This window comes from Paraburkholderia sp. GAS42 (assembly GCF_050436565.1).
Classification (GTDB): Bacteria; Pseudomonadota; Gammaproteobacteria; order Burkholderiales; family Burkholderiaceae; genus Paraburkholderia.
This window is the reverse complement of record NZ_JBNDML010000016.1, coordinates 1-114288: the sequence shown is the minus strand read 5'-3', so window position 1 is coordinate 114288 and position 114288 is coordinate 1. Positions and strand designations below refer to the sequence as shown.

General features: G+C 62.8%; 99 protein-coding genes, 4 tRNA genes, 1 other RNA gene and 1 riboswitch (1 of these 105 only partly in view). Of the genes, 58 read left to right on the top strand and 46 right to left on the bottom strand.

Annotated elements, in window-relative coordinates; genetic code table 11:
* The 10 genes from P3T16_RS23040 to rph form a co-directional block, all read right to left on the bottom strand.
* Positions 1 to 2234: the 5' portion of an AAA family ATPase gene (locus tag P3T16_RS23040; RefSeq protein ID WP_429343998.1), read on the bottom strand. Its footprint begins 136 nt before the window's first position; only the first 2234 of its 2370 coding nucleotides appear in the window; its start codon is at positions 2232 to 2234; the stop codon falls past the left edge of the window.
* Positions 2231 to 2563: a hypothetical protein gene (locus P3T16_RS23035; RefSeq protein ID WP_429343997.1), complete on the bottom strand. Its 333-nt coding sequence runs from the start codon at positions 2561 to 2563 to the stop codon at positions 2231 to 2233. Before P3T16_RS23035 ends, P3T16_RS23040 begins: the two co-directional genes overlap by 4 nt.
* On the bottom strand, positions 2560 to 2889 hold the full coding sequence (locus P3T16_RS23030) for a hypothetical protein (protein WP_429343996.1): 330 nt from the start codon (positions 2887 to 2889) through the stop codon (positions 2560 to 2562). Before P3T16_RS23030 ends, P3T16_RS23035 begins: the two co-directional genes overlap by 4 nt.
* Before the next feature lie 293 nt (positions 2890 to 3182).
* Positions 3183 to 3506 carry a transcriptional coactivator p15/PC4 family protein gene (locus P3T16_RS23025; protein WP_429344058.1) on the bottom strand — a complete coding sequence of 108 codons (324 nt, stop codon included), beginning with the start codon at positions 3504 to 3506 and terminating at the stop codon, positions 3183 to 3185.
* A gap of 309 nt (positions 3507 to 3815) precedes the next feature.
* Positions 3816 to 4448 (bottom strand): hypothetical protein, encoded by a 633-nt coding sequence (locus P3T16_RS23020; RefSeq protein WP_429343995.1) that lies wholly within the window; start codon positions 4446 to 4448, stop codon positions 3816 to 3818.
* A gap of 3 nt (positions 4449 to 4451) precedes the next feature.
* On the bottom strand, positions 4452 to 5696 hold the full coding sequence (locus tag P3T16_RS23015; RefSeq protein WP_429343994.1) for a tyrosine-type recombinase/integrase: 1245 nt from the start codon (positions 5694 to 5696) through the stop codon (positions 4452 to 4454).
* 212 nt (positions 5697 to 5908) lie between these two features.
* Positions 5909 to 5998, bottom strand: a tRNA-Ser gene (locus tag P3T16_RS23010).
* Positions 5999 to 6053: 55 nt separating this feature from the next.
* The gene (hemW, locus tag P3T16_RS23005; protein WP_429344057.1) at positions 6054 to 7262 is read right to left on the bottom strand and encodes a radical SAM family heme chaperone HemW; all 1209 of its coding nucleotides are present in this window, start codon (positions 7260 to 7262) and stop codon (positions 6054 to 6056) included.
* A gap of 41 nt (positions 7263 to 7303) precedes the next feature.
* On the bottom strand, positions 7304 to 7945 hold the full coding sequence (gene rdgB, locus P3T16_RS23000) for an RdgB/HAM1 family non-canonical purine NTP pyrophosphatase (RefSeq protein ID WP_429343993.1): 642 nt from the start codon (positions 7943 to 7945) through the stop codon (positions 7304 to 7306).
* Positions 7938 to 8678, bottom strand: a complete 741-nt coding sequence (rph, locus tag P3T16_RS22995) for a ribonuclease PH (protein ID WP_429259632.1) — start codon at positions 8676 to 8678, stop codon at positions 7938 to 7940. The genes rdgB and rph overlap by 8 nt, the downstream gene beginning before the upstream one ends.
* 237 nt (positions 8679 to 8915) lie before the next feature.
* Here rph and P3T16_RS22990 point away from each other — a divergent pair, with 237 nt between their 5' ends.
* From P3T16_RS22990 to P3T16_RS22970, 5 genes are all read left to right on the top strand, one after another.
* Positions 8916 to 9839, top strand: a complete 924-nt coding sequence (locus tag P3T16_RS22990; RefSeq protein WP_429259671.1) for a YicC/YloC family endoribonuclease — start codon at positions 8916 to 8918, stop codon at positions 9837 to 9839.
* A 7-nt stretch (positions 9840 to 9846) separates the two neighbouring features.
* Positions 9847 to 10530, top strand: a complete 684-nt coding sequence (gmk, locus tag P3T16_RS22985) for a guanylate kinase (RefSeq protein WP_429343992.1) — start codon at positions 9847 to 9849, stop codon at positions 10528 to 10530.
* A 59-nt stretch (positions 10531 to 10589) separates the two neighbouring features.
* On the top strand, positions 10590 to 10793 hold the full coding sequence (gene rpoZ, locus P3T16_RS22980) for a DNA-directed RNA polymerase subunit omega (protein ID WP_429259634.1): 204 nt from the start codon (positions 10590 to 10592) through the stop codon (positions 10791 to 10793).
* Between the two features lie 92 nt (positions 10794 to 10885).
* Positions 10886 to 13267 carry a RelA/SpoT family protein gene (locus P3T16_RS22975; RefSeq protein ID WP_429343991.1) on the top strand — a complete coding sequence of 794 codons (2382 nt, stop codon included), beginning with the start codon at positions 10886 to 10888 and terminating at the stop codon, positions 13265 to 13267.
* A gap of 190 nt (positions 13268 to 13457) precedes the next feature.
* Positions 13458 to 13949 carry a phage protein NinX family protein gene (locus P3T16_RS22970; RefSeq protein ID WP_429343990.1) on the top strand — a complete coding sequence of 164 codons (492 nt, stop codon included), beginning with the start codon at positions 13458 to 13460 and terminating at the stop codon, positions 13947 to 13949.
* Between the two features lie 116 nt (positions 13950 to 14065).
* Here the strand turns inward: P3T16_RS22970 and P3T16_RS22965 are convergent.
* Together P3T16_RS22965 and P3T16_RS22960 are read right to left on the bottom strand one after the other, a co-directional pair.
* Positions 14066 to 14142 (bottom strand) — tRNA-Arg (locus tag P3T16_RS22965).
* 130 nt (positions 14143 to 14272) lie between these two features.
* Positions 14273 to 14349: transfer RNA gene (locus P3T16_RS22960), tRNA-Arg, on the bottom strand.
* A 116-nt stretch (positions 14350 to 14465) separates the two neighbouring features.
* Here P3T16_RS22960 and greB point away from each other — a divergent pair.
* Positions 14466 to 15035, top strand: coding sequence for a transcription elongation factor GreB (gene greB, locus P3T16_RS22955; protein WP_429259637.1), 570 nt, complete (start codon positions 14466 to 14468; stop codon positions 15033 to 15035).
* A 125-nt stretch (positions 15036 to 15160) separates the two neighbouring features.
* Here the strand turns inward: greB and P3T16_RS22950 are convergent, their stop codons facing one another.
* On the bottom strand, positions 15161 to 16306 hold the full coding sequence (locus tag P3T16_RS22950) for a porin (RefSeq protein ID WP_429259638.1): 1146 nt from the start codon (positions 16304 to 16306) through the stop codon (positions 15161 to 15163).
* Positions 16307 to 16838: 532 nt separating this feature from the next.
* Positions 16839 to 17087 carry a hypothetical protein gene (locus P3T16_RS22945; protein WP_429343989.1) on the bottom strand — a complete coding sequence of 83 codons (249 nt, stop codon included), beginning with the start codon at positions 17085 to 17087 and terminating at the stop codon, positions 16839 to 16841.
* Between the two features lie 375 nt (positions 17088 to 17462).
* On the opposite strand from P3T16_RS22945, the gene P3T16_RS22940 reads away from it, so the two are divergent.
* Positions 17463 to 17666 (top strand): cold-shock protein, encoded by a 204-nt coding sequence (locus tag P3T16_RS22940; RefSeq protein WP_429259640.1) that lies wholly within the window; start codon positions 17463 to 17465, stop codon positions 17664 to 17666.
* Positions 17667 to 18027: 361 nt separating this feature from the next.
* The gene (locus P3T16_RS22935) at positions 18028 to 19185 is read left to right on the top strand and encodes an exonuclease domain-containing protein (RefSeq protein ID WP_429343988.1); all 1158 of its coding nucleotides are present in this window, start codon (positions 18028 to 18030) and stop codon (positions 19183 to 19185) included.
* Positions 19186 to 19194: 9 nt separating this feature from the next.
* Here P3T16_RS22935 and P3T16_RS22930 read toward each other — a convergent pair whose 3' ends face one another.
* The 3 genes from P3T16_RS22930 to P3T16_RS22920 form a co-directional block, all read right to left on the bottom strand.
* Positions 19195 to 19791, bottom strand: a complete 597-nt coding sequence (locus P3T16_RS22930) for a chorismate mutase (protein WP_429343987.1) — start codon at positions 19789 to 19791, stop codon at positions 19195 to 19197.
* Between the two features lie 248 nt (positions 19792 to 20039).
* Positions 20040 to 20189, bottom strand: a complete 150-nt coding sequence (locus P3T16_RS22925) for a hypothetical protein (RefSeq protein ID WP_429343986.1) — start codon at positions 20187 to 20189, stop codon at positions 20040 to 20042.
* Between the two features lie 572 nt (positions 20190 to 20761).
* Complete coding sequence (locus tag P3T16_RS22920) at positions 20762 to 21901, bottom strand: aldo/keto reductase (protein ID WP_429343985.1); 1140 nt, start codon at positions 21899 to 21901, stop codon at positions 20762 to 20764.
* Between the two features lie 141 nt (positions 21902 to 22042).
* Between P3T16_RS22920 and P3T16_RS22915 the strand changes: the two genes are divergently transcribed.
* Positions 22043 to 22957, top strand: a complete 915-nt coding sequence (locus P3T16_RS22915) for a LysR family transcriptional regulator (protein ID WP_429343984.1) — start codon at positions 22043 to 22045, stop codon at positions 22955 to 22957.
* A gap of 229 nt (positions 22958 to 23186) precedes the next feature.
* Here P3T16_RS22915 and P3T16_RS22910 read toward each other — a convergent pair whose 3' ends face one another.
* From P3T16_RS22910 to P3T16_RS22895, 4 genes are all read right to left on the bottom strand, one after another.
* Positions 23187 to 23879 carry a hypothetical protein gene (locus tag P3T16_RS22910; protein WP_429343983.1) on the bottom strand — a complete coding sequence of 231 codons (693 nt, stop codon included), beginning with the start codon at positions 23877 to 23879 and terminating at the stop codon, positions 23187 to 23189.
* Between the two features lie 587 nt (positions 23880 to 24466).
* A tRNA-Thr gene (locus P3T16_RS22905) sits at positions 24467 to 24542 on the bottom strand.
* A 53-nt stretch (positions 24543 to 24595) separates the two neighbouring features.
* On the bottom strand, positions 24596 to 25612 hold the full coding sequence (locus P3T16_RS22900; RefSeq protein ID WP_429259647.1) for a class 1 fructose-bisphosphatase: 1017 nt from the start codon (positions 25610 to 25612) through the stop codon (positions 24596 to 24598).
* Positions 25613 to 25703: 91 nt separating this feature from the next.
* Positions 25704 to 26636: a LysR family transcriptional regulator gene (locus P3T16_RS22895; protein WP_429259672.1), complete on the bottom strand. Its 933-nt coding sequence runs from the start codon at positions 26634 to 26636 to the stop codon at positions 25704 to 25706.
* A gap of 138 nt (positions 26637 to 26774) precedes the next feature.
* Here P3T16_RS22895 and metE point away from each other — a divergent pair, with 138 nt between their 5' ends.
* On the top strand, positions 26775 to 29084 hold the full coding sequence (metE, locus tag P3T16_RS22890) for a 5-methyltetrahydropteroyltriglutamate--homocysteine S-methyltransferase (RefSeq protein WP_429343982.1): 2310 nt from the start codon (positions 26775 to 26777) through the stop codon (positions 29082 to 29084).
* Here metE and P3T16_RS22885 read toward each other — a convergent pair.
* From P3T16_RS22885 to pepN, 3 genes are all read right to left on the bottom strand, one after another.
* Positions 29059 to 29520 (bottom strand): HigA family addiction module antitoxin, encoded by a 462-nt coding sequence (locus P3T16_RS22885; protein ID WP_429343981.1) that lies wholly within the window; start codon positions 29518 to 29520, stop codon positions 29059 to 29061. The two genes, metE and P3T16_RS22885, sit on opposite strands and share 26 nt — an antisense overlap.
* A gap of 17 nt (positions 29521 to 29537) precedes the next feature.
* Entirely contained in the window at positions 29538 to 29765 is a 228-nt protein-coding gene (locus tag P3T16_RS22880) for a type II toxin-antitoxin system RelE/ParE family toxin (RefSeq protein WP_429343980.1), read from the bottom strand.
* A gap of 230 nt (positions 29766 to 29995) precedes the next feature.
* Positions 29996 to 32698, bottom strand: coding sequence for an aminopeptidase N (pepN, locus tag P3T16_RS22875; RefSeq protein ID WP_429343979.1), 2703 nt, complete (start codon positions 32696 to 32698; stop codon positions 29996 to 29998).
* A 203-nt stretch (positions 32699 to 32901) separates the two neighbouring features.
* Here pepN and P3T16_RS22870 point away from each other — a divergent pair, with 203 nt between their 5' ends.
* The gene (locus tag P3T16_RS22870; RefSeq protein WP_429343978.1) at positions 32902 to 33606 is read left to right on the top strand and encodes a DUF4136 domain-containing protein; all 705 of its coding nucleotides are present in this window, start codon (positions 32902 to 32904) and stop codon (positions 33604 to 33606) included.
* A 133-nt stretch (positions 33607 to 33739) separates the two neighbouring features.
* Here P3T16_RS22870 and P3T16_RS22865 read toward each other — a convergent pair whose 3' ends face one another.
* Complete coding sequence (locus tag P3T16_RS22865; RefSeq protein WP_429259651.1) at positions 33740 to 34312, bottom strand: TMEM165/GDT1 family protein; 573 nt, start codon at positions 34310 to 34312, stop codon at positions 33740 to 33742.
* A 12-nt stretch (positions 34313 to 34324) separates the two neighbouring features.
* Positions 34325 to 34546, bottom strand: a riboswitch (yybP-ykoY riboswitch).
* A gap of 526 nt (positions 34547 to 35072) precedes the next feature.
* Between P3T16_RS22865 and P3T16_RS22860 the strand changes: the two genes are divergently transcribed.
* From P3T16_RS22860 to P3T16_RS22785, 16 genes are read left to right on the top strand one after another with little or no spacing between them, the layout of a single operon-like run.
* The gene (locus tag P3T16_RS22860; RefSeq protein WP_429343977.1) at positions 35073 to 35771 is read left to right on the top strand and encodes a beta-ketoacyl synthase chain length factor; all 699 of its coding nucleotides are present in this window, start codon (positions 35073 to 35075) and stop codon (positions 35769 to 35771) included.
* On the top strand, positions 35755 to 36549 hold the full coding sequence (locus tag P3T16_RS22855) for a lysophospholipid acyltransferase family protein (protein ID WP_429343976.1): 795 nt from the start codon (positions 35755 to 35757) through the stop codon (positions 36547 to 36549). The genes P3T16_RS22860 and P3T16_RS22855 overlap by 17 nt, the downstream gene beginning before the upstream one ends.
* The gene (locus tag P3T16_RS22850) at positions 36524 to 36823 is read left to right on the top strand and encodes a phosphopantetheine-binding protein (RefSeq protein WP_429259654.1); all 300 of its coding nucleotides are present in this window, start codon (positions 36524 to 36526) and stop codon (positions 36821 to 36823) included. Before P3T16_RS22855 ends, P3T16_RS22850 begins: the two co-directional genes overlap by 26 nt.
* A gap of 3 nt (positions 36824 to 36826) precedes the next feature.
* On the top strand, positions 36827 to 37078 hold the full coding sequence (locus P3T16_RS22845) for an acyl carrier protein (RefSeq protein WP_429259655.1): 252 nt from the start codon (positions 36827 to 36829) through the stop codon (positions 37076 to 37078).
* A 35-nt stretch (positions 37079 to 37113) separates the two neighbouring features.
* On the top strand, positions 37114 to 37719 hold the full coding sequence (locus tag P3T16_RS22840; RefSeq protein WP_429343975.1) for a hypothetical protein: 606 nt from the start codon (positions 37114 to 37116) through the stop codon (positions 37717 to 37719).
* Between the two features lie 5 nt (positions 37720 to 37724).
* Positions 37725 to 39419 carry an AMP-binding protein gene (locus P3T16_RS22835; RefSeq protein WP_429344056.1) on the top strand — a complete coding sequence of 565 codons (1695 nt, stop codon included), beginning with the start codon at positions 37725 to 37727 and terminating at the stop codon, positions 39417 to 39419.
* On the top strand, positions 39416 to 41212 hold the full coding sequence (locus P3T16_RS22830) for a glycosyltransferase family 2 protein (protein WP_429343974.1): 1797 nt from the start codon (positions 39416 to 39418) through the stop codon (positions 41210 to 41212). The genes P3T16_RS22835 and P3T16_RS22830 overlap by 4 nt, the downstream gene beginning before the upstream one ends.
* A complete protein-coding gene (locus P3T16_RS22825; RefSeq protein ID WP_429343973.1) occupies positions 41199 to 42797 on the top strand; it encodes an HAL/PAL/TAL family ammonia-lyase in 1599 nt (532 codons plus the stop codon). The genes P3T16_RS22830 and P3T16_RS22825 overlap by 14 nt, the downstream gene beginning before the upstream one ends.
* Entirely contained in the window at positions 42794 to 43225 is a 432-nt protein-coding gene (locus P3T16_RS22820) for an acyl-CoA thioesterase (RefSeq protein WP_429343972.1), read from the top strand. The genes P3T16_RS22825 and P3T16_RS22820 overlap by 4 nt, the downstream gene beginning before the upstream one ends.
* Positions 43213 to 43872: a LolA family protein gene (locus tag P3T16_RS22815; RefSeq protein ID WP_429343971.1), complete on the top strand. Its 660-nt coding sequence runs from the start codon at positions 43213 to 43215 to the stop codon at positions 43870 to 43872. The genes P3T16_RS22820 and P3T16_RS22815 overlap by 13 nt, the downstream gene beginning before the upstream one ends.
* Entirely contained in the window at positions 43872 to 46277 is a 2406-nt protein-coding gene (locus tag P3T16_RS22810) for an MMPL family transporter (RefSeq protein ID WP_429343970.1), read from the top strand. Before P3T16_RS22815 ends, P3T16_RS22810 begins: the two co-directional genes overlap by 1 nt.
* Positions 46274 to 47458, top strand: coding sequence for a beta-ketoacyl-[acyl-carrier-protein] synthase family protein (locus P3T16_RS22805; protein WP_429343969.1), 1185 nt, complete (start codon positions 46274 to 46276; stop codon positions 47456 to 47458). Before P3T16_RS22810 ends, P3T16_RS22805 begins: the two co-directional genes overlap by 4 nt.
* Before the next feature lie 8 nt (positions 47459 to 47466).
* Positions 47467 to 47973, top strand: coding sequence for a beta-hydroxyacyl-ACP dehydratase (locus tag P3T16_RS22800; RefSeq protein ID WP_429343968.1), 507 nt, complete (start codon positions 47467 to 47469; stop codon positions 47971 to 47973).
* Positions 47970 to 48695 (top strand): 3-ketoacyl-ACP reductase FabG2, encoded by a 726-nt coding sequence (locus P3T16_RS22795; RefSeq protein ID WP_429259664.1) that lies wholly within the window; start codon positions 47970 to 47972, stop codon positions 48693 to 48695. The genes P3T16_RS22800 and P3T16_RS22795 overlap by 4 nt, the downstream gene beginning before the upstream one ends.
* Positions 48695 to 49921 carry a beta-ketoacyl-ACP synthase gene (locus P3T16_RS22790; RefSeq protein WP_429343967.1) on the top strand — a complete coding sequence of 409 codons (1227 nt, stop codon included), beginning with the start codon at positions 48695 to 48697 and terminating at the stop codon, positions 49919 to 49921. The genes P3T16_RS22795 and P3T16_RS22790 overlap by 1 nt, the downstream gene beginning before the upstream one ends.
* Positions 49922 to 49926: 5 nt before the next feature.
* On the top strand, positions 49927 to 51165 hold the full coding sequence (locus P3T16_RS22785) for a beta-ketoacyl-[acyl-carrier-protein] synthase family protein (protein ID WP_429343966.1): 1239 nt from the start codon (positions 49927 to 49929) through the stop codon (positions 51163 to 51165).
* A gap of 116 nt (positions 51166 to 51281) precedes the next feature.
* On the opposite strand, the gene P3T16_RS22780 is transcribed toward P3T16_RS22785, so the two are convergent.
* Positions 51282 to 52007 (bottom strand): class I SAM-dependent methyltransferase, encoded by a 726-nt coding sequence (locus P3T16_RS22780; RefSeq protein ID WP_429343965.1) that lies wholly within the window; start codon positions 52005 to 52007, stop codon positions 51282 to 51284.
* A 139-nt stretch (positions 52008 to 52146) separates the two neighbouring features.
* Between P3T16_RS22780 and P3T16_RS22775 the strand changes: the two genes are divergently transcribed.
* Positions 52147 to 53397 carry an NAD(P)/FAD-dependent oxidoreductase gene (locus P3T16_RS22775; RefSeq protein WP_429343964.1) on the top strand — a complete coding sequence of 417 codons (1251 nt, stop codon included), beginning with the start codon at positions 52147 to 52149 and terminating at the stop codon, positions 53395 to 53397.
* Positions 53398 to 54343: 946 nt separating this feature from the next.
* Here P3T16_RS22775 and guaD read toward each other — a convergent pair.
* The 7 genes from guaD to P3T16_RS22740 form a co-directional block, all read right to left on the bottom strand.
* Positions 54344 to 55675, bottom strand: a complete 1332-nt coding sequence (gene guaD / locus P3T16_RS22770) for a guanine deaminase (protein ID WP_429343963.1) — start codon at positions 55673 to 55675, stop codon at positions 54344 to 54346.
* 84 nt (positions 55676 to 55759) lie between these two features.
* Positions 55760 to 56788 carry an adenosine deaminase gene (locus tag P3T16_RS22765; protein WP_429343962.1) on the bottom strand — a complete coding sequence of 343 codons (1029 nt, stop codon included), beginning with the start codon at positions 56786 to 56788 and terminating at the stop codon, positions 55760 to 55762.
* Between the two features lie 72 nt (positions 56789 to 56860).
* Positions 56861 to 57868 carry a xanthine dehydrogenase accessory protein XdhC gene (gene xdhC / locus P3T16_RS22760; protein WP_429256928.1) on the bottom strand — a complete coding sequence of 336 codons (1008 nt, stop codon included), beginning with the start codon at positions 57866 to 57868 and terminating at the stop codon, positions 56861 to 56863.
* Positions 57869 to 57976: 108 nt separating this feature from the next.
* Positions 57977 to 60388 carry a xanthine dehydrogenase molybdopterin binding subunit gene (xdhB, locus tag P3T16_RS22755; RefSeq protein ID WP_429343961.1) on the bottom strand — a complete coding sequence of 804 codons (2412 nt, stop codon included), beginning with the start codon at positions 60386 to 60388 and terminating at the stop codon, positions 57977 to 57979.
* Positions 60388 to 61941 (bottom strand): xanthine dehydrogenase small subunit, encoded by a 1554-nt coding sequence (xdhA, locus tag P3T16_RS22750; protein ID WP_429343960.1) that lies wholly within the window; start codon positions 61939 to 61941, stop codon positions 60388 to 60390. The genes xdhB and xdhA overlap by 1 nt, the downstream gene beginning before the upstream one ends.
* 375 nt (positions 61942 to 62316) lie before the next feature.
* On the bottom strand, positions 62317 to 62823 hold the full coding sequence (locus tag P3T16_RS22745; RefSeq protein WP_429343959.1) for a disulfide bond formation protein B: 507 nt from the start codon (positions 62821 to 62823) through the stop codon (positions 62317 to 62319).
* A gap of 95 nt (positions 62824 to 62918) precedes the next feature.
* A complete protein-coding gene (locus tag P3T16_RS22740) occupies positions 62919 to 64298 on the bottom strand; it encodes an amidase (RefSeq protein ID WP_429343958.1) in 1380 nt (459 codons plus the stop codon).
* A gap of 215 nt (positions 64299 to 64513) precedes the next feature.
* On the opposite strand from P3T16_RS22740, the gene P3T16_RS22735 reads away from it, so the two are divergent.
* The 3 genes from P3T16_RS22735 (at position 64514) to P3T16_RS22725 (ending at position 68755) form a co-directional block, all read left to right on the top strand.
* Positions 64514 to 66271: a cation:proton antiporter gene (locus tag P3T16_RS22735; protein WP_429343957.1), complete on the top strand. Its 1758-nt coding sequence runs from the start codon at positions 64514 to 64516 to the stop codon at positions 66269 to 66271.
* A gap of 130 nt (positions 66272 to 66401) precedes the next feature.
* The gene (locus P3T16_RS22730) at positions 66402 to 67817 is read left to right on the top strand and encodes a gamma-glutamyl-gamma-aminobutyrate hydrolase family protein (RefSeq protein ID WP_429343956.1); all 1416 of its coding nucleotides are present in this window, start codon (positions 66402 to 66404) and stop codon (positions 67815 to 67817) included.
* A 230-nt stretch (positions 67818 to 68047) separates the two neighbouring features.
* Positions 68048 to 68755 carry a DUF2968 domain-containing protein gene (locus P3T16_RS22725; protein ID WP_429343955.1) on the top strand — a complete coding sequence of 236 codons (708 nt, stop codon included), beginning with the start codon at positions 68048 to 68050 and terminating at the stop codon, positions 68753 to 68755.
* A 71-nt stretch (positions 68756 to 68826) separates the two neighbouring features.
* Here P3T16_RS22725 and P3T16_RS22720 read toward each other — a convergent pair whose 3' ends face one another.
* Positions 68827 to 69951: a hypothetical protein gene (locus P3T16_RS22720; protein ID WP_429343954.1), complete on the bottom strand. Its 1125-nt coding sequence runs from the start codon at positions 69949 to 69951 to the stop codon at positions 68827 to 68829.
* Positions 69952 to 70192: 241 nt separating this feature from the next.
* Positions 70193 to 70717, bottom strand: a complete 525-nt coding sequence (locus tag P3T16_RS22715) for an N-acetyltransferase family protein (protein WP_429343953.1) — start codon at positions 70715 to 70717, stop codon at positions 70193 to 70195.
* 303 nt (positions 70718 to 71020) lie between these two features.
* On the opposite strand from P3T16_RS22715, the gene P3T16_RS22710 reads away from it, so the two are divergent.
* A complete protein-coding gene (locus P3T16_RS22710) occupies positions 71021 to 72319 on the top strand; it encodes an MFS transporter (RefSeq protein WP_429343952.1) in 1299 nt (432 codons plus the stop codon).
* A 102-nt stretch (positions 72320 to 72421) separates the two neighbouring features.
* Here P3T16_RS22710 and P3T16_RS22705 read toward each other — a convergent pair whose 3' ends face one another.
* Positions 72422 to 74269: a tetratricopeptide repeat protein gene (locus P3T16_RS22705; protein ID WP_429343951.1), complete on the bottom strand. Its 1848-nt coding sequence runs from the start codon at positions 74267 to 74269 to the stop codon at positions 72422 to 72424.
* A gap of 126 nt (positions 74270 to 74395) precedes the next feature.
* On the opposite strand from P3T16_RS22705, the gene P3T16_RS22700 reads away from it, so the two are divergent.
* The 3 genes from P3T16_RS22700 (at position 74396) to P3T16_RS22690 (ending at position 77739) form a co-directional block, all read left to right on the top strand.
* A complete protein-coding gene (locus P3T16_RS22700) occupies positions 74396 to 74722 on the top strand; it encodes an ArsR/SmtB family transcription factor (protein ID WP_429256916.1) in 327 nt (108 codons plus the stop codon).
* A gap of 128 nt (positions 74723 to 74850) precedes the next feature.
* Positions 74851 to 75945, top strand: coding sequence for a cation diffusion facilitator family transporter (locus P3T16_RS22695; protein WP_429344055.1), 1095 nt, complete (start codon positions 74851 to 74853; stop codon positions 75943 to 75945).
* A gap of 78 nt (positions 75946 to 76023) precedes the next feature.
* Complete coding sequence (locus P3T16_RS22690) at positions 76024 to 77739, top strand: FAD-dependent monooxygenase (protein ID WP_429343950.1); 1716 nt, start codon at positions 76024 to 76026, stop codon at positions 77737 to 77739.
* A gap of 50 nt (positions 77740 to 77789) precedes the next feature.
* Here the strand turns inward: P3T16_RS22690 and P3T16_RS22685 are convergent, their stop codons facing one another.
* From P3T16_RS22685 to P3T16_RS22670, 4 genes are read right to left on the bottom strand one after another with little or no spacing between them, the layout of a single operon-like run.
* On the bottom strand, positions 77790 to 78032 hold the full coding sequence (locus P3T16_RS22685) for a formate dehydrogenase subunit delta (RefSeq protein ID WP_429256914.1): 243 nt from the start codon (positions 78030 to 78032) through the stop codon (positions 77790 to 77792).
* Positions 78033 to 78041: 9 nt separating this feature from the next.
* The gene (fdhF, locus tag P3T16_RS22680; RefSeq protein WP_429343949.1) at positions 78042 to 80972 is read right to left on the bottom strand and encodes a formate dehydrogenase subunit alpha; all 2931 of its coding nucleotides are present in this window, start codon (positions 80970 to 80972) and stop codon (positions 78042 to 78044) included.
* A gap of 14 nt (positions 80973 to 80986) precedes the next feature.
* Positions 80987 to 82543 (bottom strand): formate dehydrogenase beta subunit, encoded by a 1557-nt coding sequence (locus P3T16_RS22675; protein ID WP_429343948.1) that lies wholly within the window; start codon positions 82541 to 82543, stop codon positions 80987 to 80989.
* Positions 82540 to 83067, bottom strand: a complete 528-nt coding sequence (locus P3T16_RS22670; RefSeq protein ID WP_429256911.1) for an NAD(P)H-dependent oxidoreductase subunit E — start codon at positions 83065 to 83067, stop codon at positions 82540 to 82542. The genes P3T16_RS22675 and P3T16_RS22670 overlap by 4 nt, the downstream gene beginning before the upstream one ends.
* Before the next feature lie 102 nt (positions 83068 to 83169).
* Between P3T16_RS22670 and P3T16_RS22665 the strand changes: the two genes are divergently transcribed.
* Together P3T16_RS22665 and P3T16_RS22660 are read left to right on the top strand one after the other, a co-directional pair.
* Positions 83170 to 84249, top strand: coding sequence for a substrate-binding domain-containing protein (locus tag P3T16_RS22665; protein WP_429256910.1), 1080 nt, complete (start codon positions 83170 to 83172; stop codon positions 84247 to 84249).
* A gap of 110 nt (positions 84250 to 84359) precedes the next feature.
* Positions 84360 to 84626 (top strand): hypothetical protein, encoded by a 267-nt coding sequence (locus tag P3T16_RS22660; protein ID WP_429256909.1) that lies wholly within the window; start codon positions 84360 to 84362, stop codon positions 84624 to 84626.
* Positions 84627 to 84705: 79 nt separating this feature from the next.
* Here the strand turns inward: P3T16_RS22660 and P3T16_RS22655 are convergent, their stop codons facing one another.
* Both P3T16_RS22655 and P3T16_RS22650 read right to left on the bottom strand, forming a co-directional pair.
* Positions 84706 to 85065: a COG4315 family predicted lipoprotein gene (locus P3T16_RS22655; RefSeq protein ID WP_429256908.1), complete on the bottom strand. Its 360-nt coding sequence runs from the start codon at positions 85063 to 85065 to the stop codon at positions 84706 to 84708.
* 467 nt (positions 85066 to 85532) lie between these two features.
* On the bottom strand, positions 85533 to 85727 hold the full coding sequence (locus tag P3T16_RS22650) for a hypothetical protein (RefSeq protein WP_429343947.1): 195 nt from the start codon (positions 85725 to 85727) through the stop codon (positions 85533 to 85535).
* Positions 85728 to 85820: 93 nt separating this feature from the next.
* Here P3T16_RS22650 and P3T16_RS22645 point away from each other — a divergent pair, with 93 nt between their 5' ends.
* The 4 genes from P3T16_RS22645 (at position 85821) to P3T16_RS22630 (ending at position 91545) form a co-directional block, all read left to right on the top strand.
* Positions 85821 to 86780 (top strand): hypothetical protein, encoded by a 960-nt coding sequence (locus tag P3T16_RS22645; RefSeq protein WP_429343946.1) that lies wholly within the window; start codon positions 85821 to 85823, stop codon positions 86778 to 86780.
* A 94-nt stretch (positions 86781 to 86874) separates the two neighbouring features.
* Positions 86875 to 88068 carry an HlyD family efflux transporter periplasmic adaptor subunit gene (locus P3T16_RS22640; protein WP_429343945.1) on the top strand — a complete coding sequence of 398 codons (1194 nt, stop codon included), beginning with the start codon at positions 86875 to 86877 and terminating at the stop codon, positions 88066 to 88068.
* Between the two features lie 2 nt (positions 88069 to 88070).
* On the top strand, positions 88071 to 90182 hold the full coding sequence (locus tag P3T16_RS22635) for a peptidase domain-containing ABC transporter (protein WP_429343944.1): 2112 nt from the start codon (positions 88071 to 88073) through the stop codon (positions 90180 to 90182).
* A complete protein-coding gene (locus P3T16_RS22630; RefSeq protein ID WP_429343943.1) occupies positions 90175 to 91545 on the top strand; it encodes a TolC family outer membrane protein in 1371 nt (456 codons plus the stop codon). Before P3T16_RS22635 ends, P3T16_RS22630 begins: the two co-directional genes overlap by 8 nt.
* A 100-nt stretch (positions 91546 to 91645) precedes the next feature.
* Here P3T16_RS22630 and ssrA read toward each other — a convergent pair.
* The 4 genes from ssrA to ompA all read right to left on the bottom strand — a co-directional run bounded on the left by ssrA (position 91646) and on the right by ompA (position 94409).
* Positions 91646 to 92004: a transfer-messenger RNA gene (gene ssrA, locus P3T16_RS22625) on the bottom strand.
* Between the two features lie 85 nt (positions 92005 to 92089).
* On the bottom strand, positions 92090 to 92803 hold the full coding sequence (locus P3T16_RS22620; RefSeq protein ID WP_429343942.1) for an HAD family hydrolase: 714 nt from the start codon (positions 92801 to 92803) through the stop codon (positions 92090 to 92092).
* Between the two features lie 28 nt (positions 92804 to 92831).
* A complete protein-coding gene (ubiG, locus tag P3T16_RS22615) occupies positions 92832 to 93530 on the bottom strand; it encodes a bifunctional 2-polyprenyl-6-hydroxyphenol methylase/3-demethylubiquinol 3-O-methyltransferase UbiG (protein ID WP_429256901.1) in 699 nt (232 codons plus the stop codon).
* A gap of 228 nt (positions 93531 to 93758) precedes the next feature.
* On the bottom strand, positions 93759 to 94409 hold the full coding sequence (ompA, locus tag P3T16_RS22610; RefSeq protein WP_429343941.1) for an outer membrane protein OmpA: 651 nt from the start codon (positions 94407 to 94409) through the stop codon (positions 93759 to 93761).
* A 491-nt stretch (positions 94410 to 94900) separates the two neighbouring features.
* Here ompA and gyrA point away from each other — a divergent pair, with 491 nt between their 5' ends.
* The 17 genes from gyrA to cysM all read left to right on the top strand — a co-directional run bounded on the left by gyrA (position 94901) and on the right by cysM (position 114146).
* Positions 94901 to 97537, top strand: coding sequence for a DNA gyrase subunit A (gene gyrA, locus P3T16_RS22605; protein ID WP_429256899.1), 2637 nt, complete (start codon positions 94901 to 94903; stop codon positions 97535 to 97537).
* Between the two features lie 131 nt (positions 97538 to 97668).
* A complete protein-coding gene (locus P3T16_RS22600; protein WP_429256898.1) occupies positions 97669 to 98286 on the top strand; it encodes a DUF2059 domain-containing protein in 618 nt (205 codons plus the stop codon).
* Positions 98287 to 98475: 189 nt separating this feature from the next.
* Entirely contained in the window at positions 98476 to 99558 is a 1083-nt protein-coding gene (serC, locus tag P3T16_RS22595) for a 3-phosphoserine/phosphohydroxythreonine transaminase (protein WP_429343940.1), read from the top strand.
* 50 nt (positions 99559 to 99608) lie between these two features.
* Positions 99609 to 100691: a prephenate dehydratase gene (pheA, locus tag P3T16_RS22590; protein WP_429256896.1), complete on the top strand. Its 1083-nt coding sequence runs from the start codon at positions 99609 to 99611 to the stop codon at positions 100689 to 100691.
* A 61-nt stretch (positions 100692 to 100752) separates the two neighbouring features.
* The gene (gene hisC / locus P3T16_RS22585; RefSeq protein ID WP_429343939.1) at positions 100753 to 101871 is read left to right on the top strand and encodes a histidinol-phosphate transaminase; all 1119 of its coding nucleotides are present in this window, start codon (positions 100753 to 100755) and stop codon (positions 101869 to 101871) included.
* A gap of 45 nt (positions 101872 to 101916) precedes the next feature.
* Positions 101917 to 102858, top strand: a complete 942-nt coding sequence (locus P3T16_RS22580) for a prephenate dehydrogenase (protein WP_429343938.1) — start codon at positions 101917 to 101919, stop codon at positions 102856 to 102858.
* Positions 102859 to 102870: 12 nt separating this feature from the next.
* Complete coding sequence (gene aroA / locus P3T16_RS22575) at positions 102871 to 104175, top strand: 3-phosphoshikimate 1-carboxyvinyltransferase (protein WP_429256893.1); 1305 nt, start codon at positions 102871 to 102873, stop codon at positions 104173 to 104175.
* A 46-nt stretch (positions 104176 to 104221) separates the two neighbouring features.
* Complete coding sequence (cmk, locus tag P3T16_RS22570) at positions 104222 to 104908, top strand: (d)CMP kinase (protein ID WP_429343937.1); 687 nt, start codon at positions 104222 to 104224, stop codon at positions 104906 to 104908.
* 152 nt (positions 104909 to 105060) lie between these two features.
* Positions 105061 to 106776, top strand: coding sequence for a 30S ribosomal protein S1 (rpsA, locus tag P3T16_RS22565; RefSeq protein WP_429256891.1), 1716 nt, complete (start codon positions 105061 to 105063; stop codon positions 106774 to 106776).
* 25 nt (positions 106777 to 106801) lie between these two features.
* Entirely contained in the window at positions 106802 to 107125 is a 324-nt protein-coding gene (locus P3T16_RS22560) for an integration host factor subunit beta (RefSeq protein WP_090528992.1), read from the top strand.
* A gap of 219 nt (positions 107126 to 107344) precedes the next feature.
* Positions 107345 to 107638 carry a LapA family protein gene (locus P3T16_RS22555; RefSeq protein WP_429343936.1) on the top strand — a complete coding sequence of 98 codons (294 nt, stop codon included), beginning with the start codon at positions 107345 to 107347 and terminating at the stop codon, positions 107636 to 107638.
* 76 nt (positions 107639 to 107714) lie between these two features.
* Positions 107715 to 108890: a lipopolysaccharide assembly protein LapB gene (gene lapB, locus P3T16_RS22550; RefSeq protein ID WP_429343935.1), complete on the top strand. Its 1176-nt coding sequence runs from the start codon at positions 107715 to 107717 to the stop codon at positions 108888 to 108890.
* A 180-nt stretch (positions 108891 to 109070) separates the two neighbouring features.
* Positions 109071 to 110486 (top strand): UDP-glucose dehydrogenase family protein, encoded by a 1416-nt coding sequence (locus P3T16_RS22545; protein WP_429343934.1) that lies wholly within the window; start codon positions 109071 to 109073, stop codon positions 110484 to 110486.
* Positions 110440 to 111441, top strand: a complete 1002-nt coding sequence (gene rfaE1, locus P3T16_RS22540) for a D-glycero-beta-D-manno-heptose-7-phosphate kinase (protein WP_429343933.1) — start codon at positions 110440 to 110442, stop codon at positions 111439 to 111441. Before P3T16_RS22545 ends, rfaE1 begins: the two co-directional genes overlap by 47 nt.
* 84 nt (positions 111442 to 111525) lie before the next feature.
* Positions 111526 to 112518 (top strand): ADP-glyceromanno-heptose 6-epimerase, encoded by a 993-nt coding sequence (gene rfaD / locus P3T16_RS22535; RefSeq protein WP_429343932.1) that lies wholly within the window; start codon positions 111526 to 111528, stop codon positions 112516 to 112518.
* A 77-nt stretch (positions 112519 to 112595) separates the two neighbouring features.
* A complete protein-coding gene (locus P3T16_RS22530; RefSeq protein ID WP_429343931.1) occupies positions 112596 to 112970 on the top strand; it encodes a ComEA family DNA-binding protein in 375 nt (124 codons plus the stop codon).
* 273 nt (positions 112971 to 113243) lie between these two features.
* Positions 113244 to 114146: a cysteine synthase CysM gene (gene cysM / locus P3T16_RS22525; protein ID WP_429343930.1), complete on the top strand. Its 903-nt coding sequence runs from the start codon at positions 113244 to 113246 to the stop codon at positions 114144 to 114146.
* Positions 114147 to 114288 lie beyond the last annotated feature (142 nt).

The following is a 114288-nucleotide window of genomic DNA, read 5'->3' as shown; positions in this document are numbered from 1 at the left end:
CCTTTCGCTTGCGGGGTTGAATCGCCAACTCCGACGACCCCCGAAACTGACTGCGGAGTTGCGGACTTGGCTTGAAAGCCTTGCTGGGTAACGTACTCAACTCCGCAATCGTCTTTGCGGACTTGAATTTCCTGCGGACTTGAAACCAGATGCAGTTGCGGAGTTGAGTCTCCGTGCTTTACCTCGTAGTGGTCCCAAATCCAGCCCCACGCATTGCCGTGCTTTACCGCGCGAATCTTGTTTCCGGCGGAGACCTCGGCGGCTTTAGCTGCCTCGACCATTCTCCAGCTCACGCCCTCGGCTTGCGCTGCCGCCTTCATCTCTTTCGTGCTCATGAAGGGGGTTAGCCACTCGTAGATCATGCAGCGGGCACGTTCGAACTTCGATTCTCGGTCATCCTGCTGCTCCCCCTCGGTATCGTCGGCCTCCAGCTCGCGCAGGATCTCTTTCGCGGAGCCGTCGAGCGGTTCGCCCCAAGCGATGCGGCTGGATGCAAGCCCGTCCTGAGCATCGAGTGTCTCGATTGCGTATTCGAATCCGCCGGTGTCGCCAGCAATGTTGCACTTCGATTTGGCGAAGATTCGACGGTCTGACGACTCATCCTTGCCGGCGATCAGGATCATGCGCGCGGCCGCACCGAACGCCTGCGAGCCGAGAATACGCTCAGTCGGCGAAGAGCCCTTGGAACCCTTGCTGAAGTGCGTAATGCCCAGAATCGCGCAGCCGTGCGTGGCGCCAATGTCGATAAGCGGTTGTAGCGACTTACGCACGTCGCCGCTCTTGTGCGAGTCGCCATTGACCACACTGATAATCGGATCGACTACCAACAAACTCGCGCCGCCCATCTGCTCGATTCGCTCGGCGAGGATTGGCACATCGCGACTCGGATCAAACGGTTGCAGCTCTCCGAGATCGTCGTTAATGGACTCGACGAAGAAGACGCGCTTCAAATCCGCGCCGGCAGCGATCAGGCGAGGGACCAGCGTATCAGCCAGGCCGTCTTCGCCGGTCCAGATGAGGATGTTTCCCGGCGTCTTGCATCGCGTGCCGTCAGGCCACTCAGAACCCCTCGAGATAGCAGCCGACAGCGAGATAGCGATAGTCGTCTTGCCGCACCCTGGCTGGCCGGCGAGAATCGCCAGCTTGCCAGCCGGCAGCCATCCCGGCCACAGCCAGTGAATCGGCTCGGGCACGATGTCGGCCGCGCAAGACAGGTTGACCGTGGGCGCCGCTCGCTTCTTTGTGCTGGCGACGCCTCCCGGCGGCATTGCTGCGGCGACACAGCGCCGCAGGGCATCGAGCCCATCGAGCGAAGCAAGGTCGTTGAAGTCCGTGGCGCCCTGCGGCCGTGCGGGCCCGAAGTCGGGCACAGCAAGCAGGCCGCCGACAGCGCGCGCAGCCTCTGTTGCCTTGGACATCCCCGGATTGCCCGCCGTCTCGGTGTCGTCGTCGGCGCAGATCACGATGCGCATGCGCGGATACTTGGCCCGCCATGCCTTTGCCACGTTCAGCAGGTTGCCGGCGTTCATCGCGGCGGCCACCGGGAAACCGGTGGCCTCGTGCAGGCTGCACGCCGTTGCATAGCCTTCGGGGATCAGCAGCGGGATTTTGGCATTCGGCTTAACGCCCGCCGTTACCGCAGCAAAGCAACCGCTGATGCGCCCGCCAGTCTGGAACGTCTTGCTGCCGTCCGTCTGGATGTACTGGGCGGACTGGTGGGCGCCGTCCACGTCCTGAATCTTGATGACGAGCTGTTCGCGCAATTGCTTCGCGCCGTAAGGCTTGATCTTCTTCGCGCGCACATAGCCATGCTCTGCGTGCACCTTTCCGGCCTTCTCCCATAGGTCGCGCGCCTTGTCGGCGGCTTCGGTCTGGGTGCGGTCATGGCGCGCCGCGGCCTCCTTCGCCTCCTGCGCACGCACAGCCCGCCGGCGGGCCTGCTCTGCCGGGTCGATCGGCTTGAGCGGCTCGCTCTCGGTGTAGCCGTGGCCGATCGCTTCCTTGAACAGCGTGGCAATCGTGATGCCGCCCGCCTTAAACGAACGCCAGACTGCACGTGTGTCGCTCTCGCTGTAGGCGTCACTGGTTGCGGACCATTCGTCCCACAGGTCGAAACCGCCCTCGCCGAGTTCGGCCTTAACCGCCATGCCCATCTGTACCCAGGTATCCCGGCTATCGGCCGGAACATGGCTCAGTGCCGCGCGGATGCGATCTTCTTCGACATATGCGCTCACACAACCTCCAGTGAGGAATCCTCAATGGAATGAATACGCCGACGTTCGCCACGGGAAGCTTGCATCGCCTCCACGATGTTGCCGCTGTGTCGGTTGTAGTCGTCTCTCTTCGTCTCGAAGGACTCGCGATATTCCTCGGCCGTACGCGCACCAAGGGCCGCCAGCCGGTGCGCCAGTTCGTGCCCTTTGGTTGCTGCGATGATGGCTTCGAACAGCGCGCCCAGATCGTTCAGCGTTTCCGATGCGATGGCGAACTGGCCGGCCGCGTCATCGACCAGTCGATGGAGCGAAACCAGGCTCAAGATTGATGTTTCGATTAGCGTGCTCATTGCGCCGCTCCCGAGAAGAGGTCAGCGTCCGCAGCGGCGCTCTCGCCGATCGGGTCGCCGTTGTCGTCCAATTCAAGGATCTTCCAGCCGGGCTCACCTTCGTACAGGCTGCGATCGCGGATCTCTTCGCGGGCCTCCTCGATCGATGCGCACGGCGGTAGGTACTTCATTCCACGAGGCGCGATGGTCATGAAGCCGCCAAGGCCGACCGGCTTTCCGTTCGCCTCGCCAGAAGCGATGAATGCCACAGGAATTGAGGTCGCGGCGGGCGACTGATGTTGGCTAGGGAGTTGCGATTGCTCAGGACGAGCGGAAATATGGCGCATCGTGCGGCCTCCTATTCGGGTCGAGTAACCCGGCCCCCAACGCCAATTGGGGTGGCCGGGCGCATGGCGAGGTTGGCGTACCGGCGAATAGGAAACCGGCGAGCCCGAAGGCTCCCCCGCCAAGGCCCGACCAATGAAGGCGTGCGATGACGTGCGGACGTAAAAAAACCGCGCTGCGGCGGTTGTCCGCCTATTCCTTTCTGGACGCCAATCCAGGTTGCCTGTTGTCTCAGGCACGCCCAAAGTATACGCGCCCGGGTTTACGTGTCGCAAGGTCTTTTTGAAGGATGGCATCACGCGCCTCCTAGCGGCAGCTCGCGGCCGGCTAGGGTCAGCGCTCGCACGATCTCGGCGAGATGATCTGGACGGATGCTCACGCCGCTCCGCGATGGCTGGTAGTCGCCGGCGGCATCGACGAACCAGACCCGCAGATCGATGTACGGTTTTCCCTTGAATGTCGTGTGCGTTACGCGCAACCGCTCCCGCGCATTTTTTTGCAGATCGAGCACTGGCAGATCGGCATTTGTCGGCGGCCCGGTGTTAACATCGGCTCGGGTCGTCGTCGGGGTCGCGCTCTTGCCGGAGTCGCGGCCCTTTTCATTTTGGGTCGTCATCATCGTCACGCGGGCTCTCCCGTGAGAACCGCACGGAGCTCTCCAACGTTCCAGCGAGTGGAGCCGCCGATCTTGCGTGGTTTCGGGAGTGCGCCGCGACGAGCACGCTCCCAAGTCGTGGCGACGCTGCAGCCGCAGAGGGCGGCCACAGTTTGAACATCAACACCCGCCGCGTTCGGCAGGCTGTCGAAATTCTTCAGGGTGTCTGCTAATTTCATCCGTATCGACTCAGAAGGCGTCCGGGATTGGACGGGTCGATACGAAATTTATGGATAAGTCGGCCTGCTCAAAACACCTCAGCCGGCAGGATGCTCACTCTGCCGGAAGGGTGAGGGTTTCAGATTCCCAAGTTCGACACCAGTCTTCGATCTTTTTCTGGCTGCTCAAGTGCTCGCACTTATCGAGCATATCGACCGCGAAAGCGGCTTTCGACTTATACGTGTCTGGTTTCAGTTGCCAGTCCTGCCAGCAATCCTTGATGAACGTCTTCTCCCTTTGCTTCGGATCTTTCGCGGCTCGCGCTTTGCCACCTAGGCTCGCAATCGCCGAAAGGCGATCTCCGGCCGCCCCGGAGTCGGCGCCTGCCCTGACGCCTAGCCCGTGCTGAGCAAGGGCGAACATGGACCATGCTTCTTCTCTATCGTCTTTCCGAAGGTAATGCATTGATACGCCGACAAAGGCGCAGATGGACTCGACACACACGGCGTCGTGCAGCGCTACCGGCAATGCCTGCGCCTCCGCTTCGCTAAGCATCAGTTGTATTCGCGCCAACGCCTCGTCAGGCGACGAGTATTTCGCGTCACGCCACGGCAGCACATATTTGGCTTTGAACTCCTTCGGGCTCAACCGTGGGAGGCCAGCAGGTGGATCGTCGTACATGCTGTCAAGCGCGCTATACAGATGGATCGCGAGTTGAATTTGCTTTGGCTTTCGTTGCGTTCTCATGCGCTAGGCCTGCTTGTTGATGGGTATGACGTCGCCGCCTTCGCGCGGCCGGGCGATGAATTCGGCCCAGTCGGCCATCATGCGCCGACGCTTTTCCAGAACGTCGCCGCGCCAGTAAGCGGCCTCTGTCGCGTCGCCCTTGATGTGCGCCAGCGCAACTTCTGCCAACTCGCGCGGATAGTTCGTGTACTCGCCCGCCCAGTCCCGGAACGTCGAGCGGAAGCCGTGCGGCGTGGCTTCCAGACTCTGTCGACGCATCAGTTCCAGCAGTGACATATCGGAAAGCGCGCGACCCGAGCGGGGACTCGGGAACACAAGAGCAACATCCTTTTTTCGCTCGATCGACTCCAGTAGGCGCACGGCGGCCGGCGAGAGCGGCACGCGGTGCTCTTTCTTCGCCTTCATTTTCTCGGCGGGCACCGACCAGACCATTTTCTCAAGGTCGATTTCGGGCCACTCGGCAAAGCGTGCCTCGCCGGAGCGGGCCGCTGTCAGTATCGTAAATTCCAAGCAGCGGGCGCTAACCCCCTCGATCGCGCGCAGCGTCACCATGAATGCGCCCATCTGCACGATCGGCAGGGCGGGGTGATTGCGCACGCGCTTGGTTTTCTTCGGGGCAGACAGGAGCTTGTCGAGGTTGCCGCGCCACGCGGCCGGATTCACGCCTTCATCGCGGAACCCTTTCACGCGGGCCCAATCGAGAATCGCCTCGATGCGGCCGCGCAGGCGTGAGGCGGTCTCCGTCTTGGTCGTCCAGATCGGCTCGAGTATCTCTGTCACATGCGCACGCGTGACGTGCCGGACCATCATCTTGCCGATGAGCGGATAGGCGAACTCCTCGAGCGTGTACGTCCACTGCGCACCGTGCTTCGAGTTGCGCCATTCGGGCTCTTTCGCCGTTATGAAGCGCTTCGCCGCTTGCTCGAATGTCATTTCGAGCGCCTGGCTCGCGCGCAGACGGCTCGCGGCCTCTTTCTTCTGCATGACCGGATCGACGCCGCGGGTGATGTCTTCGCGGACTGCCAGCGCCTTCGCTCGCGCTGCCGCGACGCCCATGCCGGACTCGGCGTAGGCGCCCAAGCCAATCTCGCGTCGCTTGCCGGCTGCGACGACCCGCAGCACCCATGACCGTGAGCTCTCGCTCGCGACTTTGAGATACAGGCCGTCCACGCCGCCCACGGGATGCTTTCCCGGCGTCGTTAGTCGCTTCACGGCGAGCGCCCCGAGTTCCTTGGCTTTCTTTGGCATCGTTGCTCGTTATCGATCGGTGCGCCAGCAGTCCACCATCTGGTCCACCAACGTTAGTCCACCATCCAGTCCACCATAAAATTTACGACTGAACGCGATTAATTGCAACGAAGCCGGACACTTTGATTTGGGGGTTTTGCGCTGAAAGCCTTAGCTGGTAAGGTTTTGCGCGATTGAATCGGATTGATTCGGATGAATTGAAAGGGGTGTCCTGGCGGAGGCGGTGAGATTCGAACTCACGGAAGGATTGCTCCTTCGCCGGTTTTCAAGACCGGTGCCTTAAACCGCTCGGCCACACCTCCAAGCCGCGAATTGTAACCCGAAATCGCCGCGCGACGCGACCACTGGCGCTGGCAATCAGCGTCCGTCCTTGAGAAACAGCGCCTGCAGATCGTTGAGAAAATTCTGCCCGCGTGCGGTCGGCGCAATCTTCTCGTGGTCGCGGACAATCAACCCGCGCTTCTCCGCTTCCTGCAGTGCCGGCTCAATCGACGTCATCGACATTCCCGTGCGTTCGATGAACCGGTGCACGGGAAACCCTTCCACCAGGCGCAGCGCATTCAGCATGAATTCGAACGGCAGATCGTGTGGTCCGACTTCGTTTTCTTCCTGCACCGGCGCGCCGGCTTTCACCTGCTCGATGAACGTCGTCGGATGCTTGTAGCGCGCCTGACGGAGGATGCGGTTCGGGAACGACAGCTTTGTATGCGCGCCCGCGCCGATGCCGAGATAGTCGCCGAAACGCCAGTAGTTCAGGTTGTGTTTGCTCTGCCGATGCGGCTTCGCATACGCCGACACTTCGTAGTGCTCGTAACCGGCAGCCGCCGTGCGCTCGTGAATCCAGTCCTGCATGTCGGCGGACTGGTCGTCGTCGGGCAGCGGCGGCGGAAACTTCGCGAACAGCGTGTTCGGCTCCAGCGTCAGGTGGTACAGCGACAGGTGCGGCGGCGCGAACGACAGCGCCGTTTCGATATCCGCCTGGCATTCGGCGAGCGTCTGCTTCGGCAGCGCGAACATCAGGTCGAGATTGAAATTGTCGAACGTGGTCGCGGCGACTTCGACCGCGGCGCGCGCCTGCGTCGAGTCGTGGATACGGCCGAGCGCCTTCAGATGCGCTTCGTTGAAACTCTGGATACCGACCGACAGCCGGTTCACGCCGCTCGCCCGAAACTGCGCGAACTTCGCGGCTTCGAATGTGCCGGGGTTTGCTTCGAGCGTGATCTCCGCGTCGGCGTCGAGCGGCAGCAGCGCGCGCACGTCCGACAGCAGCCGGTCGAGCCCGGCTGCCGACAGCAGGCTCGGCGTACCGCCGCCGATGAACACCGTATGCACCTGACGTCCCCAGACAAGCGGCAGCGCCAGTTCGAGATCGGTGCGCAACGCGTCGAGATAATCGTTTTCCGGGAAGGCATCGCCTTTCCACTCGTGCGAGTTGAAATCGCAATAGGGACACTTGCGCACGCACCACGGGAAATGCACGTACAGCGCGAGCGGCGGCAACGACGTCAAACGGATGCCGCCTGGCGCGGTGAAGGCCTTGACGACGTTGACGCCAATGCCGCCGATTCCAGCGCCCGCGCCGCCCGCGCCCGAATTAGACGCGGCGCTCACGCAGCCTCCAACAGACGCGTTAGCAGTTGCCGCAACGCGATCGCGCGATGGCTCGTCGCGTTTTTCACCGACGGTTCCAGTTCGGCGGCACTCGCATCCAGCGACGGCAAAAAGAAGTACGGGTCGTAACCGAAGCCGTTCGCACCGCGCGGCGCACCGAGCACTTCGCCATGCCAGCGGCCTTCGGCGATCAGCGGTTCCGGATCGTCGGCGTGACGCACGAGCGCCAGCACGCAGTAGTAGTACGCGCGGCGGTCCGGTTCATTCGCGAGCTGTTCGACGAGGCGCGCATTGTTCGCCGCATCGCTTTTCTCGCCGCCGGCAAGCTGCGCGTAACGCGCCGAATACACGCCCGGTGCGCCCCGCAGTGCAACGACGCACAGGCCGGAATCATCAGCCAGCGCGGGCAGGCCGGTGATCTTCGACGCATGACGCGCCTTTGTCAGCGCGTTTTCGACGAACGTCGGATGCGGCTCTTCCGTTTCCGGCACGTTGAGCCTGCCCTGCGGGATCAGTTCGATCCCGACGGTCTCGAACAGCGCCGCGAATTCACGCAGCTTGCCCGCATTGTTCGACGCAAGCACGACCTGCTTCAACGACGAAGCAATTGTGCCGCCGATTGTGTTGCGTTCACTCACCCTTCGACTCCAGCGCTGCCTTCTGCTTCGCGATCAACGTTTCGATGCCGCTTTGCGCGAGATCGAGCAGCGCATTCATTTCATCGCGCGAAAACGGCACGCCTTCGGCCGTACCCTGAAGCTCGACGAAGCCGCCTTCGCCCGTCATCACGACGTTCATGTCGGTGTCGCACTGCGAGTCTTCGTCGTAGTCGAGATCGAGCACCGGCAGGCCGTCGAACACACCGACCGAAATTGCGGCGACGTAATCCGTAATCGGCGACGATTCGATGCGGCCGGTTGCGAGCAGTTTCGCGACGGCATCGTGCGCGGCCACGAACGCGCCGGTGATGCTCGCTGTGCGGGTGCCGCCGTCGGCCTGGATCACGTCGCAATCGATATGCAGCGTGCGCGCGCCGAGCTTTTCCAGATCGAACACCGAGCGCAGCGCACGGCCGATCAGGCGCTGGATTTCCTGCGTGCGGCCGGTCTGCTTGCCGCGGGCGGCTTCGCGGTCGCTGCGCGTGTGCGTGGCGCGCGGCAGCATGCCGTATTCGGCCGTGAGCCAGCCCTGGCCGCGGTCGCGCAGGAAGCCCGGCACCGTTTCGGCGATGCTTGCCGTACAGATCACCTTCGTGTCGCCGAATTCGACCAGCACGGAGCCTTCTGCATGCTTCGTGTAATGACGCGTGATGCGCACGTCGCGCAGCTGGTCGGCGGGGCGGCCGCTGGGACGTTTCGTGGAGTTTGTCATTGTCTGGAACCGGGGAAAGGAGAAGAGGAGGGCAAACTGCGATTTTACCGCCGATCGGTGCGGCAGGCCCGGTCGCCTTCGTAGCGCACCGGTGCAGCATGGGCGAGGCGTAAGCGCTAAAGATGGGATAATGCGCGTTCTTCGCCCCGCGTCTCGTACACGCCGGGCGGCTCGAATCCTCAGGTCCTTCTGCTGGCGCGCGCGCTGGCACGATGGCCGCCCTTCGCGAGACGAATGATGATCTACAGCATGACTGGCTATGCGAGCGCCACACGCGAACTCGCAGCGGCTTCAGGCACAGGCGGCGTGAGCGTCTCGGTCGAACTGCGCACCGTCAATTCGCGCTTCCTCGACCTCAACTTCCGCATGCCGGAAGACGTACGCGTCTGCGAACCGACGCTGCGCGAAATGCTGATGAACAAGCTGTCGCGCGGCAAGGTCGATATCCGTATCAACCTGCAGCGCAGCGAACAGTCGGCGAACGCGGGCTCCGTGAGCCGCGAGACGCTCGACCAGCTCGCGCTGCTCGAACGCGCGGTGCTGAGCGTGTTCCCGGAAGCCGGCCGCCTGCGTACCGGCGAAATCCTGCGCTGGCCGGGCGTGCTCGCCGAAAGCGGCGTGGCGCCGGAGACGCTGCGCGACGCGGTGCTCGCCTGCGGCAAGCAGGCCATCGCCGACCTGATCGACGTACGCGCCCGCGAAGGCGCGCAGCTCGCGACGATGCTGCTCGCGAACGTCACCGAAATGGAAACGATCGTCACGAAGATCACGCCGCTCGTGCCGGAACTGATCACGAAGCATCAGCAGAAGATCGTCGAGCGTCTGCAGGAAGCGCTCGGTATCGCGGCGCCGGATACAGCGGCGACAATCGTCTCGCGCGAGGAAATCGCGGAACGTATCCGTCAGGAAGTCACGATTTACGGCATCCGCATCGACATCGCGGAAGAGCTGACGCGTCTCACCGCGCATCTGAACGAAACGCGTCATGTGATCGAGAAGGGCGGCAAGGTCGGCAAGCGCCTCGACTTCATGATGCAGGAACTGAATCGCGAAGCGAACACGCTCGGTTCGAAGGCGGCCGCGAAGGAGCTTGCCGATTCGTCGATGACGCTGAAGCTCCTCATCGAGCAGATGCGCGAACAAGTACAAAACCTGGAGTAACACGCCCATGACTGGCCAGACACGTGAAGGCAACGCGCCGCGCAACCCCTACGCCGGTGCTTATCCGGGCAACCTGTTCATGGTCGTGGCGCCGTCGGGCGCGGGCAAATCGACGCTCGTGAACGCGCTGCTCGCGAAAGATCCGGTGATCCGTCTGTCGATTTCGTACACGACGCGGCCGCCGCGTCCGAAGGAACAGGACGGCCAGCACTACCACTTCACGACGGTCGACGATTTCCTCTCGCGTCACGCGCAGGGCGAGTTTCTCGAAAGCGCGGAAGTGCACGGCAACTACTATGCGACCTCGCGCGTGTGGATCGAGGAGCAGATGAAGAACGGCCATGACGTGCTGCTCGAAATCGACTGGCAGGGCGCGCAGCAGGTGAAGAAGCAGTTCCACAATGCAGTGGAAATTTTCATCCTGCCGCCGTCGCTCGATGCACTTGAAGAGCGTCTGAAAAAGCGTGGCCAGGACGAACCGAACGTGATTACGCGGCGTCTGCTTGCAGCCGGTAGCGAGATGGCGCACGCGGCCGAAGCCGAGTACGTGGTGATCAACGAGAACTTCGATCGTGCGCTGGCGGACCTGCAATGTCTCGTCGCGGCGACGCGCTCACGCTTCGCTTCGCAGTACGCGCGCCACATGCAACTTTTTGTGCAGCTCGGCATCCATCTGCCGCACGGTGGCTGACGGCGGGGTTTCCGGCACATAAGGTAGAATAAGCAACATACTGAGAAGGAATTTCCAACATGGCCCGCATTACCGTCGAAGACTGTCTGAAACAGATCCCGAACCGTTTCGAACTGGCGCTTGCCGCAACCTATCGCGCGCGTCAGCTCGCACAAGGCCACACGCCGAAGATCGAAAGCCGCGACAAGCCTACCGTTGTCGCGCTGCGTGAAATCGCGGCGGGTCACGTCGGCGTCGAAATGCTGAAGAAGGTGCCGACCTAAGGCACGCTTCGTCCGTTTTCGATTGTCATGTAATTGAATCAACGCGTGCAGACCGGCTTGTCGCCAGCACGTATTCCGAAACGGAGGCGAACATGAGTACGACCCCATCGCCCACCGCTTCGGAAGCGGAGCACGATTCCCACGACAACGCCCACGAAGGTGATTCGCCTTCGACTGCACGCCGCTACATCGACGCGGTCCTCGAACAGTCGTTTCGCCATCTGTTCGGGCCGACCGCCACGCCGGAGCAGCCGCGCCGGCACGACGTCGTTTCGATCTCGAAGCTGACGTCGGCACTCGCCGAATACATCACGCCGGAAGAAATCAAGGACGTCAAGGCGGCCTTTCATTTCAGCGACGAGGCCCACCTTGGCCAGTATCGTCAGAGCGGCGAACCCTACATTACGCATCCTGTCGCCGTCGCGGAAATCTGCGCCGGCTGGAAGCTCGACGCCCAGTCGATCATGGCGGCGCTGCTGCATGACGTGATGGAAGATCAGGGCGTGACCAAGGCGGAGCTCGCCGAGCGCTTCGGCGCGAAGGTCGCGGAACTGGTCGACGGGTTGTCGAAACTGGACAAGATGGAGTTCCGCAATCGCGAGGAAGCGCAGGCGGAAAACTTCCGCAAGATGCTGCTCGCGATGGCGCGCGACGTGCGCGTGATTCTCGTCAAGCTCGCAGACCGCCTGCACAACATGCGCACGCTGGGTGCGGTGCCGCATGAAAAGCGTCGTCGCGTGGCGCGCGAAACACTCGATATCTATGCGCCGATCGCGCACCGGCTGGGTCTGAACAATACGTATCGCGAGCTGCAGGATCTGAGCTTCGCGAACTTCAACCCGCATCGGTACGCGACGCTCGAAAAAGCGGTGAAGGCAGCGCGCGGCAACCGTCGCGAAGTGGTCGGCAAGATTCTGGAATCGGTGCAGCGCGCGATCGCCGACGCGAAGCTCGACGCCGAAGTCACCGGCCGCGAAAAAACCATCTTCAGCATCTACAAGAAGATGCGCGACAAGCAGCTGTCGTTCTCGCAGGTGCTCGACGTGTACGGCTTCCGCGTGGTCGTCGATAGCGCGCTCGAGTGCTACACCTGCATCGGCGCGCTGCATGCGCTCTACAAGCCGGTGCCGGGCAAGTTCAAGGATTACATCGCGATTCCGAAGGTCAACGGCTATCAGTCGCTGCACACCACGCTCGTCGGCCCGTTCGGCGCGCCGATCGAGTTCCAGGTGCGCACGCGCAAAATGCACGAGATCGCCGAAGCGGGCGTCGCCGCGCACTGGCTGTACAAGAACGGCAGCGCGGATCTGAACGACGTCCAGAAGCGCGCGCATCAGTGGCTCAAGTCGCTGCTGGATATTCAAAGCGAAGCCGGCGATTCGAGCGAATTCCTCGAACACGTGAAGATCGATCTGTTCCCGGATGCGGTCTACGTGTTCACGCCGAAGTCGAAGATCATGGCGTTGCCGCGCGGCGCCACGGCACTCGACTTCGCGTATTCGATCCACAGCGACCTGGGCAACCAGTGCGTCGCAGTGAAGATCAACAATGAGCTGTTGCCGCTGCGTACCGAGCTGAAGAGCGGCGATATCGTCGAAGTGATTACCGCGCCGTATTCGAAGCCGAATCCGGCGTGGCTCGGTTTCGTGCGAACGGGCAAGGCGCGTTCGGCGATCCGTCACTATCTGAAGACGATGCGGTTGAACGAGTCGGTGCAACTCGGTGAGCGCCTCGTCGATCAGGCGCTGAAGGGCTATGGCTTCGCGCTGTCGGACGTGACGCCGGAAGTCTGGGAAAGGCTCGTGCTGTGGACGGGCAACAAGAACCGTCAGGAAATTTTCGCGGACATCGGCCTCGGTCGGCGCGTTGCGGCAGTGATGGCGAAGCGCATTGAAGTGCTGATGAGCGGCCGCGACGCCGACGACGACAGCCCGCGTCACGAATCCATCGGCTCGCATGCGCCGCCGGTCGTGATCACCGGCACGGAAGGGATGTCGGTGCAACTGTCCGCATGCTGCCGTCCGATTCCGGGCGACGACATCATGGGCTACATCGGCATCGGCCTCGGTATGGCGATCCACACCACGGATTGCCGCGTTGCGCAACGTATTCACCGTCGCGATCCGGGCCGCTGGATCGACGTCGCGTGGGCGCCGCAGCCGGGTCGCCTCTTCGACGTCGCGATCAAGGTGCTCGTGAAGAACACGAAGGGCGTGTTCGCCCGCGTCGCCGCCGATATCACGTCCGCCGACGCCAACATCGTCCACATCGCGATGGACGAAGATCTGTCGCAGGAATCCACGGTGCTGCGCTTCGTGATCCAGGTCAGCGACCGCGTGCATCTCGCTAACGTCATGCGCCGCGTGCGCACGAATCCGGACGTGATGCGCATCGCGCGCGAACGGCCGAGCGAGGAAGGCCATCATCGTCATGACGGCGGCATGCGGATCGACCGCGAGCGCGCCGACTACTGACGGCCGTGCAACGTACCCGCGGAACGCACCCGCGGCCGCGATACGCGAGGCGCGGGTACGGCAAATGCGTCTTTCCACGCATTGGATGCCCCGATCGTTACCCGAGATTGGCTTGCGCCACGTTGCGCTGCGGCGTGGGGCTTTCCGCGGGAGCGGCGATCGTCTCATTTCTCACCCGGAGTGAAACCCGATGAATGTTGCTGATCTGACCGATGTCGCGCTCGACTACTGGGTGGCGCGCAGCCTCCACGACTTCGTCCGCGAAATCCACTTCACCGACAGCGGGCGCACGGTCGCGATTCGCGGCACCGATCGTGGACGTCCGTGGGACGGCCGCTTCACGCCGTCGACGTCGTGGGAAGCCGCAGCTGTCGTTCTCGAGCGGGCCCAGCGGCTGGAACTGAAGGAGGAGCGTGCGCACGGCGTCGACGCGCATTGCGTCGCCGATTTCGCGGGCGGACACCGGACGGTGGAAGGGCGTGGCGAGTCGCTACGCGTGGCGCTGCTGCGGGCGTTCGTCGCAAGCCGCTTCGGCGACACCGTGGACGGCATCTTGCGGCAGTCGCAGGCTCTGGTCGGCGTGAGGGCGGAGGCGATCGGCGAGCAGTCGGCGCCACCGTCGGTCGAAGACGTCCCGACGCCCAATGGCCGCATCGGCGATATCCAGTCGGCGCCGAGGTAATTTCTGCGGGGTGCGCAGGGCGTAGCCGTTGACCATCGGCGCCCCAGCAACACGCCGGCGACACATCACGCAGCACAAAAGATAAAGGGCCTTCCAGATGGAAGGCCCTTTATGGGTGGTGCGGCTGGCAGGATTCGAACCCACGACCCCTTGGTTCGTAGCCAAGTACTCTATCCAACTGAGCTACAGCCGCACGCGAAACAGGTCATGCTGGAAATCTGACGCTTCGCCAGATCGTTTCGCCAGCTCGTTTTGCCAGGTTGATACCCGGTGAAACGCCGGTGAAACAAAAGGGCCTTCCCGGAGGAAGGCCCTCGAACAAGTGGTGCGGCTGGCAGGATTCGAACCCACGACCCCTTGGTTCGTAGCCAAGTACTCTATCCAACTGAGCTACAGCCGCACGCAGAAACGAGATTATAGCAAAGCCTCAAAAAAAGGGAAGCCACAAACGCCAATTTGTCTCATTATCCTTGTTATGTACCCTTGATGGACGGGCCTTAGCCGCTTCGAAGCACCATGAACAAAGCCTTTGTCAAAGAGTCGACTGACGATCAGGACGACGACGCCGATGTCGCTCAGCCCGAGATTCCCGCGGGCGCGAAGAACTACATCACACCTGCCGGTTACCACCGGCTGCGTGACGAACTGCTGCATCTGATCGATGAGGCGCGTCCGGAGGTCGTGAAGCTGGTGTCGTGGGCGGCATCGAACGGCGATCGCTCGGAGAACGGCGATTACATCTACGGCAAGCGGCGTCTGCGCGAAATCGACCGGCGCATCCGCTTCCTGACCAGGCGTCTCGATCTGGCGGAAGTGGTCGACAGCAGCCGGCAGGAGAACGTCGATCAGGTGTTCTTCGGCGCGACCGTCGACTATGCGACCGAGGACGGCGAGACGCATACCTTGACGATTGTGGGCGTCGATGAGGTCAATCTGGATATTGGGCACGTCAGCTGGGTCTCGCCCATTGCGCGCGCCCTGCTGAAGGCGCGGATCGGCGACCAGGTCACGCTCCACACGCCCGCCGGGCCGCAGCCGATCGATGTGCTCGACGTCCACTACCCGCCGCCGGACGGGGCGTCGTAAGTCACTACGGTCAGGATCTCCATGCCGTTGCCGTACGCTCGCCTTCGTCGTCCGCGAGCCGGGGCATCAATGAAAAAAGGCGCCGCAAGCGGCGCCTTTCAATACTGCGGATACTGCCTTACAGCTTAGAAGCGGTGACGCAGACCAGCCGTCACAGAGACTTGCTTGTTGTTGCCCGAAGCACCCAGACCGTTGATGTCCGCGTTGACAACGGAGCCTTGGTTGACCTGCTGGTATTCGCCTTGCAGGTACACGTCCGTACGCTTCGAGAGCGCGTAGGCGGTTTGCAGGTTGAACTGGTTCCAGTGCGGACGCGTGCCTTCCAGGCTCGCGCGGGTGTACGTGTACGAACCCGCGACGCTGAGAGCCGGCGTCAGGGCGTAACGTGCGTTCGCTTCGAAGTTCTGGAAGTGAGCGCTGTTGCCGTTGGTGGCAATACCGCCGCTCACGCCCGAAGCGCCTGCGCCGATGCCTGCGAGACCCTTCAGGTTCGTTTGCGAGTACACGAGGCCAGCCGTTGCCGGGCCGAACGAGTAGTTTGCGCCTGCGCCCCACGTTTGCTGACGGGAAGCGAAGAACGTGTTGTCGCTCGACACCGCGCCACCCGAGTTGAACGCTGCAGCGGCGCCCGTTGCGCCGTTGCTGTTCAGTTGCAGGTAAGCAGCGCCGACATTCAGGCCGCCGTAGTTATACGATGCGCCGGCGCTGTATGCGCGGTTGTTCGCAAAACCAGCTGCCTGGTTCGAGAAGCCATACAACGCGCCGAACTTGAAGCCGCCGTAAGCCGTGCTCTGGTACTTGACCGAGTTGTTGATGCGGAACGAGTTGTTCAGGTTGTCATTGTCGAACGGGTGGGCGAACTGCGTGCCGCCGTATTGCGTACCCGTCAGTGCCAGCGGGCCGACGTAGTCAACCATGCTGTCGTATTGACGACCCAGCGTCACGGTACCGAACTGGTTGCTCGACAGACCGACGAATGCCTGACGGCCGAACTCACGGCCGCCTTGCTTCAGCGTACCGTCGTTAATGCCGAAACCGTTTTCCAACGTGAAGATGGCCTTGAGACCGCCACCCAGATCTTCAGCGCCGCGCAGGCCCCAACGGCTGCCGTTCACCGAGCCGGTCGTTTCCTGCCAGTTGCTGTGGCCATGCTGGTTGTTCGTGTAGGTGATACCGGCGTCGATCAGGCCGTACAGCGTGACGCTGCTTTGTGCGTGAGCGGCGGTAGCAAAAACGCCCGACAGGGCCGCGACCATGAGAGTCTTTTTCATCTTTGTAACTCCGAGAACAGGATGGGTTTTGGAAACCCAGGCTTCAAGGAAACGATCACGCAACGCTGCGAGAGGCGGAATGCACGTGAAAACGCGCCATACGGCAAGCACGTTTGTTTCCGGACAGACAAAGTGTAGAGACGCGAGTCGGCATGCGGAGGTTCTGAAATCCGCAATAAAGTATTACTGGATTGGAAATGATATGTGACCCTGGCTAAAGCCTTGCTGGTAAAGGCTTTAAGGGCTTCTTCGCGATTCGGAAGAGTGGTGTCAACCTGAGGGCGTTGTGCAATTGCGACAGCAAATGCGGCCCAAAAAACGGTACAGATTGTCTAAAAAAGTAACTGTTGCTGTTTTTGAAATAGATGGTTGTTGTTATTGCTGCTAATCGCCTGTCGCCACGGCGCTATACTGAACTTTCTGCTTTTCGAAGCAGACTTTTTCGTTGAGAAAAAGATCTCCAAACCTTTGTCAGCGCGGCCTTCCAGTCGCGCTCTTTTTTTGTCCCACCGTTCTGCGATTCCTTCGCTATCTAGCTTCCCTGCGCCAGCGGATCCGCCTGTCCGGATTCGAAGCTGCCGGGAACGCTCCAATCTTCCATGACGTAGTGACGCGCGTCCATAGGGGAAGACAGCAGGTTCTGCCAATGGTCGCCGTGCCACATCGGGTCGAACGCAAACACTGAGGAATCGCTGGATTCCACTACCCCGTCGGTATGAACGGACGATGCCTGCGAATGAAACAGCCAGGCGGCCAGACGTTTGAATTCATTGAAAAGCATGACAATCTCCCATTGCACACTGCCTGTTTGATCATGCATGTGAATGTATTACATGAACAACCGGTATAAACACTTACCAAAAACACTTTTAGTTACATTTACGGAAAATTTTTCCGGATATAGATACATTCAGATTTCGCGAAGTAATAGTGACCGATTGTGTTGACTAAATAATGCCTGTTGATTTAGGCGGTTGCTTCATTATCCTTAGCATTTCATGTGCTAAATGATCGCCAAAAATTCGCTTGACTGGCTCTCATCGTTCCCCGTATAACAGCAAAGCTGAATTCGAGCGCCGGATGTGCTTTCGGCGAATTCATCGAACAGGCATAAGGGCATTGCCCGTTTATTTTAAATTTTGAAGGAAACTGGAATATGGAAACCGGTATCGTCAAATGGTTCAACGATGCTAAGGGCTTTGGATTCATCACGGCTGATTCGGGCGGCGACGATCTGTTCGCGCATTTCTCGGAGATTCGCTCGGAAGGATTCAAATCGCTGAAAGAAAATCAGCGCGTGTCCTTTGAGGTGAAGACCGGGCCGAAAGGCAAGCAGGCTGCAAACATCCAGCCGCTGTAACACACCGTACGCCGCGCGGCCACGCAGCGGCTACCTGGAAAGCCCTCGCACTATGTTGAGGGCTTTTTTTCGTCCGGCAGGTATCGAGCGGGTGGGGATCCGATCGCGGCCGCACGATTATCGGGGCGTAGCGACGCTGGCCATCTGCACTATTGACAGGAATTGCGGATTTAAATGGTGGCCAATAACCGCGGTCATCCGGCGGCTGTCATAATAAAATGAATATGAGCCGTGAATGACGCATTGTTAATCGCATGCCGTTTCTAACCGGTCGGCAACAAGACAAAAATTTCCCGCCGCAATCCTGCTCTTGCGCCAACTGGTGCATACTTGCGCGAAGTCACGCCTGGAACGCATTCCCATGTCTGAAGAGTATTTGCCGGTTCCGGCAATCGATGTCCCCATTGTTTTTGTCGACCTCGAAACCACGGGCGGATCGACCAGCGAGCATCGCATCACCGAAGTCGGCGTAGTCGAGGTGGGCCCGCAAGGCGTCTCGCGCTGGAGCACGCTCCTCGACCCGCAACAGCCCATTCCGCCATTCATCCAGCAACTGACCGGCATCACCGATACGATGGTGCGTGGCGCGCCCACGTTCGAGTCGATCGCGCCGGCGCTGTTCGAGCGCCTCAAGGGCAAGCTCTTTGTCGCGCACAACGCCAGTTTCGATCGCGGATTTCTGCGTGGTGAATTCGCTCGCGTCGGTCTGTCGTTCAATCCGGATGTACTGTGCACGGTGCGGCTGTCGCGCGCGCTGTTCCCGGCCGAGAAGCGGCATGGGCTCGATGCGCTGGTTCAGCGTCATGCGCTTGTGCCGTTCGATCGTCACCGCGCGCTGGCCGATGCCGATCTGCTGTGGCAATTCTGGCAGCGGCTGCATGGCCTCGTTCCGCTGGACGCGTTGCGCGCGCAGATCGAGCGCACCACGCGCTATTTCCAGCTCGCCGGCAACATCACTGAGGATCTGCTGGACACCGCGCCCGTTGGCTGTGGCGTGTACATGTTCTATGGCGAAGACGATCTGCCGCTGTACGTGGGCCGTAGCGTGCGCGTGCGTCAGCGTGTTCGTGCGCATCTGACCGCGGAGCGGCGTTCAGCGAAGGACCTGCGCATGGCGCAGCTGGTGCGGCGCGTCGAATGGCGCGCGACGGGCGGCGAACTCGGCGCGCTGCTGGCTGAAGCGCAATGGATTGCGACGATGCGTCCGCGGCATAACCGGGCGCCGCGCGTGGGACGAAGTGACCCCGTCGATGCGCCGTGGCCTTTCAACGGCGCGATCGTTTTCGAGGAGCGCGACGCGCAATCGCAGACCCGCGCGTTTCATGTGATCGACCGCTGGCGCTATCTCGGCGGCGCGGCAACGCGGGAAGAGGCCGCGTCGTTGCTCGTCCCAGGCATTGCCGGTGCGTTCGAACTGTCGACATACCGGATCCTGCAAACTCACCTCGAGCGCGGCCTTGAGGTCGCGCTGCTGAACGAGCCGTCGCCGCTGGCCGCGACCGAAGCCGTCGCGGTCTAACGGATACCGTTAACCGGTCGCCCCGACGCCGCCCGATTCGCAGACGTGCCCGAGCGCGTGCGTCAACGCGCTCGAATGCGCCGCGTCGTAGCGCGTCAATGATTTCCAGTTCGCGATACCCTGCGCGACCCGCGACGGACAGTCCGCCGCGCCGCGCAGCGGCTGCACGCGCGCGAGACCGGCCACCATGGCCTGCGTCAGACGATCGAGTTGCGGCCGTGTGCTGGTGGCGAGGTCGGGTGCGGCGCCCTCCGGCGGCTGACCGTTGCGCCACGCATCGAACAACGCGTTCTGCACTTCCTTGCTTGCGTCAATCTGATCCTGAAAGAACGCCCGTGCGAAGGCCGGATCGACGTTCGCGGCCTCCGCGCGCTTCGCGACATCCGCGAGCAGCGCGTTTTCACGCGGCGTATCGGTGATCGGTTGATGCGTCGCCCACTTGTAGCGCGCGACGGGCTCCGCGAGCGCAAGACGCTGCGATGCAAGCGCAATGAGATTGGTGAGTGGAGTGTCGTCGCCATCGGCGAAGGCAGGAAGCGGTGCTGCGGCGAGTGCGGCCACGAGCGCAGTTGCGCAGAGGGCGCAGACGCGGGTCAGAAGTGTCATGAGAGGAGAGGAGAGAGGACCGAAAGGCCAGAACGGAAACAGCAGAAGAATAGACCATAGCGCGGCAGATCGATCAAACAGACGCGCACAGCCATGCGCGCCGGGTGCTGTCACCCGGCGCGCAAGCAGAAATCAGACGACAGCCATCCGCGCGAACGCGCACGGTACGCGGCGCGCCAGGGCGCCTGCGCACGACTGCCATCCCCGCGCTGATCGCGCGTAGCCCGTATTGCCGTGACTGACCACGCTTATTTCGGGTCGCACGACTTGCGTTGTTCGTCGAAGAATGCGCGAACGTGTTCTGGAAGTTCGGCCCCGAGGAACTCAACGCCTGCCGGTTCCGGATCCGGACTCATCACTTTGTCGGGGGTCGGAACTCTTGGCGGTTTGGTATCCATGATCTTTCTCCTTTACAAACCGATTATCTGCCTCGGTCTTCGTTTTGCACCAGTGCTGCGAAGCGGCAACTCCAGTTTCACTGTTTCTCTGTTGCTTTAACGGCACAGCGCTTCCGGAATTGAAGTCGTATGAATAAAATGTATCGATTGCCTGCTAATCCTCTGCGGTCAACCGTTCCGTCCAGCCAGTCTCCCGCCGCTTCCCGCCGTGGTCCGTGCGTCTGCGTACATGCAGACATTCGGACCGGACGTCGTTTTTTTGTGCGCTGCAGCGAATAATTCACGCTGCTTCACGTCATCCGAAAACCGATCATGGCTGATCTTTCATTAACGGACGATTAAGCCGTTCCGTTGACGAGCAGGAATACTTTGCAAGGGTCATCGTAAATCGGGGCTCGTTCGGTTTTAAACGATCATTCGTTCGAAAATCGATCGATGCGGATTATTCGTTAATACGCATGACACATTGAGCAGGAGCCCGATCTGATCGATGCCGCAATCGCGTTTTGCCGGCAACCGGAATCCGGTTACTCGCCGGCAGCGATTTCAACGAACAGCGGGGCGCCTGTCGCTTACTTCGCTTCGGCGGATGCTTCGACGGGCGCCGGCACGCGCACCGGACGGTCGTAACCTTCGGGCTTGCCCGTGACGTCGACCTGTCCGTGGATGCGCGCCTGATGGCCGTCCGCAAACATGTAGTACGGGAAAGGCCGCGCCGGTTCGGACACGGCGTCGAGGCGCGCGATGTGCTCCGGCGTGAGCATGAAGTCGAGCGAGCCGAGCGATTCCTGCAACTGTTCCGGCTTTGTCGCGCCGACGATGATGCTCGACACCCCGCGCTTCTGATGCAGCCAGTTCAGCGCGACCTGCGCCATCGGCCGGTTGACTTCGTTCGCGACCGCTTCCAGTTCAGCGACGATGCGAAAGTTGCGCTCGGTCAGTTTGTCGAAGCCCGGCGGCGGCGCGCTCGCGACGCTCGCGAGCCGTCCGCTGCCCGATACGCCCGTCGCCGTGAACGAGCCGTTTTGCGACGGCCGGTATTTGCCCGACAGCACGCCCATGCCAAGCGGACTCCACGGCACAAGCCCCATGCCGAGATTCGCAGCGAGATCGGCGAACTCGTTTTCCGCGTTGCGCTCGATCATCGAGTATTCCAGCTGCATGGCCGCGACGGGCTCGAAGCCGCGCCAGTCAGCGAGCGTCTGCGCGCGTCCGGCGTACCACGCCGGCGTATCCGACAGTCCGACGTAGCGGATCTTGCCCGCGCGGACGGCGTCGTCCATCGCGCGCATCACTTCGTCGACGGGCGTCATGCGATCCCACGTGTGCAGGTAGTAGAGGTCGATGTAATCGGTGCCGAGGCGTTTTAGCGAGCCGTCGAGCGCGCGGATCAGATTCTTGCGATGGTTGCCGCCCGCGTTCGGGTTGCCGCGTTCGGCGTTGTAGCTGTACTTGGTCGCGATGACGAGGCGCTCGCGCAGTCCGCGCGCCGCAGCGAATCTGCCGACCCATTTTTCGCTCGTGCCTTCGGTGTACAGGTCAGCGGTGTCGATGAAGTTGCCGCCGGCATCCACGTATAGATCGAAGAGGCGTTGTGCTGCCTTTTCGTCCGTGCCCCAGCCCCATTCGGTGCCGAAGGTCATCGTGCCGAGTGCGATCGGGCTGACGCGCAGGCCTGAGCGGCCGAGCAGGGTGTAGCGGTTCATCGTCATGACTGTCTCCCTGAGAGTGTCCTTGCGTGCGGAAGGTCGGCCATGAAAGGCCGATGAACGTATCCTGCGCCGATTCTTTTCGTGGAAAAATCGGGTCTGTCTGAATGAATTGTGAAGCCTCGCTTCATAATGGAGATTCGTATGGATCCGGCTCATCTGCCTGCACTGACGGCATTCGCCTCGGTCGCACGGCACGGCAGCTTTACCCGCGCGGCTGGCGAAACGGGCGTGTCGCCGTCCGCGCTGTCGCAGACCATCCGCGCGCTTGAGACGCAGCTCAACGTGCGACTTTTCAATCGCACGACGCGCCGCGTCGCGCTGACCGAGGCGGGCGCGCAGTTTCTGGAGCGCGTGCGGCCCGCGCTCGCTGCGCTGGAAGCGGCGTTCGATTCGCTCGACGAGACCCGCGATCATCCGGCCGGCACGCTGCGCATCAACCTGTCGCGCGTCGCGAGCGAGCTGCTCGTGTTGCCGCATCTCGCGGAGTTCACGCAGGCTTATCCGCATATCCGCCTGGAAATGGCGCTCGACGATGGGTTCATCGATCTGGTCGGCGAAGGCTTCGATGCGGGGATCAGGCTGGGCGAGCGCGTCGCGCGGGATATGGTTGCTGTGCCGTTGAGCGGTGAGGTGCGTATCGCGGTGGCCGGCTCGCCAGCGTATTTCGAGCGCTATCCCAGGCCGGTTACGCCGGACGATCTCGCCCCGCACGACTGCCTGCAATACCGGTTTTCGACGAGCGGCGGCATCTATCGATGGGAGTTCGCGCAACCGGGCGATCCGCATCGTGTGTTCGAAGTCGAAACGCAGGGCAGCTTCGTCACCAATGATCTGCGGACGATGGTGCGCGCGGCCGAGCAGGGCGTCGGGCTGTTGCACGTGATCGACGGTTACGTGCGCGAGCAGCTCGACGACGGACGGCTCGTGAGTGTGCTCGACGCATGGTCTCCGATATTTCCAGGCTTCTATCTGTACACGGCGAGCCGCGCACAGATGCCGCTCAAGCTGCGGGCGCTGATCGACTTTTTCCGGGCGAAGCGGGAGCAGCGTCGATGATTTCTGCGTTCGCGGCACGCGGTCACAGCGCCAGGCCGCAGCGAGGTGCGGCCACAGATATCCCGGCGTGCGACCTTCCGTTGCGCGTGCAACCACTTCTGGAATGCAGGCCGCGGATGATCTGCCCGCCGGCAACGCCCGCGCCTGGACCGACATCGATGATCCAGTCGCCTGATCGAAGCGTCCGGTGCAGGTCGCGAGATTCTAGCCGGACAGCCGTTACCTCAAATCAGATGGGATGATTCAGATCGGCCACGAGCTGGGATGCGATGCTATTTGCGCCTTCCGTCAAATCGCTCTTGATATCGGCTGCTACCACATTCAACTTCGCGTAGTTGAATGTCTTCCGGTATATCGCATTACCGGCATCGAGCGGTTCGGCATCGTTCGGTTTTTTTCTGAACTGCAGCAGTTTGTCGGACTTCGGATACATCACGACGTTAGCGGCGATATAGAGGTTTCCAGACTGCAACTGATAGCCGACGTCGACGAACAGGACGGCGCTTGTTGAAGCATTATCAAAGATGATTCTTTTCTGCGTGCTCGAGTTGACGGTCTCCACATCGAGCGGCGTGGCGAACTTGATGGTTTGAAGCGTGCCGACTGCCTCGTTGGACGCCTGCTTCATGACGGCGCGGAAGTCGTAATCGTGCAGTTGCGCAAGCATCGGAGCGGCGTTGCTTTCTGCGGCCGACCGCCGGGCCGCATCGATGCCCGCTGCAATGAGAGCGCCGAGCAGGCCCGTGGCGCCAGCGTTGGTCGGCGTCACCGTTACCATCAGGCTATTCTGGGGAATGAACAACGTACCGGCTACTGGGCCAAGATCGTGCTGCTCCTGCTTCGTTATCGACATGGGTGGTGTCACCGCACATCCGCTCAGCGCTGCGATAGACAAGAACAAGAAGAGGTTTCTCAGGTTCATTTTAGGGGGACCCGTTTCTGCTTTAGCGTGTAATTGAAATTGCGGCATCCGTAGACCACGTTGCCTTTTCAACTACCGTTTCGGCGATGTCATTATTGCATCGGCGAAAACTGAATAGAGGAAGTCAAATGGATCGTGTGTCCGCGATACCTTTAACGACAGATCCGTGTTTAACTTTAGCGCCCGGCGCTTTTGCAACGTCATAGAGAATGAGGTGCATTCAGTGCAATGCCGCTCGCAATTCGTGCGCTATCAACGGCCGCTTTGGAGAAAGCCTGATAACCGTTTCGGGTCGAGCCCAGTAGTTTGTGCTGGGAGTTGCAATTGTTCGCGCTTTCAACGAAGCCAATGGCATTGCGCTTGACCATCGCGTGTCGGATGCCGAACGATCGTGACGGGGCCGATGGGTGGCGTGCGCACGCACTGCATGCACGCTCGCCTATAGTCATCTGGCGCTAAAGCCGCTGGGGAGTACAACTGGCTGAGCGCCAGCCCCACTTTGACGGCAAATGCCTGCACAGCGCTTACACGGAATCCAGAAAGCAAAAAGCCCAGTCGCGATGACTGGGCTTTTTACTTGAATCTGTTGGTGCCGGAAAGAGGAATCGAACCCCCGACCTTCGCATTACGAATGCGCTGCTCTACCGTCTGAGCTATTCCGGCATCAGAGAAACGAGATTATAGGGACTTCGCCAACAGTTTGACAAGCCCCTCGCTCAACTTTTTGTTTCCAGATGGTAGCGGGTCACGCGATCGACTTCGTTCTTCGAGCCGAGGAACACCGCCACACGCTCATGCAGGCTCTTCGGCATCACGTCGAGAATGCGCTTCTCACCGTTGGTCGCAGCGCCGCCAGCCTGCTCCACGATGAAGGCCATCGGGTTCGCTTCGTACATCAGGCGCAACTTGCCTGGCTTGTCCGGCGTGCGCTTGTCGGCCGGGTACATGAAGATGCCGCCGCGGTTCAGGATACGGTGCACGTCCGCGACCATCGATGCGATCCAGCGCATGTTGAAGTCCTGCTGGCGCGGGCCGTCCTTGCCGGCGTTCAGTTCATTGATGTACTGCTGCACCGGCGGATGCCAGTGGCGCGCGTTCGACGCGTTGATCGCGTACTCGCGCGTCTCGACCGGAATGCGCATGTCGCTTTGCGTGAGCACCCACGAGCCAAGTTCGCGATCGAGCGTGAAGCAGTTCACGCCGTTGCCGGTTGTCAGCACGAGGACCGTCTGCGGACCGTACACCGCGTAACCCGCCGCAACCTGCTGCGTGCCCGGTTGCAGGAACGACTGTTCAGTCGGCTGCTGGCCGTCAGGGCAGCGCAGCACTGAGAAGATCGTGCCGATCGACACGTTGACGTCGATGTTCGACGAGCCATCGAGCGGATCGAACACCAGCAGATATTCGCCCTTCGGATAGTTGCTCGGAATCGGGAAGAACGTTTCCATTTCTTCCGATGCCATCGCGGCCAGGTTGCCGCCCCATTCGTTCGCGTCGAGCAGGATTTCGTTCGACAGGATGTCGAGGTTCTTCTGCACTTCGCCCTGCACGTTCTCGCTGCCGGCGGTGCCGAGCGCGTCGCCGAGCGCGCCCTTGCTGACGTGGTAACTGATCGACTTGCACGCCCGCGCAACGACTTCGATCAACAGACGCAGATCGGCAGGCAGGTTATTGGTCTCCCGTTGCTGCTCGATCAGGTACTTAGTGAGAGTGGTACGACGTTGCAAAGCCATTGCTTACTCCGGAAAGGCGAAGGAATGCGCTGATTTTACCTGCTTGCCTTCACGCACCTCGGGTTTTGAGACGGAGCGCGTGCTTTTAGCGTCACAGCAGTTCGATCTGCGGGAGATTGAGGACGCTCGTCTCGCGCATGATCGAGACGAAATCGGCGGCGTAAGGACGTTTTGAGAACGCAGGCAACGTCGCGGCATAGAGTTCGCCCGCGAGCGGCGAGCCGTCGGCCGTGTGCACCGGGCGCGGCGTCACGTAGTGTTTGTCGAGATAGACCGCGACGGCCCACAGCGGCAGCGCCGCAACCCCGCGCCGGCTCGCCACCAGCTGGAGGATCGCAACCGTCAGTTCCGATGTGCGCCGCTTCGGTTCGATGCCCGCCGGCTTCAGCACCTGCCGCACGATGTCGAGCATGTCGTCGGGCACCGGGTAGGTGATAAGCGTCTCGTCGCGGAAATCCCCGGCTTCGAGCGCGGGCTTTTGCGCAAGCGGATGATCGTTCGCGACCAGTCCGACGATCTGGAAGCGGAACAGCGGATGGTGATCGACGGCTTCGTCAGGGTCGGCTTCGGCGACGATCGCCAGATCCGCGCGGTCCTGATGCAGCAACCCGATCGGATCCGCGTGAAAGCCGGACACGATGTCGAGCTCGACTTCCGGCCAGCGCTGGCGGAATCCGTCCATTGCCGGCATCAGCCAGTCGAAACACGTATGGCACTCGACGGCGATTCGCAGCGTGCCGCCCGTGCCCTGTGCGAGCCGCGCGACGTCGCGCTCGGCTTCCTCGATGGCGGGCACGACGCCCTCAGCCAGCGCCAGCAAACGCTTGCCGCCGGGCGTGAATGCGAGCGGCGCCGACTTGCGCACGAAAAGTGGCATGCCGAAATGCGCCTCGAGCGCCTTCAACTGATGCGACAGCGCGGACTGCGTGAGACACAGGAACTGCGCGGCGCGCGACAGGTTGCCCGTGTCGCGCAACGCAATCAGCGTCTGTAAATGCCTGAGTTCCAGAGGCGAGCGGATCATCGTCGGATAACCGTGCGGGCGGCATGTTGAAAAAAATTCATGATAAATCATAAAAACTTTCGTTTGAATAATATTCGTTCGAATTTGATACTGGCAGTCATAGATCCGGCAACGAACGACAAACGAAAGACAACGACCATGAGCACCGCACACATCCTGGGTTTCCCGCGCATCGGCGCGCATCGCGAACTGAAATTTGCGCTCGAGCGATACTGGCGCGACGGCATGACCGTCGAGGGCGAACGCGCGCTGACCGAAACCGGCCGCGGATTGCGCGCCGATCATTGGCGCACGCAAAGCGACGCCGGACTGACGTATGTGACGGTCGGCGATTTCGCGTGGTACGACCACGTGCTGACGACGCTGGCGCACGTCGGCGGCTTGCCGCAGCGGTTCGGTTTCGACGCGACGCAGCTGACGCTCGCCCAATATTTCGCGATGGCGCGCGGCAACGCTGTGCAGCCGGCGATGGAGATGACCAAGTGGTTCGATACGAACTACCACTATCTCGTGCCGGAATACGCGCCGTCGACGCGCTTCGGCGCAGGCGTGTCGTGGCTCTTCGACGAAGTGAGCGAGGCGCAGGCCGCCGGTCATCGTGCGAAGGTCGCGCTGGTCGGGCCGTTGACCTTGCTCTGGCTCGGCAAGGAGCGTGATGGTCTGCAAGACCGTCTGTCGCTCCTGCCGGATCTGCTCGCCGCGTATCGACTGTTGCTGGCGCGCCTGAAAGAGCAGGGCGTCGAATGGGTGCAGATCGACGAACCGATCTTCGCGCTCGATCTGCCGGATGCGTGGCGCGACGCCGTCTCCGCCGCGTACGCGGCGCTGGTACCGGAGGCGCCAAAGCTGCTGCTCACCACCTATTTTGACGATGTCAGCGAACACGCTTTGCTGCTGAAGTCGCTGCCGGTGGCTGGCTTGCACATCGACCTCGTGCGTGCGCCGTCGCAACTCGATGCATTCATCGATGCGTTCCCGGCTGACAAGGTGTTGTCGTGCGGAATCGTCGATGGCCGGAACGTGTGGCGCAACGATCTCGATGAATCGCTTGCGCGTCTTGAGGCTGCACATCAACGGCTCGGCGCGCGGCTGTGGGTCGGCACGAGTTGCTCGCTGCTGCACACGCCGGTCGATCTCGGCAATGAAGCGAAGCTCGATGTGGAGCTGCGCGGGTGGCTCGCGTTTGCGGTGCAGAAAGTGCGAGAAGTGGCGCTGCTGCGCGACGCGCTGACGCACGGCCGCGCCGCGGTCGCCGCCGGATTTGACGCGGCACGCGATGCAAGCGCCGCGCGACGCACGTCGACACGGATTCATAATCCGCTTGTGAAGCGCCGCGTTGAGGCGCTGACCGATGCGGACGCCACGCGCCGCTCGCCGTACGCGAAGCGTGCCGCAGACCAGCGCGCCCGCTTTGACCTGCCACTTTTGCCGACCACGACGATCGGTTCGTTTCCGCAGACCGCCGAAATTCGCGCAGCGCGTGCCGCGCACAGGCAAGGAAAGCTGAGCCATCTGGACTATCTGGAGGCGATGCGCAAACACGTGCGTTTCGCCATCGACCAGCAACTGGCGTACGGTCTCGATGTGCTCGTTCATGGTGAAGCCGAGCGCAACGACATGGTCGAATACTTCGGCGAACTGCTGTGGGGCTTCGCGATCGCCGAGAACGGCTGGGTGCAAAGCTACGGCTCGCGCTGCGTGAAGCCGCCGCTCATTTACGGCGACGTCTACATGCCCGAACCGATGACGGTCGGCTTCGCGTCCTACGCGCAGTCGCTGACTGACAAACCGGTGAAGGGCATGCTGACCGGTCCGGTGACGATGCTGCAATGGGCCTTCGTGCGCGACGACCAGCCGCGCTCGCAGACGGCATTGCAGATTGCGCTGGCGCTGCGCCAGGAAACGCTGGCGCTCGAAGCCGCGCAGATCGGCATGATCCAGATCGACGAACCCGCGCTGCGCGAAGGCCTGCCGCTGAAGGCGCGCGACCGTGCGCACTATCTTCACTGGGCGGTCCGCGCGTTCAACATAGCGGCATCGGGCGTCGCCGACGATACGCAGATCCATACGCACATGTGCTATTCGGAGTTCGGCGACATCCTGCCGTCGATCGCGGCGCTCGACGCCGACGTGATCTCGATCGAAACGACGCGCTCGAACATGGAGTTGCTCGACGCTTTCGAGACCTTCGAGTATCCGAATGAAATCGGACCGGGCGTCTACGACATCCATTCGCCGCGCGTGCCGACCGCTGATGAAATGGCCGCGCTGATCGGACTCGCGCTCGAACGGATTCCGGCAGAGCGGTTGTGGGTGAACCCGGACTGCGGCCTGAAAACGCGCGACTGGCAGCAGGTCGACCCGGCGTTGACGTCGATGGTCGAGGCTGCGAAGAAGGCGCGTGCGGCGCTTGCGTTGAAGGCTAAGGTTTCTTTCGCGGAGGTTTGACAGCGATCGTGCGTTTGACCGCCGCGCCCGATGCGAGCGCGGCGGCGCGCGGCTGGGTGCGGGGCGGCTTCGGCGACTTCGTTTGCTTTGTCTTCTTCCGTGGCGTGATCTCGCTTTTGATCTGGTCGCCGGACAAGCGGGCAGCGATGCGTAGCGCGTAATCGCTCTGCAGATTCATCCAGAACTGGGGTGTCGTGCCGAAGTATTGCGATAGTCGGAGCGCTGTATCGGCCGAGATGGCGCGCTTGCCGAGCACGACATCGTTAATGCGCGGCGCGGGGACGTGCAAGGCCGTTGCGAGCGCGTTCGCCGACATACTGAGGGGCTCCAGAAACAGCTTGCGCAACATATCGCCCGGGTGGGAGAGCGGGATCAACTCCCCGGTTGAGATGTCGGAAAAATCGATCTTGTCCAGGTCTTCTCGTTTGATGACCATCGTGGCCTCGAATTGCATTAGTGGTAGTCCAGAATTTCGACGTTGAACGTGTCGCCATCGACGAACTCAAAACAGATTCTCCATTGCGCATTGACGCGAATACTCCATCGCCCACGACACTGCCCGCGCAGCGCTTCCAGCCGGTTCCCCGGCGGCTCGCGCAGGTCATCGGGATCCGATGCGGCGTTGATCGCCCGCAGCTTGTCCAGCGCGACAGTCTGAATATGTCGCGGTAGTGAGTGCACGAAAACGCCCTGAAAAACCAGCGCCGTAGCCCGCCGTAGCCTTGTTACCAAACGATCTGATCATGAAAGGATATAACGCGACGCGTTAAACGTAAACCGTTAGGGAATGCGTTTACTGTCGTGCGTTTGATCCATCACAACAGTCATCCGGATGGCTAACTAAACCACGCGGACGAAAAAAAGCCGACACATTGTGCCGGCTTCTTCGTCACATAAAAACCGCAGAAAAATCAGCCCAGCGCTTTCTCCACGACCTCGCGCACATCGCGCGATTTCACCTGCGCCGCGACCGTTTCCAGCGCCGAGCGCATGCCGTCACGCAACGCCGGCGTGAACCGGCGCCACAATTCCAGCGAACGCGCGAGACGCGCCGCAACCTGCGGATTCATCGCGTCGAGCGCGATCACCTGTTCGGCCCAGAAGCGGTAGCCTGAACCATCTTCCGCATGAAACTGCGACGGGTTCGCCGTGCAGAAGCTGAAAATCAGCGAGCGCGCGCGATTCGGGTTCTTGAGCGTGAACGCCGGATGCGACATCAGCTTGCGCACAATGTCGATCACCGGACGCTGCGCGCTTCCACGTTGTGTCGCCTGCAGCGCGAACCACTTGTCGATGACGAGCGGTTCTTTCTCGAAGCGTCGATAGAAGTCGTCGAGCGCGCCTTCAGCCAGCGTGCCGCCCGTCGCCGCCGATGCATTCAGCAGCGCCGACAGCGCCGCCGACCGGTCCGTCATGTTGTTCGCCGCGTCGTATTGCGCGTTCGCGAGACGCACGGCTTCCGCGGGGTCGTCGAGTTCGCAGAGATACGCCAACGCGAGATTCTTCAGCGTGCGATGGCCGGATGCTTCGGGCGTGACTTCGTACGCGCCCGGCGTCTGATGTTTGTCGTAGATTGCGAGCCAGTCGGCGTGCAATGCATTGGCCAGACGGTTGCGCACGAACTGTCGCGCGCGGTGCACCGCAGCCGGATTCGACTCGGTCATCTGCTCGGCAAGATACGCTTCCGAAGGCAGCATCAACGCGAGTTCGCGGAACGCCGGCGACAGCGATTCGTCGCGCAGCACGCGAGCAAACGCAGCGACGACGGAATCGTCGAGTTGCAGCGCCGCCCCCGTCGCGGCATGCGAAGCGAGTGCGAGCAGTTCACGCGTCGCGAGCCGCTGGCCGGCTTCCCAGCGATTGAACGGATCGCTGTCGTGTGCGAGCAGGAAGGCGAGTTCTTCGTTCGTGTAGTCATACTCGACGATCACCGGCGCCGAGAAATTGCGCAGCAGCGAAGGCAGCGGCTTGTCGGCCACGTCGATGAACGTAAAGATCTGCTCTGTGCCCGTGAATTCGAGCACGCGAGTCGTGCCCGTAGCCGCCGCGGCCTCGCCCTCGAGACGCAACGGCAGATCCGCGCCGTCCTTGCCGATCAGGCCGATCGCGAACGGAATCAGGAGCGGTCCCTTCTGCGTCTCGCGCGCGGCAGGCGAGCCGTCGCCGTAACCTTGCGTGAGCGTCACGCTGTAGCGGCGCTGCGAAGCGTCGTAAGCGGTTTTCACGGTCACGCGCGGCGTGCCGGCCTGGCTGTACCATCGCTCGTACTGCGCAAGATCGCGGCCGTTGGCATCGGCCATCGCACGACGGAAATCGTCGCACGTCACCGCCTCGCCGTCGTGACGCTGGAAGTACAGATCCATGCCCTTGCGGAAGCCGTCGCGGCCGAACAGCGTCTGGTACATCCGCACGACTTCCGAGCCTTTTTCATAGACCGTCATCGTGTAGAAGTTGTTGATCTCGACGTAGCTCTCCGGGCGCACCGGATGCGCCATCGGGCCCGCGTCTTCGGCGAACTGCATCTGGCGCAGCACGCGCACGTCTTCGATGCGCTTTGTCGCGCGCGCGGCTTCGTCGCTACTGTTGCTCTGGCCGCCGGCCATGTCGGCCGAGAATTCCTGATCGCGGAATACGGTCAACCCTTCTTTCAGGCTCAGCTGGAACCAGTCGCGACACGTCACGCGGTTGCCGGTCCAGTTGTGGAAGTACTCGTGGCCGACCACAGCCTCGATGTTCGCGAAGTCGGTATCGGTCGCGGTTTCGGGGTTCGCCAGCACATACTTCGTGTTGAAGATGTTGAGCCCCTTGTTCTCCATCGCGCCCATGTTGAAGTCGCTCACGGCGACGATCATGAAGCGGTCCAGATCGAGTTCCAGCCCGAAGCGTTCCTCGTCCCAGCGGATCGAATGCTTCAGCGAATCCATTGCGTGCTGCGTCTTGTCGAGATCGTGCGGTTCGACCCAGACCTGCAGCAGCTTTTCCTTGCCGGATCCGCTCTTCACGCGCTCTTCCAGCGCGACCAGCTTGCCCGCGACCAGCGCGAACAGATAGCTCGGCTTTCTGAACGGATCTTCCCAGCGGGCGAAGTGACGGCCGTCCGGCAGGTCGCCTTCCTCGATCAGGTTGCCGTTCGACAGCAGCACCGGATACGCGGACTTGTCGGCGCGCAGCGTGACCGTATATGTGGCCATGACATCAGGCCGGTCGAGAAAATACGTGATGCGGCGAAAGCCTTCGGCTTCGCACTGCGTAAAGAAATTGCCGCTCGATACGTACAGACCCGACAGCGTCGTGTTCTCCGCCGGATTGCACACGCTCACGAGCGTCAGTTCGAACGCGTCGGGCACGTCATCGAGCGTCAGACCGCGCTCGTCGGGATGCGCGGCGGCGTGTGGTTTGCCGTCGACTGTCGCGCTGACGAACGTCAGCTGTTCGCCCATGAGTTCGAAGTGGGCCGCGCGGACGGCGTCGGGATTGCGGCGCACGCGCATCGTGTTACGGACCGTCGTCCGTTCGGGGACGAGATCGAACTCGAGCGCGACGGTGTCGATCAGGAAGGCGGGCGGCGCATAGTCGGCGCGGCGGATCACAGCAGGCGTAGCAGTGTCGGACATGGCGGTTTGAGTGGAGAGTGCTGGGCGGCCGTCTGCCGCGCGGGGTGCGCGGCGACGAGCCAGTTGGGCCATTGTACAAAGCCATTTTAGATCGTGCGGCCCGAACTTTTTACCGATGACACGGGTCAGCGTATTATCGGGCCGCTGCGCGCAGGCGCGGCCCGCCCTATAAGACGCCGAAGACGCAAAAGACGAGGAAGACCATGAAGCTCGACCGATGGACCCGCCGCGCAGCCATGCTGCTAGCGGCCATGGCAGTCACACTTTCTGGCTGTACCACTTACGTGACGACGCAGGTCACTGCGTTCTCCGACTGGAGCGGCAGCGATGCAACGCGAACCTACGCGTTCACCCGCCCAGCCGATCAGAAGAACAACCTCGAACTGTCGACCTACGAGGCGCTCGTGGGCAACGAACTCGCGACCCAGTCGTTCCGGCGCGTGAACAGTCAGGACGCGCACTACCTGGTTGGTCTCGGATACGGCATCCGCAGCGACATGGTGACCGTTTCGCAGCCGGTCTACTACTACAACCCGTGGCCGGGCCCGTACTACTGGGGCCGCCCGATGGATCCGTGGGGGCCGTTCGGCCCGTTCCCGACTGGCTACGTCGACCAGAGCTATCCGGTTTACACGCATTTGCTCAGCATCCGCATTACCGATCGCGCGACCGGCAAGGAGGTGTACAACGTGACGGCTCGCAATTCGGGCGCCGAGTCTTCGCTGGTCCGGGCGATGCCTTATCTCGCGCGCAGCGCGCTCGCCGATTTCCCGCTGGGTAACGCCGTCGTGCGGACAGTGCGGATTCCGCTCGATGGCAGCGGCGCCGCGCCATCGAACGAAGCGACCGTTTCTACCGGAGCGGCCGCGCCCGCTGCGCCGGCCTCTGCGGCCAAAGCCGTGCAATAGGCATCAGGCATCTGGCATCGGGCATCAGAAAGCATCCCGCATCGCAGCATCGGTTTCACCGACACAAAAAAGCCGGCACCCGCGTCACGCGCAGGGCCGGCTTTTCGCTGAAACAACCCTCGCTAAAGGTGTATCAAACCCCCACACCGAACAGCGCCAGTGCGCCCAGCACGACGAACATGACCGCGGCGATGCCGTGCACGACCTTCGTCGGCAACCGGTGAGCGAAGCGGTCGCCGAGCACGATGGCCGGCACGTTCGCGATCATCATCCCAAGTGTCGTTCCGGCCACCACGCCAAAGAAATCGTGGAAACGCGCGGCCAGCGCGACGGTGGCGAGCTGCGTCTTGTCGCCCATTTCCGCGAGAAAGAACGCGATAACGGTCGCGCCGAACACGCCGAGGCGGGTGCGGTTCGCGTTGGCTTCGTCTTCGTCGAGCTTGTCCGGCACCAGGATCCACAGACCCATGCCGATGAACGAGGCTGCGAGTGCCCAGCGCATGATCGTCGGCGTGACGAGCGTGCCGAGCCATGCGCCGAGCGCGCCGGCGCCGGCGTGATTGACCAGCGTGGCGACGAGAACCCCGAGAATGATCGGCAGCGGTTTGCGATAGCGGGCGGCGAGGACGAGCGAAAGCAGCTGCGTCTTGTCGCCGATTTCGGCGAGCGCGACGGCGCCCGTCGAGATAAGGAAGGCTTGATCCACGTTGTGATGGTTTCCTCGGGCCGAGAATGAACGAGCGACGACCCACACCCTGCCGGGCCCTGTTGCGGCGGCTGTGGATCATCGGTCTCGCCAGGCCAGAGGCTGCGTCTGCCATGGCCGTACAGGCCAAGTCTGTTGACAGGCGCCCCCGCGTTTCACGTGCGCTTCGCAGCCTTCAATGCTGAAAGGTTGCGCGGACGTGCTGCAGGGCGGCTACTCCCCAATGAGGGGCGGATTATAACACGCGGTCTCAGGCACACTGCGCCCCGTGCAACAGCGTTTTGCCACCTGTTTCCCCACGATCGCCATGACGACTAGTACAAATCGTCCAGATACCGAGAAAGGCGCACACGTTTCTTTCAGAACGTAAAAGGGCCGCATAAGAACTTCAGCGCTGACCCGTCGCATCTCGTCAATGTGGAAAAGGGTTTGAAGCCTTTCCAGGACTCGTTTTAACGGTTCGTGGCGGTGGTGAGACGGATACAGATGGATACGTCTTTTGTGGCTGATTTAATCCACAATATTCAGTATGATGCCGGCGGTCGCCGGGGAATCTGAGTCTAACTAACATCATCGTCTGGCGGGCCCGCCCCTAAATAATTGGGGCATTGTGCCGTTAATTCGCCTGAACATATAACAAGACTGGATTGACCTCGGTGGCGTCTGCCTCGCGCTGGGCGGCGCTCATGCGTCGCCTCCGGCCGGCGTGCCAGATGGGGCGCCAGCAGCCTTAGCAGTTTTCAATCGCGCGAACACCGATATGCCCGATCTGCACTGGACTATTCCGGTTGCTCGCTGGTCTTCCTGGCCTGCCGCCGCAGCCACCGCCCCCGATATTGGCTTTATCGAGCCGATCGTGCGACGGCGGCTGAGCACGCTGTCGCGCGCGGCGCTGAAGGTCGCGCACGACTGCGTGGGCGACGACGCTGCCGCCGTGCGCACGGTGTTCGCCTCGCGACATGGCGAACTGCGCCGCACCACCGACATCCTGCGCACGATCAGTGCGGGCGAGCCCGTTTCGCCGACTGCCTTCAGCCTTTCCGTGCTCAACGCGATGACGGGCGTGTTCGGTATCGCCCGCGGCGACCGCTCGCCGGCAAGCGCCATCTCGGCAGGCGCCGAGACCCTGGGCTACGCATTGCTGGAGGCGCACGCGCAATATGCGAGCGATCCCGCGACGCCGGTGCTGGTTGTCTACGCCGACGAACCCGCCGACCCCGCGTACGGCACGATCGAAGACGAAGTGCAGGGCGGCGCGCTGGCCATCCTGTTCGACGCCACGGCCGCACAGGGCCAGCTGACGTGTACGATCGCTCACGCGCCGACGTCCGGCGATGCGCCCGCGCTTTTCGCGACGCAAAGCCAGGCCGTGCAGCACTGTCTCGACACGCACGCGGCGGCAGTATGGCAAGGCGCCGATACGACCTGGAAATGGATCTGGCATGATGGCGCGGCTTGAGTACGTCTGGCGGCTGGTTGCCACGGGCCTCGCGATGGCGGTGTTCGGCGTGTGCGGCTTCCTGTTCTCGGTGATCGTGTTTCCGCTCGCCTGGCTGTGGCCGCATCGGGCGTCGCGACAACGCGCCGTGACCGCGGTCATCCACGGCTTTTTCCGTGCGCTCGTCGCCGTGCTGCAGTTTGTCGGCGTGATGAAACTGGTGGTCGAGGGCGGCGACGCGCTGCGTACGCGCCGCCCGGCTATCGTCGTCGCGAATCATCCGACGTGGCTCGACGTGATGGTGCTGCTTTCGCTGACGCCGCATGCGTGCTGCGTCGTGAAGAATGCGCATTGGCGCAACCCGTGTTTCTACGGCATCGTGCGCGCGGCTGAATACGTGAGCAACGCGGACCCGGTCGAACTCGTCGAAGCCGGCTCGCGACAGCTCGAAGCCGGCTACACGATGATCATCTTTCCGGAAGGCACGCGCAGCCCCGCGCCGAACCGCCTGCATGCATTTTCGCGCGGCTTCGCGCATATGGCGATCAGGGCGGGCACGCCGATTCTGCCGGTGCTGATGGATTGCGATCCGCCTGTGTTTACGAAGCAGATGCGCTGGTACAACGTGCCGGCGCGCGCATTCCGGATGCGCGTCAGCGTGCTCGAGCCGGTTGGCGTCGAGCAGCTTTCAGCCCACGAGACATCGCCGGCACTTGCCGCGCGCACCGTGACCAGCGCCATCGAGGCCCACATTACCCAGCATCTGTTCGACTATGGATTCTTTAAAACTGGAAATTAAGCAGCTCCTGATCGCCGCACTGGATCTGGAAGACCTGACGCCTGCCGACATTGACGACGATGCGCCGCTCTTCGACACCGATGGCATCGGTCTCGATTCGATCGACGCGCTCGAGATCGGCATCGTGCTGCGCAAACAATACCAACTGACCATCGCTGCGAACGATGAGCGCACGCGCGAGCATTTCCGCTCGATCAATACACTGGCGGCGTTTGTTGCCAGCCAGCGCGAGCCCGTGCATGCAGCGAACGAAACCGCAAGGAAAGGGGAATAAATCGTGACCGAGGCAGACATTCTTGAGCGCATCCGCGCCATCTTCAAGGAGAATTTCGCGATCGAACCTGCGCGCGTGACACCCGATGCGCATCTGTTCGAGGACCTCGATCTGGACAGCATCGATGCGGTCGATCTCGCGATCAAGCTGCAGGAGATGACGGGGCGCCGCATCAAGCCTGAAGAGTTCAAGTCGGTGCGCACAGTCGGCGATGTGATCGGTGCGGTCGAATCGCTGCTGGCGGCGCAGGGCTGATGCAGTCTGTTCCGTCAGACATGCCGGAATCTGCGATGGGCAGGTTGTGTCAGATATTGCGCGCTGTCCTGCAGGTGCTGCTGAAGCTGGCGTATCCCGCGCTGATCCTGTGCGCGTGGAAATGGGACACGCCGCGCTATGTCGGGCTCATGTTGTTCGCGATTCTGTGGCTGCAGCGCTGGGCGGGTACGGGGAGCGTCGCGTCGTCGCTGCGCAGGCTGACGATGGTCGACTGGTGCGTCGCGGGCCTCTTGAGCTGCGCGTCGGCTGCGATCGTCGCGACCAATAGCGAGATGCTGCTGCGTATCTATCCGTCGCTTGTCAATCTGGGTCTCCTGATCGCGTTCGGCGCGACGCTCGTGCGTGGGCCGACGATGATCGAGAAATTCGCGCGTATCCGCACGCCAGATCTGAGCGCGCCGGCGGTGCTGCATACGCGTCGCGTCACGCAGATCTGGTGTGTGTTCTTTGCGCTGAACGGCGCGTTTTCGGCGTATACGGCGTTCTACTGGACGCGTGATGCGTGGTCGCTCTATAACGGCGCGATTGCGTACGGTCTGGTCGGCGTGCTGCTCGCCGGCGAGATCGTGTGGCGATACCTGGTGGTGCTGCCGCGCGCGGCGCGTTCGGAGGCGGCATGACCGGCATGATCGCGCTGCATGATCTGCTGCAGTCTGTGCGCACGGACACGACGACGCCTGTCTGCCGCGATGGTAATGCCGTCATCGATTTCGCAGTGTTCCGTGCGCGCGTTTTACGCATTGCAGACTCGTTGCGGGCGCAACCGTCGAAGCGTTACGCGCTGTGTGTCGACGATGCATTTGATTTTGCGTGCGCGCTTTTTGCGCTCCTTGCGTGCGACAAGGAGCCGGTGATTCCCGCGAATGCAACGCCGGGCTATCTCGCCGATCTGTCGAATGCATTCGATGCCGTATTGACCGACGACGGCCTGCGTACGCTGATCACTGATGCTGCACCGGCAGAAAGCGTGCAGACCGCGACGATCTCTCCCGATGCGCCGCTCACGCTCTACACGTCGGGCAGCAGCGGCACGCCCAAGCCGATCCACAAGACGCTCGCGCAGTTCAACGCCGAGGTGCACACGCTCGAAACGCAATGGGGCGCGCTGGTGGGCGATGCGACGGTGCTGGCGAGCGTTCCGCATCATCACATCTACGGGCTGCTGTTTCGCGTGCTGTGGCCGCTCGCCGCTGGCCGCGCGTTCGATCGTACGGTCAGCATCGATCCCCTGCAGCTCCAGGAGCGGATCAACCAATGCGGCGCAGCGGCGGTGCTGGTATCGACACCGGCGCAACTGTCACGCTGGCCTTCGCTGGCGGGCTTCGCGACGCTCGCACCCGTGCCGCGCGCGATTTTCTCGTCGGGCGGTCCGCTCGCGCTGGATACCGCGCGTGACTATGCCGCTGCCTTCGGCGCGGCGCCGATCGAGATTTACGGTAGCACCGAGACCGGCGGCATCGCATGGCGGCAGCAGAACGCATCGGAGGCGTGGCAGCCGATGGCCGGCATCGAAGTGCGCCGCGATGAAGACGGCGCGCTCAACGTGCGTTCACCGCATCTCGGTCACGACGGCTGGCATCGCACCGACGACGCCATTACCTTCGATGACGATGGCCGCTTCCGTCTGCGCGGCCGGCTCGATCGCGTGATCAAGCTCGAGGGCAAGCGCGTCTCGCTGCCTGAACTCGAAGCGCGGCTTGCGGTGCATCCCTATGTCGCGCAGGCGGCGGTCGTGCCGCTGGCGGGCGTGTCGCGTCAACGTGTCGGCGCGCTCGTCGCGCTGACCGACGCGGGTAGCCAGGCGCTACGCAGCGAAGGACGCCTGCTGCTCGCGAAGACCTTGCGGCGCCATCTCGCGGCGTGGTTCGATGTGGTCGTCCTGCCGCGTCACTGGCGTTTTCGCAGCGCGTTGCCGTTCGATGCGCGTGGCAAGCTGCCGGCCACTGCCATTGCCGCGGCGTTCGACGCGCGCGCCGACGGCGTCGAAGTGCTTGCCGAAGCGCGCAATGGCGACGAGGTGCGTTACGACCTGCGCGTACCGCCGGCACTCGTGCACTTCGCCGGACACTTTCCTGGTTTGCCCATCCTGCCGGGCGTCGTACAGGTCGACTGGGCGGTTCGTTTTGCGGCGGAACATGTCGCTGGCGCGCGCGCGATCGCGTCGATCGACCGGCTGAAGTTCATGATGCCCGTGCCGCCCGGTGCGATGCTGAGCCTGACGCTGGCTCACGACGCAACACGTCGGCGCGTGCAGTTTGCGTACCGGCTCGGCGAGCGCGACTGCGCGTCGGGCGTGATCGTCTATCGGGAGCGCGTATGAGCTTCGCGCCCTGTATCGTCATTCCGATTTACAACCACAAGGATGCGATCGGCTCGACCGTCGCGCATCTGGTTGTGCACGGTCTGCCGGTTTTCGTCGTCGACGATGGCAGTGATGAAGCGACGCAGCGCGTACTCACCGCACTCGCTGAACAGCACGCAGGGCAAATGACGCTGTTGCGCCTGCCGGTGAATGGCGGCAAAGGCGCGGCCGTGATGGCCGGCCTGCGTGCGGCGCGCGCGGCCGGCTATACGCACGCGTTGCAGATCGACGCCGACGGGCAGCATGACGCCGCCGATGTCCCGCGCTTTCTCGACGCCGCGCGTGCCGAACCTGGTGCCGTGATTCTCGGCCGCCCGGTGTACGACGAGAGCGTGCCGAAGTCGCGTCTGTATGGCCGCTATCTGACGCATGTGTGGGTGTGGATCGAGACGCTGTCGTTCGAGATTCGCGATTCGATGTGCGGGTTTCGCCTGTATCCGCTCGACGTCGTATGTGCGTTGATCGACAGCGTCGAGCTGCCGACACGCATGGACTTCGACATCGAGATCCTCGTGCGTCTGCACTGGCGCCGTATCGCGTTTCGCGCGATCCCGACACGCGTGACCTACGCCACCGACGGCGTCTCGCACTTCGACGTGCTGTGGGACAACGTACGGATCAGCCGAAGCCATACGCGGCTCGTCGCGGGCATGCTGCTGCGTCTGCCTGTGCTGCTTGTGCACAAGGTGATGCCGGGGCGCGTGGCGCTTCCGGCCAGCGCCGACACTGCCGCAGAGAGCGCCACGGGCGAACGCCACTGGTGGCGCGTCGCAGAACGTGGCAGCCGGCTCGGCATGTCGTTGCTCGCGCTCAGCTGCAAGCTGTTTGGCATGCGCTTCACGGCATTGTGGCTGCATCCTGTCGTCGCGTATTTTCTGGTGACGGGTCGTGCAGCACGCGTTGCGTCGCATGACTATTTCGCGCATCTCGAACGCGTTTCGCCACCCGGCACAAAAACGCCGCGACCGGGCTGGGTTTCTGCCTACCGGCAAATGCTGGCGTTCGCGCAGTCCGGGCTCGACAAGCTTGCCGCATGGTCGGGCCGCGTCAATACGAAGGAGGTGCGGTTCGACGACCCGAAACCGTTCGAAGCGCTCGTCGCGAGCGGACGCGGCGCGCTCGTGATCGGCGCGCACCTCGGCAATCTGGAAATGACGCGTGCGCTGGCCGTGCGCGGCGCGCATACGAAAGTGACCGCGATCGTCTACACGGAACACGCGAAGCGCTTTAATAGCGTGCTCGCGTCGTCGAACAGCGACTTCGCGCAACGGCTGGTCGAAGTCAGCGACTTCGGGCCGGAAACGGCAATGATGATGCAGGAGCGCGTCGATGCTGGCGAACTGCTCGTGATCGTCGGCGATCGCGTGCCCGCGCACGAAGCAGGGCGCACGACCGAGGCGCAGTTTCTCGGCGCGACTGCGCCGTTTGCGCAGGGGCCGTATGTGCTCGCGCATGCACTTGGCTGCCCGGTGTATCTGTTCTTCTGTATCAAGGAGCAGTCGGGTTACCGGCTTTATTTCGAACCGTTTGCGGAGCGCATCGACCTGCCGCGCCGCGAACGTGCGCAGCATCTCGCTGCATGGGCGCAGCGCTACGCCGCGCGCCTCGAACATTTCTGTCGCAAGGCGCCTTATCAATGGTTCAATTTTTTCGATTTCTGGGCGCGGTCCCCACGGGACCTTCCTTCGGGGCGCTCCCCAAGGGAGCTTCCTCCGGTGCACCCCAGCGGAGGCGCGAATGGCCGAACATGATCTGATTGATGACGCGGCCCTGCACGCGCAACGTGATGCACGCGAAGCCGTAGTAATCGGCGGTCGCCGGTTGACGATCGAAGAAGTGGTCGCCATTGCCCAGCGTCGCGCGCCTGTCGCGTTGAGCGACGATCCGGCATGGCGTTCGCGCATCGAGCGCGGTGCGGATTTTCTGCGCAGGCATCTTGCTTCGGGCGCAACCGTGTATGGCGTCAACACGGGTTACGGCGATGCGTGCGTTGTCGACGTGCCGATGGAACTCGTCGAAGCGCTGCCGTTGCAGCTCACGCGTTACCACGGCTGCGGCATGGGTCAGTATCTCGACGATGCGCAAACGCTCGCCGTGATCGCAGCACGCCTGAATTCGCTCGCGTACGGCTTTTCGGGCGTGCGGCCTGTCCTGCTCGACCGTCTGGCGGATCTGATCAATCATCGCGTGCTGCCGCGCATTCCATCGGAAGGGTCCGTGGGCGCGAGCGGCGATCTGACGCCGCTGTCGTATGTCGCGGCCGCGCTGGTCGGCGAACGTGACGTGCTGTTCGAAGGTCGGCTACGAGACGCATCGGATGTCTGGGCGCACCTCGGCCACGCGCCGCTCAGGCTCGCGCCGAAAGAAGGCCTCGCGCTGATGAACGGCACCGCCGTCATGACGGGTCTCGCGTGTCTTGCGTTTGCGCGCGCCGATCATCTGACGCGGCTCGCCGCGCGTCTCACCGCGCTGTCGACGGTCGCGCTCGACGGCCGTGCTGCGCATTTCGACGCGCTGCTCTTCGAAGCGAAGCCGCATGCCGGTCAGGCGGAAGCCGCCGCATGGATTCGCGAAGACCTGGCTGACCGTGCCGATACGCCGGGCCATCGTTTGCAGGATCGCTATTCGATTCGCTGCGCGCCGCACGTGATCGGCGTCGCGCGGGATGCGCTGTCATGGGTGCGACGCGACATCGAGAACGAGCTGAACAGTGCAAACGACAATCCGCTGATCGATCCCGACGGTGAACGCGTGCTGCATGGCGGCAACTTCTACGGCGGACACATTGCGTTCGCGATGGATTCGCTGAAGGTGGCCGTCGCGAATCTCGCCGATCTGATGGACCGGCAACTCGCGCTGCTCGTCGACGACAAGTTCAACAATGGTTTGCCGCGCAACCTGTCGGGTGCGTCGCCGGCACGTGCGCCGATCAATCACGGCTTCAAGGCCGTGCAGATTTCGTCGTCCGCGTGGACTGCCGAAGCGCTCAAGCTGACGATGCCGGCGAGCGTCTTCTCACGTTCCACCGAGGCGCACAATCAGGACAAGGTCAGCATGGGCACGATCGCGGCGCGCGATTGTCTGCGCATCCTTGAACTGACCGAGCAGGTCGCGGCAGCGCATACGCTGGCGACGGTGCAGGCCGTGCAGCTTCGTCTGCGGATGAACGTGGCGACGCCCGTGCCCGCGCCGCTGCACGCGTTCGCTGAGCGCGTGAGCGCGCAGTCGCCGTTCGTCGACGAAGATCGCGCGCTGGAACACGATCTGCGTGCGTTGACTGCACGCATCGCGGATTGCGCATTGATCGACGGCTATCGCGGAGACCGCATCGCATGACTGGATCCAGCAAGGTGCTGAAGGCGAGCGCGACGGTCGAAGTGCCGTTCCATGACGTCGATGCGATGGACGTCTGCTGGCATGGTCACTATCTGAAGTACTTCGAGATCGGCCGCGCCGCGCTGTTGCGTGCGTTCGACTACGACTATCCCGAGATGCGCGCGTCCGGTTACCTGTGGCCGATTGTCGAGGCGCATCTGAAATACGTGCGTCCGGCAACATACGGTCAGCGGATCGACGTGCGCACCGAACTGCTCGAATACGAGAATCGCCTGAAGATCGGCTACGAGATCGTCGACACCGCGACGGGCAAGCGTCTGACGAAGGGCTACACGATTCAGGTCGCCGTCGACGCGGCGACGCAGGAACTGCAGTTCGTCTCGCCGCCCGTGGTGTTCGAGAGGCTGGAGCGCGTATGGTCACGTTGACGCTTCGCGCGTGCGTATGTGCAGCGATGGTCGCGCTGGCGCTGCCCGCGTTGGCCGCGACTGCGCAGCAGACAGCACCGGCAAACGACACGCAACGGGTCCAGCAGATCGCCGGCCAGCTCGCGCAGGCGAAGGGTATCCGCGCGCAGTTCACGCAGACGCAGACGTTATCCGCGATGAACAAACCGCTCGTCAGCACCGGCTCGCTCGTGTTTTTCCGCGAGCGCGGCGTGATCTGGCAGATCGATACGCCGTATAAAGCGACGTACGTCATAACCGATGCGGGGGTCACGCAGGTCGATGCGAACGGAAAGCCCGTCACGACACATCGCCAGCCCCAGGGCGCACGCAGTGTCGCGCAGGTGTCGAAGATGATGCGCGCGATGCTCGGTGGCGATCTGTCCGCGCTGTACTCGCAGTTCGACGTGAAGGCCGACGGCACGCCTGCGCAATGGCACATGCAACTGACGCCGAACCAGCCGCAGATCGCGCAGGCCGTCAAGGGCCTGCAGATGGAAGGCGGCGATTATCTGAAGACACTGCGCATTACGCTTGCCAACGGCGACGTCACGCAGATCGAGTTCGCGAACAGCAAGGCCGTGGACGCACTTCAACCGGCCGAACTCACGTTGCTGGGAGCGAAGTAATGCACGTGCTGGAGCAACGCGCAGCACGGCATACATGGGGCATACGCGCCGCGTGGCTGCTGCTTGCCGTTGTCGTGTCGCTGTATTGCGGATGGCGTTTTACGGCCGGCTCGCCGTTACAGACGAATCTGCTCGCGCTGCTTCCCGCCACGGAAGCAGACCCTGTCGCTGAAAAGGCCGTCGATACGCTCGCGACCGCGCTCGGCGATCGCACTGTGCTTCTGGTCACCTCTAACGATGCGGCGCATGCGAAGGCCGCCGCGAAACAGCTTGGCGCGACGCTATCGAAAAGCGGCGCGTTCGCTTCCGTGATCGCGGAAGTGCCGCCGTTCGATACGAGTCAGGTCGCGCGGCTCTATCTGCCGTACCGATTCAACCTGCTTGCACCGGATGACCGCGCTGCGCTCGCCAGCGGTTCAGTCTCGTTGCACGACGCGCTTGCGCAGCGTCTGTACAGCCCGATGCAAGGTGGTCTGTCGACGCCAGTCGCCGACGATCCATTCGGTTGGCTCCAACACTGGATGGCGAACCTGCCGCTCGCAACATCGAACCTGGAAATCGAAGACAGTCTGCTGGTGACGCATCGCGGCGCGGCGACAAGCGTGCTGATCATCGCGACACTCCCGGGTTCCGCCTATGAATCGAAGACGCAGCATGCGGTGATCGACGCTGTCGCGAACGGCGAAACGTCGCTGAAACAGGCGTACCCCGACGTGACGCTCGCGCGCACGGGCGCGGTGTTCTACGCGGAGTCCGCGCGCGCCGCATCGGAACGCGAAGTGCATCTGATCGGCGTGGCATCGGTATGCGGCATTGCGTTGCTGATGTTGTGGGTGTTCCGCTCGCCGCGGCTGTTGCTGCTGGGTTTTGTGTCGACGGCGCTCGGCGTTGTCTGCGCGCTGGCCGTGACGATGCTGGTGTTCGGCAAGCTGCACCTGCTGACGCTCGTGTTCGGCGCGAGCCTGATCGGTGAAGCCGTCGATTATTCGATCCAGTACTTCGTCGTGTATCTCGGCGGTCAGCGTGACTGGGAGCCGCACCGCGGCGCGCGCGAAGTCCGTCCCGCATTGAGCGTTGCGCTTGCGACGAGCCTGCTCGGTTACGCCATCCTCGCGTGGGTGCCGTTTCCGGCACTCAAGCAGATCGCCTGCTTTGCGATTGCGGGCATCTGCACGGCATTTGCGTCCGTGCTGTGGCTGCTGCCTGCCTTGCTGGTTCGCGCGCCGAAACGCAGTCCGCAGCGGCTGTTCAGCGGCGCTGCCACGCTGCTCGGCCGATGGCAGGCGACGATCGGCGGCCGACGCGCATGGGGCGTGGCGGCGTTGCTGGTGATCGTCGCGATACCAGGCTGGCTGCGTGTCACTAGCGACGACGACATTCATCTGCTGATCCAGCGTGATCCCGCGCTCGTCGCGCAGGAGCAGAAGGTGGGCGATGCGATTGGCGTCGACAACAGTGCGCAGTTCTTTGTCGTGCGAGGCGAGACGCCTGAGATTGTGTTGCAGCGCGCGGAAGCGCTCGGCACACGGCTCGATGCGTTGACGGGCAAGCTGAAAACGAACGGCTGGCAATCGGTGACGTCGTTCGTGCCTTCGGCAAAACGTCAGATGGAAGATCACGCGCTGCTCGCGCAGCATGTGTTTAACGATCCCTCCGCACGCCGTGCGATGCTGGTAGAAACGGGCTTTCGCGACGAGGTCGCCGATGCGTGGCTAACGGCGTACGCACAGTCCGGAAAATCCGTGCTGACGGTTGATCAATGGCTCGCTGCGCCCTGGTCGCAACCTTACCGGCATCTCTGGCTCGGCGAGGTGGATGCCGCGTCGCACGGTTATGCCGCTGTCGTGATCCCGCAAGGTGTGACGCCCGACAACCAGCCTACGCTGATCGCGACCGCACGCGCGTTGCCCGGCGTCGTGTTCGTCGACAAGGCGGCAAGCGTGTCGACGCTGTTCGGCGCGTATCGTGTCGATAGCGGGATCTGGCTCGCGGGCGCACTGGTGCTGGTGATGGCATTGCTGATGGTGCGCTACGGGTCGCGCGGCGGCATCATGGTGACGTTGCCCGTTTTGCTCGCCGTCGGCGTGACGCTCGCGGTGTTCGGCTACGCACATGTGCCGCTCAATCTCTTCAACTGGCTCGCGTTGATGCTCGTACTCGGCGTCGGCGCAAACTATGCTGTGTTTCTGCGCGAAGGGTGCATGCGCGCGCCGCATGAACTCGGCGCGGTATGGACCGGCGTGCTGCTCTCGGCGTCGACGACGTTGCTGTCGTTCGGTCTGCTCGGGTTGAGCGGAATGCCCGCGCTGAAAAGTTTCGGCGCCACGCTGGCGTCAGGCATTGCCGTGTCGGTGCTGCTTGCGCCGATTGGCATGCCATCACCGAATGGAAGGAGGGCAGCATGAGCGCGCCACGAGTTTACTTACATGCCCTCGGCATGATCAACGCGCTTGGCGACGATCTCGACGCAATCGTGCCGGCGCTTGCCGCGAGCAATGCGCCCGGTATGGGCGTCGCGCACATGGGCATCGGCGACGCGTTTGTCGGCCGCGTGACCGGGTCGCTCGACATTGCGCCGCCGGCATCGCTGGCACGTTACGACTGCCGCAACAACCGCCTGCTGCTCGCGGCACTCAAACAGATCGAACCCGCGGTCGAGGCTGCGCGCGCGCGGTATGGCGCGGGCCGGATTGGCGTCGTACTCGGTACAAGCACGTCGGGCATCGACGCCGCCGAAACCGCGTTCGTCCACCAGGCGCAGGCGGGCGAACTGCCGGCGAACTTCAACTACCGGCAGATGGAGATCGGTACCGTCGCGCCGTTTGCCGCGGCCGCGCTTGGTATTCGCGGACCGGCGTTCACCATTTCTACCGCGTGCACATCGAGTGCCAAGGCGTTTGTGTCCGCACGAAGGTTGTTGCAGTTGCAACTATGCGATGCGGTGATCGTCGGCGGCGTCGATTCGTTGTGCGAGTTGACCGTCCAGGGTTTCGCTTCGCTCGAATCGACCAGCAATGCCCGCACCAATCCGATGAGCCGCAACCGTAACGGTATCAACGTCGGCGAAGGCGCGGCTGTGTTCCTGATGAGCCGCGACGAGGGTCCGGTGAGGCTCGCAGGCGCGGGCGAATCGAGCGACGCGCATCATATCTCCGCACCGGACCCGAAAGGCGTCGGCGGCGAGATGGCATTGCGCGAGGCGCTGGCCGATGCGGGTCTGGAACCGTCGGCGATCGGTTATGTGAATCTGCATGCCACCGCCACGCGCAAGAACGACGAGATGGAAGCGCGTTTGATGTCACGCGTGTTCGCAGACGGCGTCGCGACAAGCGGCACAAAACCCCTGACGGGCCATCAACTCGGCGCGGCGGGCGCGACCGAACTCGGCTTTGCGTGGCTGACGCTCGCACGCGATGACGTCGCGATGCCGAAGCATGTGTGGGACGGCGAGGCCGACGCTGAGTTGCCGGCGCTCGATCTCGTCGATAGCGAACGCTTCCTTCCGGGAGCATCGGGCCCGCAGCACGTGATGAGCAATTCGTTTGCCTTCGGCGGCAGCAACGTCAGCCTGATTCTTGGACGGTGACGCACGCGATGAATACCTCAACCGACAGCCGCGCCGTGCACGTCGAACCTGACGCCAGTGCTGCGTTTGGACCGATCGAGACGATCCTGCCGCATCGCGGCACGATGCTCCTGGTCGATGCAGTGCTGACGTGCACGGACGACACGCTTACCGCAGAAGCGCGCGTCCGCAGCGACGCGTGGTATTCAGACGACGAAGGCGCGATGCCCGCATGGATCGGCATCGAACTGATGGCGCAGGCGATTGCCGCGCACATCGCGCTGCTCGCGATGCGCGCGGGCGGCCGGGCGCGGCCCGGCGTGCTGCTTGGATCACGCAGCTATACGACGCTGCTGCCGGCGTTCCCGGCCGGCGCGCGCCTCACGATCGAAGCGAAAGAACTGCTGCGCAGCGAGGAAGGTCACGGCGCCTACGAATGCGCGATCGATCACGACGGCGTGCGCTGCGCCGAGGCCGTGGTCAAGGTATTTCAGCCGACCGATTTTCAGACATTCATCGAAGGGATCAGTTCATGAGCCGGCGTGTTCTCGTAACCGGTGCAAGCCGCGGTATCGGCCGCGCGATTGCCTATCAACTGGCCGCCGACGGCTTCACGGTGTCCGTGCATTGCCGCACCGGCCGCAGCGAGGCCGAAGCGGTGACGGCCGGCATCGCCGCGCAGGGCGGCACTGCGCGCGTGCTGCAGTTCGACGTGCGCGACCGGAAAGCCTGCCGCGATGTGCTCGAAGCCGATGTCGGCGCGTATGGTCCGTACTACGGCATCGTGTGCAGCGCGGGCGTGACGCGCGACGCTGCGTTCCCTGCACTCACCGAAGAAGACTGGGACATCGTCATCGAAACGGGTCTCGACTCGTTCTACAACGTCGTGCATCCGCTGACGATGCCGATGGTCCGCGCGAAGAAGGGTGGCCGGATCGTCACGATCGCCTCCGTTTCGGGAATCATGGGCAATCGTGGTCAGGTGAACTACAGCGCGGCGAAAGCCGGCCTGATCGGCGCCAGCAAGGCGCTCGCGGTCGAACTCGCATCGCGCGGCATCACGGTGAACTGCGTCGCACCCGGTCTGATCGAAACCGGCATGCTCGACGACATGCCGCTCGAACACGCCTTGAAAACGGTGCCGATGAATCGCGTCGGCCAGCCGGCTGAAGTCGCATCGGTGGTGAGCTTCCTGATGTCGGATGCAGCGTCGTACGTGACGCGGCAGGTCATCGGCGTGAACGGCGGGATGGTGTGATGAAGCGCGTCGTCATCACCGGCATGGGCGGCGTCACGGCATTCGGCAGCGATTGGCACGACATCGAGGCAAAGCTGCGAAGCGGACGCAACGCGGTACGACGCATGCCGGAATGGGATTACTTCGAGTCGCTCCATACGCGGCTCGCGTGTCCGCTGCCGGAATTCACGTTGCCGTCGCACTATCCGCGCAAGAAGACGCGTTCGATGGGTCCCGTTTCGATGTACTCCGTGCGAGCGAGCGAGCTTGCGCTGACCGACGCAGGTCTCATCGACGATCCAGCGATCAGCGATGGACGGATGGGCGTTGCATATGGCTCGTCGTCCGGATCGGTGCAGCCGATCCGCGCGTTCGGCAGCATGCTCGAAACCGGCTCGATGGGCAACGTCACATCGAATAGCTACGTGCAGATGATGCCGCATACGACAGCGGTGAATGTCGGCCTGTTCTGGGATCTGAAAGGCCGCATCGTGCCGACGTCGTGCGCCTGCGCATCCGGCAGCCAGGCGATCGGCTACGCGTACGAAACCATCGCCACCGGCAAGCAGACGTTGATGCTCGCGGGCGGCGCGGAAGAACTGTCAGGTCCGGCGGTCGCCGTGTTCGACACGCTTTACGCGACGAGCACGCGCAACGACGAGCCGCATCTGACGCCGCGTCCGTTCGACGTCGCGCGCGATGGCCTGGTGGTCGGGGAGGGTGCGGCGACGCTCGTGCTCGAAGAGTATGAGCATGCAGTTGCGCGGGGTGCGCGCATTCACGCGGAGATCGTCGGCTTCGGCTGCAACTCCGACGGCGCGCACATGACGCAACCCACTGCGGCGACGATGGCGCTCGCGATGCAGCTCGCGCTTCAGGATGCGCAACTTCCGCCCGAAGCGATTGCGTACGTGAACGCACACGGCACATCGACCGACCGCGGCGACATCGCGGAAAGTTATGCGACCGCGCAGACATTCGGCGCACATATGCCCATCAGTTCGCTGAAGAGCTATGTCGGTCACACGCTCGGCGCATGTGGCGCGCTCGAAGCGTGGTGGACGATCGAGATGATGAAGCGCAACTGGTATGCGCCGACACTCAATCTGACCGATATCGATCCCGCCTGCGCGCCGCTCGACTACATCATGGGCGAAGGCCGGACGATCGACGCCGAGCATGTGATGAGCAATAACTTCGCGTTCGGCGGCATCAATACGTCGCTGATTTTCAGGCGCGTACGGTGAGCGTGATGGCAAAGCGCGACATGCAGCGCGTCGTCGTGACCGGCATGGGCATCGTGTCGTGTCTGGGCAATGAACTCGATGACGTGTCCCGCGCGTTGCGCGCAGGGCGGGGCGGCATCACGCGCATCGACGCATGGCGCAAGCGTGGTTTTGGCAGTCAGGTCGCAGGCGTTGCTGGCGTCGCCAGTGAGACGCCGTTCGATCGCAAGCTCGAACGCTTCATGGGCGACACCGCGCGCTTTGCGGCGCACGCGGCGCGCAAGGCGATCGACGATGCCGCGCTCGATTTCAATGCCTTGCGTTCGCCGCGTGCGGGCGCGGTGATCGGTTCTGGCGTCGGCACGATGTCGACGTACGACGCGGCGATGGCGATCGCGAATACGCGCGGCATCGAGAAGACGCCGCCGTATACCGTGCCGCAGGCGATGAGCAGCACCGCGTCGGCGAACGTCGCGCAGGTGTTCGGTATCGAAGGCGTGACGTATTCGCCTTCGTCCGCGTGCACGACATCGTCGCTGGCGATCGGGCAGGCGATGCAGTTGATCCAGACCGGCCGTCAGGACATCGTGCTTGCGGGCGGCAGCGAATCGCTGCACGACAACATGACGCTGTTGTTCGACGCGATGGGTGCGTTGTCGCGGCGCTTCAACGATACGCCCGCGAGCGCATCGCGTCCGTACGACGTCGCGCGCGACGGATTCGTGATGGCGTCGGGAGGCGGTGTGCTGGTGCTCGAATCGCTGGAGCATGCGCTCGCGCGCGGCGCGCGCATCCATGCTGAACTGACCGGTTTTGGCCATTGCACTGACGGCGCGGGCATGGTCACGCCGCACGCCGGCGGCATCGCCCGCGCGATGCGCGAGGCGCTCGATGAATCGGGCGCGCGTCCCGACTACATCAACACGCATGCGCCTTCGACGCCGCGCGGCGACGCCGAAGAACTGCTCGCGCTACAGGCGGTATTCGGCGAGGAAGTCCCGGCGTTTTCGTCGACGAAAGGATTGACCGGCCATCCGCTTGGCGCGTGCGGTGCGCACGAAGCGATCTACGCGATGCTGATGATGCGCGACGGTTTCATCGCCGGGACGACAGGCATCGAAACTGCCGATCCTGCGCTGGATCTTGACCGGTTGCCACTTGTGCGCGAATCGCGTGATGCGACGATCGAAACGGCGATGTCAGTTTCATTCGGGTTCGGCGGCAGTTGCGCGAGCCTGATGTTGAGCGCCTGGAAAGGCGCGTGATGCTGTCGTACTCGAAGCCACCTGATCAACGGTGAAAAAGACGATAAACGGCAATTGATGTTTGCTGAGCTGAAGTGGCGGCGCGGCATTCGCCGTGCCGCCACTCCGGTGTTGCGTTAAGACGTCCTGGCCGCCGCCACGTTGACGAGCGTTTCGCGACGTTTGCCGGGTTGCGGACGATGCAGGCCGAGCCGTTCGAGGAGACCGAAATCTTTAGCGCGGCTCCACCAGAGGTAGGGCAGTGAGACGTTGCGTTCGCTGAACGCGAAGCCGGCGTCGCGGATCATGTCGAGGTATCCGTTGGCACTTTTCTGCACGTGCATCGGATGACGGAACAGCAGACGGATCACCCATGACTTGATGTAAGCATCGGTCGATTCGGCGAACAGCAGGACGCCGCCGGGTTTCAGCACGCGACGGAATTCGGCCAGCGCGCGTCCCTGCTCGACGAGGTGATGGAACGTCTGATGGCAGAACACGATGTCGGCGCTGGCGTCGGGCAGCGGCAGCTGTGCGCAGTCGCCATGCATGACGTCGACGGTGGTGTTCGGTGCACAGCCGCCGGCCGCGTTTTCGGCGAGCACAAGCGATGGCTCATGGAAGTCGATGCCGACGATGCGTGACGGGTTGAACGCTTCGGCCAGCAGGCGAAACGAAATACCCTGGCCGCATCCGGTATCGACGATAACCGGTGCGGTGGGCAGGGGCGTGTCGATCAGACGTTTGAGGTCATTGATCGCGACGCGCAGGACGTGGTGTTCCCACGTATGGGTACGCAGGAACCAGATGCCAAAGGCCGTTTCCGGCACGAAAGGCACGCGGTATGTTTCAGATGGCGACATGTGGTCTCCGTCGCGGTGTTGTTGTTTATTGACTGATCTGCGCGCCATTGTAATGGCAAGTCGATGCAGCGGGATGGGATGACAAAAAGATGAAACTGTCGCTCGGGGGCAAGTCGAGGACAACCAGAAGAGGGTCGTTTTGAACACGAATACAGGTACGACAACGGGCGATGGGGTCGACGTCGCCATCATCGGTGCGGGGCCTTCGGGTGCCGTTGCGGCTGCGCTGCTGAGGAAGGCCGGGCGTTCGGTGCTTGTGCTCGAGCGCCAGCATTTCCCGCGGTTTTCGATTGGCGAGAGCCTGTTGCCGCAGAGCATGGCGTACCTCGAAGAGGCGGGCATGTTGCAGGCCGTGGTCGAGGCCGGGTTCCAGTACAAGAACGGCGCGCACTTTATCGCGGGCGACAGGGCGTCGGCCTTCGACTTCCGTGACAAACACACGCCGGGCTGGGGCACGACCTATCAGGTTGAGCGCGCAACGTTCGATAACCTGTTGATTCGCTGCGCGGCGGAGCAGGGTGCGGAGGTCCGTTTCGGACACACGGTGCGCGCAATGCAGACGGGCGAAGCGCCGGTGCTCGACGTCGAAGACGAAGCGGGCAATGCGTACAAGGTGCATGCGCGGTTTGTGCTCGACGCGAGCGGGTTTGGGCGTGTCCTGCCGCGGCTGTTGAATCTTGAAACGCCGTCGCGGATGCCGGCGCGCGCGGCGATTTTCACGCACGTACTTGACGGGATTCCGTTTGGCACGACGGACCGCAACAAGATCACGGTTGCTGTTCATCCTGAACGGCGGGACGTGTGGTATTGGATGATTCCGCTTGCGGGCGGACGGTCTTCAGTGGGATGTGTGGCGGATGCTGGCTTCCTCGACATGCCTGAGGACGCGCGCGACGCGCGGTTGCGTGAGCTGCTGATGCAGGAGCCTACGCTGGCGCGACTGATTGGTCGTGCGCCGTTTTTGATGCCTGTGCGGCATATTGGCGGGTACTCGGCTAACGTCGAGCGCTTGCACGGGGCCGGGTATGCGTTACTGGGCAATGCCGGGGAGTTTCTTGATCCGGTGTTTTCTTCTGGCGTGACGATTGCGGTGCGGTCAGCGCATCTCGCTGTGCAGGTTTTGTTGCGGGCTTTTGCGGGTGAGGCTGTCGACTGGCAGGCTCAGTATGATGTGCCCTTGCGCCGGGGGATTGATACGTTTCGGGCTTTCGTCGAGCGGTGGTATACCGGCGAGTTGCAGGAAATTATTTTTTATCCTCATCAGACGGATTCGATCCGGAGGATGATTGGCTCGGTTCTCGCTGGGTATGCCTGGGATGAGAGTAATCCTTATGTTGCGGATCCAGTGCGGCGGTTAAATGCGCTGCATGCGGTTTGTTCCCAAACCTAGGGTTTTGGGGTTTTCTTTGTTCTGGTTTTCGTTGGCCTTTTCCTTGGCCTTTCCTTGTATTCATGTCGGTCTATTTGCGTCGCCCCTGTGCGGGGCGGCACCTACTTTTCTTTGTCCTTGCCAAAGAAAAGTAGGCAAAAGAAAGGCGCCGAAAACTCTGCCGCTCCGGGTTGTGTGACATACGGGGAACGGCACCCCATGAAGTGTCGCCCTCGCACTTCACCGGCTATGGGTCCGCGCACGATCTGATCCCCCGTACAGTGCCGCCCGTGACACAGGGCTCATTCATCCGACTCCGCACTTCGTGCGTCGCCGTGAGGCATAACCTTCCCGCTCCCGTCGTCGCGCCGGGATATTCGCGTGTCTGGTTGAGGCCGGCGTAGTAACTTGCTTGTTGATGTGGGGATTGGGGTTGTTGGCGCGGGCTTGCCGAGTTTCGGCGACGGACTGTGCAGCCACTGCTGGACTAATGCGAACAGGCTCAATCGTTATTCAAACGTGCGCAAACCGCGGGGGGCGGACCGATCCGCGACGCACGTAGTGCGAAGTGGGGTGGATGACTGCCTTGTCACATGCGTGACTCACGCGCGGGATCAGATCGTGCGCGGACCCATGCCGTGTGAAATGCGAGGGAGACACTTCATGGGGTGCCGTTCCCCGTGTGTCACACAGCCCGGAACGGACGAGTTTTCGGCGCCTTTCTTTTGCCTACTTTTCTTTGGCAAGGACAAAGAAAAGTAGGTGCCGCCCCGCACAGGGGCGACGCCAATAGACCGACATGAATACAAGGAAAGGCCAACAAAAGGCTCAAAACGGGCAGGAAGAAGCGCCAGTCGGCAAGGACGCCCCGAAGGAAGTCCCCTTGGGGGCAAAGAAAATGCCGCCCCGCACAGGGGCAACGCTAATAGACCGACATGAACACAAAGAAAGGCCAACAAAAAAAACCTTAAGCAGCGACGCAAGGAGCGCCCTGAGCGCGCTGAACCCCCCTCTGATGCACCCGCCGCCCAGCCGAATAAGTCTCAAACACAGCCCGATCATCGCCCAGCAGGGCAAACGAGAACAACAACTCCTCAAGCGTCTCACACCGCGCGTTCCGCCGCGCCAGCAACGGCGTCCCCGCCGGATCAAGCACAACAAAATCCGCCTCAGACCCGACAGCCAGCGTCCCAACCTTATCGCCAAGATCAAGCGCCTCAGCCGCGCCAGCGGTCGCCAGCCAGAACATCCGCGTAGCGGTCAAATGATGCCCGTTCAACCGCGCAACCTTGTGCGCCTCGTTCATCGTCTGCAACATCGAGAACGAAGTGCCGCCACCGACATCGGTCGCCAGCGCCACCGGCATGCCCGCTTCAGCCGCCTTGTCGAAATCGAACAGCCCGCTGCCGAGAAACAGATTCGACGTCGGACAATGCGACGCCACCGCGCCCGTCTCAGCCATCCGTCGACGATCTTCTTCGTCAAGATAAATGCAGTGCCCATACACCGCGCGACGACGCAGCAGCCCGTAATGATCGTAGATGTCCAGATAGCTGCGATGACCCGGGAACAGATCGGCCACCCATTTCACTTCGTCGGTATTCTCCGCGACGTGGCTCTGGATAAACACGTCCTGATGCTCACGTGCAAGCACGCCGCATGCTTCGAGTTGCGCTTCGGTCGACGTCGGCGCAAAGCGCGGTGTCAACGCATACATCTGCCGTCCGCGGTTGTGCCAGCGGCCGATCAGCTCCGCGCTGTCGTCATAACCGGATTGCGCCGTGTCACGCAAAAACGCCGGACAGTTACGATCCATCAACACCTTGCCCGCCACCATCCGCAGATTGCGCGCTTCGCTTTCGGCAAAGAGGGCATCCGCCGATTCCTTGTGCACCGTGCAGTAGACGAGCGCTGTCGTCGTGCCGCATGAAAGCAGCTCGTCGACGAAAAAGCGCGCGGTATCGCGTGCGTACGCCGGATCCGCGAAGCGGCGCTCGGTCGGAAACGTGTACGTGTCCAGCCACGGCAAAAGACCCGGCGCCGGCGACGCGATCATGTCCGTCTGCGGATAGTGAATGTGCGTGTCGATGAAACCCGGCACGATCAGCTTGTCGCGCATCCCGGTGACCTGCGTACCCGGCGCGAGCTGCTTCGATAGCGCCGCATACGCGCCGCTCGCCACCACACGACCGTCCTCGACGATCAGAAGACCGTCTTCGTTGAAGACGGCCGCGTTGGACGATTGCGCGGGATCGCCATTGAAGGTCAGCAGTTGTGCGCGGTAAGCCGTTTGAGTCATGGGGAAAACCGTCTCCATCATAGGGAATCTAAAGTCTCATCGCTGGCTTGAATGCCAGCTTTCTTATCGGGCTGTCGAAGCGCCTCAAGCGTTCCAGTGCGCGTCGAGCTTTGCGATCATCGCGTCGCGCTCCACAGGCGTCACGAACGACGCTTCGAAGCTGTTGCGCAGAATCGTGTAGACATCGGCATCGTTGAGCTTCAATGCCTCGATGGTTGCCACGTAGTTTTCGTTGACGTAGCCGCCAAAATAAGCCGGATCATCCGAGTTCACCGTGACCGCCACGCCGCGATCGAGCAGGGCCTTCAGTGTGTGTTTCGTCAGATCGTCGAACACACACAGCTTCAGGTTCGACAGCGGGCACACGGTCAACGCGACGCGCGTGTCGGCAAGACGGGTCACCAGCGCCGGATCTTCGATGCTGCGCACGCCGTGATCGACGCGATCCACCTTCAGCAGATCGAGCGCTTCATAGATGTATGACGGCGGACCTTCCTCACCCGCGTGCGCGACGAGTTTCAGTCCCTTGTCGCGCGCCTTCGCAAACACGCGCTCGAATTTCGACGGCGGATGGCCACGTTCCGACGAATCCAGTCCGACACCAATCAGCCGATGACTGTATTGATCGAAAAGCGGCAGGGCTTCGTCGAAGGTTGCGAGCGCATCTTCTTCGGAGAGATGGCGCAGGAAGCACAGAATCAGCTTGCTGGTCAGGCCGCGCTTTTCCGCGTCGGCGAGCGCGCGTTCGATGCCTGCCACGGCCGTTGCAATCGAAACGCCGCGCTCGGTGTGCGTCTGCGGATCGAAGAAGATTTCCGTATGGATGACGTTATCGGCGAGCGCCCGTTCGGCATACGCCATCGTCATGTCGTAGAAGTCCTGCTCCTTGAGCAGCACGCTCGCGCCGGCGTAGTAGATGTCGAGGAACGATTGCAGATCGGTGAACGCATAGGCGGCGCGCAGTGCGTCGATCGACTCGTAAGCGAGCTTCACGCCATTGCGTTCAGCCAGCGCAAAAATCAGTTCGGGTTCGAGCGAGCCTTCGATGTGAATGTGCAGTTCGGCTTTAGGTGCGCCAGCAGCTTTAGTGGTGAGAGCGTAGGGTGTGTTCATGTTCTGTATTTCGCTGGTTTTATCGATGGAACGTGCTTCGCTCCAGATGTTGCTGATTCGGTCCGGAAGTATTCAAGCCGGCTGCGTCGTACTGGCATGCGCTTCGACGGCCTGCAGCAGCTGTGCCGCCGTCGAGATCGCGATGATTTCCGGCGATTTGTCGACGATGCCGTCCACGCCAAGCGGGCATTTCATCCGCGCGATCTGCGATGGATCGATGCCGCGCGCGGCAAGCCGGTGCTCGAACTGCTTGCGCTTCGAATGCGAGCCGATCATGCCGAAGAACGCAAAGTCGCCGCGAAGCAGGATGCGCTCGGCCAGCGCCAGGTCGACGCGATGGTCGTGCGTCATCACGATGAAGTACGTGTTCGGCGCGGCGCGGTCGACGGCTTCGTCAGGCGCATCGTTCGCGTCGATCGTCAGGTTCGGCGCATTGATCGTATCGGGCGGCGGAAACTGCGCGTCGCGTTCGTCGACCCAGAGCACGTGACACGGCAATGTCGCAAGTACGCGCACGAGCGCTGCGCCTACGTGTCCCGCGCCGAACAGCACGACGGCGAAGTCGCGCGGCGCGATTGTCTCGGTGAGCAGCGCGCCGCTCTCGTCGAAGCCGGCGCCGTCCCACAGCAGACAGTCGGTGCCTTCGACGCCCGGTTCCGGGTCCGACAGCATGACCGCATCCGGAGCGGGGCCGAATGATACGCTACGGACCGTCGAAAGACCGGCTGCATTGCGCTTCGCCAGCGACGTCACCCAGCCAAGATCGCCGACGTCGAGCCGCTCGAACGCGAGCACGACAGCGCCGCCGCAGCATTGTCCAAGGCTGGGACCCAGCGCGAAGCGTTCAAGACGACGCAGATGCGGCGTACGCATGCCGTCCTTCAGCACCTGACGCGCGGTCTCGATGGCTTTCCACTCGAGATGTCCACCGCCGATCGTATGCTTCGCCGAATCGCGTGTGACGATCATCTTGGTGCCGGCATCGCGCGGCGCAGAACCCTCGGCGCGCGCGACCGTCACGAGCACGACGGCGTCGCCGTGAACGAGCAGCTGTTGCAGATCGGGCAGCCAGGTTTGCATCCGTATTTCTCCATACAGGGCCGCACGGGATCGCCGTGCGGCCGGGTTTGATCATCGCAATCGTCGCAGCCGTCGCGCTTGATGTGCGCGACGGGAGCAACAAAAGTGTCAGGCTGTCGAATCGGCGGTTGCAGTCGCCGTCGCCGGCTGGGCCTGCGACGGCGCCTGCAACCGCATGGCGTCGAGCGCGTCGAGGATCGCCTCGGGCGTCGCGGGCGCACGCAATGGCGGCGCGATGTCCACATCCGGCGCGACGGCAGCAATCGCATCGCGCAACGCGAGCAGCACCGAAAACGGCAGCAGCAAAGGTGGTTCGCCGACCGCCTTCGAGCGGAACACCGTCGGCTCGGCGTTTTCGTTTTGATACAGCTTCACATTGAATGCCGCAGGCGTATCGTTGACCGCGGGAATCTTGTACGTCGAAGGCGCATGCGTCATCAGACGGCCATCGCGGTTCCACCAGAGTTCTTCGGTCGTCAACCAGCCCATGCCCTGGATGAAGCCGCCTTCGACCTGCCCGATATCGATCGCCGGATTGATCGACTGACCGACGTCGTGCAGCACATCCGCGCGCACGAGCTTCCATTCGCCCGTCAGTGTATCGACGACAACTTCCGACACGGCCGCGCCATACGCGAAATAGTAGAACGGATGGCCGGTGAGCGTTTTCGCGTCCCAGTGGACTTTCGGCGTTGTGTAGAAACCGTCGGACCACAACTGCACGCGCGCCAGATACGCGGCGTTGACGAGCTGCTCGAACGGCATCGACGCACCGTTGACGCTCACCATGCCGTCCGCAAACGTGACGTCTTCGACTGCGCCGTCCAGTTGCTGCGCGGCGATCGCAGCGAGCCGGTTGCGAATCGTGCGCGCCGCGGCTTCGGCGGCCTTGCCATTCAGATCGCTGCCGGTCGAGGCCGCTGTCGCCGACGTGTTCGCCACTTTCGATGTATCGGTGGCCGTCGAACGCACGCGCGACAACGCAACGCCGAGTTCGTTCGCGACGACCTGCGCGACCTTCGTGTTGAGCCCCTGGCCCATCTCGGTGCCGCCGTGATTGACGAGGATCGAGCCGTCCTTGTAGACGTGCACCAGCGCGCCGGCCTGATTCAGGAACGGCACGTTGAACGAGATGCCAAACTTGAGCGGCGTCATCGCGATGCCACGCTTGAGCACCGGGCTTGTCGCGTTGAACGCGGCCAGTGCGTCGCGACGCGCGCGATAGTCGCTCGTCGCGAGCAGCTCGTCGGTGAGCGGCGCGATGATGTTGTCCTCGACGCGCTGTCCATACGGCGTGACGTCGCGTTCGCCGACCCCGTAGTAGTTCGCGACCCGCACATCGACCGGATCGCACTTCAGCTGACGCGCGATGCTGTCGAGCATCACTTCCATCACGAGCGCGCCCTGCGGGCCGCCGAAGCCGCGAAACGCAGTGTTCGACTGTGTGTTCGTCCGGCAGCACAGCGCAACGATATCGACGTCGGACAGATAGTAGGCGTTGTCGAAGTGGCACACGGCGCGCGTGGCCACCGCGCCTGAAAGATCCGCCGAATATCCCGCGCGCAACGCAATTTCCACGCGCGCGCCGAGAATGCGGCCGGTATCGTCGAAGCCGGCTTCGTATTCGTAGATGGCGTCGTGACGCTTGCCTGTGATCATGAAGTCGTCGTCGCGATCGGCGCGCAGTTTCACCGCGCGTTGCAGCTTGCGTGCCGCGAGCGCCGCGACGCAGGCGAACAATGCCGACTGTGATTCCTTGCCGCCGAAACCACCGCCCATCCGCCGGCATTCGCACACGACGTTGTGCGTCGGCCAGTTGAGCATGTGCGCGACCACGTGCTGCATCTCGCTCGGATGCTGCGTCGAGCTGTACACGAGCATGCCGTCCATTTCCTTGGGCACTGCATACGCGACCTGGCCTTCGAGATAGAACTGCTCCTGCCCGCCGACTTCGAACGTGCCCGCGATGCGATGAGGCGCGGCGGCGATCTTTTCATCGGGACTGCCGCGCTTCAAATGCATTGGCGGCAGCACGAACTGCTTTCTCGCTTTCGCTTCGGCAGGCGTGAGCACGGCTTCGAGCGGCTCATAGCGGATCACGTCATCGCTTTTCGCGAGCGACGCCGCGCGCCGCGCCAGTTCATGGCTCTCGGCGACGACAGCGAAAACCGGCTGCCCGAGGTACAGCACTTCGCCATCGGCGAGAATCGGATCGTCGTGCAGGACGGGGCCGCAGTTGTTCTCTCCGGGGATATCGGCGGCCGTCAGCACCGCGATGACACCCGGCGCATTGCGCACCGCGTCGAGATCGAGCGACACGATGCGCGCATGCGCGTGACGCGACAGCCCGAGCGCCGCGTGCAGCGTGTCCTGCAGTTCGGCGATATCGTCGGTGTAGGTGGCTTCGCCGCTCACGTGCAGCGTGGCGGATTCGTGCGGCAACGCGGAGCCGATTGCGGTCGCGGCCGGCGACGTTCCGTCAGCAGTTTGCGTCATGAATGCATCGGTTTGCCTGTTCATCACAACGGCTCCCTTGCAGTGGTGGCTGCGTCGTGCGCTCCGCTCGCCTCGAATGCGAAGGCGTTCACTTCGGACAACGCGAGCGGCGCGGCGTCGCGCGTTTCCAGATAGAAGCGCCACAGCAGATTGCGCGCGACCTTCAACCGGTAGGCACTCGACGCGCGCATGTCGGTCAGCGGCTGGTAGTCGGCGGTGAGGGCGTCCATCGCGCGGCGGGCCGTCGCTTCGTCCCAGGGCGCGCCGGTGAGCGCGGCTTCGGCCTGCGCGGCGCGTTGCGGCGTCGCCGCCATGCCGCCGAACGCAACGCGTGCTTCGGTAATCGTGCCGTCGCCGTCGATCTTCAGTGCGAACGCTGCGCACACGGCCGAGATGTCCTGATCGTACCGCTTCGAGACCTTGTAGGTGCGAAAGCGCAGATCGCGCGCTGGACGCGGCACGCGGATCGCCACGACGAATTCGCCCGTTTGCAGCGCGCTCTTCTGATAGCCGAGGTAGAACGCGTCGAGCGGCAGCACGCGCGTTTTTTTGCCCTGACGCAGCACGACTTCCGCGTCGAGTGTGATGAGCGCGGGCATCGAATCGCCGATCGGCGAGCCGTTCGCGACGTTGCCGCCCAACGTGCCCGCGTTGCGGATCGGCAGCGACGCGAAGCGCGTCCAGAGTTCAGCGAGTTCGGGATAGTCGACGGCGAGCGCGGCGTAGGCGTCTTCGAGCGAGGCCGCCGCGCCGATCGTCTGCGTCTGCGCATCGCGTTCGATGGTTTTCAGTTCGGCCACGTTGCCGATGAACAGCACGTCGCCGAGATCGCGAAACTGCTTGGTCACCCACAGGCCGACATCCGTGCTCCCCGCGAGAATGCGCGCATGCGGATGCTGCGCGCACAACGCGGCGAACGCGTCGACGGTGACGGGTGCGTAGAACATCGGCGTGCCGAAATCAGCGCCGCGTGCATCGGGCGCGCTGTATTCGAAGGTGTCGTCCCGCTGGATGGCGCGCAGCGCGTCGGCGACCGTCGCGCGGTCGAACGGCACGCGCGGGTACTGCTGATAGTCGAACATTTTCTGCGCGGCTTCGACGATCGGTCGATAACCCGTGCAGCGACACAGATTGCCTGACAGGGCGGTGTTGATTTCATCGCGCGTGGGCAGGCCGGCCGCGGCAGGCTGGTTCTCGTAGAGCGCCCACATCGACATCACGAAACCCGGCGTGCAGAAGCCGCATTGAGAACCGTGGCAGTCGACCATTGCCTGCTGCACGGGATGCAGTGCACCATCGGGGCCGCGCAGGTCTTCGACGGTGAACAGCGCGCGACCATCGAGCGTCGGCAGGAACTGGATGCACGCGTTGACCGCTTTCAGCTGCAGCGCGCCCTGCGCATCGCATTCGCCGACGACGACCGTGCACGCGCCGCAGTCGCCTTCCGCGCAGCCTTCCTTGGTGCCTGTGCAATGGAGATCCTCGCGCAGATGCTGAAGCACGGTGCGCGACGCAGGCACGTCGCGCACTTCACGGACGGACCCACGGTAGAAGAAACGGATGGTGTGCGTTGTCATGGCGAATCCAGAAGACATTGCGGACCGGGCGCGCGTTACGCATGGGGTCGTGCCGTAGCCGGCCTCGCGCACGTAGATCGCCATCCATGACCGAAGATAGCACCGTCGGACGCTGGAAAGTATTCCGGCCCGATGATGCGGGATATCAGCCTGCGGTCATGCCATGTGTACGACTCGCTGCAGGCGAACAGGTTGCGTCGCGCGGAAAATCCCGGAGAGCGAGGCGGGGCGGGGAAGAGCGGCCCATGGACGGAATCCGGGCACGCCGCCGGAGGCGGAAAGCGAAACGGCCAGGGAGGCCAGGTGTTTACGCGCAGGCGGCTCGCGATGAGCGCGGCCTGCACGGGTTTCTTCGTGTCCGCCTGGTTAGCCGCGTTAGCTACGACGACGGTTGCGCAGCAAACTCAGCGCGAGCGGCACGAACATGACCACAAAAGCGACCAGCGACCACGCAGGCAGCGACAGTCCGAGGATAGGCGGATACGGCGTTTCGCACAGTCCGGCGACCTTGAAGACGGACGGCAGCCAGCGCGCAGGCGGCAGACCGTCGACCACCGGCTGCAGCGCATCGAAACCGCAGCTGAAACCCGGGTGCGCCTGCACATAAACATGCCGTGCTGCCGTGACGATGCCGCCCAGCGCCGACAGCACCGCCAGCACCTCGAGCAGCCGCACGCCGCGCCAGCGGTCGAAACGCGCACCGAGGAACGCGAAGATGGCGATCAGCAGAAAGAAGTAGCGCTGGATGATGCACAGCGGACACGGGTCTTCATGCTTGACGAACTGGAGATAGAGCGCGCCCGCAACCAGCGCGACGCAGATGAGACCGAGCAGGACGAGCCATGTGCGCTCGCGGCGCAGCACGGGGTCCCGGTGATGCATGAGGTGGTTTAGAGCCATTTTGATATAAATAGGGGCCGAAGTAGCGTGAGTGTGACCGCGATTCTAGCGCGAACGCCGCCCGTGTCGGGTTCGGTCTAACGGATAGTGTTAAGGACGGCTTCGGCGGCCCGTCCAATGGCGAGCAACGCGTCGTCGCCATGCGGCTGGCCGGCCAGCATCAGGCTCACCGGCGCGCTGCCGCGGGGGTGGCATGGTAGCGACAGCGCGCACGTATCGAGGAAGTTGAATGCACTCGGATTGCGCAGGATCAAGGCGTTCGTCCGGCCAAAGGCTTCGTCATCGTGGATGAGATCGGCGAGGCGCGGCGGCACGACCGGCACCGTCGGCGCGACGATGGCGTCGAAGCGCTGCCAGAGCGTGCTGCGCGCGGCGTCGAGCATCGCGTTGCGTTCGGCGACAAGGTCGAGGTAGTCGGCGGCGCTGGCGGGCTGGCCTTTCAGGATACGCACGAGCACGCGCGGGTCATATTCGTCGCGATGTTTTTCGAGCAGCGGGCGGTGCCACGCATACGCCTCGATTGGCGCAAAGCCGAAGCGGTTGATCGCCGGTAACCGGTCGAGCGGTGCGAACCGCACTTCGCTGACGATCGCGCCGGCCGCTTCGAGGTGCTTCAGCGCCGTATCGATGGCTTCGGCGACGGCGGGTTCCACACCGTCGGTGACATAGTGAGTGAGCACGCCGAGCCTGACGCCTTCCAGCGGTCGCGCAGCCGGAATGCGCGGCTCGAGCCCCGCGAGCATCCGGTCGACCAGCGCGCAGCACGCTACCGAGACGCCGATCGGGCCGAACGAATCGAGCGTTGTCGAAAGCGGAACGGCGCCTTGCTTCGGGATGCGATCGGCGGTCGGTTTGAAGCCGGTCAGGCCGCACAGCGCGGCGGGGATGCGGATCGAGCCGCCCGTGTCGGTGCCGAGCGCGATGGCGGCCATGCCGTCCGCGACCGACACGCCCGCGCCCGACGATGAGCCGCCCGCAATCCGTTCGTCGCCCTTCACGTTGCGCTGGTAGGGTGACAGCGGATGGCCGTAGTGCGGATTGAGGCCGAGCCCGGAGAACGCGAACTCGCTCATATTGGTCCGCCCGACGATGACCGCACCCGCACGCCTGAGTCGCGCGACGGCGACCGCGTCGGCGGTTGCGGGCGCGGCGCTGGCCAGCGCGCGCGAACCGGCGCGCGTCACCTGGCCTTCGATGTCGAACAGGTCCTTCACCGAGACCGGAATACCGGCGAGCGGCGAGAGCACCGTGCCGGCGGCGCGCAGCCGGTCGTGGGCGTCGGCGGCGGCGCGGGCGCTGCCGGCGTCGACGTGCATGAAGGCGACCGCGCCCTGGCCGGCTGGATCGGCAATCCGTTCGAGCGCGGTTTCGACAAGTTGGCGGCTCGTGGTGCGGCCGGCGGCGAGATCGGCGGCAAGCTGGGCGAGCGGCGGGAAAGGCGTAAATTCGGTGGCCATGGCAGTCCGTGTCCGGTGAATGATGCGATGCGCTGCTTCGCGGCGCGCGGTGCGTCTGTCTCCAGCGGCTGCGGTGTCCTGCCGCTGGAAAAACGCGTGGCGCGTGCCCGCAAAACCGTCAGGCGATATCGTCCGCATTGTAGATCGGAGCTGGAGGGGCTTCCCGCCTGTCTGGGTTACCATGTGATTTTTACGTTTTGTAAGGATTCGTGCGCATGCACCACGGCATCGGCTTTATTCAGGATCTGGCGGTGGTGATGGCAATCGCGGGCGTCGTCACGGTGCTGTTTCATCGCCTGAAACAGCCGGTGGTGCTGGGTTATATCGTGGCGGGCGTGATCATCGGACCGTACACGCCGCCGTTCCAGCTGATCCACGACGAGCAGACCATCCAGACGCTCGGCGAACTCGGTGTCGTGTTCCTGATGTTCTCGCTCGGGCTCGAGTTCAGCCTGCGCAAGCTCTTTCGCGTCGGCGCGACGGCGATTGTCGCGGCGTTATCCGAGATCGTGCTGATGTTGTGGCTCGGTTACGAGATCGGTAGCGCGTTCGGCTGGAGCAGGATGGATTCGCTCTTTCTCGGTGCGATCCTCGCCATCTCGTCGACGACGATCATCGTCAAGGCGCTATCCGAACTGAACCTGAAGCGCGAAAGCTTCGCGCAACTCGTGTTCGGCATTCTGATCGTCGAGGATATTCTCGCGATCGCGATGCTCGTGCTGCTCTCCGGCATCGCGCAGACGGGCGAACTGAGCGCGGGCATCGCGTTCGTCACGCTTGGCAAGCTGCTGCTGTTCATGACGGTGTCGCTCGTGGTCGGCATTCTCGTCGTGCCGCGCGCGCTCAACTACGTCGCGCGCGCGAGGAGCGACGAAATGCTGCTCGTGTCGGTGCTCGGCTTCTGCTTCGGCTTCTGTCTGCTGGTCGTGAAGCTCGACTACAGTATCGCGCTCGGCGCGTTCCTGATCGGCGCGATCATGGCCGAATCGCGCCATCTGCATCGCATCGAACATCTGATCGCGCCGCTGCGCGACGCGTTCTCGGCGATCTTCTTCGTGACGATCGGGCTGATGCTCAATCCCGCTGTGCTGGTCGACTACGCGTGGCCGATCGCCGTGATCACGATCGCAGTGATTGCCGGCAAGATCGTGTCGTGCGGGCTCGGCACCTTCCTCGCGGGCAAGGATGGACGCACCGCGATGCGTGTCGGCATGACGGTTTCGCAGATCGGCGAGTTCTCGTTCATCATCGCTTCGCTCGGACTCACGTTGAAAGTGACGAGCGCGTTTCTTTATCCGATCGCGGTTGCCGTGTCGGCGCTTACGACGCTCTTCACGCCGTATCTGATCCGTGCTGCCGATCCACTCACGCGCCGTCTCGGCCAGGCCATGCCGCCGACGATCGCCAATGTGTTCGGCCTCTACGCGCAGTGGCTCGGCAGCTTGCGGCCCGAGACCGGCGAGCCGACGGTGTTCAGCATTACGCGTCGGATCGTCGTGCAGATCGCGGTGAACCTGGCGCTCGTCGCGGCGATTTTCCTCGCGGCCTCGTACAGCGCGCCGTATGGCAGCCGGTGGATCGCGCGCTGGATTCCGTCGGAGCCCACGCAGCGCGTCGTGTTGTGGAGCGCGGCGCTGCTGGTCTCGATGCCGTTTCTCGTCGCCGTGTATCGCAAGACGAAGTCGCTCGCGCTGCTGCTCGCCGAGATCAGCGTGCAGCCCGCGAAGGCTGGGCGCTTCACCGCCGCGATCCGCTATGCGATCTCGGACCTTGTGCCGGTCGTATCGATGATCGGCGTGTTCCTGCTGGTCGCGGCGCTGTCGGGCGCGATCCTGCCGCCGACGGGCCTTCTCATTGCCGTGCTGATCTGCGCCGCGCTGTTGATGACCGTCCTGTGGCGCTGGTGCGTAAAGATCCACGCCGCCATGCAGATCGCGCTACGCGAAACCTTCGACGAGCAGCCCGATCCATGAGCGCCGCACTTCCGTAAAAAAGCTGCAACAATGTGAGCAATTGTTTGCTGGTTTGCCGCTGATGGCCTGCTGGCGGATAATCAAAGTGTGTCCCATTCGTTCGCGTGCACGGCGCGCCTGCCCCACAGTCATGAGCGAAAACAAGCCAACCAATCCTGGAACACCCGCGGCTACACCGGCGGGCATACCCGGCGCTACCCCTTCTTCCACTGATCTTCCCGGCACACCGGCACCTGGCGCGCAGCCCGCGTCCCCGGGACTGCCGACGGCGCCCGAGGCGGCGGTCCGCGCCTCGACGGACGATCCGCAGAGTGCATCGACTGTCACGCCAGCGCAACCGCCCAAGACCCGGCAGCAACTCGACGCCGCCGAGGCGCGCGCAGCCGCCGTCCAGGCGACCGCGAAGCAGGAAGCCGAAGTGCATGATCGCGACAAGTCTTCGCGACACGGCAAGCCGGCGTCTTCGTCGACTGGCACGGCGACCGGGGCAGCGGCGACCGGAGCAGGAGCCGGCACCGCCGCCGGCACGACGGCTTCAACCGCGCAGCCTGAGGCTTCTACAGCTGGCGGGGCTGCCGCGCCGGGTTCACCGCCACCCGGCTTCACGTCACAACCGGACTTCGCCACTTTCAATCCGCCACCGGCCAGTTCGGTGCCGCCAACGGCGCCGCGCTATCTGAAGCAGAGCGATTCCGCGTGGTCTGTCTTTGGGCGGATCATGGCGGCGCGCGCCCGTCAGCTGTTCGACCGCGCCGGTCGGCGTATCACGCAACGCACGCTGCGCATCGGCGTGTCGGCGCGGATCTTCCACCCGGAACCGGGCGCGAAGGGGCTGCGTGGCAAGACCCTGCAATACCTTGAAGAATCGATCGCGCACTGGGTGATGTCGCGCGACGTGATCGTGTTCATGATCCCGACAGTGGGTCATCAGGGCATGCTGCATCCGAGCAACATCCGGCTGCGCGACTACGCGAAGCATCTCGACGGCCTGCTGCTGCAAGGCGGCGCCGACGTCTCCCCGCAATCCTACGAGGAAGTCGCGACCCGGCCCGAGTGGCCCGGCGATCGCGTCCGCGACATGTACGAGCTCGAGCTGCTGCACGAGTTCGTCGAGTCCGGCAAGCCCGTGCTCGGCGTGTGCCGCGGTTGCCAGCTGATCAACGTGGCATTCGGCGGCACGCTGTACCAGGACATCGCCACCGAAGTGCCGACGGCCGGCGTGCACGTCAGCGAGCATTACGACCAGCACCGGCACGCGGTGCATTTCCCGGATGGCTCGACGCTCGCGAACATGTTCCCCGGCCGGCGTGAAGCGATCGTCAACTCGATCCACCACCAGGCCGTGAAGACGCTCGGTCGCGATCTGAACATCGAAGCTGTTTCGGCTTCCGACGGCATCATCGAGGCCGTGCGATACCGTCGCGCGCCCTTTGTGATGGGCGTGCAGTGGCACCCGGAGTTTCATCGCGCGGGTGGTCCGGAACTGCTCGACTGCACGCCGTTGCTCGACACGTTCTTGCGGGTCGCGCGCGAGACGCGCTTCTAGCGTCTCGATATTGGACACGCACGGAAAGGCCGGCCGCTCGCCGGCTTTTTTATCGTTTACTGCGCTAATCCGTTTCGTTTTGCCGCGATTTGTATCGCGGATTCATCGGATCGTCGCGACGGCCATCTATCTTGATTTAAAGTCGGCGCGTGGTTGTTCAGAATGCTTCGCTTCGCTGTCAAACCGCGCGATAATTGCCGGCTATTCAGCATTTGCACGGAGCATGCACGATGAAGTACTCCTTATCTTTGCGGCGCGCGGTGCTGCTCGCGGTGGCGGGCGCGTCGCTGCACGGCGCGGCGGCGCGGGCACAGGAGAGCGCCTCGTCGGCGCCTGTCGTCGGCACGCGGCCTGCAATGAACGCATTGACGTCGCAGCCGGATCCGTCCGCGCAGCAGGCAGCGTCGGGCGCCGCCGGCGCGGGCGACGCACAGGGCGACGTCTCTGAATTGATGCAGATGATTCGCGATTCGAAGCTCGTCGAATTGCGCACCACGTATAACGGAAGCTACGGCGCGAGCCTCTTCTTCTATCCGCAGGAGATGACGTACTACGTCGCGCTGTTTCAGGACCGTCATTTCTGGCGCGTGATCAAGTCGCAGGACGACGTGCGCGCCGAAGCCATTTATGCGGGCTTCGTGAAGCAGACGGTGCAACTGGCCGACATTGAAATTCACCGTACCGAATTGCAGGCGCAGAAGGCGTTTCTCGATCGCGTGATTGCGCTGTCGGAAGATCGGGCGAAGCGGCTGCAGGCCGACCTCGATGTCGCGCGTACGCAGCAGGCGCAGGTCAACGACCATCAGCGTGCGGTGCAGGGCGAGGCGGTGACATTGCGTGCCGAGAAGGAGCGGGCGCAGGCGCAGCTGCGCGAATTGCAGCGGCAGGTGCAACAGTTGCAGCGTCAGACGGAAGCGGGCTTGCCTGGAACGCGGTAGGTCGTCGATCAGCGCATGTTTGAACGGAACAGCCTGGTTTTGCGCCAGGCTGTTTTCGTTTGTGACGACGATTACTTCGAAAAGCGCTCAGGCACTTCGGTCACGCGACGTTGCGTCATGCTGTCCATCCAGTCGGCGTTGCTGTTTGCGCTGGCGCTGGCTCGTGGCGATGTGGCGTCGCCGGTGTGCGTAGCCGCCCAGGTCTTGATGGACGCGTAGTCGTCGATGGCGGTTGTGGTCGCCGGGTGTGGTGAGAAGCGACCGGCTGCCGATAGCACCGCGTTCGAGCGACGTGTCGACGCGACGGCCAGGCCGGAGGGCGTTGCCGGTTTCGACGTAGCAGACTGTCTGGCCATTCTGGTGACGTGCGATGTCACGCGTTGATCCGCCTTCCGCAATTTCGCGATCGGTGCGCTCGTGGCGTCGCGCATCGATGTGCGAGAGGGTTTCGCGTCCGAGCGAGCGGTTTTCACCGGATGATCGTGAGCGGAGATGCTTACTGCGGCGTTCGTCGCAGAAGCACGCGTGGCCGTCGTCATCGATGCGTTTCTCGCCGTTTTCGCTGCTGTCGATGTCGCAGCAGACGCAGCTATCGTTTCCGTTGCCGCCGCCTGCCTGCCAGTCGAAGCCGACGCCGCAGCAGCGGACGACCCGATATCGTCGCTGCGCATCGATGTCGGCCTCGATGGTGTGTTCGATGACGAAAGCATGTCGTCCTTCGCGCCGTCCTGCGTCCTGCGATCAGCCAGATGAGAATGCGAGGTCGACAACGCGATCCACGCGAGCACGGCAGCGCCACTCGCTGCACACGCGCCGCCGAGCAACATCCGTTTGCGCGACGAAGACTGTGGCGCATCGGGCGCGATCAGCAGATCAACAGGCGCCGCATGCACCGGCCCGGCTGACGGATCAGACGGTACAGACACACCAGAAGTCAAACCCGCCTCAGCAGTCAAACCGCCGGCCACAGGCTTCACCTTCAGCGGCTCCCATCGACACGCCGTACGGATCGCCTCGACGCTTAAACAGAACGTGCGCAACATGGCCGCATACAGCGCCTTGAGTTCGACACGAAAGCTGACATTGGGCGGCAACAGCGCCCATTCGCGACCAAAGGAATGAGGGAGGCTCGCAAACGGGCGCACTCTGGGGAGCGCCATTGCGCCTTCGATCAAAGTGAGGGGAATAGTCGACATCGTTCTTCTCGCGATGCTCATGACAGAGTGGCGGCCACTCGACGTATGACTCGACGCCGATGCATAAGGCACATGCAGTGGCCGACCCCGACGTGGGCCGTCTCGGTAAAAGCCATAGCTGGAAGCGGCCGATGATGCCCTGGCGTCGAAACACCAACGATCAGAAACGTCCGAAAGTACCCGGTGAAACTTCCGGTCTCTGGCGTTGCGTCAAGGGTGTTTCAAATGAACGCGCCAACCCTCACTGTTCATTCGCGTCGAGACGATACACATACCGCAGCGCAGTGATGTCGACGCCGCCCATATAGTCAGGCTCCGCGCCAGCTGCCTGCCAGCCCTGACGTTCGTAGAACGCGATTGCCGGCGCGTTGCCTTCGAGCACATAGAGATACAGCTGGGTTTCGCCCTGCGTGCGCGTCCAGTCGCACGCGGCGCGCATCAACAGCTTGCCGACGCCGATGCGTTGATGACCCGGCAACGTATGCAGGTTGTCGAGCAGTACGCCCCATTGCGAGTCGGCCTGCCGTTCGACGCATACGAAGCCGATCCCTTCGCCGGCGCGTTCCGCGATCACGACGAGTCGTCGATCCGCGCCTGGCGCCGCGAGCCGCGCCTCCCAGTGCGCGGCGCGATCCCGGGCGACGTCGTTGTCGAGAAACGCGTCGGGCAGCAGCCCGCGATAGGTCGCCTGCCAGCTGGCAGCATGGATCGATGCGATGAGCGCAGCGTCGTCGATTGTGGCGGGACGCAGGGATAGATCGGACATTGCAGAAAGCGCCGAAACGAGTCATGAGCCTGGTAGTGTACCGCTCAGATGCCGCGATTCCAGTAAGCCGTTTGTATGAAATGCAACACGACGTCAAGAGCGGTAATATCCTGCCCGGGAAGGCGCCCGGCGCCTCCTCAAGTGATACCCGGATATCGCGCCGATGCGCTGCGCATCGACATAAGAATCGCCCGTGGCGCGTCCACATCCCGATGTTGCTGCGCGCGTCTATCGCCGACGCCGTGGTCGTTTCAACTGCTGTTTATCGTCGCCAGCGCGGTGAGCAGCCAATCAGAGAACGTCATGTCTACTGCGTCCCACGCATCTTCCTCAAACGAGTCGAAGTTCAAGACAGTTTTCCGCGTGGTCAGCGGCAACTTTCTTGAGATGTACGACTTTATGGTCTATGGCTATTACGCGTCGGCCATTGCCAGGACCTACTTTCCGAGCGGCAACGAATTCGCCTCGCTCATGCTGTCGCTGTCGGTGTTCGGCGCGGGCTTCCTGATGCGTCCGCTCGGCGCGATTGTGCTCGGCGCGTACATCGATCACCACGGCCGGCGCAAAGGCCTGATCCTCACGCTGGGTTTGATGGCGCTCGGTACGCTCACGGTCGCGGCGATTCCTGGCTACGCGACGATCGGCGTGCTGGCGCCGATACTCGTGCTGTTCGGACGGCTGTTGCAGGGCTTCTCGGCGGGTGTCGAACTGGGTGGCGTGTCGGTCTATCTGTCGGAGATCGCGACGAAGGGCAACAAGGGCTTCTACTGCGCATGGCAGTCGGGTAGCCAGCAGGTGGCCGTCGTGTTCGCCGCGCTGATCGGCGTGGTTCTAAACCAGATTCTGCCGGCCGACCAGATGACGGCCTGGGGCTGGCGCGTGCCGTTCCTGGTGGGCTGCCTGATCGTACCGTTCCTGTTCATCATCCGCCGCTCGCTGCAGGAAACCGACGAGTTTCTCGCGCGCAAGCATCGTCCGTCGATGGGCGAGATCATGAAGTCGATGGTGCAGAACTGGGGCGTCGTGCTGGCCGGCATGGGCATGGTCATCATGACGACCGTGTCGTTCTACATGATCACCGCCTACACACCGACCTTCGGCAAGGAAGTGCTGAAGCTGTCGTCGGTCGATGTGCTGATGGTCACGGTGTGCGTCGGGGTGTCGAACCTGATCTGGCTGCCGCTGTCGGGCGCATTGTCGGATCGTATCGGCCGTCGCCCGGTGCTGCTGACGTTCACGATTTTGACGATTCTCACGTCGTATCCGGCGGTGCAGTGGCTCGTCAGCGATCCGTCGTTCCTGCGTCTCCTGATGGTCGAACTGTGGCTGTCGTTCCTGTATGGCTGCTATAACGGCGCGATGGTCGTCGGGCTGACCGAAGTGATGCCGGTCGAAGTGCGCACGGCAGGTTTTTCCCTCGCCTACAGTCTCGCGACGACGATCGGTGGCTTCACGCCGGCAATCTCGACGCTGCTGATTCACACGACGGGTAACAAGGCCGCGCCGGGTCTGTGGATGGGCGTGGCGGCGATCGTCGGTCTGATCGCGACGCTCGTGCTGTATCGCACGCCTGAGGCGCGCAACCAGTACCGGACGGCGTAGCGAACCACTCGCCTGCGTCGCGCGGATCGCGTGACGCAGGCCGCACAAGGTAGATGTGGTTGATTCGACAACCCCACGTTGGTGATGAACGTGGGGTTTTGTTTATGCGTCGCGCAACGCGAGCGCGACGGTTCCCACGACCTCGTCCCACGCACCCGGTTGCGGCTGGCGCACGAGCTCGACGCCCGGGTACCACGGGCTGCTTGTGTCGCCGGTGAACCAGCGCCAGTCGGCGGCGAACGGAAGCATCAGCCAGAGCGGCTTGCGCAATGCGCCGGCAAGGTGAGCGATCGACGTATCGATCGACACGACTGCATCGAGCCGCTCGATGATCGCGGCAGTGTCCGCAAAATCGGCGATGCGTTGCTCGAAGCGATGAATCGATGCAGCGCGCGGATGCGCATCGAGCGCTGCGCGCTCTTCGGCGCGCAGGTCCGGCTGCAGCACGATCCAGTCGATACCTTCAAGCGCGAACAGCGGGTCGAGTGCGGCAAGCGGCATCGTGCGGTTTTCGTGCTGCTGGATGCGGCCCGACCACGCGAGCCCGATCTTGCGTTTCGCGCGACCGCCGAGCGATCCGCGCCACTTGCGTCCGTACGCCGGCGGCACGCTGAGATACGGCGTGCGGGCCGGAATCGTGTCGAAGGTGGTGCCGAGCGCGAGTGGCAGGCTCAACAGCGGGCAATGCAGATCGGCGCGCGGCCGCGGCGTGCCCTGCGCGATCAGCGTGACGCGCCATTCCTGCGCGACGGGCGCAAGAATCGGCAGCAACTGGGGCTGCACTTCGAGCACGACCCGCACGCCCTTGCGAGCAATGAGCGGCACGAAGCGCACGAACTGCAGCGTGTCGCCGAATCCCTGCTCGGCATAAACAAAGAGCGTTTTGCCTTCGATTGGCTCGCCGCGCCAGCGCGGCATCGGCAGATGAACGGGGTGAGCGGTCGTTTCAAGCCGCCACTCGTATTCCGGCAGTCCGCGCGCGAAGTCGCCCTGCGTCAGCCAGACCAGCGCGCGGTTCATATGCGCCGACGCCAGATCGTCCCGCAACCGCAACGCCTGATCGAACGCACGCACGGCCGCTTCGAGCGCACCAAGCGCGTGACGCGACGTGCCGAGCCCGAGCCACGCGAGACTGAACGCCGGATCGAGCCCGACCGCGCGCTCGAACTGCTGCGCGGCCTGCGCGTGGCTCCCGAGCGCCGCGAGCGCGTTGCCGAGTCCGAACAGCGCGGGCGCGAGATGCGGCTGCATCGCGAGCGTCGCTTCGAATGCTGCGACCGCTTCTTCATGCCTGCCGAGCGCGTCGAGTGTGTTTGCCAGATTGAATCTGGCGGCGACAAAGCGCGGCTCCGTGGCGAGCGCCGCCTGAAACTGCGTGATCGCGTCGTCGGGCTGGTTCAGCGCATTGAGCGCCATGCCGAGATTGTTGTGGGCGCCCGCGTGACCTGGACGCAGCTCGAGCGCACGCTCGAACGAGACGACGGCGTCGCGATGCTGACCCAGCGCGTGCAGCGCGTTACCGAGGTTGTTATGCGACGACGCGTCCGCCGGCTGCAGCCGCAACGACCTGCGGAACGCATCGGCGGCGTCTTCGTGGCGTCCGGCCGCGGCGTACGCGTTGCCGAGGTTGTAGTGCGCCATCGGAAACGTCGGCGCGAGCGAGAGCGCGTTGCGAAAGCGCTCGATGGCGCCATCCAGGCGGCCGAGCGCCTTCAGCGCGTTGCCGAGATTCAGTTGCAGTGCGGCGTCGTCCGGGCGCAGATCGGCCGCGCGCTTCACGAGATCGGCGGCGGCGGCGTGCTGGCCCTGCTGGTGGCGCAGGACGCCAAGCAGATGCAGGGCGTCGACGTGGACGGGATCGGCGGCGAGGGTCGCGAGGTAATCGCGCTCAGCGTCGTCGAGTCGACCGTCACGATGCGCCGCCCAGGCGCGGTCAAAAACAGGTTGCATGACGGTGGGAAGGGCAGTTCGGTAAGACAGACGCCGCATTTTCCCACACTCGGCGAGGCATCCCCTGATTGACGCGGGCCACGTCAATGTATAACATGTGAACAACTGTTCATATGTACGTCTACGATGACTCCTTCAACACAGGATGACCGCGTCGTGCAGCTTGCCGATCTGTTCCGGCTGCTCGGCGATCCGACGCGTCTGCGGATCGTCCTTGCCTGCGCGGACGGCAAGCGCGCAGTGGGCGCGATCGCTGAACTGCTCGGGCTGTCGCCTTCGCTGGTGAGCCATCATTTGCGGCTGCTGCGCGCGGCCCGCATCGTGCGGGCAGAGCGTCAGGGCAAGCAGGTGTTTTATCTGGCCGCCGACCTGCACATCAGCGCGATGCTCGCGGGCATGCTCGAACACGTGGCCGAACCGGTCGCTGAATTTTCCATGGAACAAGAATCATGAATACGCCAAACCGGAACCATCCGGCCGGGGAGCGGGAAGAACACGCGCCGTCGTCGGTCGATAAGACCGATGCCGATGGGGAAACGGGCGGGCATACGGCTTCGGCTTCGGCTTCGGCTTCGGGTCATATGAAGTACACACGGGCGCAGTCGCATCGGCACGGTGCTGGATGCGATCACGCGGGTCATGATCACGGGGAGCACGATCACGCTGGTCAGGCGCACGAGCACGACCATGCCGGTCACGCAGAACACGAGGACCACGCCGGTCACGCTCACAGCAGCCACGCCGGCCATAGTCACGGTCATGGGGGCCACGGCCATCACCATCATCACGCGCCCGTACCAGGACAGGGCCGGGTATTCGCGCTCGCCGTCGCGCTGAACGTGGCGATCGTCGTGATTCAGGGCGTCTACGGTGTGCTCGCGAACTCGACGGCGCTGCTCGCCGACGCCGGCCACAATCTCTCCGACGTGCTCGGTCTGCTGCTCGCATGGGGCGCGATCTGGCTCACGACACGCCGTCCGTCTGCGCGTTATACCTTCGGCCTCGGCAGTTCGTCGATTCTGGCGTCGCTCGCGAATGCCGGCCTGCTGCTGTTCGCGTGCGGCGTGATCATCGCCGAGGCGATCGGGCGTCTGTTTCATCCGGCGCCGGTCGCCGGGCTCGACGTGTTCATCGTCGCGACGCTCGGCATGATCGGCAACGGCTTTGCGGCGTGGCTTTTCATGCGCGGCCAGAAAGAAGATCTCAACGTTCGCGGCGCATTCCTGCACATGGCCGCCGACGCATTGATCTCCGCCGCGGTCGCCATCAGCGGGCTCGTGATTCTTTTCACGAACTGGACGTGGCTTGATCCGGTGATGAGCATCATGGTGGTTGCGGTGATTGTGTACGGCACGTGGGGCCTCGCGCGCGATTCGATGTGCCTCGCGCTCGACGCCGTGCCGCCTGGCGTCGACCTGCAGCGCATCCGCGACTACCTCGGTTCGCAGCCCGGCGTTATCGACGTGCATGATCTGCACGTGTGGGCACTGTCGACCACCGGCAATGCGCTGAGCGTGCACGTCGTGATGCCGGATGGCCACCCGGGCGACGAGTACGTCGACGGCATCGTGAAGACGTTGCGCGAGCGCTTCGCGATGCATCACGCGACGCTGCAGGTCGATCTCGGCACGACCGATCACCGCTGCGTGCTCGATCACCCCGCGCCGAAGCGTTGAAACGCATTTGATGCGCTGCATCGTCGGACAAAAATATGGCGGCGTACACTAGACACACGTCAGTGTCTGGAGCCCTGCATGGCCGCTGTTCCTCTCGACGCGCCGCCGGTGCTGATCGTCGGCGCGGGTCCGACCGGGCTTGCTGCCGCGATGAGCCTTGCCCGGGCGCGCATACCAGTGCGTCTCATCGACCGCGCATCGCAGCCTGCACCTGACTCGCGCGCGATCGGCATCCAGGCGCGCACGCTCGAACTGCTCGAACAGCATCGCATCGTCGAGCCGTTTCTTGAACTCGGGCATCGGGCGCGCGCCGCCAATCTCTATTCGAATGGACAACGTCGCGCGCGGCTCGATTTCGATCCGTTGCAGACGCGTTATCCGTATCTGCTGTTCATCGATCAATCCATTACCGAACGGCTTCTGACCGGGCATCTCGAGACGCTCGGCGTCACGATCGAGCGCGGCGTCGAGCTGACTGCGTTCTCGCAGGGCTCGGCGGGCCTCAACGCGACGCTGCAACGCGCTGACGGTCACATCGAGACGCTGCATCCTTCGTATCTGATCGCCGCTGACGGCGCGCATAGCGCGGTGCGCCACCGGCTCGGCGTGAGCTTTTCGGGCAAGACGTTCGAGCAGACCTTTCTGCTTGCCGACATACAGGCCGACGTCGACTGGCCCGACGACGAGTTCCATATCTTCGCGTCAGGCGAAGGGCTTGCCGGGCTGTTCCCGATGGGCGAGGAGCGCTACCGGCTGATCGCCGATCATCCACTTCAACCGTTCGAGGCGATGGCGATGAACGGCGAGGCGGCGCCCGCGTCGTCGATTCCGGCCACGCCGCCTTCGCTCGATGAATGCAAGGCGATCGTCGGACGACGCGTGCAGCATCCCATTACGTTGTCGGCGCTGAACTGGTCGTCGTATTTTCATCTGAACAGCCGCATGGTCGGGCAGCTGCGCGCCGAGCGCGTCTTCCTTGCCGGCGACGCCGCGCATGTGCACAGCCCGGCCGGTGCGCAGGGCATGAACACCGGGATTCAGGAAGCATTCAACCTTGGCTGGAAACTCGCGCGCGTGCTCTCGGGCGATGCGCCCGACCGGCTGCTCGACACGTACCACATCGAACGTCATCCGATCGAGCGCGACGTCTTGCGACAGACGAGCTTCGTCACGCATCTTGCCGAAGCCGATCATGGTCCGCTGAAATTGCTGCGCGAACGCGTCATGCCCGTGCTGTCCGCGCTCGGACCGTTGCGCGACGCAGCGCGGCGCACGGTCAGCGAGCTGTCGATCCAGTACCGGCGCAGTCCGTTGACGCTCGAACGCGTGCTCGATGGCGGCCCGCGCGCCGGTGAGCGCGCGCCCGATGCGTATGTGCATGTGCTCGACGGCCCGCTCGGACGCGCGCCCGGCGTCGGCTGCCTGTACGATCTGCACGACCCGGCGTACTTCTCGTTGCTGCTGCTGGTTGCGCCCGACACGGACGAAGAAGCCACGCACGATCCGGTCACCGCCCGCGAAGCCGCGCGCGATGCGGACCTGAAGCGCTTTGTCGAAGAAGTAGGGCAACTGATGCCAGACGCGATGCGCATCTGGCGTCTGACCGATGTGCAGGGCGAAGGTGGCCCGACGCTGACCGATTCCTATGGACGCACGCGCCCGGCGTTCTATCTGCTGCGCCCGGACGGTTATATCGCCGCGCGTGGCCGCCCGGCCTCCGATCTGAACGGCTTGTTACGTCACTGCGAAGCGTGGTTCACCAAAAGCACGCAGGCGGAGCGGGACATCGAATGAAAACGCCGAACGCAACAGGCGTCCGGCGTCTTGTACTACCACTGCGAGATTCAGGCGGCGACCGGTGTCAGCTTGTCGCGATACTTCAATAGCGCTTCCCTGACGATGTCCGACATCACGACTTCGGTTGCGCCGGGCGTATCGAGCGTCGCCAGAATCGCGCGACGCATCCGCGGTTCCCAGAAGCGGCGGATGTGATCGGCGATGCTGGTCAGCGCTTCCTCGTGATCCGGCAGCGAACCGAAGAAGTCGCCGATCCGGTTCGCCATGTCGATCAGATTGTTGTCATCCATGGTGTGCCCTCACTTGCCTGCCGTCGCGTTCGACAGCTCGCGCTGCTCATGCAGATCGAGCTGCTCGGCATTGAAGCGCGAATAGTGCTGCTGCCATTCCGACGGCTGTTCGACCGGCATCACCTGCACCGCTGTCACCTTGTACTCGGGGCAGTTGGTGGCCCAGTCGGAACTGTCGGTGGTGATCACATTCGCGCCGGACTCGGGGAAGTGGAACGTCGTGTACACGACGCCCGGCTGCATCCGCTCCGTCACCTTCGCGCGCAGCACGGTCTGTCCTGCACGCGATTCGATCCCGACCCAGTCGCCTGTCTTGACGCCGCGTTCCTCGGCATCGTGCGGATGCAGTTCGAGCCGGTCTTCGTCATGCCAGCGCGAATTCTCCGTACGACGTGTCTGCGCGCCGACGTTGTACTGCGACAGGATGCGGCCCGTCGTCAGCAGCAGCGGGAACCTGCGCGTGACCTTTTCTGGCGAAGCGATGAACTTCGTGATCACAAACTTGCCTTTGCCGCGCACGAACGTATCGATGTGCATCGTCGGCGTGCCGTCCGGGGCGTTCTCGTTACACGGCCACTGGATGCTGCCCAGCTGGTCGAGCTTCTTGTACGAGACACCATGGAACGTCGGCGTCAGACGCGCAATTTCGTCCATGATTTCCGACGGATGCGTGTAGTCCATTTCGTAGCCGAGCGCACGCGACAGCAGCAGCGTCACTTCCCAGTCGGCGTAGCCGGCGAGCGGCGGCATCACCTTGCGAACGCGGGAGATACGACGTTCCGCATTCGTGAACGTGCCGTCCTTTTCGAGGAACGTCGCGCCCGGCAGCAGCACGTGGGCGTACTTCGCGGTTTCGTTCAGGAAAATGTCCTGCACGACGATGCATTCCATCGCCGACAGTGCGGCCGCCACGTGGTGCGTGTTCGGATCCGACTGGACGATGTCCTCGCCCTGGCAATAGAGGCCCATGAACGTGCCGTGCGTGGCGGCATCGAACATGTTCGGAATGCGCAGGCCCGGTTCGGGTTGCAGCGTGCAGTTCCACGCATCTTCGAAGAGCGCGCGCGTCGTCGTATCGCTGATATGGCGATAGCCCGGCAGTTCGTGCGGGAATGAGCCCATGTCGCACGAACCCTGCACGTTGTTCTGGCCGCGCAGCGGGTTCACGCCAACGCCTTCGCGGCCGATGTTGCCCGTCGCCATCGCGAGGTTCGCGATGCCCATCACGGCGGTCGAGCCTTGTGCGTGCTCCGTGACGCCGAGGCCGTAATAGATCGCCGCGTTGCCGCCCGTTGCGTAGATGCGGGCCGCTGAACGAACCGTTTCTGCCGGCACACCGGTCACTTCGGCGGTCGCTTCCGGCGCGTTTTCCGGCAGCGCGACGAAGTCACGCCATTGCTGGAACGCGCGGTCTTCACACCGTTCCGCGATGAACTGTTCTGCGAGCAGGCCTTCGGTAACGATCACGTGCGCGAGTGCATTGACAATCGCGACGTTCGTGCCCGGCCGCAGTTGCAGGTGATGCACGGCCTTCACGTGCGGCGTATCGACGATGTCGATCACGCGCGGATCGACGACGATCAGCTTCGCGCCTTCGCGCACACGACGCTTCAGACGCGAGGCGAATACCGGGTGGCCGTCGGTCGGATTCGCGCCGATCACGACGATCACATCGGCCTTGTCGACCGATGCGAATGTCTGCGTGCCGGCCGATTCGCCGAGCGTCGTCTTCAGGCCATAGCCGGTCGGCGAGTGGCAGACGCGTGCGCAGGTGTCGACGTTGTTGTTGCCGAACGCGGCGCGCACGAGCTTCTGCACGAGATAGGTTTCTTCGTTCGTGCAGCGCGACGAAGTGATGCCGCCAATTGAATCGCGGCCATGCTTCGCCTGGATACGGCGGAATTCCGATGCCGCATAGCTGATCGCTTCTTCCCAGCTGACCTCGCGCCACGGATCGGTGATCTTCGCGCGGATCATCGGCTTCTTGATGCGGTCCTTGTGCGTCGCGTAGCCCCATGCGAAGCGGCCCTTCACGCACGCGTGACCTTCGTTTGCGCCGCCGTTCTTGTACGGCACCATGCGCACGACCTGGCTGCCCTTCATCTCCGCCTTGAACGAGCAGCCGACGCCGCAGTACGCGCACGTCGTCACCACGGAGTGTTCGGGCTGGCCGAGCATCACGACGGTCTTTTCCTGCAGCGTCGCAGTCGGGCATGCGGCGACACACGCGCCGCACGATACGCATTCCGATTCCATGAACGGCACGTTTTCGCTCGCGGCGACGCGCGATTCGAAGCCGCGTCCGGCGATCGTCAGTGCGAACGTGCCCTGCGTTTCTTCGCACGCGCGCACGCAGCGGTTACAGACGATGCACTTCGACGGGTCGTACGTGAAGTACGGATTCGACTCGTCCTTTTTATCCTTCAGATGGTTCGCGCCATCGAAGCCGTAACGCACCTCGCGCAGGCCCGTCACGCCGGCCATGTCCTGCAGTTCGCAGTCGCCATTGGCGGGGCAGGTCAGGCAGTCGAGCGGGTGATCGGAGATGTACAGCTCCATCACGTTACGGCGCAGCGACTGCAGACGGTCGGTCTGCGTGCTCACCTTCATGCCGGCTTCGACCGGCGTCGTGCACGATGCCGGATAACCGCGCCGCCCTTCGATTTCAACCAGACACAGACGGCACGAGCCGAACGGTTCGAGTGAATCGGTGGCGCAGAGCTTCGGCACATTCACGCCGGCTTCGGCGGCGGCGCGCATCACTGACGTACCGGCCGGCACCGTGACCGATTCGCCGTCGATTTCGAGCGTCACACTCACATCGGCGTGACGAAGTGGCGTGCCGTAATCGGTGTCGTCGAACGGGTCGCGCGCCGCGGATTTGCACGCACAATTGCCGGAGCCGCAGCCACCAGCTTTCGGGTTGAGCAGGTCGGACATGTTGGGCTCCATCGTCAGGCCGCCGCCGCTTTCGGCGCGGTGTCGAGACCGAAGTCTTCGGGGAAATGGTCGAGTGCGGACAGCACCGGGAAGGGCGTCATGCCGCCCATTGCGCACAGCGAACCCGCGACCATCGTGTCGCACAGATCGCGCAGCAGTTGCACCTGCTGCGTCGACGTATCGCCGTTGCGGATGCGTCCAATGACTTCGACGCCGCGCGTCGAGCCGATCCGGCACGGCGTGCATTTGCCGCACGATTCCAGCGCGCAGAAGTGCATCGCATATTGCGCGAGTTCGGCGAGATTGGACGTGTCGTCATGCACGACGAGTCCGCCGTGACCGACCACCGCGCCGACCGCCGCGTACGCCTCGTAATCCATCGGGATATCCCACTGACTTTCGGGCAGATACGTGCCGAGCGGGCCGCCGACCTGCACGGCACGCGCCGGCCGGCCGCTTGCCGTGCCGCCGCCGTAGTCGTAAAGCAGTTCGCGCAGCGTCACGCCGAACGCGATTTCGACGAGGCCGCCCTGCTTCACGTTGCCTGCCAGCTGGAACGGCAGCGTGCCGCGCGAGCGGCCCATGCCGAAGTCCTTATAGAACGCCGCGCCTTTTGCGAAGATGATCGGCACCGTCGCGAGCGTGATCACATTGTTGATCACGGTCGGCTTGCCGAACAGGCCGGCAAGCGCGGGCAGCGGCGGCTTCGCGCGCACGATGCCGCGTTTGCCTTCGAGCGATTCGAGCAGCGCCGTTTCTTCGCCGCACACGTAAGCGCCCGCGCCTTTCGCGACGAACAGTTCGAAGCGATGTGCCGAGCCGAGCACGCTGTCGCCGAGCCAGCCGGCGGCGCGCGCTTTCTGGATTGCGGCCTCGAGCGTCGCGATCGAATGCGGATACTCGCTGCGCACGTAGATATGGCCGACCGTGGCGCCCGTCACGATGCCCGCGATGATCATCCCTTCGATCAGCACGTACGGGTCGCTTTCCATCACGAGACGATCGGAGAACGTGCCGGAATCGCCTTCGTCCGCGTTGCAGACGATGTACTTTTGATCGGCGAGCGCCGCGCGGACCGTCCGCCATTTGATGCCGGCCGGGAACGCTGCGCCGCCGCGTCCACGCAGGCCCGATTCGATCAGCGCATCGCAGGCGGCGGCGCCGTCCATTGCGAGCGCCTGCTTCAGGCCTTCGATGCCACCATGCGCGACATAGTCTTCGGTCGACAGCGGATCGGTGATGCCGATACGCGCGAACGTCAGGCGCTGCTGCTTCTTCAGATACGGAATGTCGTCGACTACGCCGACGTGGCGTGCGTGCGCTTTGCCTTCGATGAAGCCCGCATCGAACAGCGACGCGACGTCGGTTTCTTCGACGTTCGCGTAACCGACGCGCCCCGCCGATGTTTCCACTTCGACCAGCGGTTCGAGATACAGCAGACCGCGCGAACCATTGCGAATCACGTCGACAGCAATGCCACGACGGGCGGCTTCGGCTGCAATGGCTTCAGCGAGCGCATCAGCGCCGAGCGCGAGGGCGGACGAATCGCGGGGAATATAGACGCGCGTCATACCGTTTCCTCCACACGTCGGGTAGCAGCGGCGAGGAGCGCATCGAACTTCTGTGGCGTGACTTTCGCGTGCAATGTGTCGTTGATCATCATCGCCGGGGAGAGCGCGCACTGACCGAGGCAATACACCGATTCGAGCCCAACCGCATCGGTGTGGCTGTGCTCAGCATCGAAGCGGCAACCGGTACGCGCCTCGATGTGCTGTGCGAGCGCTTCGGTGCCCATGCTGCGACACGCTTCCGCGCGGCAGAGCTGCACGGTGATCCGCGCAGCGGGCTGCGTACGGAAGTGATGGTAGTACGTGATGACGCCGTGCACTTCGGCACGCGACAGATTCGTCGCCTGCGCAAGCGGTGCGATGACCTCGGGCGGCACGAACCCGGCTTCGTCCTGGATAGCGTGCAGGATCGCCAGCAGTGACATACCCGGGCGCGCGTGACGTTGCACGAGCGCGTCCGGCGCGATGGTATTTGTAGTGTTCAATTGCGGGGTTCCTCCAGAGTCTAATATGCACTTGTTATTCATAATGTGTGCATCTATGCTTTGGTGTATCTGGTATATCTGAGTAGAAAGATAGGTGGACAACCCGTCTCCCGCAATAGGAAATATCGTTGCATATATGAACCGATGATCAGAATCGAATGTCAGGCGCAACTCGTCGTGCGCGACCTGGACGGCCGGGAGGCCAGTCTGACGGACGTTGTGCCGCTTCTGGCGCTTGTCGACGAGTCCGGCAGCATTTCGCAGGCCGCTACGCTTAAGGGTTTGTCCTACCGTCACGCGTGGGGTTTGCTGCGCGCAATCGAGGAGCGGCTGGGCGGCGCGTTGATCGCCAAGGAACGCGGCCGCGGCTCCGTGCTGTCCGAACTGGGACAGGCGGTGCTGCGTGCGCAGCGTCTGTGTGGCGAGCGGCTCGACGGCAACATGCAGGCGCTCGCCAGTGAAGTCGCGAGCGATCTCAACCGCTGGCTCGCGCCGCCCACCGACAACGTCCGGATTCACGCGTCTCACGGTTATGCGGTGGCGGCGCTCGTCACCGAGCTGGTGAGGCGCGATATCGGCGTCGACATCAAGTACCGCGACAGTGCCGAGTCGGTCACGGCGCTCGCGCGCGGCGAATGCGATCTCGCGGGCTTCCATCTGCCGCGCGGTGAATTTCGCGAGATATGTGCTGACGTCTACCGGCGTTGGCTCGATCCGCAACGCCATGTACTCGTGCATCTCACGCGACGCAAGCAGGGGCTCTTTCTCGCCAAGGGCAATCCGAAGGGCATCGCCGGCCTCATCGACCTGAAGCGCGACGATATCCGCTTCGTGAACCGTCAACCTGGCTCGGGCACGCGGATGCTGCTCGATCTGGCGTTGCGGCGCATCGATATCGATCCGGACCGTGTGAACGGCTATGCGTCGACGGAACTAACGCATTCGGCGATCGCCGCTTTTGTCGCGAGCGGGATGGCGGACGTGGGTTTCGGCGTCGAGCCGGCCGCGCATCACTTCGGGCTCGACTTCGTCCCGGTGGTCGACGAAGACTATTACTTCGCATGCGAGCGCCAGGCGCTGGAGCGGGCGCCACTTGCCGCGGTGGCCGCGCTATTGCGGAGCAACGGGTTCCGCAGCGGCGTCGCGCGGCTGGAAGGCTACGATCCGCTCCATTGCGGCGAAGTCGTCGATCTCGATGAGGGCTTGAGCGGCACGGCCGGGTAAGCGCGCGTAACAAATGGCGCTCCTGCGCCCGCTGCATCGCGGCGCGGTTTGCGATACCCTCTACGCTTCGCATCCCGCTTCACGCGCGGGTCACGCCGCGCCGAATCCCTATGAAATTCCTGATCAACGTGTGCGCCGCCGCTATCTCGGCGGGCGCACTTTTCGGTACCGTCTCGATCGCGTTTGCGCAGAACTCACCGGGCATGCCCGGCGGCATCCTGCAGGACGAATTCCGTCTGAACGAGCATCCGCAGATGCCGTTCGCCGCATCGGCGCCCTCGAAGAAATACCAGAAGGGCGACCCGTCGGCGCGTCGCCGCAAGGGTGACAACGGCGATCCGAACGGCTGCAACCTGCAGTGCCCCGAAGACCAGTAATGTTCTGCGACGCCGCATGTTTCGCGGCGTCGGGTTCGATCAGAGCGCTTCAGATCGGTTCAGACCGGTTCAGGTCGTGTCACGGCTTCGCCGTGTGCCACATATCCTTGAAGCCATCGCCATTCATTTCACCTGCCTTGGTGTCCTTCGCGAAGCGATACACCGGTTTGCCCTTGTACGCCCACTGCTTTTTGCCATCGGCTGACGGAATCACGGTCCAGTCGCCCGTCGGCTTGTCGTAGGAATCCGCCATCGCGGCGGGCCAGGCTGTCGCGCATCCGCCGGTGCAGGCGCTTTTGCCGGGCGTCGTGTCCTTGTCGAACGTGTAAAGGGTCATGCCGTTTTCATCGACCAAGCGACCATCGACGGTTTTGGGCATCTCGGCAAAAGCGGTCTGCTGGATCGCGAGAATGGCGAGGAAAAGCATCGTCTTGCGCATGATGTGATCTCCTGTTGTGGACGTTCTGTGATGGAGTTTAGGCGTTCGGAACGAAAAACACGTGACGAAAACGTTCGCGTGTTCCGGATAAACGACTGGCGGTGGGGGATTATTCCGTTTGCAGGTTGAGTTTCCGTGTCGGGGTTTTCCTGTCTGTCTGTAGGTATGGGTGTCGTGTCGGTGTAATCCGTTGCCTTGTTATCCTGTTGATAATCTCCGGTTGTTTTTATTTTCCGGCGTTTCAGTTTAATTCTGGATGCGCTGGTGGATTTTCGGATGAATGACGCGTTAATCTACCCACCGCCGCCAGCGCCCGCATGGCCGGGCGCGGCGGATGCCAGGACAGAAGGTCGCGAGACAGATGCCTTCGCCTATCTAGATGCGTGTATCAGGCGTCTGGGCGTGTTTGGGTGTGACGTCCATTCCAGGATAAATGTCAAAGTAAAATAAGGTAAAGGGATTTCATATCAAAAAATCCCGGTGCTATGATTCGCCTCGCTCGAATTTGAGGCATTAATCATTTCGGGTGAAATGAAATAATCAATAATCAACGAGGTAATTAAAATGCAGAAGATCGAACGTACTGAACTGGCTAAGGCAGCTGTCGCAGGCGGTTGCTGCAAGTGCTGCTGCTCGGCTCCGGCAAAGACGAGCAGCGCCAAGCCGTCGAAGCCGGTTGCAACGGCTTAAGCGAGCGTCGCTGGTAAGACGGCCCCGCAAGGGGCCGTCTTCACGTTGGCATGCTCCGCACATCCATGAACATCAGGTCGTATCGCGCGCTGGTTGAACTGCTGGCTTCGCTGCGCAGCAGGATCGCGCGCTGGCCGCACTGGCTGCGCGGCGCGTTCATGGCGCGTATTCCGCCGATGGCGATCGAGCGTCTCGCGCTCGCGGGCTGGGGCGTCCGCAGTCTTGTCGATGCGCGCGTTCGCTGGCACGGCGTCATGCGTTGCGAGATCGGCCGCGATGTACTCGGGGCCGTCATCTTCGACAGGCGGCGTGTGGCCGCGAGCGGCGTGCGGGAAAGCCTGATCGATCAGCGCATCTATTACGGCAGGCTGTCGCGCGGCGTGGAAGTGTGGCCCGATCTTCAGTCTGTCGCTGCCCGGCTCGGGAGCGAGATCCGGAGGCTGAAGGCCATCGATCCGAAACGTCCGGTCATCGTGTCGCCGTTTCACTACGTGTCGCAGTACGCGAATATCTATGTCATCGATGCCTTGCGCGCTGCGCTCGGTCTCGAGTCGATTGCTGTCGTCTCGGGCGTGCCGCGCGACATGTACGGCGACGACCACGCGCTTATCCCCGGTGTGAACGTGCTTTACACGTATGGCGACGATGACCGTACCGGCCTTGGCCTGCGTGTCGCGCGATCGCTCAGGCGCAATGGCGTCGCGGTGCTGTTCGCCGATGTTCCGCCGTTCGCGTTGCACCGCTATCCGATGGAAACCGTCGGCGTCTCGATGTTCGGGCGCCATGCGCGCATTCATAACGGCGTGTTTCGCCTCGGTACGCAGTTCGACGCGCTCCTGCTGCCGTTCTATCTGCGCTTCGAGCAGGGGCGCTTCAGTGCGGAGCTGTTCGAGCCGCTACCGCTCGCCGGGCACGGCGCGCCGCAGCAACTCGCCGGATACATCGAGACTGCGCTGACCGATAACTACCCTCACTCGCTCGTCGCGGTTCATCCGTCGATGTACGCCTTCGCGCCGACGCGTTAAGCCGGTCAGCGCGTTTCCGTGCGCGGGCGCGATCAGGTCGCGCGTTTTCTCAGACAGAGTGTCAACGCCGGTTCGACGCCGGCAGTAACAGGCTATGGAACCCATCGATCTTCCGCAATTCAAGGATGTCTCGTGGCGCTGGATCGCCTACGCGACGTCAGCGCTCGTGACCGTCGCGACGGCGTTCGCGTTTTTCCACGAAGTCGAACTCAAACAGGACGTGCGCGCCGAGATCGTGTCGCCGTCTGAGATGAAGATTCAGGGCCTCGAAGGACTGGTGTCGGATATCTACGTTCATCAGTCTGAACGTGTGGCGACGGGCGCGCCGCTATTCCGGCTCGAGCGGGATCTTTCGCTGGCAAGCGACGGCCGCCAGCGTACGGCGTTCGACGAACACATGCGCGACGAACAGATCCGTTCGACCGAAGCGCAATACAGCCAGCGCAAGGCGGAACTGTCCGCGCAGCTGGAGACGTCACACCTGACCGAACAGAGCCGGCGCGCGGAAATGTCGGCGCTCGATGAGCAGCTGGTGCAGAACAGGCAGCTTGTCGACGAGTCGGGGCAAAAACTGTCGCGGCTGGAATCGGTTTCTGACTACGTCACCGCTGACCGCATCGAACAGGCGAAGGCGGACACGCACCAGGCGAAAGTCGTGGTCGCGCAGAGCACCGCACGGCGGCAACAGCTGGTGGCGGAACTGGGTACGGCCAGAAGTTTGCAGGCCGAGATTGCGGCACAACTGAAGGAACTCGACGCGCGGCACGCACGCGATCTTCAGGACATCCGCGTACGGTTCGAGCAGAACCGGCAGAACATGACGATCTCGGCACCGCGAGCCGGCGTCGTCACGTTTTCCGGGCTGGTGATGGGTCGTACGCTGGCCGCGTCCGATGTCGCGGTGGTCATCGCGACCGGCGAGGGCGGGGCGTTGCGCGCCGCGTTGCGCATTCCATCGCGACGCCGTGGCTTCGTGCGCGAAGGGCAGATCGTGCGACTCAAGTTCGACGCGTTTCCGTATGCGAAATTCGGCAGCTACGAAGCGCACATCGATTCGATCTCGCGCACAACAGTGCGCTCGCCGATGTCGCCCTCAGGCGCATCCGAGCCGCGCGCGCCCGAAGGTGACTACATGGCGTGGGCCACGCTGCGCGGCCACACTTTCGACTTCGAGCGCCAGCACTTCGAAATCCTGCCCGGTATGAGCGCGACGGCGAGCATCGTCATCGAACGCCGGACGATTGCCGAATGGGTGCTGGCGCCGTTCTTCCGCATGCTGAGGGGATAACCGTGCGCGCGATCTATCAAAATGAAGTGGCCGAATGCGGCTACGCGTGTCTTGCGATGGTGCTCTCGCACTTCGGCCGCGCGACCGAAGTGTGCGAGCTTCAGGCATTCAGCCCGATCTCGTCGAACGGTCTGACGCTGATGGACCTGTATGACGTCGCGGTCGAATTCGGTCTTGCCGTGCAGGCATATCGTTTCGACGCGGGCGATCTGTCCGCCGTCAAGCGCGGCTCGATCCTCCACTTTGGCGGCGCGCATTTCGTCGTCTTCGAACAATGCGGGCGCGGTTATGTGCAGGTGATCGATCCGGCAAGCGGGCGGCGACGCATATCGATGGAGACGTTTATCGCGAGTGTCTCGGGCTATCTGCTCGAATGCGCGCCGACGCCGTCGATGCCGCGCGTGCGCAACCGCTCGCGCGTGCCGGCGGCGCTCGCCCGCGTGCGTGCGCTCAATCCACAGCTCAAGGCGCAGATCGCGAAGGTGATGTTCGTTGCGCTCGGCAGCCAGTTTGCGATTCTCGCGATGCCGTATCTCGGCAATCTCGTGCTCGATGACGTTGTCGCCGCCGACAACCTGAATCTGCTCAACGTCCTCATTCTGACGTTCAGCGCGATTTTCATCACGGGCGCCTTGAGTCATTACGTGCAGACGTATCTGGTCGAACTGCTGCACGGCTTCGTGCAGATCAACATGACCGAAGGGCTGCTCGCGCATCTGCTGCGTAATCCGGTTTCGTACTTCGAGAAGCGTCATGTGGGCGACCTGTTCGCGCGGGTCAAGGCGCAGGACGAAATCAGCATCTATGCAACGCGTACGATGATTTCGCTTGGCATCGATCTGGTGGTCGGTCTTCTCGCGCTGGGGTTGATGCTTGTGCAGAGCCGGCAACTGACAGCGGTCGCGTTGCTGATCTTTGCGCTGTATGTGGCCGTTTCGTACGCGCTGTTCGCACGCATGCGCGACACGCACGCGCTCGTGCTTGAAGAATCGGCGCGTTGCGACGACACGTTGATCGAGACGATCCGCGCCGCTTCGCTGATCAAGTTGTCGCAGGGCGAAACGCGGCGCACGGCGATGTTCATTGCGAAATACCGCGCCTATATCGCGGCGCTCGTGCACGGCAGCCGGCTCGCCAGCGCGCGCGACGCGATCCTCAAGCTCGTGAACTACGCGGACATGATCGCGATTACCTGGTTCGCGGCGCAACTGATGCTCGGCGGCAAGATTTCAGTGGGTGTGTTCTATTCGTTCCTGATCTACAAGTCGTTGCTGTCGGAGCGTTTTGCGCGATCGATCAACGCGGCGTTTGAGTACTTCATGCTGAGCGTACCGGTGGCACGTGTGGGCGATATCGTCGATTGCGAAAGCGAGCGATATACACCAGCCAGCGACGCGCATCGGACCGTCGAAGTCCGCACGTTCGAGCAGATCGATGTGCGCGACGTGACGTTTCGCTACGGCATCTCCGATCAACCTGTGCTGATGGGCGCGAGTCTCACCATTCGCAAGGGCGACAAGATCGTGATCATCGGATCGTCCGGCAGCGGCAAGTCGACGCTGTTCAAGCTGCTCGCCGCAGCCGAACCGCTGCAGGAAGGACAGATCACGCTGAATGGCATCGCGTGGCCCAATCTGACGGTCGATGAAATCCGCCGTCACGCAGTGCACATGCGCCAGGGCGACCTGATCCTGCACGGCTCGATTGCCGAGAACATTTCGCTCTTCGCCGGCAACGCGGACGAAGCGCGTATTCACGCGCTGCTCGACGACGTCGGGTTGCTCGCTGACGTAATGCGTCTGCCGATGCGCACGCGTACGGTGATCAGCGACACGATCGCCAATATTTCCGCAGGTCAGCGACAGCGTCTGCTGCTGGCGCGCGCGCTTTATCAACCACGTGAACTGTTGTTACTCGATGAACCAACGTCGAATCTGGATCCTGTATCGGTCCGGCATATCGTCGCGTTGTTGCAGCGTCTCGAACGTACGGTCGTGGTGATTACGCATGACATGTCGCTCGCGTCGGCGTTCGATGTGCGTTACCGGCTCGTCGACGGCGTGCTGGTGCGCGACCGGGATGATGCGCTCGTCGAGGCGGGCGCTCATGAATAAGCACCTGGTGTTGATCGTGCTTGCCGTTGTTGCAAGCATGAAAAGTGCGCAGGCGGTCGATCTGATGACCGTCGTCGAGCAGACCACCGATCATGACGCGGATCTCGCCGCGTTTCGCGCGGGCGCACGCGCTGCACATCAAGCCATACCGAAAGCGCGCGCGGGGCTGCTGCCGCGCCTGGAAGGCGGGTGGGGGCGCGCGTACAACCGCACCGCCACCGAGGGTTTCCCGACCACCAGCTACTGGCAGAACGGCTGGACGGTGAACCTGACGCAACCGGTGTTCGACTGGAGCCGCTGGACGACTTACCGGCAGGCCGACTTCATCGAGGCGCGCGGCGCCACTGAAGTCGCCCGGGCGCAGCAGGAGTCGATTCTGAAGGCCGCACGGGCCTACTTCGACGAACTCGCTGCCGAAGACGAACGGGCGCGAGCCAACGACTATGCCGCGGCGCTCGATTCGCATCTCGACCAGCTTCGTCGCAAGCAGGCGGCTGGCGAAGCGACGGTGATCGATCTTCGCGAGGCGGAGGCCGGCGTGCTTCAGGCGCAGTTGCAGCAGCAGGACGCCGGCAACGAGCTGCGGCTCAGGCGACTCGCGCTGGAACAGGCAACAGGGCAACCGTTTTCTGCACTGTCGCGACTGGCCGACACGGCGACGATGCCGCGCGTCGAACCGGACGACATGGACGCCTGGGCGACCCAGGCCGAGGGCCACGACTACCAGGTGCAGTTGAAGCAGATCGACTGGCGGATCGCAAAGCTCGACGTCGAAAAGGCGCGCGCCGGCTATCTGCCGACGGTCAGCATTACGGCGAGCCATACGCCGGCCGGCGCTGCGTCCGGTTACGTGCGCCCGACCACCACCAACACAGCGATGCTCTCGGTGAGCATTCCCTTTTTCGAGGGCGGCGAAACGGAAGCACGCGTGGACGAGACAGTCGCGCTGGAGGACAAGGCGCAGAACGACTTGACCTCGGCAACCCGGCAGGCCGGCGCGTCCGCACGCGAAAACTGGTCGCGCTTTCGCGCAGGCATCGCGCGCATCGACGCGCTGACGCGCCTCGCGCAGACGTCGCGTGCCGCGCTGACGGCGACTCAGGTCGGCTACAAGGTGGGCAGTCGCGGTAGCGCGGACGTACTGCGCGCCGCCGATACGTTCTACGCGAACCGTCGTGATCTGATCCGCGCGCGATACGAGACGATCATGGCGCTGCTGCAGCTGAAGGCCGCGACCGCAGGCCTCACGTTCGACGAGGTGGCGCGCGTGAATGCGCTGCTGGTTTCCACGACGAACGGTGCACCACGAGGGGGCGCATTTCAGGAGCCGCCGGTGCGACAGCCGTCGGCGGGGTCAAAGTGACGTACACCATCTGACGCGCACAACAAAAAGCCCCGCGCAGCGTCAGCTGGGCGGGGCTTTCTGTTGATCTGCTGCTACTGCATGCTGCCAGGGTGTGTTCTGGTGGAGCCGGCGGGAATCGAACCCGCGTCCGTAAGCACTCCACAACCAGTTCTACATACTTAGTCCTGTCATTTGATTTAACCGCACCGACGCGGACGAACACGCTTCGTTACGGCGAGTCACCAGATTTTCGGCCCCAGCGTCGTGACACCACTGAGGATTAACTGACGTGAATGACCTTGCCGGGTCTTGCGACCCCTAACCCGTCAGTGAGTTAGTGCAAGGCTGGCGGGGTTAAGCCGCCAGTGCGTACGTTTCGTCGTTCGCAGTTACTAAAGTCCCATTGATTTACGAGGTGACGGGTCCTCGGTATGCCCTGAGTTGCTTTGCTACCCACGTCGAAACCAGGTCGGCCCCAGTGGAAAGATGATTATCCCATAGAACCCGATACGAGGCTAACGCCGCGCGGGATCAAGGCCTGGGCGTTGTGAATGGTGACGGATCAGGTGATATCGCGCAGCAGGCGTTGCAGTTCGGCTGTCGACTGAACGACGTGCTTCGCGTGCCATCTGGCGGGCGGCAAGTCGGTGCCGCAATAGCCGTAGGCCGCAGCGACGGTCACCATGCCGGCCGCAAAACCCGCCTGCACGTCGCGCAGGTCGTCGCCCACGTAAATGATGCGCTCCGGCGGGATGGCCATTTCCTGGGCTGCGTGCAGGAGCGGCGCGGGATGGGGCTTCGAATGCGGCGTCGTGTCACCGCTGACGACGCAGACGGCGCGTGCGTCCAGACCCAGCAACACGACGAGCGGATCGGTCAGGCGAGCGGCCTTGTTGGTCACGATGCCCCAGCGGATGCCGCGTGCGTCCAGTTCGTCGAGCACCGCGTCGATGCCCTGGAATAGCGTTGTCTCGATGCACAGATCCGCTTCGTAGTTGGCAAGAAACTCCTCGCGCATGGAAGCAAATTCATGGTCGTCGGGGCCAATGCCGAAGGCGCCGCCGATCAGGCCGCGCGCGCCCGCCGATGCGAGCGGTCGGAGATCGTCGAGCGGCACCATCTCCAGTCCGCGCTCGTGACGCATCTTGTTGACGGCGGCGGCCAGGTCCGGCGCCGTGTCGGCCAGCGTGCCGTCGAGGTCGAACAGGACGGCCTGACACAGGCCAGTTGCTGCTTCGTCGTCTTCGCGTTGGGGCAGGGGCGTGGGGTCGCTCATGTAGGTGTGTTCGGAGGTTTCAGGTCGATCAGGCGGGGCGGCGGCAGGCGAGCATGTAGTTCACGCTCGTGTCATCGGCGAGCGTGAAATGCTTGCTGAGCGGGTTGTACACGATGCCCTTGATATCGTCGGTGACGAGGCTGGCCGCGCGGACGAAGCCCGCCAGCTCGGACGGACGAATAAAGCGCGCGTAGTCGTGCGTGCCCTTCGGCAGCATGCGCGCGATATATTCGGCGCCGATTACCGCGAACAGATACGCCTTGACGTTGCGGTTGAGCGTCGAGAAAAACACCCAGCCGCCCGGTTTGACGAGCGTCGCGCACGCAGCGACGACGGCCGACGGCTCGGGCACGTGTTCCAGCATTTCCATGCAGGTAATGACGTCGTATATGCCGGGTTCGCGGGCGGCGAGCGCCTCCGCGGCGATTTCTTCGTAATCGACGGTTACACCACTTTCAAGGCTGTGAAGATCAGCGACGCCCAGCGCCTCGCGCGACAGGTCGATGCCCTTCACGTGTGCGCCGAGGCCGGCCATCGATTCCGACAGGATGCCGCCACCACACCCAATATCCAGCACGCGCTTTCCTGCCAGCGATGCATGGGCGTCGATCCATTTGAGCCGGACCGGATTCAGCTCATGCAGCGGCTTGAATTCGGCGTTCGGGTCCCACCAGCGATGGGCAAGATCGCTGAATTTCTGAAGTTCGTGGGGATCGGCGTTGGTCATGTCGGGTGCGGGCCTTGATGAAAGCGGGTGAGCGGGCAGGCGAGGATAAACCCTGAGTATATAGGCCGTCGGAGATCGCGGCAAAATGCCGCGTAAACGCGGCGTGGTTTAGCCGGAAACCGGCTGCGAAACGGGGATTTCCCATTCCGTCGGCGGTACATAATCGGCGCCCGGAATAAAAAAAGCCCCGCCGAAGCGGGGCCTTGATACTGCGGTAACGCTCTAACCTTACTGCTTCGAAGTACCGACAACTTCGACTTCCACGCGGCGATCCGGTGCGAGGCAGGCGATGAGTTGCTTGTGGTTCTTCTGGTTGCAGCCGGTCGTGACCGGGTTGCGCTTGCCTTTGCCTTCCGTGTAGATGCGGTTGGCTTCGATGCCCTTGCTGACCAGGTATGCCTTGACAGCTTGTGCACGACGCAGCGACAGACGGTCGTTGTACTTGTCCGAACCGATACGGTCCGTGTAACCCGTTGCGACCACGACTTCCAGGTTCAGACCCTGGATCTTCGAGGCGAGGTCATCAAGCTTTTCCTTACCAGCCGGCTTCAGGACAGCCTTGTCGAAGTCGAACAGGGCATCAGCTTGATACGTGATCTTCTGGCTGGTGATAGCCGGCGCGACAGGCGCAGGCGGAGCCGGCGGGGTCGGAGCCTGGGCTACCAGGGCGCCATCGCACTTCGCGTTAGCCGTTGCCGGCGTCCAGAACGCATCGCGCCAGCAAAGCTCGTTCGTGCCGTTCATCCACACGTATTCGCCGGTGCCGTTCACCCAGTTGTCGTTCGTGGCTTGTCGCGACGCCGGCACCGACTGTGCCGAAGCGGATGCAGCCATTACTGCGGTAGCTGCAATGAACGCGAGCTTTGAAAGTTTATTCATATTTCTCCTCTCGAAATTGAGATTACCGCAGGTTTACTGCGAGCTTGTTGACGAAGACAAGTCATACATTGCTCGAAGTATAACATTGGTGCGGAACAAAAGACGCGCTGTGTAGACTTCGAGCAGTGTCTAACTCTTTGTGCGTTGGCATTTTGCCATATCGTTCCCTTCCGACGATAAAAAAATCCTCCCCTGTTTATTGCCCCCAACCAATTGTGGTGCATGCGCAACAAAGGACTTGCCCGACTTTTGCGCACGCCCGTTTTGTTCCGACGCGCAGTCCGATCCAGGAAAAATCTACCGTCGGGCAGGCCGTCGTACCGGCACGCAGGAGCCGTTCCCTGCCCTCTCCCTAATAGGTATACGTACCCCCGTCGGGCGCGGATGCCGGCCATGTTAGAATCGCGTGATGCGTTGCGCCTGCAGCGTCTACGCGAAGCTGGCTTCCGGCAGGGTTGGATAGACGGTTTCGCATGTAAAAGACACGGATAATGGATCAATTCGCTAAAGAGACTCTGCCAATCTCCCTAGAGGAGGAAATGCGCCGTTCGTATCTCGATTACGCGATGAGCGTAATCGTGGGGCGTGCGCTCCCCGATGTCCGCGATGGCCTGAAGCCGGTGCACCGGCGCGTGCTGTACGCGATGCACGAACTCAATAACGACTGGAACCGCGCCTACAAGAAGTCCGCGCGTATTGTCGGCGACGTGATCGGTAAATATCACCCGCACGGCGACACGGCTGTATACGACACCATCGTCCGGATGGCGCAGGACTTCTCGCTACGATACATGCTGGTCGATGGCCAGGGTAACTTCGGGTCCGTCGACGGCGACAACGCCGCGGCGATGCGGTACACCGAAATCCGCATGGCGAAGATCGGCCATGAACTGCTCGCTGATATCGATAAGGAAACGGTCGACTTCCAGCCGAACTACGACGGCAGCGAAAACGAACCGGCCATTCTGCCGGCGCGTATCCCCAATCTTCTGATCAATGGCTCGTCCGGTATCGCGGTCGGGATGGCAACGAACATCCCGCCGCACAACCTGAACGAAGTTGTCGACGCCTGCCATCACCTGCTGAAGAACCCGGAAGCGACGATCGACGAACTGATCGAGATCGTCCCGGCGCCGGACTTCCCGACGGCCGGCATTATCTACGGTGTCGCTGGCGTGCGAGATGGCTACCGCACCGGCCGCGGCCGCGTTGTGATGCGCGCGCTGACGCACTTCGAGGAGATCGATCGCGGCCAGCGCATGGCGATCATCGTGGATGAGTTGCCGTATCAGGTGAACAAGCGCTCGCTGCTGGAGCGCATCGCCGAGCTGGTCAACGAGAAAAAGCTGGAAGGCATTTCCGATATCCGCGACGAGTCCGACAAGAGCGGCATGCGCGTCGTGATCGAACTGAAGCGCGGCGAAGTGCCCGAGGTGATCCTCAACAATCTGTACAAGGCCACGCAACTGCAGGACACGTTCGGCATGAACATGGTCGCGCTGGTCGACGGCCAGCCGAAGCTGCTGAACCTGAAGGAAATGCTCACCTGCTTCCTGTCGCACCGACGGGAAGTGCTGACGCGGCGCACTGTATACGAACTGCGCAAGGCTCGCGAACGCGGCCACGTGCTCGAAGGCCTCGCCGTCGCGCTCGCGAACATCGACGACTTCATCGCGATCATCAAGGCCGCGCCGACGCCGCCGATCGCGAAGCAGGAGTTGATGGCGCGTCCGTGGGATTCGTCGCTCGTGCGCGAGATGCTGGCGCGCGCGGAGACGGAGAACGCGTCGGCCGGCGGCCGTGAGGCGTATCGTCCGGACGGCCTGAACCCCGCGTTCGGGATGCAGTCGGATGGCCTGTACCGTCTGTCGGACGTCCAGGCGCAGGAAATCCTGCAGATGCGTCTGCAGCGCCTGACCGGTCTCGAGCAGGACAAGATCATCGGCGAGTACCGCGAAGTGATGGCCCAGATCGCCGATCTGCTGGACATCCTCGCGCGTCCGGAGCGCATTACGGCGATCATCGTCGACGAACTGACGTCGATCCGCGCCGAATTCGGCGATGCGCGCCGCTCGAAGATCGAGCTGAACGCAACCGAACTGAACACTGAAGATCTGATCACGCCGCAGGATATGGTCGTCACCATGTCGCACGCGGGTTACGTGAAATCGCAGCCGTTGTCCGAATATCGCGCCCAGAAGCGCGGAGGTCGCGGCAAACAGGCAACTTCCATGAAGGAAGACGACTGGATCGACACGCTCTTCATCGCGAACACGCACGATCACATCCTGTGCTTCTCGAACCGCGGCCGCGTGTACTGGGTCAAGGTTTACGAAGTGCCGCAGGGTTCGCGGAACTCGCGCGGGCGCCCGATCGTCAATATGTTCCCGCTGCAGGACGGCGAGAAGATCACGGTCGTGCTGCCGGTCAAGGAATTCTCGGCCGACAAGTTCGTGTTCATGGCGACCGCGCTCGGCACGGTCAAGAAGACGCCGCTGGAAGCCTTCAGCCGGCCGCTGCGCAAAGGTATTATCGCGGTCGGTCTCGATGACGGTGATTACCTGATCGGCGCCGCGATCACCGATGGCCAGCATGACGTGATGCTGTTCTCGGATTCGGGCAAGGCAGTGCGCTTCGACGAAAACGACGTGCGTCCGATGGGCCGTGAGGCGCGCGGCGTGCGCGGCATGCAGCTGGACGACGGGCAGCAGGTCATCGCACTCCTCGTTGCCGGCGACGAACAGCAGTCGGTGCTTACGGCAACAGAGAACGGCTTTGGCAAGCGCACGCCGATCACCGAGTACACGCGTCATGGCCGCGGCACAAAGGGCATGATCGCGATCCAGACCTCGGAGCGTAATGGCAAGGTCGTCGCCGCGACGCTGGTGGATCCGGAAGCCCAGATCATGCTGATCACCAATACGGGCGTGCTGATTCGTACACGCGTGTCGGAAATCCGCGAGATGGGACGCGCAACGCAAGGTGTTACACTCATCAGTCTTGATGAGGGCACGAAGCTTTCAGGCCTGCAACAGGTGGCCGAGGCGGAAGCTGATGTCGAAATCGAAGGCGACGCCGAAGGTCCCGCCGATGCCGATTCAAACGGCGAAGAGGGCGGCGCAGTCTGATCCGCGCCGGCGCCTCGCGGCTGGTTCGCGGGTAACGAGTGAACAAGCCGCATGAATCTGCGTCGACCTTGTGAGGTTGCGGCGCGGTTCGTGCGGCGGGTAGTTCGATCAATTTCTCTTAGGGAGTAATGATGCAAAAACGATTCAAACAGTTGATGTTGCTGGCCGCTTTCGTACCGACCCTCGCGATGGCGCAAGCACTTCAAACCCAGCAGGCAGCTCCGGCTGCAGCAGCCCCCGCAGCAGCGCCGGCAGATCCGGCCAAGCAGGCTGCGATCAAGGATCTGCTGGACGCGATCGACGCGCAGAAGCTCGTCGGCGCAATCGGTAACAGCGCACAAATGCAGGCCAAGCAGCTGGTTCCGGCGATCCTGTCGGACGCGCTGTCGGAAAACAAGTCGCTGACGGACAAGCAGAAGCAGGCTTCCGTCCCGACGCTGCAAAAGAACACGGTGCCGAAGCTGGTTGACTCGGCGGGTCAGGTGTTCGCAACGGATTCGTTCCGCCAGGACGCGATGCAGGCTCAGTACGACGCGTACGCGAAGTACTACAGCACGCAGGAAATCAAGGATCTGACGGCGTTCTACAAGAGCCCGACGGGCCGCAAGTTCATCCAGGTGCAAGACCAGGTGGGCCGCGATGTGGTGAACGGTCTGATGCAGAAGTACATGCCGCAATCGATCAAGGCAACGCGCGACCAGGCTGACAAGGAAGTCGCTTCGGTCAAGCCGGCTGCCGCCACGAAGTAAGCGGGTCAGCAGGCTAAGCCGACGCTGCTGCAGCCGGCCACACAAGGACGTCTTCGGGCGCCCGGGTTTGGCGGGTTGGCAGTGTCAGTGCGATAATGGCCGTTTGCGCGCACGCGCAAACGGCCATTATCTTTTCAGGCGCGCACTATTCGCAGTTTTTGTGCCGCGCCTGCTTCCGGGGTTCTCACGATGCGCGTCTTTAATTTCTCCGCCGGACCGGCGGCCATGCCCGAAGAAGTGTTGCGCGAGGCCGCGGCTGAAATGCTCGACTGGAACGGCAGCGGCATGGGCGTGATGGAAATGAGCCATCGCGGGAAAGAATTCATGTCGATCCATGAAGAGGCGCTGACTAACCTGCGTGAACTCCTCGCCGTGCCGGCCAGTCATCGCATCCTGTTCCTGCAGGGTGGCGGTCTCGGAGAAAACGCGATCGTGCCGATGAACATGCTCGGCGCGAGAAAGAACATCGATTTCGTCGTGACCGGCTCGTGGTCGCAGAAGTCATTCAAGGAAGCGCAGAAGTACGGCGCCGCGCACGTTGCTGCGTCGGGCCAGACCGCGGACGGTTTTACGCGTGCGCCGTCGTTTGCCGAATGGAAACTGTCGGACGATCCGGCCTACGTGCATGTGTGCACGAACGAGACGATCCACGGCGTCGAAACCTTTGATATTCCCGATCTCGGCGATATCCCGCTTGTCGCGGACGCGTCGTCGCACATTCTGTCGCGCCCGATGGACATCGCCAAATACGGCGTGCTCTTCGGCGGCGCACAGAAAAACATCGGCATGGCGGGCGTCACGGTTGTGGTCGTGCGCGAGGATATGCTTGATCGCGCGCTCGCGATCTGTCCGTCGGCATTCGAATGGAAGACGGTCGCCGAGAACAATTCGATGTACAACACGCCGCCCACGTACGCGATCTACATCGCCGGGCTTGTGTTCAAGTGGTTGAAAAAGCAGGGCGGTCTGGCAGCCATGGAAGCGCGCAACCTCGAAAAGTCGAAGCTGCTTTATGACACGATCGATGCCAGCCGCTTCTATCTGAACAAGGTCGAGCGCAACGCGCGGTCGCGGATGAACGTACCGTTTTTCCTCGCCGACGAGTCGCGTAACGAAGATTTCCTGGCAGGCGCGAAAGCGCGCGGGCTGGTGCAGCTGAAGGGCCACAAGTCCGTCGGCGGCATGCGGGCGTCGATTTACAACGCGGTGCCGCTCGAAGGCGTCAAGGCGCTCGTCGAGTACATGAAGGAATTCGAACAACGCAGCGCCTGATTTTCGGCGCGCATCCTTTTCCGTATTCTCCGGCAGGGCCGTTTTCACGCATGGACGACGAACTTAATTTACGACTCAAACCGCTGCGCGACCGCATCGACGCGCTCGACGCGCAACTCATTTCGCTCCTCAACCAGCGGGCCGCCGTCGCGCTCGAAGTGGGTGAGGTCAAGAAGCATTTCAACGCGCCGGTGTTTCGCCCGGAACGCGAACAGCAGGTCATCGCGCGCCTGCAGGGCATGAGCGACGGCCCGCTCGCCGACGATCACATCAGCGCGATCTGGCGGGAAATCATGGCCGCGAGCCGCGCGTTGGAAAAGACGATCTGCGCGGCGTATCTGGGGCCGGTCGGCACATACAGCGAGCAGGCAATGCACGAATACTTCGGTCAGTCGATCGAAGGGCTGCCGTGTCCGTCGATCGACGAAGTGTTCCGCTCGGTCGAAGCCGGTGCGGCCGAATTCGGCGTCGTGCCGGTCGAGAATTCGACCGAGGGCGCGGTGTCGCGCACGCTCGATCTGCTTTTGCAAACGCAGCTTGTGATTGGCGGCGAACTTGCCTTGCCGATCCACCACAACCTTCTTTCGCTGAACGGCGGCCTGACCGGCGTCACGCGCGTCTGCGCGCATGCGCAGGCGCTCGCGCAATGTCAGGGCTGGCTCACGGCCAACGCGCCGCATCTCGAACGCCAGGCCGTCGCAAGCAATGCCGAAGCGGCGCGTATGGCCGCTGAAGATCCGACGATCGCGGCCATTGCCGGCGATCGCGCGGCGACGCACTACGGCCTGCAGGTCGCATATGCGCTGATCCAGGACGATCCGCACAACCGCACCCGTTTCGTGATGATCGGCAAGGAGCCGGCGGGCCCCACCGGCAACGATCAGACGTCGCTGATCCTGTCGGTGAAGAACGAGCCGGGCGCGCTCGTCAAACTGCTTGAACCGCTCGCACGGCACGGCGTGTCGATGACGCGCTTCGAGTCGCGGCCGGCACGGGTCGGCACGTGGGAGTACTACTTCTATATCGACTTCGAAGGCCATCGCGACGATGCAACCGTCGCGGAAGCGCTCGCCGACCTCGAAAAGAAGGCCGCGTTCGTGAAGATTCTCGGCTCGTATCCGCGTTCGCGCTGATATCACGCCGTTCTGGTACACCGTCCAAAAGCCAACTGGCACAGTCGATCTGGAGTCACTCATGACATCGCAATTCGGTCCTTCCTATGTGCGCGACATCGCGCCTTACGTCGCTGGCAAACCGATTTCGGAAGTCGCCCGCGAGTTCGGCCTCGATGAAGCACGCATCGTGAAGCTCGCGTCGAACGAAAACCCGCTCGGCATGCCCGACTCGGCAAAGCAGGCGATGGTGAAAGCGGCGGGCGAACTGGGCCGTTATCCGGATGCGAACGCGTTCGAACTGAAGGCTGCGCTGGCCGCGCGCTACGACGTGCCCGCCGAATGGATCACGCTGGGCAACGGCAGCAACGATATCCTCGAAATCGCGGCGCACGCGATCGTCGAAAAAGGCCAGTCGATTGTCTACGCGCAGTATTCGTTTGCTGTCTACGCGCTGGCTACGCAAGGTCTGGGTGCGCGCGCGATCGTCGTGCCGGCTGTGAAGTACGGCCATGACCTCGACGCGATGCTCGCTGCAATGACGGCCGACACGCGCCTGATCTTCGTCGCGAACCCGAACAATCCGACCGGCACATATATTGAAGGCCCCACGCTCGAGGCTTTTCTCAATAAGGTCCCGCGCGATGTCGTCGTCGTACTCGACGAGGCGTACACGGAATATCTCGCGCCGGAAAAGCGCTATGACTCGATCGCGTGGGTGCGCCGCTATCCGAATCTGCTCGTGTCGCGTACGTTCTCGAAGGCGTATGGCCTGGCCGGGCTGCGCGTCGGCTTCGCGATCGCGCAGCCGGAACTGACCGATCTGCTGAACCGTCTGCGCCAGCCGTTCAATGTGAACACACTCGCCCAGGCAGCGGCGATCGCAGCGCTCAACGACAACGCGTTTCTCGAAGAGAGCGCCTCGCTGAACGCGCGGGGTTACCGCGTGCTGACTGAAGCGTTCGACCGGCTCGGTCTCGAGTATGTGCCCTCGGATGGCAATTTCGTGCTGGTGCGTGTCGGCGACGACGACAACGCCGGCAACCGCATGAATATCGGTTTGCTGAAGCAGGGTGTGATTGTGCGTCCGGTCGGCAACTACGGTTTGCCGCAGTGGCTGCGCATCACGATCGGCCTGCCGGCTGAAAACGAAGCGTTCATCGCGGCGCTCGAAAAGACTCTCGCCGCCGCTTCCAATTGAGCGGCTCGACCTGCTACCGCGCGCCGTTGCAGGCGCGCTTTTTCTGTGACCGCTGTGGCCGCATTTTCTTTTGACAAGCTGGTGATTTTGGGAGTCGGTCTGATCGGCGGCTCGCTTGCGCGCGCATTGCGTGAGCGTGGCGACGTAGCGGGCGCGCGGACCGTGATCGGGGTAGGCCGTTCGGCAGCATCGATGGCGCGCGCGCTGGAACTTGGCGTAGTCGACGGCACCGCTCTGCTGGCCGACGATGCGGCGTTGCGTGCGGCGCTCGCCGGTGCCGATTTCGTGCTGCTCGCGGCGCCCGTCGCGCAGACGCAGCCGCTCCTCGAACGCATCGCGCCTTTCCTCGACGATACAACGATCGTCACCGACGCGGGCAGCACCAAGTCCGACGTGGTCGCGGCTGCGCGTGCGGCGCTGGGCGCGCGCATCGGCCAGTTCGTACCGGGTCATCCGATTGCCGGCCGCGAATCGAGCGGTGTGGATGCCGCATTGCCGGAGCTGTATGCCGGTCGCAACGTCGTGTTGTGCCCGTTGCCGGAAAACGGGCAGCAGGCCGTGGAGCGCGTCACCGCGATGTGGCGTGCGACCGGCGCGAGCGTGTCCAGCATGTCGCCCGAGCAGCATGATCGGGTGCTGGCTTCGGTGAGCCATCTGCCGCATGTGCTGTCGTACGCGCTTGTCGAGCAGATTCTGAATTCGCCGGACGCCGCGCTGAAGTTTTCGTTTGCCGCTGGCGGCTTCCGCGATTTCACGCGGATCGCGGCGTCGAGTCCGGAAATGTGGCGCGACATCTGCGTTGCGAACCGCGCGGCACTCCTCGATGAACTCGACGACTACATGGCTGTGCTGACGCGTCTGCGTGCCGCAATCGATGCCGCCGACGGCGCCGCACTCGAAGCCGTTTTCGCCCGGTCGCGCGTTGCCCGCACCGAATGGCAGGAGCGCGGCGGCACGAAAGTTTCTGTCGGCGACGCCTCGAAATAACAGGACACATTCATGGAACATCTCGATCTCGGACCTTATTCCCGTGCGTCCGGCACGATCCGCCTGCCTGGCTCGAAGAGCATTTCGAACCGCGTACTGCTGCTGGCCGCGCTCGCCGAAGGCGAAACGACGATCACGAACCTGCTCGACTCCGACGACACGCGCGTGATGCTCGCCGCGCTCGAACAACTCGGAGTGAAGCTGAAGCGCGACGGCGACACGTGTGTCGTTTCAGGCACGCGCGGCGCGTTCACCGCGTTGCGCGCCGACCTGTTCCTCGGCAATGCCGGCACGGCAGTGCGTCCGTTGACGGCGGCGCTGGCCGTGAACGGCGGCGACTATCGCATACACGGCGTGCCGCGGATGCACGAGCGGCCGATCGGCGACCTCGTCGACGGCTTGCGGCAGATCGGCGCGAAGATCGACTACGAGGAAAACGAAGGCTATCCGCCGCTGCGCATCCGCGCCGGCGAGATTGCCGCCGAAGCGCCGATCCGCGTTCGCGGCGACGTGTCGAGCCAGTTCCTGACCGCCTTGCTGATGACGCTGCCGCTCCTGAAAACGGAAAGCGGCGTGACGATCGTCGACGTCGAAGGTGAGCTGATCTCGAAGCCTTACATCGACATCACGATCAAGCTGATGGCGCGTTTCGGCATCGAAGTCGAGCGACTCGGCTGGCAGCGCTTCACGGTGCCGTCGGGCAAACGCTATCAGTCGCCGGGACAGATCATGGTGGAAGGCGACGCCTCGTCGGCGTCGTATTTCCTCGCTGCGGGCGCGCTCGGCGGCGGACCGCTGCGTGTGGAAGGCGTCGGGCGGGCGAGCATCCAGGGCGACGTCGGCTTCGCGAATGCGCTGATGCGGATGGGCGCGAACGTGTCGATGGGCGATGACTGGATCGAAGTGCGCGGCATCGGCCACGATCACGGCAAGCTCGATCCGATCGACATGGACTTCAACCTGATTCCGGACGCTGCGATGACGATCGCCGTCGCCGCGCTGTTCGCCGACGGCACGACCACGCTGCGCAATATCGCAAGCTGGCGCGTGAAGGAAACCGACCGGATCGCCGCGATGGCGACCGAACTGCGCAAGGTCGGCGCGAAGGTGGAAGAGGGCGAGGACTACCTCGTCGTCACGCCGCCCGAGAAACTGACGCCGAACGCCGCCATCGACACCTACGACGACCACCGCATGGCCATGTGCTTCTCGCTCGTCAGCCTCGGTGGCGTGCCGGTGCGCATCAACGATCCGAAGTGCGTCGGCAAGACTTTCCCCGACTATTTCGAGCGTTTCACGGCGCTCGCCCAACCCTGACGCTGAAAGCTGAATTGAGCTCACCCGACCTGACGCGCGACTTTAGATGAAACCGACCCGTCCCTTTCACCAGACGCCCGTCATTACGATCGACGGCCCGACCGCCTCCGGCAAAGGCACCGTGGCCGCGCTGGTCGCCGCGCACCTCGGCTTCCACTTGCTGGACAGCGGCGCGCTATACCGGCTGGCCGCACTGGCGAGCCTGCGCTACAACATCGCCGCCGACGACGCCGAGGCGCTTGCAAACCTGATCAACGATCTGCATATCACCTTCCGCGAGGGCCTGGCCCAGCTCGATGGCGTGGATGTTTCAGCCGAGATTCGCAAGGAAGAGATCGGCAACCGCGCATCGACGATCGCCGTCCACGCGTCTGTTCGAGCCGCGCTGGTGGCGCGTCAGCGCGCGTTTCGCAAGGAACCGGGGCTGGTCGCTGACGGCCGCGACATGGGCACCGTGATCTTTCAGGACGCGACGCTCAAGGTGTTCTTGACGGCCAGCGCCGAGGCCCGCGCCGCGCGGCGGTATAAGCAATTGATCCAAAAAGGAATTTCTGCTAATATAGATGACTTGCTCCGGGATTTGCGTGCGCGCGACGAGCGCGATAGTCAACGCGCGGCCGCGCCGCTCAAGCCCGCAGCGGATGCAAAGCTTCTGGATACCTCGTCGCTTTCGGTCGACCAGGCGGTCGATCAGGTGGTGCAGTGGTACCAGAGCGCGGTAGTAAAAAGCTGATGCAACATGTAGCTGTAGTCCCGTAGGTGCTTCGCGAATCGTCGTGGAGCGTGTATTAACCCCTTAACCCCGCGTGGCATTCGTTTCATTGCCGAATTCGCTGACCATTCCGGCTGGCTGGCAGAACGAAACCCTCGCAAATTCTGATTTTTATGTCCGACCTGCAAACCTCTACCCCGAATACCGAATCTTTTGCGGCTCTGTTCGAAGAGTCGCTGACCAAGCAGGACATGCGCGCTGGCGAAGTGATCTCCGCCGAAGTCGTGCGTGTCGACCACAACTTCGTGGTCGTGAATGCTGGTCTCAAGTCCGAAGCCTACATCCCGCTCGAAGAGTTCCTGAATGACGCGGGCGAGGTAGAAGTGCAGGCGGGCGACTTCGTTTCCGTCGCGATCGACGCGCTGGAAAACGGCTATGGCGACACGATCCTGTCGCGCGACAAGGCGAAGCGTCTGGCTTCGTGGCTGTCGCTGGAAAAGGCCCTCGACAACAACGAACTCGTGACCGGCACGATCACGGGCAAGGTCAAGGGCGGCATGACCGTCATGGTCAACGGCATCCGCGCATTCCTGCCGGGCTCCCTCGTCGACACGCGTCCGGTCAAGGACACGACCCCGTACGAAGGCAAGACCCTCGAATTCCGCGTGATCAAGCTCGACCGCAAGCGTAACAACGTCGTGCTGTCGCGCCGCGCTGTGATCGAAGCCACGCAAGGCGAAGAGCGCGCAAAGCTGCTCGAGACGCTGAAGGAAGGCGCGATCGTGGAAGGCGTGGTGAAGAACATCACCGATTACGGCGCGTTCGTGGACCTCGGCGGTATCGACGGCCTGCTGCACATCACGGATATCGCATGGCGTCGCGTGCGTCACCCGAGCGAAGTGCTGTCGGTTGGCCAGGAAGTCACCGCGAAGATCCTCAAGTTCGATCAAGAGAAGAACCGCGTTTCGCTCGGCATCAAGCAACTTGGTGACGATCCGTGGGAAGGCATCTCGCGCCGTTACCCGTCGGGCACGCGCCTGTTTGGTAAGGTCACCAACATCACCGACTACGGCGCATTCGTCGAAGTGGAATCGGGCATCGAAGGCCTCGTCCACGTGTCGGAAATGGACTGGACGAACAAGAACGTTGCACCGTCGAAGGTTGTGCAGCTGGGCGACGAAGTCGAAGTCATGGTTCTCGAAATCGACGAAGACCGGCGCCGTATCAGCCTCGGCATGAAGCAATGCAAGCCGAACCCGTGGGACGACTTCAGCCGCAACTTCAAGAAGGGCGACAAGCTGCAAGGCGCAATCAAGTCGATCACCGACTTCGGCGTCTTCATCGGTCTGCCGGGCGGCATCGACGGTCTGGTTCACCTGTCGGACCTGTCGTGGAGCGAAACGGGCGAAGAAGCAGTTCGCAAGTACAAGAAGGGCGACGAAGTCGAAGCCATCGTTCTCGGTATCGACGTCGAGAAGGAACGCATTTCGCTGGGTATCAAGCAGCTCGAAGGCGACCCATTCAGCAACTTCGTTGCAATGAACGACAAGGGTTCGATCGTCGACGGCGTGGTCAAGACGGTAGATGCGAAGGGTGCAGTGGTTCAGCTGTCGGCGGAAGTCGAAGGCTACCTGCGCGCTTCGGAGCTGTCGCAAGACCGCGTGGAAGATGCACGCAATGTCCTGAAGGAAGGCGACAAGGTCAATGCGATGATCATCAACATCGACCGCAAGTCGCGTGGTATCAACCTGTCGATCAAGGCCAAGGATTCGGCTGAGCAACAGGAAGCGATCCGCGGTCTGGCTTCGTCGGATTCGAGCTCGGCTGCAACTGGCACGACGAACCTCGGCGCGCTGCTGAAGGCCAAGCTCGACGGCCAGAACCAGTAAGCCTTAAGAAGGGGTCTGCTGCAGTATGACCAAATCGGAATTGGTCGCCCAGCTGGCTACGCGATTTCCGCAGCTTGTACTTAAAGATGCGGACTTCGCGGTGAAGACGATGCTTGATGCGATGTCGGAGGCACTTGCCAACGGTCATCGCATCGAAATTCGTGGCTTCGGCAGCTTCGGCTTGAACCGCCGTCCTTCCCGCGTTGGGCGTAACCCGAAGTCGGGCGAAAAGGTGCTGGTACCTGAGAAGTACGTACCGCACTTCAAGCCTGGCAAGGAATTGCGCGAACGTGTGGATGGTCGCGCGGGTGAGCCGTTGAAGGCCGAGTCGCCAGACGACGATCTGTGAGATCCAGCAGCGTCGTCAGCGTCCAGTGCAGACGGCAAAGACCAGAAAAAGCGCCTTCGGGCGCTTTTTTTTCGTCTGTCTCGTCTGTCGTTTCCCGGCGGTTCGCGCCTCACCGGGAACGCTTCATTTACAATACGGGTCACTTCGGCGCGGGCAACATCGTGGCGCGACGCGTCATCAAGCCGGCGTCATCCGCAATTGCCGTCTAGAGACCCATTCATGAAATTTATCGTCTGGTTGATCCGCGTTCTGGTGTTCGTGCTGCTGCTGGTACTCGCGTTCGCCAATGTGCAACCCGCCACGCTGAATTTCCTTGCCGGTTATTCGTGGCAGGCGCCGCTCATCCTCATCGGGCTGGCCTTCTTCGCCGTGGGTCTGCTGGCTGGCCTGCTTTCATCGATGCCGGCCATGTTCCGCCTGCGGCTCGAAAACGGTCGTCTGAAACGTGAACTGCGCGTCGCGCGCGAGACACCGGTGGCTGTCGAAGAGCCGCCGCTGCCGCCGCTGATCTAGCTTTCTTCCTGCCGCGTGCCCGGTTTGCGCACGTCGGCGTTCGATTCCCACTTCCGAACACTTCCGAACAACTCGCATGGATCTGGATTTCTGGTGGCTGCTCGCCGTTCCCGTCGCGTTCGCGCTCGGCTGGATGGCGGCGCGCTACGACCTCAAGACGCTGCTGTCTGAAAGCGCCAATCTGCCGCGTTCGTATTTTCGCGGCCTGAATTTCCTTCTGAACGAGCAACCGGATCAGGCCATCGATGCGTTCATCGAGGTCGTCAAGCTCGACCCTGAAACCATCGAACTGCATTTCGCGTTGGGTAATCTGTTTCGGCGTCGCGGCGAAACAGATCGCGCGATTCGCGTGCATCAGAATCTGTTGAGTCGCGCGGATCTGCCTGTCACCGAACGTGACCACGCGCTCTTCGAGTTGGGACAGGATTTCCTCAAAGCGGGACTGCTCGATCGCGCCGAAGAAACATTTCGCTCACTGAACGTGGGTGATTATGCAATCGGCGCACAGCGCGCGCTTCTCACGATCTACGAGATCGAAAAGGACTGGAACAAGTCGATCGATACGGCGCGTCAGCTTGAAACGATGGGTTCGGAGTCGCTCGAAAAGGAAGTCGCGCAGTTTCACTGCGAGCTGGCCCAGGAAGCGCTGCAGCAGAAGAATCCGGACGAAGCGCGTCGTCAGCTTGGCCTCGCGCTGAAGGCGAATCCGCAGAGCGTGCGGGCGACGATCCTCTTTGGCGACGTCGATGCCGCGGGTGGCGCGCAGGAAGCGGCGATCGCGCAGTGGCTGCGCGTCGAAGAGCAGAATCCGGCGTATCTGCCGCTCGTCGCCGAAAAGCTGCTGAAGGCGTATCAGGCGCTGGGTCGGGGGGAAGAAGGCGCGGATCTGCTGACCACGTGGATTGATCGCTATCCGTCGAATGATCTGCTCGACGTTGCGTATCAGCACGTCGCAGCGTTGCGTGGACCCGAGGCTGCGCATGCGCTCGCGCGCGCGCAGATGCAGAAATCGCCGAATCTGGCGGGCATGACGCGTCTGCTCGAGGCACAGCAGGCAGCCGCCGAGGAGCCGCGCCGTAGTGAACTGGAGTTGATGCGCACGTTGATCAGGCAGCGCACGAAAAACCTTCCGCGCTACACATGCCAGAATTGCGGATTCCGGGCGCGCCTTTTCTACTGGCAGTGCCCTGGCTGCAGCGGTTGGGAAACCTACGCGCCGCGCCGGGTCGAGCCGATCGCCGCATCGAACTGAGAAACTGGCGCGGGTATTTCGACGGGGCGATTGCCATCGGGCGCAGGCGCGAAGCGCCGTGCGCACATGTCACGTTGGCATCGTCTTCGCTGCGTGATTGCCTGAACGGCGTTCCGCGCCGACCGTAACAACCGGATTCGCAAGCCGGATCCATCACCGGAAACCATTACCGGAGCGCGTATGAAAATTACCATTATCGGCACAGGCTACGTTGGCCTTGTCACGGGCGCGTGCCTCGCCGAAATCGGCAACGATGTCTTTTGTCTCGATGTCGATCAACGCAAGATCGACATCCTCAATGGCGGCGGTGTGCCGATTCACGAGCCGGGCCTGCAGGAAATCATCGCACGCACGCGCGCGGCTGGCCGCATCCAGTTTTCGACGGACGTCGAGGCGAGCGTCGCGCACGGCGAAGTGCAGTTCATCGCGGTCGGTACGCCGCCTGACGAAGACGGTTCAGCGGATCTGCAATACGTGCTTGAAGCAGCGCGCAATATCGGCCGCTACATGACCAGCTACAAGGTGATCGTCGATAAATCGACGGTGCCGGTCGGCACGGCGCAGCGCGTGCAGGAAGTGATCAACGAAGAACTCACGAAACGCGGCCTTGCAGGCACCCCGCAGCATCAATTCTCGGTGGTCTCGAATCCCGAATTCCTGAAGGAAGGCGCGGCCGTCGACGACTTCATGCGGCCCGACCGCATCGTGCTCGGCAGCGACGACGATGAAGCCGGCATGCGTGCGCGCGAAAAGATGAAGCGTCTGTACGCGCCGTTCAACCGTAATCACGAACGCACGCTGTACATGGATGTCCGTTCGGCCGAGTTTACGAAGTACGCGGCCAATGCGATGCTGGCGACACGCATCTCGTTCATGAACGAAATGGCGAACCTGGCTGACCGCGTCGGTGCGGATATTGAAGCGGTGCGTCGCGGGATCGGTTCGGATCCGCGCATCGGCTATCACTTCCTCTACGCCGGTTGCGGATACGGCGGTTCGTGCTTCCCGAAGGACGTGCAGGCGCTGATTCGCACAGCGGCCGAGACAGGCCCTGGGTTGCGCATTCTCGAGGCGGTCGAGGAAGTGAATCACGAGCAGAAGGAAGTGCTCGTGCGCAAGGTCACGAAGATGCTCGGCGACGATCTGACGGGCCGCACGTTCGCCGTCTGGGGTCTGGCCTTCAAGCCGAACACCGACGACATGCGCGAGGCGCCGAGCCGTCGCGTGATCGCCGATCTGCTCGCACGCGGCGCGAACGTGCGCGCGTACGATCCGGTCGCGGTCGACGAAGCACGTCGCGTCTTCAACCTCGATCTCGGTCATGAACCGGCGCAACTGGCGCGCCTGCACTTCGCGGCGACGCAGGACGAGACGCTTACCGGCGCGGACGCGCTCCTGATCGTCACCGAGTGGAAGGAGTTCAAGAGCCCGGATTTTGTCCATCTGAAAGCGGTGCTCAAGTCGCCGCTGATTTTCGATGGCCGCAACCTGTACGAACCCGAAGCGATGACCGAACTCGGTATCGACTATCACTCGATTGGACGTCCGCATGCCGAACTTTCCGAATCTCCGGTCAACGCCTCAGCCGATGCCTGAGCACGCCATGCCCATTCCCGACGTCGGCGTCGTGCCGCGCGCCCGGCTGGCGGGTGCGCGCGTGCTCGTCGTCGGCGATGTGATGCTGGACCGTTACTGGTTCGGCGACGTCAATCGCATTTCGCCCGAAGCGCCGGTTCCTGTTGTGCATGTGCAGAAGCAGGAAGACCGTCTGGGCGGCGCGGCGAACGTCGCGCGCAACGCGGTCGCGCTGGGTGCGCAGACAGGCCTGCTGTGTGTGGTCGGTCACGACGAGCCAGGCGAGCGCGTGGTGCAGATGCTGCACGATAGCGGCGTGGTCGCTCATCTGGAACGCGATCCTGCGTTGCTGACCACGATCAAGTTGCGCGTGCTGTCACGCCAGCAGCAGTTGCTGCGCGTCGACTTCGAGAACACGCCGGCGCATGAGATCCTGCTTGCCGGCCTCGCGCGTTTCGACGAACTGCTGCCATCGCACGACGTGATCCTGATGTCGGATTACGCGAAGGGCGGTCTCACGCACGTGACGCAAATGATCGCGCACGCGCACGCGGCCGGCAAACCCGTGCTGGTCGATCCGAAGGGCGACGACTGGGAGCGCTATCGCGGCGCTACGCTGATCACGCCGAATCGCGCGGAGTTGCGCGAGGTGGTCGGGCAGTGGAAATCGGAAGGAGACCTGCATGCCCGCGTGGCAAACCTGCGTGCGTCGCTGGACTTCAAGGCGTTGTTGCTGACGCGCTCGGAGGAGGGCATGACGCTCTTCTCGGACGAGGGCGTGCTGCACGCTTCGGCCGTTGCACGCGAAGTGTATGATGTCTCGGGTGCGGGCGACACCGTGATCGCCACGCTCGCCGTGATGCTCGGCGCCGGCCTGTCGCTCGTCGAAGCCGTCGGGCTTGCGAACCGCGCAGCCGGCATCGTGGTCGGCAAACTCGGCACCGCTACCGTCGACTACGACGAACTCTTTCAATAATGTCGCGTACTGCCGTCCCGTCGTGTTTTCTCCCGATACGGGCGGCAGTTTGCGCAGGCTGAACCTCATTACCGCAGGACGACCATGACCCTCATCGTCACCGGCGCGGCCGGTTTTATCGGCAGCAATCTCGTCAAGGCGCTCAACGATCGCGGCGAACAACGCATCATCGCCGTCGATAACCTCACGCGCGCCGACAAGTTCAAGAACCTCGTCGATTGCGAAATCGACGACTACCTGGACAAGACCGAATTCGTCGAACGCTTTACACGCGGCGACTTCGGCAAGGTGCGCGCGGTGTTCCACGAAGGCGCCTGTTCGGACACGATGGAAACCGATGGCCGCTACATGATGGACAACAATTTCCGCTATAGCCGCGCGGTGCTCGACGCCTGCCAGGCACAGGGTGCGCAGTTTCTGTACGCGTCGTCGGCGGCCACTTATGGTGGATCGAGCCGCTTCGTCGAAGAGCGCGAAGTGGAGAAGCCGTTGAACGTCTACGGCTATTCAAAATTCCTGTTCGATCAGTTGATCCGTCGCGTGTTGCCGACGGCGAAAAGCCAGATCGCCGGCTTCCGTTACTTCAACGTGTATGGCCAGCGCGAGACGCACAAGGCGCGGATGGCGTCGGTCGCGTTCCACAATTTCAACCAGTTCCGCTCGGAAGGCAAGGTCAAGCTGTTCGGCGAGTACAACGGGTATAACCCGGGCGAGCAGACGCGCGATTTTGTCTCGGTTGAAGACGTTGTGAAGGTCAACCTGTTCTTCTTCGATCACCCTGAGAAGTCGGGCATCTTCAATCTCGGCAGCGGCCGGGCGCAGCCGTTCAACGATATTGCTTCGACGGTCGTCAACACGTTGCGCGCGTTGAATAACGAACCGGCGCTTTCGCTCGCGGAGCAGGTGCAGCGCGGGCTGATCGAATACATTCCGTTCCCCGATGCGCTGCGCGGCAAGTACCAGTGTTACACGCAGGCCGATCTCACGAAGCTGCGTGCGGCTGGTTACGACGCGCCGTTCCTGAGCGTGCAGGAAGGTGTCGATCGCTACGTACGTTGGCTGTTCGGCCAGCTTTAAAGCCTTCGCACGCGTCAATACACTGGAGTCTCCTGGTCGGCGGCAGTCGCCGGCCGGTTGTTCAAGGGAGATTCCATATGTTCAAAAAATTGCTGGTTCTGGCGGCACTGCTCGCCTCGTTCGGTCACGCGTTCGCATCGGTCGACGTCAACACTGCGAATGAAGATGCGTTGCGCGGTATCAAGGGCATCGGCCCGGCACGCGCGAAAGCCATTCTCGACGAACGTACCGCGCATGGCCCATTCAAGGACGCCGCCGATCTCGGCAAGCGTGTGAAGGGCATGGGTGGTCATACGGTCGAACGGCTTCAGGGTGAAGGCCTGGCAGTCGGCCCGGCCGGTGCGCAGACTACCGCTTCCGCAAATGGCAAATCCGCGCCGGCCGCTGCTGGCGCGGGTGGCACTGCGAACGGGAAGAAGGACAGCACGACTACCGTGGCGGTGAAGAAATAGCCTGATGCAGGCGGCCATGTGCGTGCGCACGCGGCCGCCCTCTGTTTTAAGCGTCCTGTTCTGGTGTGAAGCACGGAGTAACACTCCTTCAGCCGTCACTCAGATGACTGGCTCCCGCGGTTCACTCCGCGGGGCTTTTTCAGCGCACCGCACGCCGCACACCGGCCATGGGCGAAACGCATGCGTCCACACGGCCAGCAGGGCCGCACGGCAGGCGCGGGCTTGGTGGTTTAGAATCGATAGATTCTGCACATCGCTTCCCGGGCATTCGATATGGCTTACAAAACAATTGAAGACACGATCGGCAACACGCCGCTCGTTCAGCTTGTCCGCCTTCCGGACGACGAAATCCGTAGCCGCAACAACGTGATTCTCGGCAAGCTCGAAGGCAATAATCCGGCCGGTTCGGTGAAGGACCGTCCGGCGCTGTCGATGATCAAGAAAGCGGAAGAGCGCGGCCGCATCAAGCCGGGCGATACGCTGATCGAGGCGACGAGCGGCAATACCGGCATCGCGCTGGCGATGGCGGCAGCGATCCGTGGCTACAGGATGGTGCTGATAATGCCGGAAGACCTGTCGGTCGAACGGCGTCAGAGCATGGCGGCTTATGGCGCGGAAATCGTGCTGACACCCGTCACGGGCGGCATGGAATACGCGCGTGACCTAGCTGAGCAGATGCAGCGCGAAGGCAAAGGTACGATCCTTGACCAGTTCGCCAATCCCGACAATCCGCTCGCTCACTACGAAACGACTGGTCCGGAAATCTGGAACGATACCGAAGGTCTCATCACGCACTTCGTCTCGGCGATGGGCACGACCGGCACGATCATGGGCGTGTCGCAGTATCTGAAGGAAAAGAATCAGGCGATCGAGATCATCGGTGCGCAGCCAGAAGAAGGGTCGCGCATTCCGGGCATCCGCAAATGGCCAGAAGCCTATCTGCCGAAAATCTTTGATCGCAGCCGCGTGGATCGTGTCGAGAACGTGAGCCAGGCGGCGTCGGAAGCGATGGCGCGGCGCATGGCAGCCGTGGAAGGCATCTTCTGCGGCATCTCGTCGGCGGGCGCTTGCGAAGTCGCATTACGTGTCGCACGCCAGGTTGAAAACGCGACGATCGTGTTCGTTGTGTGCGATCGTGGTGACCGTTACCTGTCGACGGGTGTGTTTCCGGCGTGATCGTAGACGCTCTCCGGTGAGCATCAACAAAAAAGCGCCGGGCTAGCCGGTAATGCCGTTCAGTTAAGATCCTTCTTCAAGAAACGAACGGTATAACGGTGAGGTCGAGATTTGACGACCCGGTCGCATGCGCGGCCGGGTC

Bases quoted from the DNA above. Each gene is read 5' to 3' on its own strand.
- P3T16_RS22655 (WP_429256908.1), bottom strand. From the start codon at position 85,065: ATGCGCAAGACGATGCTTTTCCTCGCCATTCTCGCGATCCAGCAGACC.
- P3T16_RS22900 (WP_429259647.1), bottom strand. From the start codon at position 25,612: ATGGCTTTGCAACGTCGTACCACTCTCACTAAGTACCTGATCGAGCAG.
- P3T16_RS22695 (WP_429344055.1), top strand. From the start codon at position 74,851: ATGAAGTACACACGGGCGCAGTCGCATCGGCACGGTGCTGGATGCGAT.
- P3T16_RS22910 (WP_429343983.1), bottom strand. From the start codon at position 23,879: ATGAACCTGAGAAACCTCTTCTTGTTCTTGTCTATCGCAGCGCTGAGC.
- serC (WP_429343940.1), top strand. From the start codon at position 98,476: ATGCGCGTCTTTAATTTCTCCGCCGGACCGGCGGCCATGCCCGAAGAA.
- P3T16_RS22725 (WP_429343955.1), top strand. From the start codon at position 68,048: ATGAAGTACTCCTTATCTTTGCGGCGCGCGGTGCTGCTCGCGGTGGCG.
- P3T16_RS22555 (WP_429343936.1), top strand. From the start codon at position 107,345: ATGAAATTTATCGTCTGGTTGATCCGCGTTCTGGTGTTCGTGCTGCTG.
- P3T16_RS22860 (WP_429343977.1), top strand. From the start codon at position 35,073: ATGCCCGATCTGCACTGGACTATTCCGGTTGCTCGCTGGTCTTCCTGG.
- P3T16_RS22810 (WP_429343970.1), top strand. From the start codon at position 43,872: ATGCACGTGCTGGAGCAACGCGCAGCACGGCATACATGGGGCATACGC.
- P3T16_RS22825 (WP_429343973.1), top strand. From the start codon at position 41,199: ATGGCCGAACATGATCTGATTGATGACGCGGCCCTGCACGCGCAACGT.
- P3T16_RS22720 (WP_429343954.1), bottom strand. From the start codon at position 69,951: ATGTCGACTATTCCCCTCACTTTGATCGAAGGCGCAATGGCGCTCCCC.
- P3T16_RS22620 (WP_429343942.1), bottom strand. From the start codon at position 92,803: ATGAGCGACCCCACGCCCCTGCCCCAACGCGAAGACGACGAAGCAGCA.
- fdhF (WP_429343949.1), bottom strand. From the start codon at position 80,972: ATGTCCGACCTGCTCAACCCGAAAGCTGGTGGCTGCGGCTCCGGCAAT.
- P3T16_RS22665 (WP_429256910.1), top strand. From the start codon at position 83,170: ATGATCAGAATCGAATGTCAGGCGCAACTCGTCGTGCGCGACCTGGAC.
- P3T16_RS22765 (WP_429343962.1), bottom strand. From the start codon at position 56,788: ATGAACACACCCTACGCTCTCACCACTAAAGCTGCTGGCGCACCTAAA.
- P3T16_RS23030 (WP_429343996.1), bottom strand. From the start codon at position 2,889: ATGCGCCATATTTCCGCTCGTCCTGAGCAATCGCAACTCCCTAGCCAA.
- P3T16_RS22600 (WP_429256898.1), top strand. From the start codon at position 97,669: ATGCAAAAACGATTCAAACAGTTGATGTTGCTGGCCGCTTTCGTACCG.
- P3T16_RS22630 (WP_429343943.1), top strand. From the start codon at position 90,175: ATGAATAAGCACCTGGTGTTGATCGTGCTTGCCGTTGTTGCAAGCATG.
- P3T16_RS22820 (WP_429343972.1), top strand. From the start codon at position 42,794: ATGACTGGATCCAGCAAGGTGCTGAAGGCGAGCGCGACGGTCGAAGTG.
- P3T16_RS22740 (WP_429343958.1), bottom strand. From the start codon at position 64,298: ATGGCCACCGAATTTACGCCTTTCCCGCCGCTCGCCCAGCTTGCCGCC.
- ompA (WP_429343941.1), bottom strand. From the start codon at position 94,409: ATGAATAAACTTTCAAAGCTCGCGTTCATTGCAGCTACCGCAGTAATG.
- P3T16_RS22885 (WP_429343981.1), bottom strand. From the start codon at position 29,520: ATGGTCATCAAACGAGAAGACCTGGACAAGATCGATTTTTCCGACATC.
- P3T16_RS22700 (WP_429256916.1), top strand. From the start codon at position 74,396: ATGACTCCTTCAACACAGGATGACCGCGTCGTGCAGCTTGCCGATCTG.
- metE (WP_429343982.1), top strand. From the start codon at position 26,775: ATGAGCACCGCACACATCCTGGGTTTCCCGCGCATCGGCGCGCATCGC.
- rph (WP_429259632.1), bottom strand. From the start codon at position 8,678: ATGACAAACTCCACGAAACGTCCCAGCGGCCGCCCCGCCGACCAGCTG.
- lapB (WP_429343935.1), top strand. From the start codon at position 107,715: ATGGATCTGGATTTCTGGTGGCTGCTCGCCGTTCCCGTCGCGTTCGCG.
- gmk (WP_429343992.1), top strand. From the start codon at position 9,847: ATGACTGGCCAGACACGTGAAGGCAACGCGCCGCGCAACCCCTACGCC.
- P3T16_RS22705 (WP_429343951.1), bottom strand. From the start codon at position 74,269: ATGCAACCTGTTTTTGACCGCGCCTGGGCGGCGCATCGTGACGGTCGA.
- xdhA (WP_429343960.1), bottom strand. From the start codon at position 61,941: ATGACAACGCACACCATCCGTTTCTTCTACCGTGGGTCCGTCCGTGAA.
- P3T16_RS22830 (WP_429343974.1), top strand. From the start codon at position 39,416: ATGAGCTTCGCGCCCTGTATCGTCATTCCGATTTACAACCACAAGGAT.
- P3T16_RS22920 (WP_429343985.1), bottom strand. From the start codon at position 21,901: ATGACGATGAACCGCTACACCCTGCTCGGCCGCTCAGGCCTGCGCGTC.
- greB (WP_429259637.1), top strand. From the start codon at position 14,466: ATGAACAAAGCCTTTGTCAAAGAGTCGACTGACGATCAGGACGACGAC.
- P3T16_RS22640 (WP_429343945.1), top strand. From the start codon at position 86,875: ATGGAACCCATCGATCTTCCGCAATTCAAGGATGTCTCGTGGCGCTGG.
- rpsA (WP_429256891.1), top strand. From the start codon at position 105,061: ATGTCCGACCTGCAAACCTCTACCCCGAATACCGAATCTTTTGCGGCT.
- P3T16_RS22780 (WP_429343965.1), bottom strand. From the start codon at position 52,007: ATGTCGCCATCTGAAACATACCGCGTGCCTTTCGTGCCGGAAACGGCC.
- P3T16_RS22895 (WP_429259672.1), bottom strand. From the start codon at position 26,636: ATGATCCGCTCGCCTCTGGAACTCAGGCATTTACAGACGCTGATTGCG.
- P3T16_RS22790 (WP_429343967.1), top strand. From the start codon at position 48,695: ATGAAGCGCGTCGTCATCACCGGCATGGGCGGCGTCACGGCATTCGGC.
- ubiG (WP_429256901.1), bottom strand. From the start codon at position 93,530: ATGACCAACGCCGATCCCCACGAACTTCAGAAATTCAGCGATCTTGCC.
- P3T16_RS22730 (WP_429343956.1), top strand. From the start codon at position 66,402: ATGAGCGAAAACAAGCCAACCAATCCTGGAACACCCGCGGCTACACCG.
- P3T16_RS23035 (WP_429343997.1), bottom strand. From the start codon at position 2,563: ATGAGCACGCTAATCGAAACATCAATCTTGAGCCTGGTTTCGCTCCAT.
- P3T16_RS22715 (WP_429343953.1), bottom strand. From the start codon at position 70,717: ATGTCCGATCTATCCCTGCGTCCCGCCACAATCGACGACGCTGCGCTC.
- P3T16_RS22975 (WP_429343991.1), top strand. From the start codon at position 10,886: ATGAGTACGACCCCATCGCCCACCGCTTCGGAAGCGGAGCACGATTCC.
- P3T16_RS22530 (WP_429343931.1), top strand. From the start codon at position 112,596: ATGTTCAAAAAATTGCTGGTTCTGGCGGCACTGCTCGCCTCGTTCGGT.
- guaD (WP_429343963.1), bottom strand. From the start codon at position 55,675: ATGACTCAAACGGCTTACCGCGCACAACTGCTGACCTTCAATGGCGAT.
- aroA (WP_429256893.1), top strand. From the start codon at position 102,871: ATGGAACATCTCGATCTCGGACCTTATTCCCGTGCGTCCGGCACGATC.
- P3T16_RS22675 (WP_429343948.1), bottom strand. From the start codon at position 82,543: ATGACGCGCGTCTATATTCCCCGCGATTCGTCCGCCCTCGCGCTCGGC.
- P3T16_RS23020 (WP_429343995.1), bottom strand. From the start codon at position 4,448: ATGAGAACGCAACGAAAGCCAAAGCAAATTCAACTCGCGATCCATCTG.
- cmk (WP_429343937.1), top strand. From the start codon at position 104,222: ATGAAACCGACCCGTCCCTTTCACCAGACGCCCGTCATTACGATCGAC.
- P3T16_RS22745 (WP_429343959.1), bottom strand. From the start codon at position 62,823: ATGCATCACCGGGACCCCGTGCTGCGCCGCGAGCGCACATGGCTCGTC.
- gyrA (WP_429256899.1), top strand. From the start codon at position 94,901: ATGGATCAATTCGCTAAAGAGACTCTGCCAATCTCCCTAGAGGAGGAA.
- P3T16_RS22935 (WP_429343988.1), top strand. From the start codon at position 18,028: ATGTCTGAAGAGTATTTGCCGGTTCCGGCAATCGATGTCCCCATTGTT.
- P3T16_RS22930 (WP_429343987.1), bottom strand. From the start codon at position 19,791: ATGACACTTCTGACCCGCGTCTGCGCCCTCTGCGCAACTGCGCTCGTG.
- P3T16_RS23025 (WP_429344058.1), bottom strand. From the start codon at position 3,506: ATGATGACGACCCAAAATGAAAAGGGCCGCGACTCCGGCAAGAGCGCG.
- rfaD (WP_429343932.1), top strand. From the start codon at position 111,526: ATGACCCTCATCGTCACCGGCGCGGCCGGTTTTATCGGCAGCAATCTC.
- P3T16_RS22950 (WP_429259638.1), bottom strand. From the start codon at position 16,306: ATGAAAAAGACTCTCATGGTCGCGGCCCTGTCGGGCGTTTTTGCTACC.
- P3T16_RS22685 (WP_429256914.1), bottom strand. From the start codon at position 78,032: ATGGATGACAACAATCTGATCGACATGGCGAACCGGATCGGCGACTTC.
- pheA (WP_429256896.1), top strand. From the start codon at position 99,609: ATGGACGACGAACTTAATTTACGACTCAAACCGCTGCGCGACCGCATC.
- P3T16_RS22835 (WP_429344056.1), top strand. From the start codon at position 37,725: ATGATCGCGCTGCATGATCTGCTGCAGTCTGTGCGCACGGACACGACG.
- P3T16_RS22785 (WP_429343966.1), top strand. From the start codon at position 49,927: ATGGCAAAGCGCGACATGCAGCGCGTCGTCGTGACCGGCATGGGCATC.
- P3T16_RS22795 (WP_429259664.1), top strand. From the start codon at position 47,970: ATGAGCCGGCGTGTTCTCGTAACCGGTGCAAGCCGCGGTATCGGCCGC.
- P3T16_RS22915 (WP_429343984.1), top strand. From the start codon at position 22,043: ATGGATCCGGCTCATCTGCCTGCACTGACGGCATTCGCCTCGGTCGCA.
- xdhC (WP_429256928.1), bottom strand. From the start codon at position 57,868: ATGCAAACCTGGCTGCCCGATCTGCAACAGCTGCTCGTTCACGGCGAC.
- rfaE1 (WP_429343933.1), top strand. From the start codon at position 110,440: ATGCCGAACTTTCCGAATCTCCGGTCAACGCCTCAGCCGATGCCTGAG.
- P3T16_RS22545 (WP_429343934.1), top strand. From the start codon at position 109,071: ATGAAAATTACCATTATCGGCACAGGCTACGTTGGCCTTGTCACGGGC.
- P3T16_RS22855 (WP_429343976.1), top strand. From the start codon at position 35,755: ATGATGGCGCGGCTTGAGTACGTCTGGCGGCTGGTTGCCACGGGCCTC.
- pepN (WP_429343979.1), bottom strand. From the start codon at position 32,698: ATGTCCGACACTGCTACGCCTGCTGTGATCCGCCGCGCCGACTATGCG.
- P3T16_RS22925 (WP_429343986.1), bottom strand. From the start codon at position 20,189: ATGGATACCAAACCGCCAAGAGTTCCGACCCCCGACAAAGTGATGAGT.
- P3T16_RS22710 (WP_429343952.1), top strand. From the start codon at position 71,021: ATGTCTACTGCGTCCCACGCATCTTCCTCAAACGAGTCGAAGTTCAAG.
- P3T16_RS22670 (WP_429256911.1), bottom strand. From the start codon at position 83,067: ATGAATAACAAGTGCATATTAGACTCTGGAGGAACCCCGCAATTGAAC.
- P3T16_RS22840 (WP_429343975.1), top strand. From the start codon at position 37,114: ATGGGCAGGTTGTGTCAGATATTGCGCGCTGTCCTGCAGGTGCTGCTG.
- rpoZ (WP_429259634.1), top strand. From the start codon at position 10,590: ATGGCCCGCATTACCGTCGAAGACTGTCTGAAACAGATCCCGAACCGT.
- P3T16_RS22970 (WP_429343990.1), top strand. From the start codon at position 13,458: ATGAATGTTGCTGATCTGACCGATGTCGCGCTCGACTACTGGGTGGCG.
- P3T16_RS22940 (WP_429259640.1), top strand. From the start codon at position 17,463: ATGGAAACCGGTATCGTCAAATGGTTCAACGATGCTAAGGGCTTTGGA.
- P3T16_RS22945 (WP_429343989.1), bottom strand. From the start codon at position 17,087: ATGCTTTTCAATGAATTCAAACGTCTGGCCGCCTGGCTGTTTCATTCG.
- P3T16_RS23015 (WP_429343994.1), bottom strand. From the start codon at position 5,696: ATGCCAAAGAAAGCCAAGGAACTCGGGGCGCTCGCCGTGAAGCGACTA.
- xdhB (WP_429343961.1), bottom strand. From the start codon at position 60,388: ATGAACAGGCAAACCGATGCATTCATGACGCAAACTGCTGACGGAACG.
- cysM (WP_429343930.1), top strand. From the start codon at position 113,244: ATGGCTTACAAAACAATTGAAGACACGATCGGCAACACGCCGCTCGTT.
- P3T16_RS22805 (WP_429343969.1), top strand. From the start codon at position 46,274: ATGAGCGCGCCACGAGTTTACTTACATGCCCTCGGCATGATCAACGCG.
- P3T16_RS22800 (WP_429343968.1), top strand. From the start codon at position 47,467: ATGAATACCTCAACCGACAGCCGCGCCGTGCACGTCGAACCTGACGCC.
- P3T16_RS22560 (WP_090528992.1), top strand. From the start codon at position 106,802: ATGACCAAATCGGAATTGGTCGCCCAGCTGGCTACGCGATTTCCGCAG.
- hisC (WP_429343939.1), top strand. From the start codon at position 100,753: ATGACATCGCAATTCGGTCCTTCCTATGTGCGCGACATCGCGCCTTAC.
- P3T16_RS22850 (WP_429259654.1), top strand. From the start codon at position 36,524: ATGGATTCTTTAAAACTGGAAATTAAGCAGCTCCTGATCGCCGCACTG.
- P3T16_RS22660 (WP_429256909.1), top strand. From the start codon at position 84,360: ATGAAATTCCTGATCAACGTGTGCGCCGCCGCTATCTCGGCGGGCGCA.
- P3T16_RS22690 (WP_429343950.1), top strand. From the start codon at position 76,024: ATGGCCGCTGTTCCTCTCGACGCGCCGCCGGTGCTGATCGTCGGCGCG.
- P3T16_RS22990 (WP_429259671.1), top strand. From the start codon at position 8,916: ATGATCTACAGCATGACTGGCTATGCGAGCGCCACACGCGAACTCGCA.
- P3T16_RS22735 (WP_429343957.1), top strand. From the start codon at position 64,514: ATGCACCACGGCATCGGCTTTATTCAGGATCTGGCGGTGGTGATGGCA.
- P3T16_RS22870 (WP_429343978.1), top strand. From the start codon at position 32,902: ATGAAGCTCGACCGATGGACCCGCCGCGCAGCCATGCTGCTAGCGGCC.
- P3T16_RS22815 (WP_429343971.1), top strand. From the start codon at position 43,213: ATGGTCACGTTGACGCTTCGCGCGTGCGTATGTGCAGCGATGGTCGCG.
- P3T16_RS22645 (WP_429343946.1), top strand. From the start codon at position 85,821: ATGAACATCAGGTCGTATCGCGCGCTGGTTGAACTGCTGGCTTCGCTG.